Annotated in this window: 73 protein-coding genes, 1 tRNA gene and 1 pseudogene; 30 read left to right on the plus strand and 45 right to left on the minus strand. The window is 32.9% G+C overall.

Translation table 11 applies throughout. The annotated features are described in order from the left end of the window. The first annotated feature begins 117 nt into the window (after positions 1–117). Both gldN and AABD74_RS09130 read left to right on the plus strand, forming a co-directional pair. Complete coding sequence (gene gldN, locus AABD74_RS09125; RefSeq protein ID WP_232683202.1) at positions 118–1,107, plus strand: gliding motility protein GldN; 990 nt, start codon at positions 118–120, stop codon at positions 1,105–1,107. 77 nt (positions 1,108–1,184) lie between these two features. Further along, positions 1,185–2,258 carry an NAD(P)/FAD-dependent oxidoreductase gene (locus AABD74_RS09130; protein WP_406845308.1) on the plus strand — a complete coding sequence of 358 codons (1,074 nt, stop codon included), beginning with the start codon at positions 1,185–1,187 and terminating at the stop codon, positions 2,256–2,258. Here the strand turns inward: AABD74_RS09130 and AABD74_RS09135 are convergent. Continuing rightward, a complete protein-coding gene (locus AABD74_RS09135; protein WP_406845309.1) occupies positions 2,239–2,622 on the minus strand; it encodes a DUF983 domain-containing protein in 384 nt (127 codons plus the stop codon). The two genes, AABD74_RS09130 and AABD74_RS09135, sit on opposite strands and share 20 nt — an antisense overlap. Positions 2,623–2,729: 107 nt before the next feature. On the opposite strand from AABD74_RS09135, the gene AABD74_RS09140 reads away from it, so the two are divergent. Next, a complete protein-coding gene (locus AABD74_RS09140) occupies positions 2,730–4,643 on the plus strand; it encodes an ABC-F family ATP-binding cassette domain-containing protein (RefSeq protein ID WP_232683192.1) in 1,914 nt (637 codons plus the stop codon). A 244-nt stretch (positions 4,644–4,887) separates the two neighbouring features. Here AABD74_RS09140 and AABD74_RS09145 read toward each other — a convergent pair whose 3' ends face one another. Beyond that, complete coding sequence (locus AABD74_RS09145; RefSeq protein ID WP_406845310.1) at positions 4,888–5,850, minus strand: App1 family protein; 963 nt, start codon at positions 5,848–5,850, stop codon at positions 4,888–4,890. A 63-nt stretch (positions 5,851–5,913) separates the two neighbouring features. Here AABD74_RS09145 and AABD74_RS09150 point away from each other — a divergent pair, with 63 nt between their 5' ends. Continuing rightward, entirely contained in the window at positions 5,914–6,783 is an 870-nt protein-coding gene (locus AABD74_RS09150) for a diacylglycerol kinase family protein (protein WP_232682381.1), read from the plus strand. A gap of 257 nt (positions 6,784–7,040) precedes the next feature. On the opposite strand, the gene AABD74_RS09155 is transcribed toward AABD74_RS09150, so the two are convergent. Together AABD74_RS09155 and AABD74_RS09160 are read right to left on the minus strand one after the other, a co-directional pair. After that, complete coding sequence (locus tag AABD74_RS09155) at positions 7,041–8,186, minus strand: peptidogalycan biosysnthesis protein (RefSeq protein WP_406845311.1); 1,146 nt, start codon at positions 8,184–8,186, stop codon at positions 7,041–7,043. Positions 8,187–8,305: 119 nt separating this feature from the next. Continuing rightward, a complete protein-coding gene (locus AABD74_RS09160; protein WP_232682379.1) occupies positions 8,306–8,794 on the minus strand; it encodes a DUF1761 domain-containing protein in 489 nt (162 codons plus the stop codon). 181 nt (positions 8,795–8,975) lie between these two features. Between AABD74_RS09160 and AABD74_RS09165 the strand changes: the two genes are divergently transcribed. The 6 genes from AABD74_RS09165 (at position 8,976) to AABD74_RS09190 (ending at position 19,622) form a co-directional block, all read left to right on the plus strand. Next, positions 8,976–9,833 (plus strand): Two component regulator three Y domain protein, encoded by an 858-nt coding sequence (locus AABD74_RS09165; protein ID WP_406845312.1) that lies wholly within the window; start codon positions 8,976–8,978, stop codon positions 9,831–9,833. A 156-nt stretch (positions 9,834–9,989) separates the two neighbouring features. Further along, complete coding sequence (locus AABD74_RS09170) at positions 9,990–10,295, plus strand: hypothetical protein (RefSeq protein ID WP_406845313.1); 306 nt, start codon at positions 9,990–9,992, stop codon at positions 10,293–10,295. 299 nt (positions 10,296–10,594) lie between these two features. Next, positions 10,595–14,386, plus strand: coding sequence for a DUF5977 domain-containing protein (locus AABD74_RS09175; RefSeq protein WP_406845314.1), 3,792 nt, complete (start codon positions 10,595–10,597; stop codon positions 14,384–14,386). 32 nt (positions 14,387–14,418) lie between these two features. Then, complete coding sequence (locus AABD74_RS09180) at positions 14,419–17,883, plus strand: DUF6443 domain-containing protein (protein ID WP_406845315.1); 3,465 nt, start codon at positions 14,419–14,421, stop codon at positions 17,881–17,883. Between the two features lie 16 nt (positions 17,884–17,899). After that, positions 17,900–18,304 (plus strand): hypothetical protein, encoded by a 405-nt coding sequence (locus AABD74_RS09185; protein ID WP_406845316.1) that lies wholly within the window; start codon positions 17,900–17,902, stop codon positions 18,302–18,304. A 793-nt stretch (positions 18,305–19,097) separates the two neighbouring features. Next, the gene (locus AABD74_RS09190; RefSeq protein ID WP_232682374.1) at positions 19,098–19,622 is read left to right on the plus strand and encodes a hypothetical protein; all 525 of its coding nucleotides are present in this window, start codon (positions 19,098–19,100) and stop codon (positions 19,620–19,622) included. A gap of 330 nt (positions 19,623–19,952) precedes the next feature. Here AABD74_RS09190 and AABD74_RS09195 read toward each other — a convergent pair whose 3' ends face one another. Beyond that, positions 19,953–20,165, minus strand: coding sequence for a helix-turn-helix domain-containing protein (locus AABD74_RS09195; RefSeq protein WP_406845317.1), 213 nt, complete (start codon positions 20,163–20,165; stop codon positions 19,953–19,955). Positions 20,166–20,286: 121 nt separating this feature from the next. Between AABD74_RS09195 and AABD74_RS09200 the strand changes: the two genes are divergently transcribed. Beyond that, positions 20,287–20,613 (plus strand): hypothetical protein, encoded by a 327-nt coding sequence (locus AABD74_RS09200; protein ID WP_406845318.1) that lies wholly within the window; start codon positions 20,287–20,289, stop codon positions 20,611–20,613. 15 nt (positions 20,614–20,628) lie between these two features. Here AABD74_RS09200 and AABD74_RS09205 read toward each other — a convergent pair whose 3' ends face one another. The 9 genes from AABD74_RS09205 to AABD74_RS09245 all read right to left on the minus strand — a co-directional run bounded on the left by AABD74_RS09205 (position 20,629) and on the right by AABD74_RS09245 (position 28,867). Next, a complete protein-coding gene (locus tag AABD74_RS09205; protein WP_406845319.1) occupies positions 20,629–21,603 on the minus strand; it encodes a polyprenyl synthetase family protein in 975 nt (324 codons plus the stop codon). A gap of 211 nt (positions 21,604–21,814) precedes the next feature. Continuing rightward, a complete protein-coding gene (locus tag AABD74_RS09210) occupies positions 21,815–22,909 on the minus strand; it encodes an exopolyphosphatase (RefSeq protein WP_406845320.1) in 1,095 nt (364 codons plus the stop codon). Positions 22,910–23,067: 158 nt separating this feature from the next. Further along, positions 23,068–23,140, minus strand: a tRNA-Met gene (locus AABD74_RS09215). A gap of 126 nt (positions 23,141–23,266) precedes the next feature. After that, positions 23,267–23,791, minus strand: coding sequence for a DUF4269 domain-containing protein (locus tag AABD74_RS09220; RefSeq protein ID WP_406845321.1), 525 nt, complete (start codon positions 23,789–23,791; stop codon positions 23,267–23,269). Further along, entirely contained in the window at positions 23,792–25,303 is a 1,512-nt protein-coding gene (locus AABD74_RS09225) for an ArnT family glycosyltransferase (RefSeq protein WP_406845322.1), read from the minus strand. A gap of 194 nt (positions 25,304–25,497) precedes the next feature. Beyond that, the gene (locus tag AABD74_RS09230) at positions 25,498–26,043 is read right to left on the minus strand and encodes a DUF4494 domain-containing protein (RefSeq protein WP_406845323.1); all 546 of its coding nucleotides are present in this window, start codon (positions 26,041–26,043) and stop codon (positions 25,498–25,500) included. Between the two features lie 207 nt (positions 26,044–26,250). Then, on the minus strand, positions 26,251–27,012 hold the full coding sequence (locus tag AABD74_RS09235; RefSeq protein WP_406845324.1) for a LytR/AlgR family response regulator transcription factor: 762 nt from the start codon (positions 27,010–27,012) through the stop codon (positions 26,251–26,253). Further along, positions 26,993–28,054: a sensor histidine kinase gene (locus AABD74_RS09240; protein ID WP_406845325.1), complete on the minus strand. Its 1,062-nt coding sequence runs from the start codon at positions 28,052–28,054 to the stop codon at positions 26,993–26,995. Before AABD74_RS09240 ends, AABD74_RS09235 begins: the two co-directional genes overlap by 20 nt. 207 nt (positions 28,055–28,261) lie before the next feature. After that, positions 28,262–28,867, minus strand: coding sequence for a porin family protein (locus AABD74_RS09245; RefSeq protein ID WP_232682364.1), 606 nt, complete (start codon positions 28,865–28,867; stop codon positions 28,262–28,264). A gap of 461 nt (positions 28,868–29,328) precedes the next feature. On the opposite strand from AABD74_RS09245, the gene AABD74_RS09250 reads away from it, so the two are divergent. The 5 genes from AABD74_RS09250 (at position 29,329) to AABD74_RS09270 (ending at position 39,358) form a co-directional block, all read left to right on the plus strand. Continuing rightward, on the plus strand, positions 29,329–32,808 hold the full coding sequence (locus AABD74_RS09250) for a hypothetical protein (protein ID WP_406845326.1): 3,480 nt from the start codon (positions 29,329–29,331) through the stop codon (positions 32,806–32,808). A gap of 7 nt (positions 32,809–32,815) precedes the next feature. Continuing rightward, complete coding sequence (locus AABD74_RS09255; protein WP_406845327.1) at positions 32,816–36,973, plus strand: DUF6443 domain-containing protein; 4,158 nt, start codon at positions 32,816–32,818, stop codon at positions 36,971–36,973. Positions 36,974–36,975: 2 nt separating this feature from the next. After that, a complete protein-coding gene (locus AABD74_RS09260; protein ID WP_406845328.1) occupies positions 36,976–37,524 on the plus strand; it encodes a hypothetical protein in 549 nt (182 codons plus the stop codon). A gap of 29 nt (positions 37,525–37,553) precedes the next feature. Further along, positions 37,554–38,516 carry an RHS repeat-associated core domain-containing protein gene (locus AABD74_RS09265; protein WP_406845329.1) on the plus strand — a complete coding sequence of 321 codons (963 nt, stop codon included), beginning with the start codon at positions 37,554–37,556 and terminating at the stop codon, positions 38,514–38,516. Positions 38,517–38,587: 71 nt separating this feature from the next. Beyond that, entirely contained in the window at positions 38,588–39,358 is a 771-nt protein-coding gene (locus AABD74_RS09270; RefSeq protein WP_406845330.1) for a hypothetical protein, read from the plus strand. A gap of 226 nt (positions 39,359–39,584) precedes the next feature. On the opposite strand, the gene AABD74_RS09275 is transcribed toward AABD74_RS09270, so the two are convergent. Beyond that, the gene (locus AABD74_RS09275; protein ID WP_406845331.1) at positions 39,585–39,995 is read right to left on the minus strand and encodes a helix-turn-helix domain-containing protein; all 411 of its coding nucleotides are present in this window, start codon (positions 39,993–39,995) and stop codon (positions 39,585–39,587) included. 638 nt (positions 39,996–40,633) lie between these two features. Here AABD74_RS09275 and AABD74_RS09280 point away from each other — a divergent pair. Next, positions 40,634–41,584 (plus strand): homocysteine S-methyltransferase family protein, encoded by a 951-nt coding sequence (locus AABD74_RS09280; RefSeq protein WP_406845332.1) that lies wholly within the window; start codon positions 40,634–40,636, stop codon positions 41,582–41,584. Between the two features lie 84 nt (positions 41,585–41,668). Beyond that, on the plus strand, positions 41,669–42,268 hold the full coding sequence (locus AABD74_RS09285; RefSeq protein ID WP_406845333.1) for a hypothetical protein: 600 nt from the start codon (positions 41,669–41,671) through the stop codon (positions 42,266–42,268). A gap of 25 nt (positions 42,269–42,293) precedes the next feature. On the opposite strand, the gene AABD74_RS09290 is transcribed toward AABD74_RS09285, so the two are convergent. The 23 genes from AABD74_RS09290 to AABD74_RS09400 all read right to left on the minus strand — a co-directional run bounded on the left by AABD74_RS09290 (position 42,294) and on the right by AABD74_RS09400 (position 74,012). Further along, positions 42,294–42,980, minus strand: a complete 687-nt coding sequence (locus AABD74_RS09290; protein WP_406845334.1) for a cytidylyltransferase domain-containing protein — start codon at positions 42,978–42,980, stop codon at positions 42,294–42,296. A gap of 398 nt (positions 42,981–43,378) precedes the next feature. Beyond that, complete coding sequence (locus AABD74_RS09295) at positions 43,379–44,683, minus strand: ATP-binding protein (protein WP_406845335.1); 1,305 nt, start codon at positions 44,681–44,683, stop codon at positions 43,379–43,381. Between the two features lies 1 nt (position 44,684). Further along, entirely contained in the window at positions 44,685–45,506 is an 822-nt protein-coding gene (locus tag AABD74_RS09300; protein WP_232682357.1) for a peptidoglycan-binding protein, read from the minus strand. 92 nt (positions 45,507–45,598) lie between these two features. Next, positions 45,599–46,786, minus strand: coding sequence for a hypothetical protein (locus AABD74_RS09305; protein ID WP_406845336.1), 1,188 nt, complete (start codon positions 46,784–46,786; stop codon positions 45,599–45,601). A gap of 11 nt (positions 46,787–46,797) precedes the next feature. Next, positions 46,798–50,721 (minus strand): DUF4157 domain-containing protein, encoded by a 3,924-nt coding sequence (locus AABD74_RS09310; RefSeq protein ID WP_406845337.1) that lies wholly within the window; start codon positions 50,719–50,721, stop codon positions 46,798–46,800. A gap of 2 nt (positions 50,722–50,723) precedes the next feature. After that, positions 50,724–52,250 (minus strand): DUF4157 domain-containing protein, encoded by a 1,527-nt coding sequence (locus AABD74_RS09315; protein ID WP_406845338.1) that lies wholly within the window; start codon positions 52,248–52,250, stop codon positions 50,724–50,726. A gap of 39 nt (positions 52,251–52,289) precedes the next feature. After that, on the minus strand, positions 52,290–53,150 hold the full coding sequence (locus AABD74_RS09320; protein ID WP_406845339.1) for a DUF6734 family protein: 861 nt from the start codon (positions 53,148–53,150) through the stop codon (positions 52,290–52,292). 230 nt (positions 53,151–53,380) lie between these two features. Next, a complete protein-coding gene (locus AABD74_RS09325; RefSeq protein WP_232682352.1) occupies positions 53,381–54,208 on the minus strand; it encodes a DUF6734 family protein in 828 nt (275 codons plus the stop codon). Then, positions 54,205–54,807, minus strand: a complete 603-nt coding sequence (locus tag AABD74_RS09330; RefSeq protein ID WP_406845340.1) for a hypothetical protein — start codon at positions 54,805–54,807, stop codon at positions 54,205–54,207. Before AABD74_RS09330 ends, AABD74_RS09325 begins: the two co-directional genes overlap by 4 nt. Continuing rightward, complete coding sequence (locus tag AABD74_RS09335) at positions 54,794–56,635, minus strand: contractile injection system tape measure protein (protein ID WP_406845341.1); 1,842 nt, start codon at positions 56,633–56,635, stop codon at positions 54,794–54,796. The genes AABD74_RS09330 and AABD74_RS09335 overlap by 14 nt, the downstream gene beginning before the upstream one ends. Continuing rightward, on the minus strand, positions 56,622–60,077 hold the full coding sequence (locus AABD74_RS09340; protein WP_406845342.1) for a hypothetical protein: 3,456 nt from the start codon (positions 60,075–60,077) through the stop codon (positions 56,622–56,624). The genes AABD74_RS09335 and AABD74_RS09340 overlap by 14 nt, the downstream gene beginning before the upstream one ends. 11 nt (positions 60,078–60,088) lie before the next feature. Then, positions 60,089–62,791, minus strand: a complete 2,703-nt coding sequence (locus AABD74_RS09345; RefSeq protein ID WP_406845343.1) for a hypothetical protein — start codon at positions 62,789–62,791, stop codon at positions 60,089–60,091. Then, entirely contained in the window at positions 62,767–66,165 is a 3,399-nt protein-coding gene (locus AABD74_RS09350) for a baseplate J/gp47 family protein (protein WP_406845344.1), read from the minus strand. The genes AABD74_RS09345 and AABD74_RS09350 overlap by 25 nt, the downstream gene beginning before the upstream one ends. A gap of 13 nt (positions 66,166–66,178) precedes the next feature. After that, positions 66,179–66,589, minus strand: a complete 411-nt coding sequence (locus tag AABD74_RS09355; RefSeq protein ID WP_232682346.1) for a GPW/gp25 family protein — start codon at positions 66,587–66,589, stop codon at positions 66,179–66,181. A gap of 2 nt (positions 66,590–66,591) precedes the next feature. Then, a complete protein-coding gene (locus tag AABD74_RS09360) occupies positions 66,592–66,882 on the minus strand; it encodes a PAAR domain-containing protein (protein WP_232682345.1) in 291 nt (96 codons plus the stop codon). Positions 66,883–66,940: 58 nt separating this feature from the next. Next, the gene (vgrG, locus tag AABD74_RS09365) at positions 66,941–68,686 is read right to left on the minus strand and encodes a type VI secretion system tip protein VgrG (protein WP_406845345.1); all 1,746 of its coding nucleotides are present in this window, start codon (positions 68,684–68,686) and stop codon (positions 66,941–66,943) included. After that, positions 68,687–69,376, minus strand: coding sequence for a LysM peptidoglycan-binding domain-containing protein (locus tag AABD74_RS09370; protein ID WP_406845346.1), 690 nt, complete (start codon positions 69,374–69,376; stop codon positions 68,687–68,689). Position 69,377: 1 nt separating this feature from the next. Next, complete coding sequence (locus tag AABD74_RS09375; protein WP_232682343.1) at positions 69,378–69,542, minus strand: DUF5908 family protein; 165 nt, start codon at positions 69,540–69,542, stop codon at positions 69,378–69,380. A 7-nt stretch (positions 69,543–69,549) separates the two neighbouring features. Then, positions 69,550–69,996: a phage tail protein gene (locus tag AABD74_RS09380; RefSeq protein ID WP_012025138.1), complete on the minus strand. Its 447-nt coding sequence runs from the start codon at positions 69,994–69,996 to the stop codon at positions 69,550–69,552. 2 nt (positions 69,997–69,998) lie between these two features. Continuing rightward, the gene (locus AABD74_RS09385) at positions 69,999–70,427 is read right to left on the minus strand and encodes a phage tail protein (protein ID WP_111290789.1); all 429 of its coding nucleotides are present in this window, start codon (positions 70,425–70,427) and stop codon (positions 69,999–70,001) included. A gap of 28 nt (positions 70,428–70,455) precedes the next feature. Continuing rightward, a complete protein-coding gene (locus AABD74_RS09390; RefSeq protein WP_406845347.1) occupies positions 70,456–72,555 on the minus strand; it encodes a phage tail sheath C-terminal domain-containing protein in 2,100 nt (699 codons plus the stop codon). A 21-nt stretch (positions 72,556–72,576) separates the two neighbouring features. Next, a complete protein-coding gene (locus AABD74_RS09395; protein ID WP_406845348.1) occupies positions 72,577–73,413 on the minus strand; it encodes a hypothetical protein in 837 nt (278 codons plus the stop codon). Continuing rightward, complete coding sequence (locus AABD74_RS09400; RefSeq protein WP_232682340.1) at positions 73,410–74,012, minus strand: DUF4255 domain-containing protein; 603 nt, start codon at positions 74,010–74,012, stop codon at positions 73,410–73,412. The genes AABD74_RS09395 and AABD74_RS09400 overlap by 4 nt, the downstream gene beginning before the upstream one ends. Before the next feature lie 1,127 nt (positions 74,013–75,139). Between AABD74_RS09400 and AABD74_RS09405 the strand changes: the two are divergent. After that, positions 75,140–76,711: pseudogene (locus AABD74_RS09405) on the plus strand (DNA gyrase/topoisomerase IV subunit A); the annotation flags it as partial. Between the two features lie 45 nt (positions 76,712–76,756). Here the strand turns inward: AABD74_RS09405 and AABD74_RS09410 are convergent. Beyond that, positions 76,757–77,920: a matrixin family metalloprotease gene (locus AABD74_RS09410; RefSeq protein ID WP_406845349.1), complete on the minus strand. Its 1,164-nt coding sequence runs from the start codon at positions 77,918–77,920 to the stop codon at positions 76,757–76,759. Between the two features lie 250 nt (positions 77,921–78,170). Between AABD74_RS09410 and AABD74_RS09415 the strand changes: the two genes are divergently transcribed. The 11 genes from AABD74_RS09415 (at position 78,171) to AABD74_RS09465 (ending at position 101,286) form a co-directional block, all read left to right on the plus strand. Continuing rightward, entirely contained in the window at positions 78,171–78,929 is a 759-nt protein-coding gene (locus tag AABD74_RS09415; RefSeq protein WP_232682339.1) for a hypothetical protein, read from the plus strand. An 83-nt stretch (positions 78,930–79,012) separates the two neighbouring features. After that, positions 79,013–81,079 carry a fibronectin type III gene (locus AABD74_RS09420; RefSeq protein WP_406845350.1) on the plus strand — a complete coding sequence of 689 codons (2,067 nt, stop codon included), beginning with the start codon at positions 79,013–79,015 and terminating at the stop codon, positions 81,077–81,079. Positions 81,080–81,083: 4 nt separating this feature from the next. Continuing rightward, a complete protein-coding gene (locus tag AABD74_RS09425) occupies positions 81,084–86,186 on the plus strand; it encodes a T9SS type A sorting domain-containing protein (RefSeq protein ID WP_406845351.1) in 5,103 nt (1,700 codons plus the stop codon). Between the two features lie 2 nt (positions 86,187–86,188). Beyond that, positions 86,189–89,671 (plus strand): fibronectin type III domain-containing protein, encoded by a 3,483-nt coding sequence (locus tag AABD74_RS09430; protein WP_406845352.1) that lies wholly within the window; start codon positions 86,189–86,191, stop codon positions 89,669–89,671. Continuing rightward, on the plus strand, positions 89,661–90,077 hold the full coding sequence (locus AABD74_RS09435) for a DUF6960 family protein (protein WP_406845353.1): 417 nt from the start codon (positions 89,661–89,663) through the stop codon (positions 90,075–90,077). The genes AABD74_RS09430 and AABD74_RS09435 overlap by 11 nt, the downstream gene beginning before the upstream one ends. Before the next feature lie 193 nt (positions 90,078–90,270). Further along, positions 90,271–90,552 carry a hypothetical protein gene (locus tag AABD74_RS09440; RefSeq protein WP_406845354.1) on the plus strand — a complete coding sequence of 94 codons (282 nt, stop codon included), beginning with the start codon at positions 90,271–90,273 and terminating at the stop codon, positions 90,550–90,552. 384 nt (positions 90,553–90,936) lie between these two features. Beyond that, positions 90,937–92,412, plus strand: coding sequence for a hypothetical protein (locus tag AABD74_RS09445; RefSeq protein WP_406845355.1), 1,476 nt, complete (start codon positions 90,937–90,939; stop codon positions 92,410–92,412). A 64-nt stretch (positions 92,413–92,476) separates the two neighbouring features. Then, the gene (locus AABD74_RS09450) at positions 92,477–93,478 is read left to right on the plus strand and encodes a hypothetical protein (protein ID WP_406845356.1); all 1,002 of its coding nucleotides are present in this window, start codon (positions 92,477–92,479) and stop codon (positions 93,476–93,478) included. Positions 93,479–93,532: 54 nt separating this feature from the next. Beyond that, positions 93,533–94,876, plus strand: a complete 1,344-nt coding sequence (locus tag AABD74_RS09455; RefSeq protein WP_406845357.1) for a PKD domain-containing protein — start codon at positions 93,533–93,535, stop codon at positions 94,874–94,876. 15 nt (positions 94,877–94,891) lie between these two features. Then, a complete protein-coding gene (locus tag AABD74_RS09460) occupies positions 94,892–96,598 on the plus strand; it encodes a hypothetical protein (protein WP_406845358.1) in 1,707 nt (568 codons plus the stop codon). A gap of 65 nt (positions 96,599–96,663) precedes the next feature. Then, positions 96,664–101,286 (plus strand): hypothetical protein, encoded by a 4,623-nt coding sequence (locus tag AABD74_RS09465; protein ID WP_406845359.1) that lies wholly within the window; start codon positions 96,664–96,666, stop codon positions 101,284–101,286. A gap of 776 nt (positions 101,287–102,062) precedes the next feature. Here AABD74_RS09465 and AABD74_RS09470 read toward each other — a convergent pair. The 6 genes from AABD74_RS09470 to AABD74_RS09495 form a co-directional block, all read right to left on the minus strand. Beyond that, positions 102,063–106,913, minus strand: a complete 4,851-nt coding sequence (locus AABD74_RS09470; protein WP_406845360.1) for a RecQ family ATP-dependent DNA helicase — start codon at positions 106,911–106,913, stop codon at positions 102,063–102,065. Between the two features lie 531 nt (positions 106,914–107,444). Further along, positions 107,445–108,383 carry an alpha/beta fold hydrolase gene (locus tag AABD74_RS09475; protein WP_232682325.1) on the minus strand — a complete coding sequence of 313 codons (939 nt, stop codon included), beginning with the start codon at positions 108,381–108,383 and terminating at the stop codon, positions 107,445–107,447. Between the two features lie 305 nt (positions 108,384–108,688). Then, positions 108,689–111,739, minus strand: a complete 3,051-nt coding sequence (locus AABD74_RS09480) for an efflux RND transporter permease subunit (RefSeq protein WP_406845361.1) — start codon at positions 111,737–111,739, stop codon at positions 108,689–108,691. 7 nt (positions 111,740–111,746) lie between these two features. Continuing rightward, positions 111,747–112,838 carry an efflux RND transporter periplasmic adaptor subunit gene (locus tag AABD74_RS09485; protein WP_406845362.1) on the minus strand — a complete coding sequence of 364 codons (1,092 nt, stop codon included), beginning with the start codon at positions 112,836–112,838 and terminating at the stop codon, positions 111,747–111,749. 19 nt (positions 112,839–112,857) lie between these two features. Then, positions 112,858–114,192: a TolC family protein gene (locus AABD74_RS09490; protein ID WP_406845363.1), complete on the minus strand. Its 1,335-nt coding sequence runs from the start codon at positions 114,190–114,192 to the stop codon at positions 112,858–112,860. Between the two features lie 53 nt (positions 114,193–114,245). Continuing rightward, complete coding sequence (locus tag AABD74_RS09495; RefSeq protein ID WP_406845364.1) at positions 114,246–114,914, minus strand: TetR/AcrR family transcriptional regulator; 669 nt, start codon at positions 114,912–114,914, stop codon at positions 114,246–114,248. Between the last annotated feature and the right edge of the window lie 429 nt (positions 114,915–115,343).

Genomic DNA, 115,343 nt, shown 5'->3' on the forward strand with positions numbered 1-115,343 from the left:
TTGTAGAAATTAATTTCTAAATTTGTAACTACAATTTCTATAAATTGATAATATTGTAAGAAAAATAACAATATTATTCAGCAAACTGCGTTTAGGTTTATTATAAAAAATATTATGATGAAAGTGAAAAGTTTTTTAATGGTTATTGTTTTTATAGCGGGTGGTATAACTTCTAATGCTCAATCTAATTTACTGAATGCTAAAACAGCTGACCAAATTGGGCTTAAAACAGCTGCACAGCTTATCTCAGATAATGATAAACCTTTAGCTTATGGTTATGTAGATGATCGTGATGTTTTAATGGCAAAAACTACTTGGGAGATTATTGATTTAAATGAAAAAATCAACTTTCCTTTGTATTTTCCCGTAGATACTGTTAATATTGGTTCTGACAGACGTTCACTTTATGATGTTTTAACGAAAGGAATCAGACAAGGAAAAATAACTGAAGTTTATACAGATAGTTATTTCAATACTAAAAAATCTATGAAAGACATAGAGGGTTCATTAACTCGTGTTGATACAACAGATGCTGGTAGAGAACTTATCAACCAATATCCTGATGATTATCGAACACGTGTTGTGAAGAAAAAAGTGGTTACTGGTACGGGTAAAAAGAAAGTTGTTACTTATGTTGACCAAACAGTTGGCCCAACAAGAACAGTTCCTGCTGAATATATTTTAAAACAAGACCTTACAGCAGCGGATGTTTCGCAATATAAAGTAAAAGGATATTGGTATTTTGATAAACGCCAAAGTGAATTGAAATACCGCTTACTTGGAATTTGCCCTGTAACACCAGACGTTTATACGATGAATAGTGATGAAAAGGATTATATTGAACTATTCTGGGTTTTCTTCCCTAATGCGCGAACAGTGCTTCATGAAGCAAAAGCGTTTAACGACAGCAATTCTGCACTTCCAATTTCTTTTGACCAAATTTTGAATTCAAGACGCTTTAATGCAATTATCTACAAAGAAGAGAATATGTATGGAGATCGAGAGATTAAGGATTACATGAAAGATAATGCACAAAATCAGTTGTTAGAATCAGAAAGAGTAAAAGAGAAAATCCGTAACTTCGAAGAAGATATGTGGAATTACTAACAACCGAAATCAAATTATAAAAAAAACTCTTACTACCTTTGCAGTAAGAGTTTTTTTATTTTATCTATACATTTACAATGCTTGATTATTTAATCGTGGGATCTGGGCTGGCTGGTATTTCTTTTGCAGAAGTTGCCCTTAAAAACAATAAAACTATATTAGTTATCGATAATAAATCTCAAAACTCATCCCGGGTTGCTGGCGGTTTATATAATCCGGTTATTTTAAAGCGTTTTAGCGAAGTTTGGAAAGCCAAGGAACAGCTTGATTTGATGAATGATTTCTATAATCAAATTGAAGAGAAATTAAAAGAGAAATTTAATTTTAAAATGCCTGTTTTAAGAAAATTTTTCTCTATTGAAGAGCAAAACAATTGGTTTGCAGCTTCAGATAAAATAAATTTAGCCCCTTTTTTATCTACAAAACTAATTACGAGAAAATACAACAGTATTGATTCACCATACGATTATGGAGAAGTTCTGCATACAGGTTATGTTAATACAGCTTTATTGGTAGATACCTACAAAGAATATTTGATTGCGAATAATTTATTTCTTGAAGAATCTTTTAACAGCAGTTATATTGAATTTTTAGAATTGGGAATTCAATACAAAAATATTCAGGCAAAACATATCATTTTTGCAGAAGGCTTTGGGCTTCTTAAAAATCCTTTTTTTAATTATTTACCTTTAGACGGTACAAAGGGAGAACTGTTTATCATAAAAGCACCAAATCTAAATCTGGATGTAATAGTAAATACGAGCGTTTTTATTTTACCACTAGGCGATAATCTGTTTAAAGTAGGCGCAACTTACAATTGGCATGACAAAACAGATACCCCTACAGAAGAAGGAAAACAAGAACTTTTAGATCGCATAAAAGAGATTATAACCTGCGATTTTGAAATTGTCAAACATTTTGGGGGAGTCCGCCCTACAGTTGCTGATAGAAGACCTCTGGTTGGAACCCATGAAATACATAAATCGCTCCATGTTCTTAACGGATTAGGAACACGTGGCGTAATGCTTGGACCGGCAATGGCACAGACATTATTTGACTATATAGAAAACGGAACTCCTATAGACCGCGAAGCAGATATCAAGCGATTCCATAAACGATATTTAAAATCTCTTATTTCTGACCGGCCTTAGGATCGTAAGAAATAAACATATTAATATATAGATTTCGGGAAAGACGTAATACAAAAGGAAACAACACAATCAGCGTAATCACTATTGAAACAAAAGATTCCTCTATACTTGCTCCAAAAAATACAAATGAAACAATAAAAGCAGCAATTCCCACAGCGACATTTAATCCGTAACTCACATACATTGCACCATAAAAAAACGATGGTTCAATTTGATATTTTAAACCGCAATGACTGCAATTTTCGTTCATTTTTAGAACTTTAGTCAAATGAAGCGGATTTTTGTCTGAATACATGCTCTCTTTTTGGCATTTTGGACAACTTCCTGTTAAAATACTATTTAGTTTGGATCCTTTTTTTAACATTTGCAAAAAATTTACATTACCATTTATTTAGGTAACGCAAATTTACAATTTTCATTCTCAGTTTAAGGTATCAAAACATGAAACTTTAAACTTTAAACAACAATTTAATGCTTAATATACACAATCTTTCGGTTTCTTTTGGAGGAACATATTTATTTGAAGAAGTTACTTTTCGTTTAGGCGCCGGCGACCGTGTAGGTCTTGTTGGTAAAAACGGAGCAGGTAAATCGACAATGCTTAAAATGTTAGCAAGAGATTTTGCCCCGGATTCTGGAGTTATCTCTCAGGAGAAAGATATTAAAATGGGATTTTTACGTCAGGATATTGATTTTGAACGTGGAAGAACCGTATTAGAAGAGGCTTATGAAGCTTTTACCGAAATTAAAGTTGTAGAAAAAAAGCTGGAAGAAATCAATCATCAATTGGTTACCAGAACCGATTATGAAAGTGAGGAATATGGGCAGATTATTGAAGATTTATCTGATTATACACATCGTTTTGATCTTCTTGGCGGTTATAATTATGTTGGAGACACAGAGAAAATTCTTTTAGGGTTAGGTTTTAAAAGAGAAGTTTTTAATAATCAAACCGAAACATTTTCTGGAGGTTGGAGAATGCGAATCGAATTGGCTAAATTATTATTACAGTCAAATGATGTATTGCTTCTGGATGAGCCAACGAACCACTTGGATATCGAAAGTATCATTTGGTTAGAAAGTTTTCTTCGCAATTATCCAGGAGTTGTCGTAATTGTTTCGCACGATAAAATGTTCCTGGATAATGTTACAAACCGTACAATCGAAATTTCTTTAGGAAAAGCATACGACTTTAATAAACCCTATTCTCAATATTTAGAATTACGCCATGAAATTCGCGAAAAGCAATTGGCAACTCAAAAGAATCAGGCAAAGAAAATAGAAGAAACAGAAAAATTAATCGAAAAGTTCCGTGCGAAAGCTTCAAAAGCTTCGATGGCGCAATCGTTAATTAAAAAGTTAGATAAAGTAGAAAGAATTGAAGTTGATGAAGACGATAATTCTGTAATGAATATTTCTTTTCCTGTATCAAAAGAACCAGGAAAAGTAGTAGTTGAAGCTGAAAATGTGACAAAAGCATACGGCGACAAAACGATTTTAAAAGATATAAGTTTACTTGTAGAAAGAGGAAGTAAAATTGCCTTTGTCGGCCAGAATGGTCAGGGAAAATCTACTTTCATTAAGGCACTAGTAAACGAATTTGAATACGACGGAACTATTAAATTAGGACACAATGTACAATTAGGATATTTTGCTCAGAATCAGGCCGAATATCTTGATGGCGAAATCACTTTGCTTCAAACTATGGAAGATGCCGCAACAGACACCAATCGTATGAAAGTGCGAGATATGCTGGGATCATTTTTATTCCGCGGTGATGATGTCGAGAAAAAAGTAAAAGTGCTTTCAGGAGGCGAACGTAACCGTTTGGCACTTTGCAAATTGTTGTTACAGCCAATTAACGTTTTGCTAATGGATGAGCCTACGAATCACTTAGACATCAAATCTAAGAATGTTTTGAAAGCAGCACTTCAAAAATTTGGCGGAACTTTATTATTGGTTTCTCACGACAGGGATTTCCTTCAGGGAATGTCGAATATCGTTTACGAATTTAAAGATCAAAAAATCAAAGAATATTTGGGCGATATCAATTTTTTCTTAGAACAGCGCAATCTGGAAAACATGCGTGAAGTGGAGAAAAAAGATGTTGCAAAAGCCGCCGCTCCAAAAGAAACTAACAAAGCATCATACGAAGACCAGAAAAAAGGAAAAGCACTTCAAAACCGATTGAGTAAAATTGAAAGTCAAATTCAGCAATTAGAAAAAGACATTCAGCACGACGATAAAATGCTCGCTTCAAATTACGACAAACACATCGAAGACGCATCGTTTTTTACGGCATACAACAAAAAGAAACAGGATTTAGAACAATTATTGATAGACTGGGAAGTTGTTCAGGAAGAGATTGATAATTTTAATGTTTAGTTAAGATTGTTTCAAGTTTCAGGTTTCAAGTTGCAATTTTGACGAGTAAATTTCACCGCAAAGCACGCTAGATTTCTTATAGTCTGGATTTATAATGTACAAAGTTCGCAAAGCTTTATCAACAGTTAGCTTTGCGAACTTTGCGTTTTATGAAACCTCGCAGATCAAAAAATCTTAGCGTTTGCGGTTAAATATTCATTCAGTTCAAAACCTGAAACCTGAAACCTGAAACCTGAAACAAAAACTATTTAATAATCCCAATAGACTTAGAATGCGCAATAGCTTCACTGCTTTCTTTAAAATAACAAACAGAAACATCGAGCGATTCTAAATTTTTCATGACCTTTTTGATTTCCTTTTTTTTGCTTTTACCCGTTTGTCTAATGTAAACAGCAATTACGGTAACAGGGAAAATTTTGCAGATTCGCTCGTATAAAACCGGATCATGCTGAGAATCATCTCCCAATAAAACATATTTAAGATTAGGATAAAATTCTAAAACATGCTTTATTTTTTCAAATTTATGATCGTGATTTCCACGCCCGCTCATGAAGAAATCAGTAACACCTCTTCTAATATCTTTTAATAAAATAACGGCGCGCGGCAGATGATGTATTTTGGTAAATTGTACAATAAAGCGGTACAAATTCCATTCGCTGCTCGAAACATAAAAAAAAGCATTTTCTTCTTCTTTATTGTGACGTCCGGCCGAGCTTAAAGCCTGATAATGCGGTACAACATCTTTAAAAACCTTTCGGTCATTTACATTTTTGAAAAGTAAGATGTACATTTTTTTGAAGATATTCCGCGTATGCGAAATCAAAAAAGTATCGTCGATATCAGAAATAATTCCTAAATTCCCTTTATGCGGGCGTATAAAGCTTCCTTTTGAAATAATAGTTTTGCCACCATATTTGATACTCACTTCATATTCGATCCACCCAAAATGAGTTTCTTTTTCAAGCGGAATGCAAAAATTAAAATAACCATCGTCCAGCGTTTTTGTATGTATCTCCTGTTTGTTGAATTTTAGGTAAACATCAAAATTTTCAATAGTTTTTATTCTGAATTGATTGACAACCGAACGTGCATTTTTTAAGTTTTTCTTTTGAAAATCATAATCATACGTTCTCTTAAAGACATGTCCCATTACAATTAATTCTTCTTCATTGGCATAACCCCGATATAATTGTAAAATAGGTTTCATTAATTCCGTATATTTATATAACACTGTAAATTAATTATTTTAATTGGTTTTAAAAATAAAATTTTGAAAAAGAATGTCTTATTTGTTGTAAATCCTATTTCAGGAGACCTAGATAAATCAAGTTTAATTGAGGCTGTTAGGGAGTTTGCAGCTACAAATTATTTTGGTTTGAAGGTTTATGAAACTACGGGTAAAAATGATTTAAAAGAAATACAGGCACTATATAATCAATATCTGCCGGAACGAATTATAGTTGCCGGCGGCGACGGAACCATTAAAATGGTTGCTGAAGCGATGGAAGAACAGGATGTGATTATTGGGATTTTGCCAGCCGGATCTGCAAATGGACTTTCGGTCGATTTAAATCTGCCTGTGGGAATTGAGGAAAACCTTAAAATTGCTTTTCAGAATCATTATATTGAAATGGATATGATTTGTATTAATGGCAAAAAAAGTATTCATTTAAGCGATCTTGGTTTGAATGCCAATCTGGTCAAAAATTATGAACAAAGCGATGTAAGAGGTTTTTGGGGTTATGCCTTGCAGGCTTTTACGACATTAACAGAACCTGATGAACCTTTTGTCGCAACAATATCAGCAAACAATAAAACTGTTGATCATGTTGCAAGAATGATTGTTATTGCTAATTCGCAGAAATACGGAACGGGCGTAATCATTAACCCAAATGGTGCAATGAACGACGGAAAATTTGAATTAGTAATTTTAAAAAGTCTGGATTTGTTACTAATTGGAAAAATTATTACCGGAAACATGCCAATTGATTCTGAAGATATAGTTATTATTTCGACAGATAAGGCAGAAATAAAAACAGATTATCCGGTTCATTTTCAAATTGACGGTGAATATTGCGGAGCACAAAAGTCATTAGAAATTCATATTCTGCCCAAACAAATGAAACTGGCTGTTCCTTAATCTAAAAAAACAATTTGTATCGCCCCGATGAGCTTAGGACTGATGTCTTATTTTTTTCTATAAATATTACACTCCTAACGGAGTTTGTCTGGTTTAGGAACAGAATATTTATAAAATTATGAAGGATGTTTGCCCCGTTCCGGAAGAGCAGAATATTTATAGAAATTATGCAGGATATTTATGCAGCTCTGTAAGAGCGCAATATTTATAGAAAATTAAATGGATAATATAAAAAAAGCTCCATCGGAGCGATATATTTATTTAAAAGGATTGCGTTCCTGCCATTCTGTTTTTGGTTCTAAATAATTAAAAAACCTTGCAATATTATGATTGATTAAAGCATTACTATGCGTTATCAAACCATACATTTTTACAGGTTTTGCCCCAACAGAACTTTTAATTTCGAGAGCAGTTCTGGCAAAAACAATCGCTGAAAATCCTTTTTTAATAGAATAAGCAATCATATCGTAAAGCATATTCAAATACAGCATTTTTTCGCGCTGAACACTTTCATCGTAACCTAAAAAATAAGTGTCCATGACCTCACCGTTTTTTATAAGTGTATTGAAACCAATTAGTTTTTCATCTAAAAAATAACCATAAAGTAAAAAGTTCTCTTTCATAATTTCTTTAAAAAAACTGAAATGGTTTCTGGCTAGGAAAAAAGTGTTGAAAGGTGCATTTTTAGCCACATGAAAGTACAACTCATAAATAACATCTTCATATTTTCTAATGTCAGACAAAGACATTTGCTGTTTTTCTATCCCATTAGATTTTTTGCGGGCGCGTTTGTATTGGTCCCGGTATTTTTTTGACAGTGCATCAACATAATCTTGTTCAGTTTTCCAATTTTCATTGATTTTAAAAATCATATTAGGCTGTATCGAAAACGTATAATTGTTTTTAAATTCAGCCTGCAATGGTTCAATTTCTTTTGCAGTAAAGTCTTTTATACTGGTTATATGAACTTTTTTTCCATTAGCTTTTAAATCTTTTTTAAGCTGATTAATAGCTTTATGAAGTGTTTTAACAGCTTTTGCTTCTTTAATATTCTGATCAAAAGCAAAAGCATTCTGTCCGGTTAACATATTGTTTCCAACAAATAAAACGTGAGAAGCGAAATTCTTTAATGCAAAATTGCGAACAGATGTTTTTAAACATCGATCGCGTTCGCCAAAAGACTCTAGTTTTTCTGCAAATAAAAATTGAGTTAAAACAATACCAACAAGTTTTTCCTCTTCAAAAATTCCAATAAAATGACAAATCATATTTACCGGAGAGGAATTTTCCAGTACTTCGAGATATTCCCGTGTTAAAAAAATATTATTAGCGGCCAGCGAATTCCACTCTAAAGGAAGTAATGATGTGCTGTTGTAGATTTGAAAAGAATAAGTTGTATTCAAAAGTGTGAGCTAATTTCTTCAAAATTAGATAATATTTATAATAACTCATCTTCTTTAAGCTATTATTAAGAAAAACCCGTTTGAATTTTGGCTTCAAACGGGTCTGTAGTATTTATAATTTACGCAAACTGACAAACGATGCCGCCTATTATGGTAAGAGTAAGCATCCAGTATCCTGCATGAATAAAGATGTATTTCCATGATTTTCTTTCGAATAATCCATTAATTCCAACTATAGGAAAAGCAAAAAACAGCCCCGACATAAAACCATGAAGAGAACCATGTTTAAAAGTACGGAAAGCAGTTCCGTAATCAGCCATAAAAGCATGAAAAGACGGTTTTGCGCTTTCAATAAAAGGCGGGCCGCCAATCATTCCAATTGCACCCGACTGATGAATAGTAAACGACATTAAAGCCATCGAAATCATAACAGAAAAAATGTACGTAAACCCAAATATTTTGAGCATATTTCCTTTTTTTAAATCTTCTTCGGTAAAATTATTTTCTCTCATCCAGATTGTTCCAAAAACTTTTGGATGATACCAGATAAAACCGATTATGAGTGTCACAATCGCGGCAACGAAAAATGTAATTAAGTTAATTTCCATAATTTAAGGTTTTTGTAATTAGTTGTTCCAAAATTAATCAAAAAACTATAACGATTTCGATATTTTTAAAAAGAAGAAAAGTAAGACGATTTTTTATTTATTAACACTTTATCGACATAAGTCGCTTTACATCTAGTAATTAACTAATTTTGAGGCAAGAAAAACAATCCCCAAATCTGTTATGAAAAGCTTTGCAACACTTTTTTTAGCATTTATTTTTTCTCTAAATGTTTTTGCAGATACTGTTTCAGATAAAGAGAAAGACGCGCTAATTAAATTATATCATGCGACAAATGGTTCGCAGTGGAAAATAAAATGGGATTTGTCACTATCAGTCTCAACCTGGTATGGAGTTCGTGTTGAAAACGGAAAAGTAATTTCTTTAAATTTAGCCGATAATAATCTGCAGGGAGAACTGCCTGCTGCATTTTTTGAACTGGTAAATTTAATTACAATTGATCTTCATAAAAATAATCTTAAAGGACAATTATCAAATTCAATCAGTAATTTTAAAGAACTTGAAGCTTTAAATGTTTCTGGTAATCAGTTATCTGGTACAATTCCTAGAAGCATTTGTGATTTGAAGAATTTGAAAGATTTAGAACTTTTTAAGAATAATATTTCCGGTGAATTACCTGTAGAAATTGGAAAACTGAATCAATTAGAAATTCTTTGTTTATTTGATAATCAAATCGCTGGTGTTCTGCCAAGTTCATTGTATAAGATTTCGACTTTAAAAATACTGCTGTTAAATAATAATAGATTATCAGGAGTTGTAAGTTCAGATATTTCTAATTTGAATATTTTGCAAAATTTAAGTTTGTTCAATAATAATCTGGACGGAGAAATTCCTAAGGAATTAGAAAAAATGCCTAATCTTTCTGAAATGAACCTATCTTATAATAAATTCACAGGTTCGGTTTCAAAAAACCTTACTTTATTAGACGCTTTGAATATGACAATGTTTGATGAAAATGGAAATTTGTTTTTATTAGATGTAAATGAAGAAAGAAAGCCTGAAAATAGTATTGTAAATTAATCTAATTTGTTTCCCTTTAAAAAAGTTGAGTAACTTTGCTTCAATAAATTTGATGCGGGTTTTTATAAAGCATTCAATATTTTTTATAACTTTAAAATTGAATTCAATTCTAAAGAAAGTTTAAACATAAAATACTAACCTTTTTACTATAAAATTATGACACTACAATATCAAGGTGAACAATACGGAAAGTCAACTACATTTACCATTAGAATCATTGGTAATAACTTATCAAAAAGCAGTTCTAATTATCAAATCGATCTTTTGGTTGGAGACAAAAAACTGCCAGCTTTTACAAGTGAAATCCACCAAAGTTTATCAAACTGTTTGAGAGAAATTTACTTATTCAGAAAACACAACGGGATTAAATTTGACGAATCGTCAGAAAAAATAGTTTCGCTTTATGTTCCTTATGATAAGGTTTTATATAACTATAATAAATTTGCTTTGTTTAGAGCTTAATTATTTAAGAAAATATGTTTTGATAGAACCGTTCAGAAATGAGCGGTTTTTTTTATTCCAAAATCTCTATAGATTTAAGCTTTTATAAAAGCTTTTTTTATCAATTTAAATGTTAATATTTACTTAAAATATTGTTCTTTTTTTACTATTATTGCTTTATAAACTGTTAAAAAAATAATTTGTAAATCAAAGAAATTAATATGTTGACAATTAATTGATTAAGTAGGAAATCTAATAAATCGATTTGTATCAGCGTAGAAAATAATTTTAGAACCTATTAAACAATAAGTAAGCGAATAATGAAAATACTCCAAAAAGAACATCTTTACTATTTATTATTAATTTTATTATTTAATAATTTCAGCATTTTTTCTCAAAATTATAATAGTCAAATTATAAATCCAGTTCCAGAAAAAATATTTAGCGCATCACCAGATGTTATGGCTTTTCAAAAGTATAATATTAGTGAAGTAAATTTATATACAGGTAAAACGGATGTTAAAATCCCTATTTATGAGATTATCTCAGGTAATATTAATATTTCAATTAGTTTGAATTACGATTCAAGTGGCATAAAGGTTGATGATAGAGCTTCTTCTGTAGGTTTTGGTTGGGTCTTAAATGCTGGAGGAAATATTATTAGAATTGTTAATGATGTTCCAGATAATGAAGTTACTGTTGCTACGCAATATTTAGATGGAGGAGACACAGGAGTTCATATCATGCCTTATATTAAAAGGCAAGGTTATAACAGAAAAAAAAACGGAACGATTCCTTTATTTTCTCCATATTATAGATATTCAAATTTCCCAAACGATTCTCCTGTTTTTCTTTATAGAGAGGATATAAATGAAAACGAAACAGATGGTGAAAATGGTCATTTTTGGGCGGATTGGACATATTTAGCAAGTAATGATCCAAATGTACAAAAAGATATACCAGATACTTTTATTGTAAATGCTCCTGGTCTTAGCTCTAAATTTATAACTACAAATAATACCAATCAAACGGATATTTATCCTAATAACAACACAGGATTTGTTACTACTTTTTTAGACAATGCTGGTTTAAAAATGAACTCGCTGATTGTTGATAAAAGAGAAAACCCTGGTTTTGGGTTTTATAATTATGTCAATTTAGGAGAGAATAATTTAAGTGTTTTAAATGCTAATCCTTATCATCAGGTAACAGCTTTAAAAAAAATTAAAGATTTTTACGAATTCAATATTGTTAACACAAACGGAATTAAATATAAATTTAGTGAAGAGGAAGTAAATGAGAATTTTTATCGTCCATTTGGAACAATTCCCGTGCCATCAGGATCTTGTTCAGGGAATATGGATTTAGTATTTAGTTATCATGCTAATTATTATAATAAGAGAATACATACTTGGAATTTAAGTAAAATTGAAGACGATAAAACAAATAAAACGGTAAATTTTCTTTATGACACTTATAGTAATTCTAATTTAGAAAATAATATCTTAATTGATACCAAAGTAAACTTAACCGTAAGTTCACAAAATGAAAATCAATTGAATAAGTGCATCTTGACGCCATATTTAGAAAGTGATCCTTACAATTATTTAAAGATGACATCAATGACGAAAAATCCTAAAAGAAAAAGATTAACCAGTATTGCATTTGATGAAGGTACTGTAATTTTTCAATATGGTTTGATCAGGCAGGATTATATAGGTGAAAATGCTTTGACAGAAATAATTGTTAAAGACAAAAAAGATAATACTATCAAGCGCTTTGTTCTTAATTATTCTTATTTCGATTCAAAAGAAAATTGTACAGATCCTGATTGTAAAAGACTAAAATTAGAAAATGTTAAGGTTTATGGCAGCAATTATAATACTGTATTTAATACTTATACCTTAGAATATGAATATACCAATAAATTGCCTAGAAGAGGTTCTTTAGAGCGAGATTATTTGGGTTACTATAATAATAATGGAGCTGCAAATACAACATCAAATGTGCTGTTAACACCAACTTTATTTTTTTATAAAAACAATAATGAGAATTCAGTATTACCGTTCCCATTAGTGAACAATAACAGTTTTCAAACTATACCCGGAAATTATAGTTTAATTCCTAATTCTTATTCGCTAACAGGTTTGTTAAAGAAGCTTACTTATCCAACTGGTGGGAGTGTTGAATTTGAGTATGAAAACAATCAATTTCAATATTTAGGTCAAAATTATTTATCAGGAGGAGCAAGGATAAAATCTCAAAAACTAACGGATAATAATAATGTTGCAAAAAAAATAGATTATACTTATGTAGATCAAAATGGTAAATCCTCTGGGTATATTAATAATATTCCAAAATTTGCTAACATAATTGATTTTTATATAGATACAATGGTAGCAAAATCATTTTCTGTATATGATATTCCTAAAGGAGGTATTGAGCTTACATCAGGGAGCTTTGTAGGATACTCGAAAATAACTGAAACAGAAGTAAATAATGGATATACAAAATATGAATTCTCTTCTCCAAATGAGTATCCTAATACTCCAGGAGTTAGAGGTATATCAGGCACACCTGTAACGCCTGATTGTACTTATTGTCAATGTCTTTTTATGAAGAATAGTGCTTATCCTATGCTAACTTATATTGATAATGAAAACAGAAGAGGAAAATTGATTAACAAAACAATTTATAATTCTAGTAATCAAATTCTGGATCAGGAAATTAATGAATATACATATCGAATAATTAACAGCTTTCCAATATCAACCGGAGTAGATGCATTTTATAGACAATATTATAGTCTTTGTGATACTAATGTTACTAATGATTATGGATTCACAGTTACTTCAAATATACCGGTTTCTCAAAATCTTTTGACAAAAAAAACAAATTCAAAATATTTAAATAATAATATAGTCACTACTACAACGGATATCCAATATGATTCAAGTCTTCCTTTTGTAACAAATGAAATATATCATAATGGACTTTCAGATGTGAAAATAGAAAAATCATACCCATATTTTTCAAATCAATTATCTGCTCAGCCTATATTAACTAATTTGGTAAGTAAAAATAGAATTGATGAAGTAGTAACAGAGAAAACCTATAGAGACAATGTTTTAATAAATACTAAGCAATCCAATTATAACGATTTTGGCTCGGGCCTTATATTATCGAAAAGTATTTCTACATCTGTAGGTGCACAGGCTCTGGAAGAGCAAGATGTTATAGATTTAAGAGATAATAAAGGAAATATTCTTCAATATCATAATAAGGTTGGAACAAATGTTTCTATAATTTGGGGCTATAATCAATCACAGCCTATAGCTAAAATAGAAAATATGGCGTATTCAAGTATTCCTGCTAATTTAGTGACAGATGTAATAACAAAGTCAAATACTTATACTGAAGCAAATTTAAAGGAAGCGCTAAATAGTTTAAGAGCAGCTTTACCAAACGCAATGGTTACTACTTATACTTATATTCCTTTAGTTGGTATTAGCAGCATAACAGATCCTAAAGGAGCGGGTACTTACTACAGTTATGATGAAAATAATAGATTATGGCTTGTTAGAGATAAAAACTTTAATGTATTACAGCGTTACTGTTATAATTATAAAGGACAACAGACAGATTGTACAAAAGCAATTTATTCTAGCGTTGCTAAGAGTAAATCTTATGTTAAAAATGATTGCGGATGGGGATCAGCAGGAACCTCTGTAGTTTATAATGTTCCTGCAGGAACTTATATTTCTACAATATCACAGGCAGATGCAGATAATAAGGCAGATGTTGATGCAAATGTTAATGGTCAAAATTATGCAAATGCTAATGGAATTTGTACACAATCAACACCAATTTATGATTTCGATTATGATTATGATTCAGAAAATAATCAAATGACTATTACTGTTAAATGTAATATGTCTACACATGCACAAGCCACTTTTAATTTTACTATTTTTTATTTGCACCTAAATGAGACTAACCGAACCCTAACACAGAGTGTAGTTTTACCAGCAAACCAGCTTTCTTTTTCTAAAACATTTACAGTGCTTGCTCAGGAGATTCAAAATGTTCGTTTAGACAGTATGGTTCAATAATAATAGTTAAATAAATGAAACTTTTAAATTGTATGAAAAAATACATCTTTATATATTTAGTATTGTTGGCAACGGCTCAGACATTTGCCCAAACAATGAGTGATAATAATTTTATATATACTATTAATCCAAGAATAGCAACATCTGCAGCAGGCTTAAATAGTCTTGTTAAAACTAATCTTATTCAAAATGTAACTTATTACGATGGATTAGGGCGTCCGATACAAACTATTGGGATTGGACAAGGAGACGGAATAAATTCTTCTAATACAGATATTGTTACTCATATTCAATATGATGCATTTGGAAGGCAGGACAAAGAATATCTGCCTTATGCTTTTACTAATACAGGTAATAGTTATCTCAAAACCAATGCTGCGACTGCTACGATTAATTATTATACAGCAAAATTTCCATTAGAAATAATCAGTCCTGCCTATAATGCTTTTTCCCAAAAAGAATTTGAATCTTCACCACTAAATAGAGTTCTGAAACAGGCTGCGCCTGGAAATGACTGGAGACTAGGAGCAGGTCATGAGATAAAAATGGATTATCAGGCAAACATAGCTAACGAGGTAAGGCTGTTTAAAGCAGTTACAACATGGAATTCCGGATCAGGAGTCTATGATATATCTTTTGTTGATGGCGGGTATTGTTCTCCTCTTCAGCTTTATAAAACTGTTACATATGATGAAAATACTGCTGGAACTCCAAGTGAAATAAACGGTTCTACGATTGAATTTAAAAATAAAGAAGGACAAGTCGTTTTAAAAAGAACGTATGATGCAGGGATAAAACATGATACTTATTATGTTTATGATCAATTTGGAAATCTTACCTATGTAATACCTCCAAAAGCCGATGGTACTCTTACAGCGACTATCTTTAATGATTTATGTTATCAGTATAAATATGATGGACGTAATAGACTTGTAGAGAAAAAACTGCCAGGTAAACAATGGGAATTTATTGTATACGATAAACTGGATAGAGTTGTGGCTACAGGACCTGCTAATTCTCCTTTTTCAGATTTAACAACTGCTGGGTGGCTTATAACTAAATATGATGTTTTCAATCGTCCAGTTTATACGGGGTGGTCAACAGGAACAGCAGCAACCACCGCAGGTAGAATTAGTCTGCAGACAGCACAAAACAATGCATCTGTAATTAACGAAAGTAAGCAGACTAGCGGAACTATAGATGGTATTGCGGCGTATTATACAAATACAGTTGCTCCGACATCTTTTAAACTTTTGACAGTTAATTATTATGATAATTATACTTTTCCAAGTACTCCCATTATTTCAATACCCACTACTATTGAAGGACAGACTGTGCTTGGGACATCTCAAATAAAAGGTCTGGCATCTGCTTCATGGACAAGAATACCTACTACTAGTACAGCGGTATTAGGAGAAACCATGGCTACTTTTTATGATGATAAAGCAAGAGCTATTAGAATTTACACTATCAATCATTTAGGAGGATATACTTATACAGATATCAAACTTTATTTTTCTGGAAAACCTGAATATAGTATTACCAGACATAAGAGACTGAGTACAGATACTGAACTCATGACGAAAGATGCTTTTACATACTCTGCTCAGGATCGTCTGCTTACACAAACTCATCAAATAAATGGAGGTACGGTTGAACTGATTACCAGCAATACTTATGATGAATTAGGACAGTTAATTTCTAAAAAAGTAGGGAATACTACCGCTGCGCCAACTCAAAATGTAAATTATACTTATAATATTCGTGGATGGCTTACAGGAATTAATGATGTAAATGCATTAAGTAAATCAGGAGATCCTAAAGATCTTTTTGCTTTTAAAGTTAATTATAACACAGCAGCTACTGCGGGTGTAAGTTCTTTATATAATGGAAACATTGCCGAAACGTATTGGACTAGTAATAACTCTGAAACCATAATAAGAGGTTACGGATATGTATATGATAATTTAAATCGTTTAAGAGCCGGTATTTTTAAACAAAACGGTACTATAAATAATTTTTTCGACGAAACTCTTACCTATGATAAAAACGGAAATATTATGTCTCTGGTTCGTAATGGTAATGCAGTATTGCAGCAAATTGATAATTTGACATACAGTTACGGCCCTACAAATAATTTAAACCAGCTTACCAAAGTGGTCGATAATGCTACGACTTATAAAGCAGGCGGTTTTGTAGACAGCGCAGCCAATACGGTCGATGATTATAGTTATGATGCCAATGGTAATATGACTAAAGATAACAATAAAAATATTACCGCTATTGTCTACAACCATTTAAACCTGCCAACCAAAATAACTTTTGCCACAACAGGAAACATTGCATATCTTTACAATGCAGCAGGGCAGAAAGTACAGAAAATTGTAAGCGAGACAAGTAAACCTGTTGTAACAACAGATTATCTAGGTGGTTACCAGTATGACAATACTGCATTGAAATTTTTTCCAACGGCAGAAGGTTATGTTGAACCTGTATCTGGTGCTTATAAATATGTTTACCAGTACAAAGATCATTTGGGCAACGTTCGTGTAAGTTATGATAAAACGCTTGCTATTAAAGAAGAAAGTAACTTCTATCCTTTCGGATTGAAACAGGAAGGTTATAATACAGTTAAGACTGGTGTTGAGAATAAGTATAAGTACAATGGCAAGGAGCTTCAAGACGAGCTGGGGCTTGGACTTTATGATTATGGTTGGAGAAATTATGACCCAGCAATTGGACGTTGGATGAATGTTGACCCATTAGCGGAGAAAATGAGAAGACACAGTCCCTATAATTATGCTTTTAATAATCCTATGCGATTTATAGACCCTGATGGAATGGCTCCTGACGATATAACAATTAGAGGTAAAAACACACAAACAGGAGAGATGCAGAATGCGATAGTTGTAAAAACGAAATTTGTAGATGTAACTGTAGATGTAGAAAGTCTTCCAGTTATACCGACACATGACCCTATCACTAATAAGGACACTACTACGCCAGTGGTGATAAATGGTGTTGATGAACTTATAAAATCTCAAGTTCCAAATTTTGGAAACGCAGATGCTATTTCTGTAACGTTAGGAGGAGGTTTTGTAGGTGGAGGTGGAATTAGTGGTTCAACGCAAGTTGCTGCTTTTCTTACAGGGAAAGATGCAGGAGGAGCATTTTTATACACTCCTGAAAATCCTTCACCTGCAATTGGAATTTCTGCTGGGGGTGGTATAGAAGTTGGTGCAATATTTGCAGCAAAATCAACAGCTAAAACTTTTGATAGAAATACACTTACGGGTAATAGTTTAGAACTAGCGGGAGGATATAAGAATTTCAGTGGGACAGTGACTATGGGAATTGCAAGCAAATTTGATTGGACACCTACAAGCTATGGAGTATCCACTTCTGTTAAAGGCGCTTCAGCCTTTAAAATGGGAGCTTCATTATCTTTAAGTACGATGAAATTACAAAGTGTTCTAGTACAGCCACCAAAAAAATAATTTTAAATATAATATAATGAAACAGATAATTGGATGCATATCTTTTTTATTTTTAGTCACTTCTTGCAGTGGGCAAGAAAATAAAAACAATAAGATTGACGCTTCAAAAGTTAAAGAGATTACAATAATAAATAAAGTTTATTGTAGTACTCATAATCTTACAGGTAAAAATTTAGTTGTTACAAATCGAGCAGAGATTGAAAAGATAATTGACGGATTTTCCTATTCGGAACCTATTACAACTGATATTAATTTGAAAATGAACAATGGTTTTTTTGATGTAAGTTTTTATGAAGGAGACAAAGAATATTTTTATACAATAAATTACACTATTTATAATGGAGTTGTCTTATGGCATAATGGAAATCTTTATAGAAATGACCGACTAGAAGTAGCCATTTATAAAATGTTTGCAGAGTAGTGTTTCAGAGTTAGTGATATGAAATTTTGAAATTCTAACCTTTTGAAATTGAATAAATTTTAGAAATAAATAATTTAAAGATGGGTAATGTATCAGATGTGTTGGTGGTTAATTATTGTATCTAACATTTACTGATAATCAGAGATTTGTAATAATATCGCATAAAAATTAAAACAACCTTCGGGTTGCCCAAAACCAAAAAAGCCATTCCTAAACGGAGTGGCTTTTGCTTTTATAGCACTTTAAAGCGTACCAAACTGTTAAAATAGGATCCCCGCTCTCCGAAGTGTTCAACTGAAAAGCTGCGCAAATGTCTCTGACTTTGCACATTTTTTTGTTCTTAGAAATTATAAACGTCTCAAAAGCCTCCTGACTTTTTGAATTGACTTCTTGATAAGATTAAGTTGAGTCTAATTCTAGATTATTTTAAAGTCAGAGACTTTGAGACGTCTACGTTTTTTTAAATATATTTGTTTGTAGTAGCGCAAAGTCAGAGACATTTGCGCAGCGTGAATATGTTGTGATTAGGGAACACTTTGCAGAGCAGGAGTAGTATATTATGCATGGGATTACAAATTAAATAGAGCAATAGCTCAACATTCGGCGATAGTTACAAAAGTAAATAGTAAAGGTCAAGCAATAGAACTTACTAGTAAATGGGGACAAGGACCATTAGTAACACACCATCCAAGAAATGTTCCTGCTAGCTACGGTTCTCCTAATCCAACTTTCAGATCACCAACAGGGAGAATTTATCCAAGTAGAATTTATTATAGAAGAAATTAAACATAAAATGAAATATTATACATTATTACTTGTTTGCTTATTCGTAAGTTGTAATAGCAATAACGAAAACTATGAAAAGATTTTAAAATCTTTAGAAAAAAATTATGTTGTTTCTAATATGCCTAAAAAAGAGATTCTTCTATGTTGGAATATAGATTCTTTAAAGTTTATAAAAGATTCTATCGAATACAAAAAGACTGTAGAAGTTTTTTACAAACAAAAAAAGTCTTTTGTAGAGTATTTAATTGAAAATAAAGGAGACGGTAATAAATACAATAATTGGGTTACTACTAAACCTTTATGCTCATCAAATATGACTGAAAAAGATTTTGTAAGTAACTCTAAAGCAAGTATTGTTTTAATAGATAATCTTTTAGTGGGTAATCAAACTGATATTATTGTAAATGATTATATTGAAAAGATTAGTCGCGATAGCTTAAAAGAAATAATTCTAGATAATCGTAATGAAAATATTAAAGATTTAAAAAGAGAATATGTAAAATATTTAAATAGTATAAAAAAAATAAAGTAAAAGTTTTTAATTGAATATGGTAAAAACTATGTTTTCAATGCAATTTTAATAGCCCCCCGCTCCCCGAAGAGTTCAACTGAAAAGCTGCACAAATGTCTCTGACTTTGCGCAATTTTTTTGTTCTTATAAATTGTAAACGTCTTAAAAGCCTCTGGCTTTTTGGAGTAGATTTTTTGGTAAGATTACGGTTAAGCTTATTTCTAAATAGTTTTAAAGTCAGAGACTTTGAGACGTCTACGTTTTTTTAGATATATTTGGAGAAGCGCAAAGTTAGAGACATTTGCGTAACACCTTTAAGAACACTTAGTAGAGCGGGGGGGGGGGAGTTCTTTAAAACTTAAATAATTCAACATAATCTATTTGCAATGCATCGCAAACTTTTTCTAAAGTTGAAAGTGTAGCATTTGCATTTCCTTTTTCTAATCTAGACATATTACTTTTTTCAAAATTACATTTTGCAGCTAATTCCTGTTGAGTAATATTTTTCTGAATTCTAATTTCTTGAATTCTTTTTCCAACCTTTTGTTGTATAGTTTGCTTCAAAATAAATTATCTTTTATGATAATTCAAATTTTGTCATATATTTGCTGAAATAGGTTATCTTATATGATAACTAAATATAAAGATTGGATCAAGTAAAAATTAAGTAGAAAAATAGATAATTATGGAAACGAAAGAAATTCAAAATTTGGATAATATTAAAAAAATAGCCACATTGTACTTCAATACTCTAAAGCGTGTTAATGATGAAAATGATGTTTATACAGCCAAAATTAAATTCCTAAATTATTATGAACTAGGCAGTGTTATTAAAAATATGCTGCAATTATGTATTTTGGCGGTAGATCACGAAACGCATAAAATTTCAGGAACAGGAAAAAATCAATCTATTAATGTGGGGCTTATTTTAGAATTAGTGCTACAGCTTTTTCCTTTGGATGAACTTGAGTTTTTAGATGAGATCAATGATTTGTTAGAAACGAACATTTAATACATATGCTGAAATTTAAACTTTTCTCCCTATTAAACTTTCTGCAAAATCTTTCAAAAGTGTTTTCTTATCTTCATCTATATTAATCTTCTCTAAAATTTCTGAAGCAACAAAAGTATATTTTTTAATAGATTCTTGGGTTGCTGCTGGTACTCCGGATTTCTGAAACAATTTTGTTATGGTTTCAATTTTTTTTGCATTATCCTCAAGGCGAACAGCATACAATTTTATTAATTGTTGTTTTTCGCTTTCAGATACAATTTCAAGAGCTTTGAAATATAAATAGGTTTTTTTATTCGAAATAATATCGCCGCATAATCGTCTGCCAAAGGTTGGAGTGTCGCCAAAAAGATCAAGATAATCGTCTTGCAGCTGAAATGCCAGTCCAACATTAAGTCCGAAATCATAAATTAAATTGCAGTTTTCGGGAGAAGTTTGAGCAATAATAGCACCGATTTTCATGGATGTTGCTATGAGTGCTCCGGTTTTGTATTCAATCATTTTTAGGTATTCAGAAACCGTAACATCTTGTCGGGTTTCAAAATCAACATCCCATGTTTGTCCTTCGCAAACTTTTAGCGCCATCTTGTTAACTGCTTTGGTCAAAGCCATAGCAAGATTTGGTTCATAGTCTTGCAGATATTGATAAGTTTGAATAATCATGGCATCTCCGGCAAGAATAGCAATATTAGTATTCCATTTTTTGTGTACGGTTGGTTTTCCTCTTCGAATAGGGTCTTCGTCTATAATATCATCATGAACTAATGAAGAGTTATGAAAGACCTCTATTGCCAAAGCAGCTTGTAATGCTAATTTGTAGTCTGTACCAAAAATTTCTGTAGTAAGTAAAGTAAGAACAGGCCGTATTCGTTTTCCTCCCAATGACATTATATAGTTTATGGGTTCATAAAGATTTTTAGGTTCTTTATCAATAATTTGATTCTCCAAATAACGAATAAAAAAATCTGTATATTGAGCTATTGAATACATAAAATTAAAACTATTAATTTTAAACAGCTAAAATACAGCTTTTTAGTTTTTAAATTAAGAAAAATTTTACAAATTATTTTATGTTCTAAACCTAATACAAATTTCCTGACTTTTTTATGATTTATTCTTGGGTAATTGAGATTCAACACCATGCGAAATAAAAAAGCTCCAGATTTCTCTGAAGCTTTATAAGAATGATAAAGGAGATATCTTAAAAATTAGTATTTACCTTTTTAGAACGATCTGCAATGTAAGAGATAAGCCAGGTTACTTGCCCTTCTTTTACAAAGTATATTTTCTTTGTTTCTAAATTAGGAACACCTTCCAAACAGGCAGTTAATATGTTATTTGCAGAAATTAAATATTCCTGGTTATAGGTACTCAAAACTCTGGCTGCTTCTTTATTAGTTTTAGCAAGGTTAGTGAATTTAACGAAGTTATTTTTCAGGATTGCATCGTAATTAAGAATGTCTTCCATGTTTAAAGAAATATAATGCTCTTTTACATTTTCATTATAATATAGAGTTGCAAAAGCCCAGACAGCTCCGCCTGATAAATATATTTTGTCTTTTTTTAATAAAAGGGGATTTTTGTCCAGCATTTCCTGTACCTTCTTACGCAGCACTGAGTTAAAATCAAAAGACTTTTCCTGATATGCCGACATATCATTAACCTGGGTTTGATTAACAACCGTCTTTTTCACCGCATCGGTAAGTGTCATTGTACCAAAATCAAGCTCTAAAGGTATAAACTCTAATTTATTATCTTCAAGTTCGTCAATGTATCCGCCTTTAGTAGTTTGTGCGCCAATATCAAGTAAAAAGGCATTAGAATAATCAACAGGAGGTATTGCGCCTTTAACCAGTGTTTTAGCCTCTTCGTTAACATTAAGAATATCAAGATCTTTGTTGGTTAGTGTAGCAATTTTATTTTTTAAAAGATGGACGTTACGGGCAGATGAAAAAACGGGAGCAGCTACGATAAAAATATTTGTTTCAGGCATTTTATATTCGGCTCTTATTTTTACCAGTTGATCGGCTGCAATAGTACTGGCTTTGTTAATATCGTCTTCAGTGAGTTCGCCGGTATTAGCAATATGTTCGGCAAAATTAATTCTCTCAGTCCAGAAAGAAAGAATTTTATAATCGGCTTTCTTGATATTGCTTACATCCAGAATGGAAACTTTTATAGCTCTTCGGCCAATTTCAATTCCGGCATAAAGATTTTTTTGGGAAAATGAATTGATGGAAAAAAATAAACTTAAAAGAGTAAAAATAAGAATTTGGGGCTTGTTTTTTTTAAGCATTGGGATTACGATTAAAATATAATTTTAAATAAATAATTAAGATAATTATTGCTTTTCAATGTATTAACATAAAGAAAAGCAATAAAAAAGCAGATTGTTTACAAAGTACTTTTTTATATAAAGAAAAAAGCTCCAGATTTCTCTGGAGCTTTGCTTAGTAGCGGGAACAGGACTCGAACCTGTGACCTTCGGGTTATGAGCCCGACGAGCTGCCTACTGCTCTATCCCGCGATGTTTCGGGTGCAAAGATACGCACTAAATACTGTTATGCAAAGAAATTATTGAAATATTTTTTGTTAACCATTATTTAGTGTAAGTATTTGATATGTAGTGCATTGTTGGTTTGTGTCTTTAGAATCACACTTTATATTCGAGTAATTCTAAATAGGGATTGGTTTTTAAACCTAGTAATTCGCCAAAAGCAGGTTCGGTTTTGTAACCATTTTGTTTGAGTTTTATGATTTCTAAACGAAATTTTTCGCCTTTAGATTCCAATATTTCATGTTCAACAATCATATGTTTGTATGCGTTTTGATTTTTGGATGGAATATTTTGTCCAAAAATTTCAATTTCAAAATCATCTATTTTAAAATTGGCGATTACAGATTCGCGCTGATCAATAATGGTTTCCCGAATTTTAAATTCAGTTTTATTTTCGAAAGATGAAGAAATTTTAAAAGCAAATTCAGCTTTGTTTCTCCAATAACAAATAATATCCAGATCGCTGTTTTCAATATCAATATTAATGGGAATTGTGCCAGCTAAAATTGGATCAAATTCAGAAAGAACTTCCATAACCTTATTTTGTTTTAAGGTTTCGTAAACCCGAATTTGTTTTGGATTTCCGGTTTTTAAATATTCAATATTGCCGAAATCGATCATTTATTTGGCGTATTTTTTTTCTTCCTTGATTTCCTGTTCGAGTCTTTTATTGATGTTGATTTTAGCATTTGTAAAAACAAAAATAGTAGTTCCGTATTCTCTTGCATATTTATTTGTGATTTCGCCAGCAATAAAAGCAGTCTCAAAAAACGGACTTGTCTCTTTAAGTTCGTTACTGTTTTCTTCAAATTCTTTAACCCGAATTAGGTTTTTATAATAAAGTTCTAGGTTAAACCAGTTCACATAATCGGCATTAAAAGAAACCGCTTTAATTCCTTTTTTTGTATAATAATTTATAGCTCCGGCCTGACCGTAATTGTCACAAAGTACCAAAGTGTTTTCTGTTTTTGGAAATAGGGCATAAACCGAATCCGTTTTACGGGCAAGTTCTTTCCAGCCCAGCATATCGGCAAAATCCTGCGATAAATTGTGTTTTTTTCCATCTTCCCAGCGATGCATTTCCAGTTTTTCGGCTACTATTTTTTCGGGACTTTTATTTGGAAAAGCCAGATAATACATCGGAATAAAAAATAGTAAAGGAAGCGCAATAAATACAGGTTTTAAAAAACGTTTCCAGCCATTTTGTAAAACATCTGTAAGAAAAACTGAACCAAAAGCAATATAAATAGGGTACAAGCCAATTGCGTAATAGGCTTTGGCCTTAAAGTATAAAAAGACAATTAATGTAAAAACTATCGACGCAAAAAAGAACTTATATTTTTCGAATGGTTTATAAAAAAGTAAGGCATAAAAAGAAGAAAGAATGACAAAGAATGCTCCTATGAAAAATAGAATCTGCTCTTTGACAAAATCGGCACGATCTACGTTTACCAATTGTGTTTCTGCCAGCTCTTTCATATGATATATAATTGGGAAATGATTATTGTACTGCCATAATAAATTTGGCAGAATTAATAATAATCCTAAAATCAAGGCGAAGTATAATTTTTTCTCTGCAAATATTTTTCTTTGTTTAGAAAGTATAATTGCGGGTAAAAGACCAATTAAAAGAAATAAGATATTGTATTTATTTAAAAAACCGAAAGCAAAAACAACAGCTCCTATATAAAGCCACTTTGATTTTTCTGCAGCAATATATTGAATCAAAATATAATAAAATAATGTCCAGCACAAAACATCAAATGAATTTGGCTGATACAACATGTTGATTCTTAATAAAGCGGAAAATAAAATGCAAAGCGTACCTAAAACTAAAGCGTATAAATTACCGTTTAAAAATTCAATAGTTTTCCAGACAATTAAAAGGGTCAAAGCACCAAAAAGTGCAGGGAAGAATTTAACCCAGAAAACAGAATTTCCGAGTAATAAAATAATATAAGAAAACCACGAAGTTACCGGCGGAACAGATAAATAACCCCAAGCCAAATGATTTGCCTGATCGAGATGTAAATATTCATCGCGCTGCAAATCATATTCGGGACTTATTAAAACATATTGCAGGACAAACTTTAAAATAATAAACCCAATTAAAATAAGTGTTTTTTTATTCATAGAGTTTTTTGGTTTGGTTGTAAATGGTTTTGTATAACGAATATAGGGTTTATTTTGATTTGAAAATGCTTCTAAGTTTTACTGCCAAAAAATAAAAAAGCCCCAGATTTCTCTGAAGCTAATTTATTAAAATTTCAATATTGAGAATTAAAGTTCTTTTTTGGAATTTGGAATTTTTTGGAGTTTAAGAAAATTTATTCCTCGATGGTTTCAAATTCCATATGATCTATTATTTCTTCCTCTGCTTTTGCAGGTTTTGAAGCTTTAAGAGCGTTGAATCTTTCGAGCATTTCGGTTTCTTCTTCTTCACCACTGAAATATGGGAAAACATCCATAATTGGCGACTCCGAAATGGCTGGAATAGAATATTCTCCCATTGTATTTTTCATAACATGAATCGTATTGTCAAAAGCTTCTCTCACATCATTTGCCTGAACCAGCATATACATATTTGATTTTCTTTCTTTTCCGCTTTCTTCATCATAAGCAATCAAAGAAACTTTCGATTTAAACCAGCGGTCAGCATTTTCAAAAGGATGAATCTCGGCATAGTTTGCTACTTTAATATTGGTGATTTTAAATTCTTCACTAATATAAGCTGCCATTTCTTCATTAATTCTTTTTTCGGCTTCTGTATAAGATACCGCATCTACCAAATAAGGTTCTGTTAAAACTTTTTGGCCTCCAGTTTCATCGGTTTTTCTATACTTTACTTTGCATTCGTACCAAATTGCACTCATTTTTTCTATTTTTTAAGGATGTCAAAGATAGATTTTACAGGAAAATAAATTAGGATTTCGGGAAATAGATATTCACAATTTGTACCTGCTTCTTGTAAAGTATTGATTGATTTGAAACTAGAATTATAAATGATAAACAGCCGTTTACTTTTTTTCGACGATTTTATTATTCAGCTCTTCCACCTTTTTAACTTTTGTAATTTTACTCTAAACGGTAAGCCAGGCCAGCAGTCTGCTTCTTTTTTCTCTGCTTACAATAATATCTTTGTCAAATGAAAAGAGCAGATTAACTTTAAGTTTTCTTGGAAAATAATCTGTCACATCAATAATAGCGTTACGGTTTACTAAAAATTGTCTGTTCATTCTAAAGAATTTCTCTGCAGTCTTATGTTCCAGTTCTTCAAGACTTTCGCTCATAGAATAAACTTTTCCATTATGGCACTGCATATAGGTAATTTCATTTTCAAGATAAAACAAAGCTATTTTATCATGGGAAAACGGCAGCAGTCTGTCTCTGTATTTTACCATGATTGTAGTACTGCTGTTTTTATTCTTAGCCTTTAATGCTTCCATTGCAGCCTCATATTTTTGAGCAATACTTCCGGCCATGATTTTCTGCATATTTTGAAATTTTAGCAGCGCTTTTCCCAAAGATTCCAGACTAAAAGGTTTCAGGATATATTCGATTCCGTTAACCCGAAATGCTTCCAGGGCATATTCATCAAAGGCCGTGCAAAAAATAACAGGAACATCTATGGTGATATCCTTTGCAATATCAAAGCTTAATCCGTCACCAAGCTGAATATCACTGAAGATAAGATCCGGCTGTGGATTTGCACTAAAATAATTTACAGCTTCTTTTACAGAACTTAAAATACTTACAATCTCAATATTTGGATCTATTTGTTTAAGATTGCTGACAAGTTCTTCTGCAACTAGTATTTCATCCTCAATAATTACGATTTTCATGACTCATGATTTTAATGCTGACAGAAAAAGAAATTCCATCATTTTTAACTATAATTTCTTCACCAGACCATAGCAGATAACGTTCGGCTAAATTGCTTAATCCGCTTTTAGTAGATGTTTCTCCTGCATTTCTCAAGTTAATAACATTAAATACAGTTATATAACAATCTCGCTGTTCAATTAAGATTTTCAATGGCATTTCTTTGGTAAATATATTATGCTTAATGGCATTTTCCAGCAATGGCTGAAGCGAAAAAGCAGGTATATAACCTTTTAACATTTCAGGATTTTCTATCTGCAGATTCCATTCTAATGCATCATTGAAACGAATTTTCTGCATATTCAAGTAGTTTTTACAAATTTCCAATTCTTGTTCTAGTGTAGCCGCATGACTATTATTTAATGATACTGCCGAACGCAGAAAATCAGCTAACTGCAGCAGATACACTTCTCCCAAATCGGGGTCTTTTTTATATAAAGCTTTTAATGTATTTAAGGAATTAAATAAAAAATGTGGATGAATCTGTTGTTTTAATAAGAGATTCTCAGCCTGGGTACTGCGAAGCTGCAAGCGCGAATAATCAAGTTCTGTCTGGATTTTATTTTCTTTGAATATTACAAAATCATGAAGAAACAGTATAATTGTAGTCAATACTGTAGAAATAGCTATAAAAGCGGCTAAGAGTTTATAATTGTCTAAACGCGTGGGGATGTTAGCCAGAGAAGCAAAAATAGGCCACAAGGTAAGATAGATTGTAATGCCCGAAATGTAACTTAAGGTATATCTGCAGCAATTAAATTTGAAAAGATTATCAGGAAACTTTTTAGCACTATACTTTAATATCCAGACTAATAAATTACTTGTGATAAGCATGTAGCAGGCAGTTTTAATAGCAAGAATAAAGAGGGCTGAAAGGATTTCCTCAAAAAGAAAAAGCAATAAAAAAGTAAACGGAAAAGCCAATCCTACAAGAAACATATTAAGTCTTCGGATTTCTTTTGTATTTTGAGGAGTTACTGATCTTTTTATATTTTTTATCATAGAAATATGTAGTGCTAAACTACCGAATTATTTTCTTGATTATAAAGATTCTATTTCTTTTAGGAAATATACAAATTTAATGATCTATTACTGTGATAAAGCAGGGAAGACCATATAATTTTATATTTAAAAAGCAGCTGCTGAATACTCTGAAGTATCAGAAGCTGCTGATTGTAAATAAAAGCAAGTGCGTAACTTTTATATCTGTTAAAAGATATAAAACAAGCTTACTTGTGTAGTATTATTTTGAAAATCACTATTTATGCCCGCTGTTTTTATTTTAGTAACATCGGTAAAAGAATGGTAATATCGGGCTCCAATTCCAAGTCCGTTTTGAAATTGATAACCAATACCGGCAGCAGCTCCGCCGTCAATTTTTTCAGCAAATTTCGTGTCAGAACTAATTCCCAGACTTGTAAAATCTTCGTCGACCAAGATTCCAATCTGCGGTCCTGCTTCAAAGTACAATCCGAAGTCTGTTTTGTATTTTAAAAGAATCGGAACAGTTACATACGAAAGCTTTATATCTTCACCATCCATAGTACCGCCTTTAATTTTTGCCCCTTGAGTTGAGTATAGAAACTCTTCCTGAACAGCAAAGTGATCATTGAATTTATACCCGACCAAAGCACCGGCATGAAACCCGGTCAAGCCTTCAGTATCAAAATCGGCATTTGTAAAATCACTGTAATTTGCCCCTGCTTTTACGCCAAAATAAAGATGTTCCTGCAGGTTTTTAAAGAAACTTTGACTAAAGCCGCTTGCAGAGACAAGAAAAAGAGAACCAATGAATAATTTTTTTAAGATTTTCATAATTTAAATTTTATTATATATATACTATTGTTTTTTATACAGGCCAAAAGTATTACGGCTGTAATTAGTTCATGGAATATATTTGGGGGAGACGGACAAAATTGCGGTTGAAACGGTTTTTAGGAGATACTTGCGCAGCGTGAATTGATTTTACAGGAAAAATAAATCAGAAATTCGGGAAATAGATATTTACAATTTGTATTTGCTTTTTGTAAAGGAATGATTGATTTTAGATTAGAATTGTAAATAAAAATTAGTCTCAAGATTTAATTTAAGACTAATTTTACTATACAAAAGCTAATCAAAAATTTAATAATATATTTGATTTTCAAATATTAAAAAATATTAAACAAAAAAGAAGTTTTTCCTTGTAAGAAAATAAAAATTTTATACTTAAAAAACAGTAATATTGTGTTAAAAAAACATACAATTTAGACCTACAATAATTTACCTAAAGTTATATGACCATTATAAAAACAAACAGATTGAAGAAGCCTATTCGTAATAATTTTATAAAGCAAAAAAGCAACGTTTTTACGTTGTTTTTTTTGTTTTTCGTTTTAAATACAACTTTGTATTCGCAAAATATTTCAACTTATTCACCAAAGCTAAGCATTCCCTCTTCTCCTGAAGCGGCATTATTGGGTCGATTTGGAGATATCCCTGTGGGATATTATACAGGTACACCCGAAATAACAGTTCCACTATATTCTGTAAAAGAAGATGGTATCGAGATCCCTATAACTTTAAGCTACCACAGTTCTGGAATTAAAGTAGCAGATGAAGCAACTTGGGTTGGATTAGGATGGGATTTAAGTCCTGAAGGGACTATATCAATAGAGGTACGTGGAGAAGTAGATATTCAAAGAAACCAACAATACACTTGTGTAACTGATACAGATACAAATACATTTAAAAACAGATTTATTTATACAGGTGATTATTATTCATTGGATGAAATCGGAAGGTCTATGGCTGCGGCTTCATCACCTTGTCTTGAAGATCAAAGTCACGATTATTGGGATCCTTACTGTGCTATGAACGATTTAATAGGAGGCAAAAGACAACCAGATGTTTTTTCGTACAATTTTAATGGGCATTCAGGAAGATTTTACATCAATCCTGATACTAATCAAATTGTAATATTAGATAATAAAGGAGAGGATGTTACATTTCAAGTAACTTCTTCGAGCATTACTGCCAGAACAATTGATGGTAATGTTTTTTATTTTAATGTTTTGGAAGATTCACATGTTAACAACATGTTTGATATATCCGGATATACATTTAAATTAAGTCAAATAGTATTATCTAATGGCAAAATAATAAATTATTATTATACCAACGAACAAACAATTAATTATTTCTATACTGAATCGATAGATTTTCAGGGGCCATCATCACTTATGGGGCAAACTTCTGTTTTAGAAAAGCATTTCTCATTTATTAATTGTAATAAAAAAACATTAACTAAAATAGAAAGCCCTACTGCTACTATTAATTTCAATTTAGAAGATAGGGATGACATTAATTCAACAAGCACTGCAAAAATTAAAAGGTTAAAATCAATTGATATTTTATCAACTGTTAGTGGTACTAAAATTAAATCTTATGATTTTGGATATAGTTATTTTGGCAACAATACCACAGGGTATAATACAAATTCAACTTACGGCGAACTTAATAAAAGACTGAAACTTGACTTTGTAAAAGAGATTGGTTACAATACTAATGGTTCAACAGATACTAGTAAACCAGAGTACAAATTCAATTATAAAACGGATGTCATTTTACCTCAAAAAAATTCATTTGCAGTAGATTTTTGGGGATACTACAATGGTCAAAACAACACTAGTTATATCCCTAATCTGGATTATTTTCATTATGATCTGGATGAGACTTTCAGCACTCTTCAAAAACCGTATTTCAAGTTTAGCAATAATACAGCAAACAGGTATACTAATAATGTATATACTGGAGCATATATGCTGAACAAAATTACTTACCCAACTGGTGGTTTTTCTCAATTTGAATATGAACCGAATTCTTTTTCAAATCAGTTTATACCGGAAGTTTATAAAAACGATGCGGCCTACAAAAACAACTATCTTTTAGATAATAATGATCTTGTAAATACAGTCACAAAAACTTTTAAATTATCAAGAGAAGTAACTATTAGTTTTACAAACATAATAAATGCATACAATGTAAACAGAGCGGCTTGGACTTATTCAGAAATGGCAGGATGTTATATTGAATTTACAAAAACTAAAACTGTTAGTGGAACACCGACTACAACGTTAATAAAAAGATGGGATTTGACAACTGTTTTAAATGTTGATTTTACCAATAACAATGGAAAACAATGGGATGAAACAATGTTAGTCTCTTATGATTCAGATCCAACTGTATACTATTCTGTAAAAGTGTTTATGCCTGATGCTTTAGACTATTCGGGTAATACCTATCATTCTTCATCTGTTAATTCCAGGTTTTTTTATTATGATGATACAGGTGTCGATACATCTATCAGTAATCAAGGTGGAATGAGAATTAAATCGATTAAAAATTATTCGGCTTTTGGTGTTTTAACCTCTAATAAACAATTTAAATATTACGGAGGAAAACTGCTCAACAAGTTTGAACCATTAACAATGCTAAGATATAGCAATAAAACTGGAGGTGGAGTTACAGGAGGAAATTCTTATGAGTATATCGGTTTTCATAAAAAGATAGGTTTGTCTTCTGACGACTTTGGTATTGGTGGAGGAAATCCTATTGGTTATGACAAAGTCGAAGAGATAGAAATTCAAAATACAGAGGCAAACAATATTGGAAAAAAAGCTTTTTATTACAACAATACTCCCAACAAAACTAAAAATGGTTTACCAAGTATTCCGAATCTATTAAACGGATTAATTAGCAAAGAGGAAACTTACAATAGCATAGGTACCCTGTTAACAGATAAAGCTTATACCTATGAGGCTATAAAACCGGTGGTAAACTTTTTTGGAATAAAACCTGTTTTAAAATCTTTTGGAAGTTATGGAATACCTTGCGGAGATGATTATTTTGCCGGAGGTACTATTTCTGCATATTTTAGCGACAGCCCTTTAAATGGAGTACATTATCAATATGATGTATATCCGCTTACTGCGATTTGGTATATGCCGAGTAGTACTATATCTAAGCAGTATTTTAATGGTAATACAGTTTCTACTACAGAAAGTTTGACCTATAATAGTCAGGGAAAAACAAGAAAAACGGTAAGTACAAATAGCAATAATGATGAATTATCAACGACATACTATTATGCCAATGATAATCCAGAGCTTTTATCAATTGAAAACACAATGATTACTGCCCAAATGACAGGCATTCCATTGGTAACAGAAAATCGTAAAAATACAGAGCTATTGTCAAGACAAAGCACACAGTATGCTAAAGATGCTACAACTTCTAATTTTATTCTTCCTAAATATGTTTTTGCAGGAAAAGGAACCAATGGTTCTAGCTACACCAGTTCTGAGAAAAAGGTCACTATAGATAAATATGATGCAAAAGGAAATATACAGCAGTATACTCTGGAAAATGGTACTAGTGTAACTATTCTTTGGGGATATGGAAAAACTCTGCCTATTGCAAAAATTGAAAATGCATCTTATTCTCAAATAGCTGCCGCATTAGGAATAACAACTACCGTATTAGACGGCTATAATGAAACTTATTTAACTGCGATCAATAATCTTAGGAATAACAGTAGTTTAGTAAATAGCCCTATAAGTACATATACACATATACCGTTAGTTGGCGTAAGTACTATTATAGATCCAAAAGGAGATAAGATCACATACACATATGATTCATTTGCCAGATTGCAAAATGTAAAAGACAAAGACAATAACATATTATCTGAAAATAAATACCAGTATCAAAATTAATTTGAAAATGATGAAAAAATACAATTACTACTTAGTGTTCGTTTTATTGATGTTTTTTGGTCAAATTCAAGCTGGAATTTATCCCAATTACTCACAAAATATTACGGTTCCTAATCTAAATAATAATGGACAAAGCGGTACTGGAGGCGGTACAATTTCTATAAACAATGATGTATTAACCATTAGTATTTCTGCAACCTGGACTAATTTAAGTTATTTAAAAATTGGTACTGTTGCAACTCTTACGATTTCCCCAGCTTTACCTAATATGGAACTTGGGCAGCTGTCATCTGCACCAGGAAGTCCGTTAGCAAATTTTGCTGCAAAAATTGAAAATAATACATTAATTTTTTATTTGACAAATTCACCTACTAGCTGGAATGGCTGTTACCTTAATTTTGTTATGAATTTAGCCTGTGCAAATTCACAGACATGGTACTACGATGAAGATCTTGACGGATTAGGTGATCCCCTAAGTTTTGTTGTTGGACAATGTACAAAACCTAATGGAAACTATGTTCTGGATAATACAGATAACTGCCCAACAATTCCTGGTACAAATGCAAATTGTAATAGCTTAATATCTGTTTTACAAAATCGGAATTCAATTAAAAATATTACCTATAAAACTGCGACAGCAGCAAGCATATCAGCGCCGACTATCCTTCAGGCTAATCAAAATATCACTTATTTTGATGGACTGGGCAGACCGGTGCAGAAAAATGCCTATCAGTCCTCAGCATCAGGAAAAGACATTATAACTCCTATAGAATATGATGACTTTGGACGACAAACCAGGGAATATCTTCCGTTTGCCTCAACGCAGAATAATCTGAGTTATATAGAACCCTCAACCCTGATTCCTAATTTGATTTCGCAATACCAGACCAATTATGGCGCTGTGAACAATAATCCATTTAGTGAAAAACAGCTGGAAGCTTCACCACTAGGGCGTGTATTGCAGCAGGCTGCACCAGGAAATGATTGGGCTTTGGCGAATAATCACACCATCAAAATGGATTATCAGACAAATGTTGATAGCGATGTAAAATTGTATTTAGCATATGCAACATGGAATACAGGTTTAGGATTATATGATATATCATTGAATTATGGAACAGGAAATGGTTTTTATCCTGCAAATCAGCTTTATAAAACTATTACTTATGATGAAAATACTACTGCATCTCCAATAGAAACTAACGGATCTACAGTAGAATTTAAGAATAAAGAAAATCAACTCATACTTAAAAGAACATATGATGCAGGAGTAAAGCATGATACTTATTACGTATATGATTCTTACGGTAACTTAACTTATGTGATTCCCCCAAAAGCTGTTGATTTAATTACATCTACAGCTGCACAAAACGATATAACTTCAACTGCCGTTGTAAATTCAGGCAGTTCATTGCAGCTAACAGCTACGAACTCTATTAGATTATTACCGGGTTTTAATGCTGTTGCAGGAAGTACATTTAGTACTACAATTGTAAGTAATCAGGGAGTTTTAGATAATTTGTGTTATCAATATAAATATGATTATAGAAACCGTTTGGTAGAAAAGAAATTACCTGGTAAACAATGGGAATTTATTGTTTATGATAAATTAGACAGACCAATTGCAACCGGTCCCAGCTTATCTCCATTTACAGATATTACTTCTTCAGGATGGACTGTAACAAAATACGATGCTTTAAACCGCCCGGTAATTACTGCATGGCTGCCTGCTACGGTTACAAGTGTAGATAGAAAAACGCTGCAGGATACTCAAAATGGATATACAGCCAACTTTAGCGAGACAAAAATTGCAACTGCAACGAATACAACTATTAATGGAGTATCTTTTAGATATACAAGTACCGCATGGCCAACTGCAGGTTATCATGTGCTTACTGTTAGTTACTTTGATGATTATAATTACCCAAATGCACCAACAATTCCAGCCACAGTTGAAACACAAAATGTATTTTATACCACAACAGTAAAACCTATTGGATTAGCTACAGGAAGCTGGACAAGAATTTTGGAAAACAGTACCACTTACAGAAATGAACAGGCTTATACATTATATGATGCTAAAGCAAGGCCTATTCGTACTTACACACAAAATTTCTTAGGTGGTTATACCCATACTGATAGTAAGCTTGACATATTTTCCGGGCAGTTGCAATACAGTATTACAAGGCACAAAAGGTTAAGTACAGACGCGGAACTTGTTACTAAAGATGCTTTTACTTATTCTGATCAGGATCGTTTACTGACGCAGACGCATCAAATAAACAGTGGAACAATAGAGCTTATTGCCAGTAATACTTATGACGAGTTAGGGCAGCTGATCTCTAAAAAAGTTGGAAATATTACAGCGGCTCCAACGCAGAATATAAATTACACGTATAATATTCGCGGGTGGATGACAAATATTAATGATATTACTTCATTAACAAAAGGTACTGACCCAAAAGATCAATTTGCATTTAAAATAAATTATAATACGATATCAAGCGGTATTAGTGGAGTAAAAGCATTGTACAACGGAAACATATCTGAAACCTATTGGACAAGTGCTTCAGAAGCCACACCAGTTATTCGTTCTTATGGTTATAAATACGACAATTTAAATCGATTAAAAGATGCAGTTTTTCAAAAAGCTGCCGCTACAAATAATGCCTACAACGAAAGCCTGGTCTACGATAAAAATGGAAACATTCTGTCTTTAACCCGTAACGGTAATAATGAAACTACAGCTGTTCAAATTGACAATTTGGTGTACAGTTATGGAGCAGCTAATCAAACCAACCAGCTTACGAAAGTTGTTGATAATGCTCCTGCAGCTTCAAAAATAAATGGTTTTGCAGACAGTGCCGCCAATACTGTGGATGATTATAGTTATGACGTTAATGGAAACATGACAAAAGATAACAACAAAAACATAATATCAATAACATATAACAATCTTAATCTTCCAGCTCAGATAGCTTTTGTTGCGATAGAAAATATTGTTTATCTTTATAATGCGGCTGGACAGAAGGTACAAAAGATAGTAACCACTACTTCACCGGCAAATGTTACAACAACTGATTATTTGGGCGGTTATCAATATGATAATGCTGTATTGAAATTTTTTCCAACAACTGAGGGTTATGTAGAACCCGTATCAGGCTCTTATAAATATATATTCCAATACAAAGATCATTTGGGTAATGTTCGTTTGAGTTATGATAAAACACTTGCCATAAAGGAAGAAAGTAATTTTTATCCTTTTGGCTTAAAACAGGAAGGTTATAATACTGTTAAAATAGGTATAGAGAATAAATATAAGTACAATGGAAAAGAGCTTCAAGACGAGCTGGGGCTTAACTTCTATGACTATGGAGCACGTAATTATGATCCTGCACTTTGTAGATGGATGAATATTGACCCGTTAGCTGAACAAATGCGAAGATTTAATCCGTACACTTATGCCTTAAATAATCCTGTGTATTTTATTGATCCAGATGGGATGGCTGCAATTGGTAATGATGATATAATTACAAAAGTGTCTAACAAAAGAGGTGATAATCATTATGTTCAAAGAAATGTGCAAATGACAATGACACTAACAGTTGTTAATTCAAAAGGAGTTGACTTATCAAAAACAATGTTTAATAAATCGTCAGGATCAGTTGGACTTAATTCTATGTCTGGAATTGCACAAAAAGATTATAGAGGTAATGATGTTTCTACGTCAGATAACGTATCTGTTTCTGTTAATTATAAAGTTGTGAGTTCTTTAAAAGATGTGGGAAAAAACGACCACGTTATGATGCTCGTTGATAATATCCCTAAAGGGAATCAAAAAGTTGATCCTATAGGACTAGCTGAAACTGGAGGGAGAGTTAGTGCTGTTGAAGTTGGTACTATCGGAAACAAAACATTTGATACTACTGCAAACCACGAGATTGGACACCTTTTAGGATTAGAACATAAAAATGGTGGTCTAATGAATCCAACAATAGAAGGCTCAACATCTACAAGTACAAGGGAAAAAGGAACTGTGGTTGATGGTCAAGTTGGTCCTTTTGAAGGTAATGGTACCTATAAACAATCTGAAAGGAGCAGTAATTATAGTGCTGGTATAATAAGTCAAGTAAATAGTTTTTTGAATCGAAATAAAATAAAATAACTATGAATGTTTTAAAAAAAATACGAATCTATCTTTTAGCAACACTTTTCATTTGTTGTACTAAAGAGAGCAACAATAAAGCTGATTCTTCACACTATTCAATAATTTTACCACAGGATTGGAAGAAAATTAATGTGCAAGGAATTGATTCTGATGTTCAAATTGTCATAACTAAAAATGGAGATTCTATTTATTTTGATTTTGGAAAATTTTCTGAAAAATTTGATGAGACAAACAAAGTATTCAGTATTGCACAAATAAAAAAATATAAAGCTATGGGAATGGACACTGATAATCTTTTTTTCTCTAATGCTCCCGAAATAGACCAAGCACAAGGAACTTTTTTAAAAGAATATTATTATTATGTCACAATTGATAAAGTTAGAGGAAAAATTAAAGTTCCAAAAATAATTGGTAAAGGAGAAGTTGGGATTTATTTTGATAGTGTTGATAATAAAAATAATAGGCTCTCAATTATAGGCAAAAACCTAAATGAGAATGACCAAAAAGAAATATTAAAATCATTTAATACTATAAAATTTAAACGTTAATCCCCTCTGCTGGCGCGAGCATCTTGCTCGTGAACGTACCGAAATGCAAGTATAAGTACAATGGTAAGGAGCTCCAAGACGAGAATATTGGAGGTAATCTGTTGAATCTGTATGACTATGGAGCAAGAAATTATGATCCTGCGCTTGGCCGCTGGATGAATATTGATCCATTAGCAGAGACTTCAAGACGTTTTTCTCCATATATATACGCTCTTAATAACCCTGTGTGTTTTATTGATCCTGATGGTATGGAAGCAGTTGGCGCTGACGGATTAACAAATGAACAGTGGTTAGAAACTTCTAGACCAGGGGCAGATCCAGGATTAGCCAAACAATATAAAAATGAAAATAGAGCAGCTGAAATTGAAAGGTCAACAGTCTCGGCAGGGGAAGTAGAAGAAGGTGGTTTTTGGAATACATTAGATAAAGATGGTTTTATTGCAATAGCGAAAGAATTAGGAGTTACAACTGAAAAAGGAATTTCAGGGCTATTTGAAGCAGCAATGTTAGAATGGATGACAACTAATGGAGCTGATTATTCTTTTGAAGCAAATGATCAAAAGATAGCGAATGGTTCTTCTCCTGATGGTATTGCTTCCCCTGTTAAGGTGGATGGTAGGAACATAACTGTGTCAATGAGATCATCGCTATATGATGCCAAACTAATTAGAGATGGGGGAGAAGTAGAATATAAAGATCAAGCAAAAAATTTTATTAATTATCTTGCTGCAAGTGGACAAGAAATAAAAACCTTAACTTATGTAACATCACATGGGGTAAATATCAATAGGAATTTACTTAATCACGCTCGAAGAAATAATATTCAAGTAAGGTTGATATATTCTCAATATAGATTTAATAATAATAACTTTGAAATTAGTTTTTATCATACTGATGGACAAAGCAGAATATTTGATATTACTCACACTGTTCCAGTTATATTAAATGTAAATAAACTAATGCGCAGATGGAGCCGTCATTTAAATAATTAGTTATGAAATCTTTTATCTATTTTTTCTTAATGACAAGTTCAATATTATGCTATGCACAAAAAATAAATCTAATGAAAAAAAGCATTCCATACGAAGAGTTTAAAGAAATCCTAAATAAAAATGATGCCCATATTTTAGGATTTATAACAGATGTAAATCGAAAATTGAAAAAAAGTCATATCTATTATGCATTTGATAATTTAGATGTTTTTATTGAAACATCTAATTCCAACGTAGATCTAACACTTTACGGCGATAATCATGTAACAAATGAAAGTGAAATATATCTTTTTAATTCTGAAGAATCTTTTTTGAAATCACTTAATGAGAAAGACTTAAAGGAAATTAATACCCCTTATTTTAAGTATCGTAAGATTTTTAAGAATCCAACTTTATTTAGAGAAGTTTTTATAAAGGAACTATTTTTAAATCTAAAATTAGAAATACCAGAAAAAATCTCAGAAACGAATCTAGATGAGTTTAATAAAGCATTATATAATTTTGGATATGACAAAGCTAAAAACTTTTTATATATACATCTTATTATATTTTGTGGAGAATTTTTAAATGAAATTGAGAATAATAAAGGTAGATGGGCGACATACACCAGTTCGCATTACCCATTATTGAACATTCCTGAATTTATAATGGCTGATAATCTTTCTACCAAAATTTCTATAAATCATTTTTTGGGTAAAGATTTAATCGACGCGTTTGATAAAAACCAAGGAAATAATAATTATATCTATAAAATTGAAGATTTGTTTGAATTTAATTCTAATTGGCAAAAATTTAGATCTCATGTAATCATCAAAAAAGATGATGCTAATAAACTAAATTAAAAAAAGAATACTACCCGCTCTCCAAAGAGTTCAACTGAAAAGCTGCGCAAATGTCTCTAATTCTACGCAGCAATCTTAAAAACAAGAAAGAGGCTGTCTCAAAAGTCGAGACAACCTCTTTTTTATTCGGATACCTATCGGAGAAATTTTCCATTTACGCGATTCTCAACAGCTTGATTTTACTTTTGAGACAGCCTCTTTCTTGTTTTTAAATATTTTTTAAAGATTATTTCAATTTCAGTAATTTTTCTAAATACTCAACTTTATCTTTTTCAGATTGAACTAAACGTTCGTAAAGCCTTTTGTTTTCTTCGTAAGATTCAATCAATTTATCCAATGGATTGAAAGTCGGTTGATATTGAAAAAGAGCTGCATTATCATGATTATTAACTGTATTTCCAATGATATTAAATACAGCTTCATCACTATAATTTTTTATTGCTTCCGCAGAAACGCCTAAAACTTCTGCAATAGCGTCTAATTTTTCTTCTTCAATAGTTTCACTTCCTTCAATATTTGATACAGTTTGCTGAGTAACACCAATTGCAAAAGCAAGTGCTTCCTGTTTCATACCTCTAAGCTCTCTAATTCGGCTTATGTTTCTTCCAATATGTTTTGGTTTTGCTGTTGTAGTCATAGCTCAAAGATATTTAAAAATTATTAGATTTTTTTGATCATTGTAAAAAACAAAAATACTTTGTAGTATACAATTACCATTTGTTGATTACTATAAAATCTATTGATTACTTGCGAGAAATAAAAATACGATTTTTCTTATATTAAAAAATAAAAAAAGCATCAAATATTATGGAAAAAAATGAAATGGAAAATGAAGAGAAATTTAAAAAATTAATGCGTTACTTTTTAAAACCCTAAAATCGGCGAATAAAGAAAATGAACATTATGTTGCTGAGGTTAAGTTTTCAAGTTATTATGAGCTTGGATGCGTTATTAGTGAAATGCTAAAACTATGTATTTTGGGCGTGGATCACGACGTGCATAAAACTTCGGAAACTGATATAAAAACAAGTATTAATTTGTCTTTAATTTTAGAAGTTGTGCACCAGCTTTTTCCTCTGGATACATTTGAATTTTTGGATGAAATCGATGAAATGTTCCTTAAAAAAGTTCAAAATATAAAAGAATAATAAAATGGTTTTTACCATTAAAAAAAGCCTTTCCTGATTTCGAATAATTTTTTTAGAGAGTATCAAATTTTGTATATTTATATGTGTATTTATTTGATTGTTAAATATTTGTAATTATTTTAAAGATATGGAAAACAATAATAAAACCTTGCCAAATGAAACGGATGAAATATTTTTAACAGATGGCGGACTCGAAACAACATTAGTTTTTTTGGAAGGATTTGATCTTCCGTATTTCGCCGCTTTTGATTTATTAAAAAATAAGGAAGGATATAATGCCCTTAAAAATTATTACACCCGATATTTAAAAATTGCAAAAAAGTATCAAACCAATTTTATTTTAGAAACTCCCACCTGGCGTACAAATCCAGATTGGATTGAAAAGATTGGTCATCATAGAAATGAATTAGCTGCGCTGAATGAAAAAGCCGTTACGCTTTTAGCAGATTTAAAAACAGAGTTTGAAAATGATATAAATTCTATTTTGATAAGCGGCTGTATAGGTCCTCGCGGCGACGGTTATGTGCCTGAGAATTGTATGAGAATTGAAGAAGCACGGCAATATCACACAGCACAAATAGAAGCTTTTAGCCACACTTCTATAGATTTTGTTTCTGCTATTACGATGAATTATATTGAAGAAGTAATTGGCATTGTTAAAGCAGCAGAATCTTTTAATCTGCCTGTGGTTATTTCTTTTACGGTAGAAACAAATGGTAAACTGCCAACAGGAATGAGTTTAAAAGATGCTATTGAAAAAGTAGATCAAAGTGTAAATGTTCCTCCGATATATTATATGATTAATTGCGCACACCCAACACATTTTCTAAACGAACTAAACGCAAGTAAAAATGAAAATTGGGTAAAACGTATCAAAGCAATTCGTGCAAATGCTTCCTGTAAAAGCCACGCCGAATTAGACGAAGCCATAGAACTGGACAGAGGAGTGCCTAAAGAATTAGGAAAAGAATATAAAGTATTAAAAGATTCTTTCCCGCATTTGAATGTTTTTGGCGGATGCTGCGGAACTGATGAAGAGCATATTATTGAAATTGCTGATCAGTTGAAAGCTGTTTAAAGTGTTTTTCTTCGAATTGATAGTTTGTAGAAAAAATGAATATATTTGAAAATAAAAGTTAACAACGTTTTTTAAAGAAAATAAATGCAGACGATAAAGCAGCGAAGATTATTTACAAAAAGAGAATATAATATTCTAGATAATAAATTAAATTATAAAACATCTTACATAGGAGGTGAAAGTGAAGGAATGGTTTCTTTTGAAAATTTATCAAAAGAAAAAACAACTTACAAAACATCAAATAATATCATCTTAGTGCTTTCACTGCTTATTTTTGGAATGGCTGGAATGTCTTTTTATTTCCGTAATGATAAAGATTCTGATCCAGATATGTGGATTGGATTTGCATTCACAGCAATTGTGTTATTTACCGTTTATTTTTTTATGAATGAAAATTCATGGAGAATAAGAACTCATAATAATGGATATCTCATTCTATTTAAAAAACATCCAAATGAAAGTTCTGTTAATGAATTCATATCAACATTGTTTTTTGAGAGAGATAATTATTTACGAGAAAGATATCTAAGTCTGGATCCTAATTTAAGCTACGAAACTCAAATAAATGATTTGAGATGGCTGCGAAATGTTGAAGCAATTTCTAAAGATGAATTTGATAAATATTATTCAGATTTAAAATTACTGTATATGCCAAAAAGAGGAACGATTGGTTTTGATAGATAAACAGTATTATGGCTGCGGTTCTCACTTAAACGCCGCTATGAAAAATAGCAGGAAATTTATCCTGGTTAGCAAAAACCAACTTCACTAATTCATAATTAGTGTCTGAATCCAGAAGCGTATTTTCAATTTCTTTTACTTCAAATGCCGAGACTGTTTTTCCAATCTTTTTTCCATGTTTACGGAAAGAAGTACGGGTAAAACCATGAAGAATTCCATTTTCGATTATTGAAAATTGAAATTCATCATTCATTTCTCTTTTTTCGAGATCATAATTTCTCAATTCATAACGCTGTATACTGAAAACCGAATCAAAATATTCTCCGGGAACAATATGATCCATATATTGTTTGATAAAACTATCTATGGTGTAATTTGTTACTAAAGGATTAAAACTTTGAAATTCGATAAAATGTTCACCCGAAATTTTCTCAAGGGTATGAGCCGTTATTAGATCTGATTTGATGTCTTCGCCAATTAATGATTCCGGTCGGTCAATTATTCTTAATCTGCCGTTCCATTTACAATACTCTTTAACTTCATCTGAATCGGTGTTAATTACGATACTTTCAAATTGAGTAAATTTCAGCAATTTTTCAATCATATACTGATACATAGGTTTGCCATTAAATGGAAGAAAATTTCTATTAGGTAAAACATGCGAAGGATACTCTTTTTGTATTGGTAAAAGGGCAGTAAGATAGAAATAGCTCATAGTATCTTTATAAGAGAATTAAAAATGACGATTATTTTGTAAAGCTAATATATAAAGATAGGATAAACTGGGTTTAGGTAAAAATACTTGATTTGAAGCAAGCTGCCTAAAGAATAAAAATAGTAACAATTGGCAGTATATTTATCTGCTTATATTATTCATAATATTGTTTACTTAGTATTCAAGGCTTGAAAGTCTACAATTTGTGCCTTTAGGCACTAAATATTGGTAGAAAACATAAATTGAAATAAATTTAGCGTGCCGCAGGTACACAATAGTTATCATTTTGTTGCGTACCTATGGTACGCCAGTGAATTTTGAACCTATATTGACAGCCAATATTTTGTACCTAACGGCACATTTCAGCTCTTGATTCATATTACTTAATAATTAAAAATTTACATCATTTTTCCCTCTTTTGCATATTCTTTTTTAATTCCCTGAAGGAGGTGATTAAGGTTGATACTTTTATTTTTATCTTCTAAAGTTTTCAGGCAGGCATATTGAATGATATTTACAATATTAGCGCCCGTAATATCATATTTTTTTGATATTTCATTAAGATTTACATCTTCAGCAATCTTAATTCCTTTAGGCAGGTTATTTTGCCATAGTTTTAAACGTTCGCTGGATGAAGGCACTTCAAACTCAATTATAGATTGAAATCTTCGGGTGAAAGCTGTATCAATATTTGTTTTAAAATTAGAGGCCAGAATAACCAATCCGGGATGATTTTCGATGCGCTGCAGCAAATACGAAACTTCCTGATTGGCGTATTTATCGTGTGCATCCCTAACATTTGTTCTTTTTCCGAAAACGGCATCGGCTTCATCAAAAAATAAAATCCAGTCTTTATCAGTCGCTTTATCAAAAAGTGAAGACAGATTTTTTTCGGTTTCGCCAATGTATTTCGAAATCACCATAGATAGATCAATTCTATAAACATCTCTTTGGGTATATTTTCCTAAAAGTGAGGCCGTAAGTGTTTTTCCCGTTCCCGGCGCGCCGTAAAACATAACCCTGAAACCAGGTTTTATTTTGGCTTTCATATTCCATTCATGAAGTAAAATATCGTTGAATTTGAGCCAGGTTTCTATTTCCTTAATCTGATTTAAAGTAACAGAATTGAGAACCAAATCGTCCCAGTCTAATTGAGTTTCAATTAATTGCGCAGGGAAAATACTGCTAAGCTGTGGTTTTAGGATTTTTCCGGTAATGAATTTTTCGATGTATTCGTCTTCTAAAATCAGTAAACCGCTCAGTTTAGGCTCACCATTAGGAACTGATTCTATTTTAATGATTCTTTTATGGTAAAGAAGTGACTGATTGTGCAGATAATCATAAAATGAAATTCGGCTATCCAGATCATTTCCTGCAATTAAAAACTGAGCCGTTTCGCCTGTTGGTAAAATTCCACGATGGTTCTTCGTTTTCATTCCTCCAAATTCAGGCAATTCACCTCCATTCGGTAAATACTCGGCAATAACCGAACTTAAAAAATCAGGTTTAAGGTGCGGTGCAAGAGCCAATCCCAATAAAAGAATATCGATTTCCGTTAAATTATTTTCGATGATGAATTCGTTGATAAAACCATTTGAATCGATTTGGTTCAAAACAGGTTTTTCCATTGGGTTTTCGACTTGAAAAAGATTGTCAAGCTGAAATACGAATTGGTTTTTTAGGTAAGTGAATACATTTTCCATTTTATACAACTAATGATTCGATTGAAAAAAAGTCAATTTTAGATTGTTTAAAGTTTCTGATTCTGTTCATTACAGCGTTTCCGTTATGAGAACCATCAGAATTGGTGTTACCTTCAAAAGTCTCAATTATATCGCCTTGAACTTTAGCTACAATTCCAGTATGAAACCAGTCATTTGTAGTTTTTTGAATCAAAAATATATCTCCGGGTTTTATTAAAGCCGGATTAGTTCTGGCCGTTTGAAAACGGGTCAATATTTTTTTCTGAAGACCGGTTGTACCAACAGTATCGCAGCTATAAGTTAACGGCATAAGGGTTTTAAAGTTTTTTCCCTGAACAGAAGCAGCTTGGTCAATAATGGCCTGAACAAATCCCATGCACCAAAACCAGTCGGTACCTTCATGGCCGTCCATATAACTTCGCACCCACGGTCCGGTATTGCTTTGACTGTTGATTACAAGTTCAAAAGGATGATTTTTAAGATGGTTTTGAGCTGCACTCAAAATCAATTCTCTCAAATTATTTCCAGATATGGGACTTGTAAAAGCTTTTTTAAGAGGAGATACAAGTATATCGAATACCTTTTGATCTACAATACCCGTTTGGGCTAAGTTGTTTGCTTTTTGAAAATTAAGCACAGCTTTTTCTGTTGCTGGTCCAAAATCTCCATCGATACCCGTTGCCGTTCCCGAACTTGGATTTTGCATAGCAAACAAATTAAGCCAGGACTGAATTTTTTCAATATCTTTTTTGTTATTATTTGCTCCTTTTCTTTGTTGTGTTGCTTTAATGAGCAGTTCTTTTTGGTAGAATGTTTTTTGCATGATTAAAGTTTTTAGAAGTTATTATTTTGGTTGCCATCTTAATAATTGGCTACATTATATTTTCTGAAATGTTAATTTTTTAATTCCAGAATTTATTTAATATAATATTTCAACTCGTTAATGAAATCTTCTGGTACTAAATCATTGACAATAATTTGAAGAATAAAAAAGAAAGGAGAAAACCCTTTTGGAGTAAGCTTAGGAATTATAATCGAGCAATTGAAAATTCCTTTATTTGCTGACCATTGGCAATTGTATTCTTCAACGAAAGCATCCCCAATTAATACACCTAAACTTATTGTAAGCTTTTCCAATTTGTTTTTTAAAGCAGAATTTTCTTTTATAATTAAAGGTATACTTGTACAGATATCTTCAAATTTTGTTTGATTTTTGAATGGCGTTAGAATTTTATAATCAACTAAAGATTTTATTTTGTCAATTGATTTTTCATCATAGGTATTCCAGTTTATTTTGTTACTTTCTTTGTGATTGTATATATCGAAGTAGGGTAGTAAAATATGTTTGTATTCCTGAATTTTATTTTTAAGAATAATTTCATCTAAAGCCCAATCTAAATACACGTTTTTATTTTTGTCAAAAAATAAATTCTCAGGAAATACTTTAATAATATTATTTGCAATATCTCTTTTATCCTTACTAAGAATATTTTCAGTGAGAACAATAAACACCCCATCATTTATTGTTTTAGTAAATACAGATTTGATCGCTTTGCTTGATAAAAAGTTTTTTGGAATGAGTTTTTTCGTTAAAAAATTAAACCAATAAATGCCTGGTAATTGATTAATGTCATCAAAACCAACTTTTATAATAGTTTGTTTTCCATTACTATTAATTTCTTCTCTAATATTTGATCTATCAAATTCCTCTTGTATATCTCCTCCAATAAAAAAGATGTCATATTTATTAATAATTTGTTCAAAAAAATCAAATAAAGGATTTAATGCGGTATTGTTTTCAAATTTATTTTCAGATAGGAAAAGGGTCCAACGACTTATCCCTGTTACATTATTTTCTATTTTTAGAATAATTTTTTTGTCTTTTGTTCTAAAATAAATTTCTCCAAAAGCATGTATTGGATAATCTGATATTATCTTTTCGATGGCTTTAAAATTAGATTTTTCTATTTTTTTATTGCCGTCTTCAGTAGTGCCATAGTTCTCAAACAATGGAAACTTATTGTTGATAATAAAAGTTATTAAATCATTTACAGATTTTAAATTGTCAAAATGAAACGTAGTATATATATTAAAAACTATCATAATTTTAAATTTTATTCAGAAGCTTCTTCTGGTGTAATAATTTTATGTGGACCAACTTGTACTTCATTAGATAAGTTTGAGCTCAAACTCGTTGCGCCATTGGGGTTATCATCTTTACGAATAATTAATGAGAATCGTTTTCTTTGATCTCTTGCTACTTGTTTTATGGCTTTTAATTGCTCTGTATATGATTGGTAATTAACATCCTTAACATCTCCAATTTCATTGCCTTCTATATAATCGGGGATCGTCGGTACCACTTTTGATCTACCTTCATCATCAACTATTCTCGGATTATACGTACGATTGTTTTTTCCTGCTGATTCACCAAATTGTTCCTTAATCCAACCTTCTTCTCCATTTCTTCCTCTGCTGCGTGATGATCTAAGTTTTAAATAAGTTAGAGGCCATTGAATCATGTCTGAGGTGCCTTTGGTGCGTAAATATTTTAAATAACCGTCTTCAAGCCCTTTATATCTATCCAAAGTAGTTTGATCTATTCCATTACCAACCATAGAAATTGTTATTCTTGTTAATTCACTTCTTGCTGTAGTTTTATTGCGATTACTGCCAATAATAGTTCCTTCGTGGATATCACTATCAGCTTCCGCTTTATTTTTACCTTCTTCCGCTGCTCTCTGAACTAAATTGTAATTCCATTTATCACCACCATCTACAACTTGTATTGAGCTTACCAAAGTACTATTTCTAGTAGCCACAGTTTGTGCCACAGCTTGAGCATTTTCATGTGTAATGCCACCATTGGTTAAATGAGTTTCTTCTTCTTGATGCAGGTTTTGTCTAACAGTTGTCAGTCCATCTGCGCCGCCTCTTCCCATCACTCTGTCCAACAATGCCATTCCTCTGTCTACAGCCTGATTCACGAGCCATGTAAGTGCCTCATCAACCATTTGACGAACAGCAATAAGCATTTCTCCAATTCTTGCTCCAATACCAGTTAAACCAACTTGGTTTGCCAAGAAACCTATTACGACAGGCATAGCTTGCCCCATAGTTCTTTCCAGATAATCAGCGGCTGTGGCGACATTACCCCGTGCTAAATCGGCTACGCCATTGACAAACGAATTGACTACTTCGAGCATTTCGCGCAAGTATTTTATAAAACTTTGAATAGCATTAAAGAACGCCATAGCACCGTTTATCACCGCCATGATTCCCGTTGGGTCTAACATGCTTAAAAGTCTGGCCGTAATTCTATTGACAATGCGTTCCATGACAAAGTTTTTCACGGCATCGAGAACGGTATTCCATAAATTACTTAGCTGTTCTTGTATTTTGTCCCAAATGGCGGCCATACCTCGCTCCTGAACATCTTTTATGAATGTCCAGATACCTTCGAGCGTATTAATCATGCTGCGGATTCTGGCAACTCTTGCAGGGCCAATGCGAGGATGTGCTGCTAGTTTTTCCCAGATTCTTTCCATCGAGATATTCAGCACTTCTAATATCCAGCTAATAACACCGCGTAAAGAAAAATCAGTAAGTACAGGAATATTGGCATCTTTTAACTCGCTCATTAACCAGCCAGTTACACCATTGATTAAGTGCGTTACGATATTGTCAAAGAACTGTACGAATCCTTGTTTAAGCGCTCGCAGTATATTTTTCAAGAAACCAATTGGGTCTTTCTTAATATCATCTATAGCTTCTAATGCTCTTGTAATGATATTTCCGATGAGGTCAAATGGGAAATTCATGATTTCGAGAATCGCCATAATAACGATTCGAACAATTTCTGCTACAAAAGCAATTAGTCGCCCTATAGGTTCTCCAAATTTTTCAATGATTCTCATAAAAGCATCTATCGGATGGATGAGGTCATCGATGCTCATAGAATCCCAAATATCGGTAAAGAGCTGTATTATAGATTGCGGTGTCATGTTGAGCGTCTCTACTGCAGCTTCAATTTCGCCCACAATTCTGGCTATTGCACCAGATTCTACCATTTGGGCATATTGTTCTTCTCCGCCATCCATAAGGCTCATAAAACCTCTTATTAGATTAGGAACTGTTCTAGGTACTCTTTCCTGCGTGAAGGGATCCCTGCCAATGATTACTTTTACCAATGAGTAGCCTCTAACTGTTGCAGCCTGCTCAGAAAGCCATGCTAATAAGGATTCTTTAACAAGCTCTAATACTTTGAGTGCCACACCTGAAGCAAAATCCCAAACCCTTTGTAGGAACCCTCCGGCCTGATCGGCAAGTGCTGAAAGATTATCGGCAATATTGACCAGATTTGCAGGTTGAATAGCATCCCAGGCTGCCGTTATGAGTCCACGAAGTTCGCCTAATAATGAATTGAAAGTTCCAACCTGAGTGTCAAGCCAGTCGGCAGTTTTTTGCAGCGTGCCTTTTTCACGCATTTGCTCAAGCTCTGTCTGTTTGTCTATCAGTATTAAGAAATCTTCTAATATTTCGACCGTTGTGGCATTGACAGCTTCATCGCGTAACGGATCGTATTTGATTATTTTTTTGATTAATGACCAAGCTTTGTTTTCTGCCAGTATAGGTTCTGCTACACCTATCAAGGCTTCTTTTATCCAGGTAATCACCTGATCTACAGTTGCACTTACAAAAGAAGTTATTCTGTTAACTACTTCATTAAATTTTTCAGTTACTAAATCAATTATACCGGTGTAAGGAAATGATATTTCGTCCCAAACCTCTTCAACCAGATCAAGAATACTGTCGATTGTTAATCCGAGTTCGCTTAATTTTCCTTCTACCCAGTCAAAAACCTGCTGCAGTATTCCGTATTCCTGAAGCTTGTCGAATATGGCTGTTCCAAAAGGAATAAGACCCATTAAGCCTTCAACCAGATTAATTGGAGTTCGCTCTACATCAACTTGTCGTAACGGGTCATAACCGATAATAACGGTGAAAAGAGTGTAACCCGGAACGTGTCGTGCCCCATCGATGATCCAGTCGGGAACTAAATCGAGGAACGAACCCTGAACCATTTCGGGAGCAGGGGAGATTGGTTCCGGTTTTTTTCTAATTGCGGCTCCCTGCTGTACGGTATGCGTTAATTCGTGAGCGAGTAAATGCTTGCCTTCTTTCGAATTCGGATTGTATTTTCCTTCGTTAAAATAAATATTGTTTCCGGTAGCAAAGGCCTGAGCTCCTAATTGCTTATTCATTTGAACAGCATTAGAGTCATTATGTATGCGGACATTGCTGAAATCGGCTCCAATACCGGATTCCATTTCGGTTTTTACTTTTCCGGATAGTGGAGAACCTCCGCCTTTACTGCTGTTTAACTTGGACTCGATATTAGAATTATCGCCAGGATTGGCATCGCCAGCCGCGCTTTTTTGCAGTTGTTTTTCTTCGTCTGAGTTTTGCTTTTCCTCTTCTTTTTTCTGCTGTACATTTTCCTCTTCTCCTTTATTTTGAATTAAAGGTTTGATTGATGGAGCGCTTTTTGAAACAGTTTCTGGTTTTTTGACTTCTTTTTTATTCTGAACTGTTTCTTCTTTTTTCTGGACTTTATCTTCTAGCTTATGCTGAATTAACGTTTTTGATCCTGAAAAAGCCGGATTGATTTCTCGTTTCTCAGTTATTCTGGAATCGAGTTTATTTTGGATTGATTCACCTTTTAACTGTCCAACAGGTGTTATGGTTACGGCAGCAGTTTTTTGCTGCACTTCTTTATTTTTTTCTTCTTGCTTTTGAACATTGCGCGCCAATTTCTTTTGCACTACTGGCGAAGGCGAAAAGAAAGAGTCTGCTTTTTGCGTTTGTTTATTGGCCACCACGTGGTCTGCGACTCTGTCGGCTTCTACTTCAAATTTATCGTTAGACTTACCTATATTCAATTTTGCCTGAACACCAAAAAAAGATTCCTTCCCCTTGTCATGGTGTGACGCGGAGTGCGAAGGATTTGATTTTGATATTTGTTTTAATGCTGGCATCTCTAATTGGTTACATTAAAACTTCCTTTTAAATTTGGACTACCTCCAGGATTAATTACTTTAACCTCTACTTTAAAGAAGATACAATCTTTGGTTTTTACAGCAAATGACTGTGTTTCTGTTTTGCCAACATCATATCTTCTGCCGGTTTTATGTATTGTTCCTCCTTGTATAGCAGTCAATAGTATATTATAATGTTTTGCATTATGTGGTGTAACCCAATTGGCAGTTGAGGTTATTTTAAAATCGCCTTTTGAACAAAAAGTTGAGGAAGACATAACGGAATCATTAATGTTAAAATCGTTATTATTTTGCGGTAATTGAAATGCTTCTCCACAACAATTATTATCACCGCCTTTTTGTCCTACCAGTTTATTATCTAAAGCTCCTATAGTTTCCGGTCCCACAATACCGTCAACTTTATTCAAACCGTTTTCTGCTTGGAAGCCTATTACTGCATTTCGTGTTTCACTTCCAAAATCGCCGTCTGCCCCAAATTTTGGTAAACTTTGACCTGCCTGCATCAGCCCATTTTGCAATTCCGCAACATATTGCCCCTTTTGACCGGTAGAAATAAGCATCTGATTATCATTGGCTTTTTCTAATGGAGGATTGCCTTTAAACTGTGGATTTTCAGGTCTTTCTGCATGTAAATCTTCTTGATGGTTTTCTATTGACGATTTTTGTATTGCCCCAGATTTTTGTTTGGATCCGGTTTGCTGAATCGTATGTGTGAGTTCATGCGCCAGCAGATGTTTGCCTTCTTTGGAGTCTGGATTGTATTTTCCTTTATTGAAATAGACATCGCTGCCATGTGTGAAAGCTTGTGCGCCCAGCTCTTCGCTCATTTGAACAGCTCTGCTGTCAGTGTGGATGTTTACACCGCTAAAATCGGCTCCAAAACCCGATTCCATTTCCCGCTTTGTGTTTTTGTCCATGGCATTGCCGCCGCCTTTTGAGCTGCTGAGATTACTTTCGACTTTTTCATTTACTGAGTTCGATTCTTTTAGCTTTGCTTGAACTGTTTTTTCTTCTTTTTTCTGAGCCTTTTTGTCTTCGTTCTCACATTCGGCACATTTTTTCTGTACTTTTTTGTCTTCCTCTTTTTCTCCCTTTTTCTGTACTTTTTTATCCTCTTCCTTATCGGATTTCTTTTGTACCTTTTTGTCTTCTTCTTTTTCTCCTTTTTTCTGTACTTTTTTGTCTTCTTCCTTATCGGATTTCTTTTGTACCTTTTTATCTTCTTCTTTTTCCTTGCCTTTTTTTTGCAGAGGCTGTTCTTGTGCCAAGTCCTTTTTTTGAACTGTTGAAATGGTTTCTGCAATAGGCTTTTGCTGTACTGCTTCTTCACTTCTTGATTGCAGTAAACCTCCAGTTTTGCGTTTGTTTACTACTTTATCAGCAACATTATCGGCTTCTATTTCATATTTATCTCCTACTGTCCCTGTAGTTAGTTTTTTTTGAACTTTTGGTCCAAAAAAAGTAGAAGGGGAGTGATTAGCTATTTTCTTTTGTTCAAATTCTCTCATGATTGTTATTTTACCATTTTGAAATACTAATTTGTTTCACTAAACAAACTGCAGATTATTTGCGATAACACCTTCTTTCTCTAATGCATTTTTTATTTGCTTATACCAATATGGAAATATTTTAGAGAGCCGAAGTTCAATTTCATCAACAACATATTTGTCATATTTTTTCATTCCAAAAAAATGAGAATACCCAATAATATCGGCATGTTTCCCATGCTCTGTTATGTTGTTTCCTTTTAAAAGCATTGTAGGATTATTGTTTTTATAATTCAATAGCGATGCAAGAGTATATTGTTCTATTAAAATGCAGGTTTCATAACCTTCTTGTTTTAATTCAGTAAAGTTTTCTTGGTTTTCTAAATATATTTTCTCCAAATCATAATAGCTTTTTATAAATTCATCGCGGAGTTTGAGATCATTAAAACCAAATATGCCGCAATTATAAGAATAGCCTAAATTTGTATGCCAGTAAGGCAGGTTTTTGGTGTATTTATTAAAAAACTCTACCTGCTTCTTATAATGGATTTCATAAGTATCTTCCTTGCGTTCTACTATAACATCATCAAAAAGAAAATCTATTTTTTTCTTAATAAGTATGTCAGTATCAATGTGAATAAATGGTTCTGTTTGACGTTCCATAGCATTGATTTTTGATTTCATCCAAAGGTCAATTCTGTTTTCGTTTTGCACTTTGGTAACGGCACAAGGAAGCATATACAGGAATTTAAAGCCTATTTCGTCTACATAAAGCTCAATTTCATCATACCACAAATGGCTGTATAATACACTCAGAGCAGTCATGTAGATAGTTTCCTTTAGTTTGTCTCCCATATCCCATCTGTTATGCATTATAGGAAGCGTATCAAGGCTGTAAATCATCTTGTGTCGTTGTTTCATATATAACTTTTATAGTTTTAACTTGTCAATCGTAATTATTTTAACACATAGAAACATAGAATTATGTAAGCTCGAAATAAGGCGTTTCACTTTTTTTTAAACGCACATAGTATGCTATGTGAAAGAAATGTATTTCTTTTTTGCATTTCTTGTTTTTAAGTAAAATCTACGTTTCTATGTGTTAAATAGAAAATTCATGTATTCAATTACACCCAGCGTGTGGTTTTATTTTAAGCAATACCTTCTTTCTCTAAGGCATTCTTTACTTCTTTGTACCAATACGGAAACAGTTTAGAAAGCCTGTTTTCTATTTCCTGAACAATGTCAATTCTGTATTTTTTTTGACCAACAATGTGTGAATAGCCAATTTTATCTGCTAACTGGAAATTTTCGAACAGGTTTTTTTTCCACAGCAATAATGTTGGTTTAATATTATGATGATGTAACAATGCCGCAAGATTATATTGTTCTAAAACAATGCAAGGCTCTATTTTTGCTATTTTGGGATTATGATTTTTTAAAAAGATTTCTTCTAAATCGTGAAAAACTTTTAAAAACTGATCTCGAAGCCCAAAGTCTCTAAAACCTAATACTCCACAATTATATGCATATCCCAAATCGGGTTTCCAATAGTCTAAATTTTGAGTATATTGATTAAAAAAATCTAAACGATATTGGTACATACCGTACAATTCGTAATCGTTTTGTTCAACAATTACCTTATCAAAATCAAAATTTATTTTTTTCTTTATAAAGACATCATTGTCAAGATGCACAAAAGGTTTGATTTGTTTTTCCATAACATCAATTTTCGATTTCATCCAAATAACGGTGTCTTTGTTGCTCTTAATTTCAGTAACTCTGATAGGAAGCATATAAAGAAACTTATACGCAGTGTCATCTGCATAAAGCTCAATATCCTGATACCATAAATGGCTGTATAGTATACTTAATGCAGTCGAATAAATCGTTTCTTTAAATTTATTACCTTGATTCCATCGATTATTACTAACAGGAAATGCATCTAAACTGTAAATTATTCTAGGCTCTTCCCTCATAAAATGTTCTTTTTAATAGTATGAATTAAGTTTTTTTCTTCTAAGAAAGTTACATTGTTGTACAAAGAAGCTTTTCGGCTGTGTTTATATAATCGTTTCCATTCGTAGTTTACTCCTGCTATTTCCGAGGTTTTTAGATGTATCTCATTGTTATGAAATTTTTTCATTTCATTAAATGAGGAATGCCATACCATTTTGCCCAAAAGAGGTGATTGCGTAAGGGTTAATCTCGAAAAATCATTTGGGAAATTATCTATATTTATTTCCTTGCCATGAATTTTGAACTTATAAACCAATGTTTCTCCGTTTTTGGTTTTGTAAAATTTAGAGGTGTATCTCTTTATGTCAACTTTGCTCTTAATTGGATTTAAATCTTCTTCGTTTTCATACATTATATCCAAATCATTTATGCGCATTTGATAGTACTGGCGAAGGTTCAAATAATCTGCAACTCCTCCGCAAAAGGCGATTTTCGACAAATCGAGATTGTTGAATATAAATCCAAACGCATTTTGCTGCTCAATAAGAATATTTTTTTTATCGTATTCTAAAAAAGAAGTATTATCAGCATTCATACTTTTAATTTTACCAGTTAACATATATGATTCGTTTTTTCCAGGCCAATTTCACGATGCTTAAATTCCAGCTTAATTTATCTAATAAAACATCTTGTGTTTTTCGCTCTATAAGTATTACAGGGCTTTCGTCTTCATTAATATTCAGTTTTCCAGGTCGCTGCAAAAATTCATTTTGCAGCAATTCTGCTGATGATTTTTTCATCACATCCCAATTGCTCAACACGGCTTGCAGCATTGTGGCTGCTTCTTTTTTCATTTTTTCAGAGAGTATAATGTTTCTTTCAATGGGCTGGGCTATTGGAATATTGCATAAGAATTTTTCGAAAGCCATAGTGTTTTCATAATCCTGTTCCTGACCTGTGGCTATATAATGCAAAAGGTGCGCAGCAATTTCGGGATTGTTTATAGTGTTGTCTTTATTGAGCAGCCCGCAATTTTCAAAAAGAGATTTTAAAAAGGGATGAATCAATAGCAAACCTGCATTTTGAACATATAAATCGTTGACATTTGTATCTATGTGAACGTTTGCATCTATTAGGCTTTCTTCCAGCTCTTCTATATCTTCTTTGGTATTTTCTTTTTCTTCTTTTTCAATAGAAAAATCTTTTTTATTCATTACTTCTTCCTGAGTATTGAGAGTTTTCTCTATTGAATTATTTGATAAGGGTGCGATATTTTCATTGTCACTCTGAACCGTTGCATCTTTATTTTTTGATAAAATAAAATCCATATCGGATACTTCCTTTTCATTATTTTGCTGAATTCTTTCTGTTTTTGTTTCTTTTTGTATTTCATTTTCTCTTTCTGCCTCAGTTTTTCCTTTTGTCTCAGTTTTAGTTTTTGGTTTTGTCTCTGACTCTGACTCTGCCTCAGTTTTTATTGACTCTTGGTTTTTTTGGATAGTTTTTATTCCTGTTACTTTTTCTTTTAAAATAATTGAGGCTGCTTTGTTTTCGATAACCGAAACAACAGCATCAAGATTAGCCAGTAATTCGAGTTCGTTTTGGATCTCTATCTGATTTTCAATTTCCTGCAGAAAAAGTTCTTTGTGTTCTAAAAAGCTGTTTTTTTTATGCAATTCAAATACACTGCAAATCAATTTGGAAATCTTTTGTTTTAACATTGGATTGCGTGTTTCCAAAAGGCTTAAAACAACTATTTCCCACATTGAAAATCTTTGGTTCGGAGTTAATTGATTTTTTGAAACAAATGCTTCAATGTGTTTTTTTATGGCACTAATCCTGATTATTTTGGCACTGCTTTCAGCATTGTTTTTTTTTAGTAATATTCCTTTTGTAATAATTGCCGCAATTTGGTTATCGCTAAATTGTTTAATAAACCTGGCTCTCACGATTGGTTTTTGAACTGCGTTAGCCCACTTAAAAGGAAAAGCTTTATCATTTAAGACTTCATCAAATGTAGTGTTGACTATTGTTTTAAAATTATGATTTAAGGCTGTCCACCAGGCATTTGTTCCTGTTTCCAGAAAATAAAAAAAGCTTTCTATTTCCTTTTCCTGTGCATGAATTAGTTTATAACTTTCTGTGCTTTTTTCTTCTTTTTCAAAAACTTCTTCAACTTGTGTTATTACTTTTTTTAGAATTTGCTCTTTGAAATCTTCGAAATCCAAATTTTGATTTATGGCAATATCAATGTTTAGTTTGTCTAATTGTATGCTGTGTGAAGGATTTTTCGAATCCACTTCATTAAAATAGTTTTCTAAAAACGGGAATATTTCCTTTTGCAAAAACGCATCAATATTGTCCTTGAGATAATATCCTTTTTCTTTAGAATTGGTATTTATCTCAAGGAAAACTTTATTGATAATATGTTTATTAGAATTTATCACCAGCTGTAAGGTCTTCTATTTGTATATTTAAATTAGACAGTATAAAATCGATTTTTGAAAATACTGTTAGCATACCTGACAAAAACTCTTTCAATGATCCATCCTTATCTGTATTGAATTTTATTTCTATGAAACTTTTAAATAAATTATTAAAAAGTAATGCTGCCGGGATAATTTGTTTTTCAGATACCTTAAGTGTTTCTTGATCCTGACATCTCAAAATAGTGTAAAACAATGAAGTATTTAGCGATATAAGTGTTTGTACCGCAGTAATCTGATCTGGATTTTGTAGTCTAATGGCAGAGGCGACAACTGTGGATATAAAATTGAAATATTCCTGCGTGAATAATTCAGATAATTTAGCATTTGCCTTACCGTTGATGTAACTCTCAAGGTTTTTTTGAACTTCGGCAAATCTGTTTTCAGTTTCAGAAATGAAGTTAATAGTCTCCTCATTGAATTTATTTAAAACGGAAATTTCTTTTAAACTGGAAGTGGTTTCCATTGCATTTTTTACAAATAGTTCAGCATTGTTAAGACATATATTTACTTCAGGTTCTTTTCTAATCTCAATTAACCTTGGACCATCAGTTACAGAACCACAGTTGCCTTCAGCAATTAATGAAACTGAAATAGAAGATTCATTATATAACGAAGTTGGACGTGTTACTGGATCTTTTTTATCTGTTTTTACTATTTCTTTATTAATTTCCCAGATGTATGTTGTGGCATTTGAAGAATTGTTGCTTAGGGTTAGAATTCCCGCCGCATCTAGATTAAAGCTAAAACTAGCAGTAGGAAGATCTAAAAGTGTAATGGTAAGATTGGATGGTTTGTCGTCTATAAAAATGGTTACGGTTTTGACATCCTTAGATACCTCGCCTGGAGCAAACATATATTTTTCTCCGAATGTTACTATAACTCCTTCTCCTAAAATTTCGGCCCCTTTTACATTGGGCTGCAGAGTAAGCTCTACAGGTTTATCGTTTCGGCAAAAGGATATTTCGTTTACTAATTCGCCATCTACCAGTACTTTTGGATCTTCAATTTCAAAACTCACAGGATGAGTGATTTGGAAACCGCAGTTGCCATTGTCTGCACTAAGGGTAACATCAAATGTGAATTTTTTTTGCGATTCACTATTATACTTGTAGATATGTTTTATTTCTGTTTTATCATCCGTTACAAGATCGGTTTTGTCTCCAAAATCCCAAGTATATTTGTTGCCTTCAATATTTTCTCCGGTTACGGTAAAAGTGACTTCGGTTTCGTCTACTCCCGAAGGTTTTGAAGGAACAGCGACAAAATCGAATTTTGGTTTTTCAAAAATGGTTATCTTACAGTCAGTATCAAAGTTATTAACTGTAAAGGTTATAGGCTGGCCTATTAACTCTTTACTGACTATATTTGGATCAAAAACAAGTGCGCCAAACTCATTTACTTTTATTCCTCCGTTTTGATCAGGTCTAACATTGGCTCTTACAAAACCTCCTGTTGGAGATACTTTAAAAGGCAGAGGAGGTGTTTTGCTGTCAAAGCAAATTTTATCTACTGGTAAAGTAAGCCCTATATTGTTTTCATCACAACATAAATACGGTATAGAGAAATCAGCAACAACCGGATTTAAAATGTTTATGCCTTCAGCAAATTTTTCAAAGTCACCGGTTAAAGAAAGTCTGCGGCTTTTATAATAAGGTATTTTTTCTTCCAGATATATCATTATGAAAGTGCCTCCGGGAACTACACCTGCTTTATGTTCGTAACCATGATTTTTGTTTAGGTAATATTTGGTGAAATACTGGATGGTTTTATCCAGTTCATTTGCATTTACTGCCAGAATCATGATATTGAACCCGAGTCCGTTTTCTAATCTAATTTGCTGGATAGCTTTTAGTGCTTCTTTGTAATTGCGTCCCTGGTGGCCTTCAATTCTATAAAAATCACTGTCAAGATGTATTTCGAGCGGTTCTTTAGTATTCAATAAATCGTTATGATAACTAACATTGTTTTTCTCCAATCCTAAAATTGTTTTATCGAAATCCCAAGCTTTAATAAGCGAATTGTTTACATTGTTGTAAAAAGGAATGGCTTTCTTGCCCAATTTGCCCATTTGCAGAGAGGGTGTAATTTTTATATAATCATATGATGGATTGTAATTTTCTAATAATTCTGCACTTCTCAGAATAAGACTGTACATTCTTTGTCTGGATATGTTTTCGCCGTAACATACTTTTATTTCATCTGTTTTTATTTCATCCGCTTTTACCTTTTTCTTTTCTTTTGAATCTATAACAGGAGCGTCATCATCTGCAAGGCAGTCATTGCAAGTGTTAAGATTTTCTCCTGTAAGCAAAGGCGATTTGTAAAAAGCATGACGGAATTCAAAACAAGGTTCCGTTTTTATTAGTTCGCCCAGCATTAAGTGCTTTGGAAACGCATTAATATCAGGATAGCAGTAACTATCCTCTATATTGAGTAAAAGTGCTCTGGTTTCGTTGTAAGTATCAACAAGATCGTTAAGAAGGTCATATCTATATTGAAAATCTGAAGGAAGTACCGGGTCTCCTTCGAAATTAAATAATTCGTCTATATTTTTTTGAATTGATTCTAAAACGACTGGCATATTTAAGCCTGTCAACAGTTGATTGTAACCTTCCTGCAAATTTTTAACAGCATTGTTTTTGAAAATTCCTTTGGTAAAAGTTTGTTTTATAGCCTCAAGATGAGCAAAATCTTCTTTTTTTAGTACAATTCTGTTTGATTTTAGGTCTGGTAATGTATGGTATAAATTAGCATAATTGATTTTGCCAATCATGCTGTCGTGATTCATTATTTGTGCCGCAATATCTTTGCTGACAATTAAAACTTTATAATTGCCTGCAATCTCCAATCCCTGATTGTCACAAGAAAGACTTACGCAAAGGTCAGATTCTTTTTCATACGACTCCAGATACAAAAGAATTACAGCTTCTTTAAACTCAAATTTGGTATTTGCGGTAAATTCTGCTAAAGCAAAATTAGGGTCTTTTTCTTTTTTTTGCTGTTCTTCTGTCAAGAGTTCAAAAAGAGGCAGCTGCTTGTTTGCACCATCATAGAAAAAAGGTTTATACCCCGCTTTTGTATTATCATAAACTTTGCAGTGCGTGTATGTTTTGGAATCAAAATCTATTTTTTTGTTTCCCAGTACATCTGCCTGATATAACTTAAAAAGATCACCATCGGTAGTTATACCTGTTCCTTGTGTTATTGAAATGGTTTTTTGAACCTCATCATAAGACGAATAAAGTCCGCAAACTATACCAACGCCACTCAGATAAATGCGGGACAGGCGATCCTGGTCGTCAAAAAAATCTACAACCTCATTAAGGTTTCCTTCTGTAAGTACCTGATTTTTTGTAAATCTTCGGTATTGTGTTGTTATTGTTGAAAGTTTTGCTGACATGGCAATAGTTTTTATAGTGATCCTAAATTCGTTTTTCCTAGTATAATTTTATCTGACAATCGCTCGTTTTCATCACTGCAGTCAAACAGTCGTCCTGTTGGATAAACATTGTCGAGAACGGTCAGTGCCTTGATAAAACTGATTAATTGCGGTTCCGGCTGCTCTTGATTCAAATCAGTTTTGGCAAGCAAGTAGTCTTTGTATGTTTTTTCAAATTGAACAAGCTGGTTTTCTGCGGGGTCTTTCACATCTTTTTCCCTATATCCAATCCAGCATACTTTTGCCAGAACATGAGCTGGCAGTTCTTCCTTAATTATTTTTTCTATATAATTTCTAAAATCGGTATTGGCAAACCGCAATGTATATCCTGGCAGTACTACGCTCACACGGTAGGAGTAGGGATCTATTGGTTCGCAATCACCGCACTCTTCGGCGCAGATAGGCATGAAAGTATCTGGATTTACTGTAGTTTGATTTACATCTGGGCGAAGCATCATGTGTTCTACCAAAAACATTCCTTCTTCGGTAAAATCTTCTTTCATAAATTGAATCAAATCCAGAATTGACTTTTCTAAATCTGGGAGATTATTATAATATTCAAATCTGCGGGCTATAATACGGTTTGGATTTTTCTTGTCTTTGATGGCCGGATTTATAATGTCATAAGAATATTTCCCAGCATCTGACTTTTGTATTAAAATATTGTCGATAATGGCTAAATCTTTTACTGTACCGTTTTTAAAGGCCTCTTTTATTTTATATTCCCGTGTCTGAATAATTTGCAATACAGCAAAATAAAGTTCTTTATTTGCAGCAGAAGTGTCAAAGTATTCAACTGTTGAAGAAAGTACAATTTCATTATTTGTGTCGACAATACGCCATCTATATACCGATTGATTGTCTGTGTCAATAAAATTGTACATCTGGACAAAGGAGTTAGAAAGATTTCTACGGCTGTAATCTTTAATACCAATAAGTCTCGAAATCCTTTTTTCGGCTCCTGAAACATTATTCGTATTCCATAAATTGGTAATAGGCTGTTTGTAATAATCAAAAGCATTGCCGCGCTCTTTGCTTACTACTTTATAATCTTTTAAAAAGTTTTCTTTATCGCGCAATACTACCTGATCTGTAGTATTGCCGTAAATGGTTTTGTTGACAAAAACATATTCTGAGAAATTCTCGGCAAAACGTGATAAAAGGTGGTCTAAAATTTTATTTCTTCGTTCAATATTATTGTCCTGCTGGTCAAAAAGCAGTTCTGTAATACTATCATCAGTGTAATTATCATATCCATCTACAATGTCATTAGCGCCTTCAATGTCTTTAACGACTTGAGTAAAGAGAGTTCGGGTTAAATTACCGCTTACTGAAAGCAATTCGCTTACCTGACCTAATTGTTTAAAATAACTTCCTAATATCTGGTCAAAAAATAAAAGATATCCTTTTAATTGTTTTGCTTTAGATTTACGTTCAACAGATGCTCTGGTTGGAAGACCTACTTCGCCAATACCATAAGTTTCAGGAAAATCATTTTGTATGGTGGTATAAAAATCCGTGTTCAGATATTCACCATTCGGTATTTCTAATTCTTTATTCTGGCTGGCATTGGTTGTAGCTTTGTCTTTTTCGGCTTTTATGGCGTCTAAATAAATTTTTACCTGAGCCTGATTGATGTTAAGAGGCAATACTCCTTTGTTGTAATTGAAAACGCTTTTGGCACAAATAATGGGTTTTTGGTAAGGAGCAAGGCAGATAAGCCATTTGTTTTCCAGATCATCGCCGCCGCAATTACCCAAAGAAATATCTTTAATCAGTACTACATCCGGCACCGACATGATTATTCTCATGATATCAGAAAGGCGTACTTCGTTTCTCAAATCGGCCGTAAGCAATTCTTTTGTATCAATAAAACCGTTCTCTAAAGATGGACCATCAAAAATTTCCAGAGTTGAGTATCCTTTGTCAATCATTTGTTTTAGAGAATAAAAATTGACGGTTGTAGATAAATAACTTTCCAGAGCATCAATCACATTGGCATGAACCAGTTCTTCATCAGCTTCAGTATTTACTTCAATATCTACGCATATTTTTATAGGGTAGTCTACCACTTTTTTGATATCGACAAGATCCTCGCAAAGGTTTCTGTTAGCGTGATACTGCTTTCTTATTTTTTCTTTAACGATCTCTATTTCTGCAGGTTTTGAACTTTCAAAATCTACATACAAATCATACAAGCCATTGAGCTCAAAAGTTTTTCTTAAATTTTCGGGTAGATCTTTATAATCTTTAAAGTCATAAGAAAGCTGATTTTTTTTGCAGTCTACATAGACTTTTTTCTCATGTTTGGCGAGCCAGCAGTTTCTAACTCCATCTATGTCTATAAAAAGTTTTCGGTAATCATTTTGCGTGACAGGACTAGAAGACAATACTTCTGAAGCTTTAAAAAACTGTTTCGGAATGCCTTTATTAATGTCATTAGATTCTAAAATATTTTCTATAGGAAGATTGAGCCTCATGCCAAGATCTGAAATGGCATAGCAAAGCATTTCCAGCATCGTAATACCTGGATCATGCTCGTTAAAGTCTGTCCAAAATTTGCTTCCAAAAGACTCGATATATTCGATTCCTTTTTTTCTTAAATAAAAGAAATCCAAATCGTCCTCTGATGCTGATTTTTTAGGAATGGTTATATGTTGGTTTCGTATCGACATTTTTCAGGTTCTTCTGGGGTTGTTTTTTTGCATGTTATTATGTTGGTGCTGATAATGTGGTTTTTAACAGAAACTAAGATGTTTTTTGGGCTTGATGGAGACAGTGTAGTTTGAAAGTCTAAAAGATCTATATTAGCCTCATTTTTATCTGTATCGTCTAATGGCAATGGCTTAGGTTCTTCATTTTTGGCATTCTTATCGACATAAATGGCCATCTCAAGCATCGATAAAAAATCTACATAATATAGATTTTCGATATATTCTATAACAATACTGCGCTGCAGTTCAACTCCAAATATGATTTGTTTTGAGGTATCAAATGCCCAAGGAGATAGAAATTTTATAAGATCTTCGTTGAGCTGTTTTTTATAAAAATTCTCATCGTATTCTGGATAAAACTTCACATCCAGTTTTATTATAACTTTTTCGTAATCAGGATTAATTACTTTTGCAGACACTAACATGGAGTTTTTAGAATTAATAAAGCTCTCAATGCTGTTTAATGTGGCTGTGCTTACTCTTGGCTCATAAATATCGAATACATTTTTGTCTACGATGTCCGGAATTACGACCAGCGTTACGTTTCCCGGAGATAAAAATGAGGTATCTGTACCCGAAATAAAAGTATGGTTAAGGCATTTTACTCTAAAAACATTTGGAAATTCCTGTAAAATAAGATGTTCATAATCCCAAAGCGTTATAGCCCTGTTTTTGTGACGCAGGCGCTCGCTTACACGTAAATAATAGGATGGGTCTGACTCTAATGGTTTTCCATCAAACGAATTAAAAGGCTGTTCAATACTTTTAATTTGTGGTACCCTGGTAATTAATTTTGATATTGTTTTTGCAGGCAATGTGCTGTCTAAATGCGCTAAATTATTGTTGTTATCAAAAAATGCTGCAGTAACAACCTGGGTTTTCACATCAATCACTTTGCAAACGGCATCGTAGTCTTTGTGCATTTTTGCTTTTACCCAAATGGTATCGGCTGGAAACAATGTATTGTCATTAGTTGCCTGTTTTGGAATGCCAAATTTTACGAGACCCGACTTTAAGAAGTTGTCTATGCCATTTGCTAGAATATCCTTGTCAAGGTTTTTCCAGTAATTATCGCATAATATGTACCATTCTACTTTTTGTTTTCCTGTAAAAGTGGGAACGCTGATATTTTCGCTTCCTTCTAATATTTGAAACAATAATGAAATTTGCTGCGATATTTCTGCATCCTGAAGGCCTACATAAAATTCGCCTCCATGACAATAATCGGGAACCAGATAATTTGCAATTGATGTTTTAGCCTCTAAAATTTCTTTATTGATGGCCTGTTCTTTCAAATAAGAATGTTCTTCGCGCTGGCCAAACGGAGCTTCATGAAACAGTTTTATTCGGTTAGACTCATAAGCAGAAACCCTAAAATCAATACTTTCCTCCGCAGAATAATTCAGGCTAATGCTTTCTACAAGTGGCGTGTAAGGCTCGTTTGGAATTGGTGTAGTCGGATCTTCCGCCACATTCATTATCGCCAAAGTATATATTTTGGGATATAATGAATGTAAAAACGACTGATTTAATGTTAATCGGATAGGGCCGCTTTTGTCAATTTCATATTCGCCTTTTACATTGATGTTAGATTCAAATACGTTGTTTTTATCAGAATCAGTAAATAGCTTGACATCATTCGTTTGATCTTTCCAAACTTCTTTGTTTAAAACTGATACTGTTGCTTTAAAATAGTCATCTGCAGTAACAATTGGACCATCAGGGTTAAATACCTTTATAGTGTTAGGTTCTGCAGTACCTTTTGGTTGTAAAATGGTTTTTCTGGCATCTTCGGGCTGGTTGGCACGCATTTTAGTTTGACTGTCTTCATCCTTGAATATTGCAGAGTTGAAAATTTCTTTACTGATAGTTTCAAGAAAAGTTACTTTGTAGGCAGCATAGTGATTTTTAAATGATAATGGAGTATTTTTCCATTTGATATTAATATCAGCTCCTATCCAGTTTTTAGAAAAGATTTCTGGATAGTTGATTATAAATGAACTGTTTTTTTCTGGCTGCGTTGTAAAAGGGTAGAAGGGTTTTGCCGCATTAAGCAAACCGGTATCACTTTCTAATAATAAAGATTTGACATCATTAACCTCAACTTTTGCAGTAATGCTTTTTATCGTTTTTGTAACTAAACATCTAAAAAGGGCATGACCTTTTGCTTCTTCGGTATGAATTAGAAATCGGATTACAGGAAGTTCTGTAGAGAAATGTTCCCCTAAAATTTTCTGATCATAATTAATAACTGATGGACTATCTTTTGGTATCTGAAACACTAATCTTAGTACATTTCCATCAATATTCGAAGATACATTTATATTATTAAAAGGAACGCTTGTGCCGGGTTTGAAACCTCCAATCCAACCTTTTTTTCCACTATACTGGATGCTAATGTTTTTCTCTAAATCCGCTATAGTAAATGATTGATTTGTAAATTTTAAGGGTTCGTCAAAAAAAATTGTGATACCAATATTTCTGTCGCCTTCTTTAAGATTAAATAATTCAGATGCTATGGCAAAACCTAATTTGGCATCGCTTAATTTTGGGTACTTTTTTTCATCTGAATTATATCCAAAAGGAAACCAATATGAAGCGTCTTCTTTTAAAGGTTCGCCTTTTCCATCCAGAGAATTGGCGATTTCGCTGCATTTTATTTCACCCAAATCAACGTCATTATACACGCTTTTTAGGTACGCTATATTGGCTTTATTGGCAATAAATTCTTCTGTGGTTTTGTAAATTAACTTTTTGCCATCAGGATCTTTTCCTGCGTCAAGTTCTGTATTGACAGCTATTTTTTCTTCAGCTATTTTTTTTGCCAGTTCAAAAATGATATTGACTTTATCTGCTTTTGCTGGTAGTTTTTGAATTTGCAGGATGTCTTTATAGAAAAAATCCAAATGCTTTTTGGTAATAAGATTAAGCTTGTTTTGGGATAATTCCAATAATTTCAGGAAACACACAAACAAGGTTAGGTGAGGAGTAAGGTCCTGATTTATATTAACAGTTGATAATGTTTTGGTAATGTTTTCTTTTAAAGCAGCATATTCCTTATCTGTTCTTTTCGGAATACCATCTGGCAGATTATCTTTTGAAAAACCAAAATAGCTGAAAAACTCCTGCCAATCGCCTTCTGGAGTTTTATCATTATTAGTGTCAAAAAAGTTGACTTCTTTGGCAAAATTATAAGCAAATAACAGCCAGTCTTCAATAGTAAAATCATGAAGTTTCAGGTTGTCTGGCTCTAATGCGTCACTAAAGCGTTCTTCCTGATTAACTCCATTTCTTTTAAAAATAACATTGTCTATTTGGCTGCCGTTGGTGCTCATAGCTTATAAACTTTTAAACATTAGTCCCTTCTTCTTTGTAAAAAGGGTAAACAAGATTGCTTCTTGAGTTTGTACTTCTTATTCTGTAATCGATTATGACCAATAATTCTCCTTCTAAATCATCGCCTTGTGTGATGTCAATTTTTTCTACATCAATTCGGGGTTCGTAATATAAAATTGCTGTTTTTATGAGTTCTGAAACATAGGTTTTTAGTGTTCTGTCTAATGTTTCAAAAAGCAGTTCATCCATATTACAGCCGTATCTGGGCAGCATAATGCGTTCGCCTATTTTGGTAGAAAGCAATATCTCCAGACTGCTTTTAATGTCTGCCTCATCAGATGTCATTACGACTGCTTTATTGTTCTTTTTGAACTCTGGCGGAAAACTCCATCCAGTACCTAAAAAAGCTTCTTTACTTTCCATAATTAACCTATTAAAACGGTTGGGCATCCTATTACAATTGTTCCGCCATGGGCTGTTGAATCTCCCATTCTTGCGGCTGGTTTTCCTCCAATCAGCACTGTGGCTGAGCCAGCTATAATACTATCCGGAGGACCTGTACAAACAATCATATCTCCCAAGCAGGCTGCCGGCTGACCGCCTATTAATACTGTAGGCGAGCCTGGCGGTAATATTGGTCCGCCAACATGAGGGACAGTTCCTGTTACCATTGGGCAGACATGCATATCGTTAATTCTTGCGGCTGGTGCTCCCATAATTATTTTTTTATAGTTAAGCTTTCATTTGAGCGTTTGAGAAAGTAGAAGGGATGAGTTAATTTATCTGTACAATGCTGCCTTTTACAATCGCTGCCGCTGCTGATGACATTTCTGCGCCTGCACTCCCTTCGGCTTTAAATTGGGCGGCTGCTTTTAGATTTACATTGGTACCTTCAATTTTTACATCGCCTGTTGCTTTTATTGAAATATCGCCTGCACTTTCCATTTTTATTCCTGCGCTGTCAATGGTAATCACGTTAGAATTTTCGTCTTCAACAACTATAGATCCTTTGTCTTCGTCCAGTGTTATTTTTTTGCCTGCCGGAGTTTCAATGGCTATTGACTTTTTATCATCATCAAAGAGTACTTTCATTTCGCTTCTTGTAAAAATCCCTTTTTGATGATTATCGTCAGCTGCTTTTAAAGGAGCGGGTTTTGCGCTGCTGTGCAGCATTCCTAAAACAATGGCATCATTGGGATCTTCGTTGATAAAACCAATAATTACTTCGTCTTCAATTTCGGGCCTAAAAAATGTGCCTCTATTGTCACCTGCATCTAAAGCTGCTACTCTGCACCAAATCCCTTGTTCTTCATTATTGATGATTGGGATTTTAACCAAAATTCTGTCTTCGCCGTCGGGATCGTCCTGAAGCTGGGTCACAATACCAATATGAAGTCCTTTTATGGATGGAATTATCCCTGAAGCCGATGGTGTATTGACATCATACGTTTCAGAAAACCATTCCGGATTTAATCCAAACTGCACGTTTACCGTCCAATTGCCGTTTGCAATTTCATGGAAAACTCCCGTAATGTATGCTTTGCCATTAAAACGATCGCCTACACCTTCAAGCGTAATAATGGTATTGGGCTTTACGGCTGGAATGCCTTGAAATTTTACTCTTCCGCGAACTTTTGAAAGCTGCTGAAATAATAATTTTGCATCAGCCCAATCTTGCAACTCGGTATCGGTAACATTACCGCCGTGGCGCAATTCTAAATTTTCCAGTTTTACGATATCGGATAAATCCGAAGCAGATAAATTCCCGTTTAGACTTACGCTGGGATCTTTGGCTTCAATTTCTAATAATTCCTGATTGGATGCATTCCAACTGTAGGATGAAACTTTAGCAAACTGATTTCGAGCATCAATTTCAGCATCAAAATCGAGCATAGTGGCGCCAAAAGCAACCGTTTCAACTGATTCTGAAGCCAAATCTGGTTTTTTAATAGAGATTTTGCCATTTTCAACAAAACATAATTTTCCATTGGCCTGTGCACGAGAGACAATAAAATCCCAATCGGAAGTATTGTACTGCACTAACTCTTTGTGGCTATAATTTGTACTTTCTACATCTTTTTGCAATCCATAAGTGCCAAGAATGTCTTCAAAAGCATCGCTGTCTTTTACATCATAAAAATATTTGCTTTTTCTGCCGATAGTAAGTTTTACGGCTTCGTCTTTACATTCTACAATCAAAAGAGACGAATTGTCTTTTATTTTTATGGAATGTTTTACAACGATTCCTTTGTAAATAGTTTCTTCATCACTATGATAGCCAGCTTTGATTTCTATTTTTTTGCCCGGAATGAGCAAATCTTCGTTACTTAATTTAAAATCTCGTGCGGCAGCATCTCCATCGGTCAAAATAATCTGCGCCATAGGTATTCTGTTTACCTCATTATGAACAACAATGCTCATTACCTGGTAAACGCCAGACAGCTCAGTTCCCTCAATAAGCAGTTTGTGCGTTACTAAATCGGCACTTTTACTGGTTTGTATGACGTCGCTATTGTTCATCTATTGTTGTTTTTGCAGAGGAGGGAAAAATATTTTCTGGCCAATTTTTAATTTTCTGAAATTGATAAGCTTGTTGGCTCTTGCTACTTCGAGATAATATTTTGAATCGCCATAGATTTTAAAAGACATTAAAGGAAGCGTATCGCCTGCTTTTACAGTTCTGGTATGCGTTAAATCAGGAGATTGATTGTTTTGTTGTTTTGCTCTTAACTCATCTTCAACAACTCCTTTGAATTTTCCTTTTGCAATGGCTCTAATAGGTGTTCCATCTGGCCTGAAAAGTTTATATTCAATGGTCATTTCGGTGAGAGATCCTTTGAAAAGCAGGCTTCCCCAGGCAATTTTTAAATAGTTTGGCTTATGTTCTGTACCATTATATTCTAAAATTACTTTTCTAAAATGCTCAATGTCTTCAATAACACCGTTTTCGGTACTTTCTTTGCCGGCAATAACGCCAGTTCGGTCAAAAACAAAATCCAATTCTAATTCCTCTGGAGCAATTGCTGTAAATCTTGGCGCAGGACTGCTCGTTCCGGCGGCTTGGGTTGTATCTTGCTCTATTTTGTAATGAAAAGTATATTTTTCGGGATTCATCAAAGTAACGAACTCTTCAATATCCGAAATGGGATTGTTGAATTGTGGATCGCTATAGGCAATAATCTTCAGTTTTTTTAATTCACCAGTTGTCATATCAGCGTTCTTTTTTTCGTTCAATAATCTTCATTACTTGCTCGACACATTCTGCCACAGTATCTTTTTCTGCAGCAGGTGATGGTGAAGAAGCTGGTTTTGCACCCGAATTTGAGCTTTCGTTCACGTTTATTTTAATGTGAAGCTCTTTGATTTCAATTGGCATCGTAAAATTATTTTTTATGAAGGGTGAAATAATTATAAGCAAGCTCAAAGCTTTCAACAACAATTTTGCTTTCTAAAGCACTAAAATCTTCAACGGCCCATTTTACGGGATAAGCATGTACAACTTTCCAGTGCATTAACGGTTCGTGGTCTTGATTCAAGAGTTTTACAGTTAAATCTACGGGCTTAAATTCGAAATTTTCTAATGCTTTTCTGCACCATTCAATTACGTCAGAATCAATCAGTATCCCCCTTTTTAAAACCAAATTGGGATATTTGGTTTTTACGGGAAGTTTGTGTTTGAATCTGTTTTCTCCACCCTCAACAATTTCTTCCGTTTCAAGATCTACAGAAAGTCCTGATACGGATTGAAATTGATGGTCTTTTTCTTTTGTGCCCAGCTGATCAAATTCAACCAGAAAATGAAAGCCTACGGGTGGATAATAATTAGCCATGATTAGTCATTTTGAATAGATAAACCTTCGTGAACCAATTCGATTGACTCGATGGCTACTTCGTTTCCATCGGCTTTTAAATCAGTAGATTGTACTTTAGTCGGCCACGCATTTTTTACTTTCCAGGTAATCACTGGTTCGTGCTCTTCATTAAGTAATTTGATGGTAATATCCCTTCTTTCGATGGTGTTTAGTTTTACCGTATTCCACCAGGCGTAATATTCATTATCGCTTTTAAAAGTGCCTCTTTTCATGGTGATGTTAGAGAATTTCTGCATGCCGGGCATCTTTATTTTGCTGTATTCCGGACTTGCGCCCTGACGGTACTCAATAACTTCAGTTTCTACATCTAATCCGGAAACTTCTGTAAAACCTATTTTTGTTCCTCCCCAGTCAACTGAGAAATGAAACTTTGGTAACGGATAACTCATGATCTATATTTTTTTAATGATGATTTAATTAAGATTCCTGCATTTTGTGAGAGAAACGAAGTATGATGAACTCAGCCGGACGAACTACTGCCATACCGATTTCGATTATCATTTTACCGTCTAAAATATCCATAGCAGACATGGTTTGTCCCAGCCCAATTCTAACATAAAATGCTTGTTCTGGTTTTGCTCCGGCCAAAGCTCCGGCTCTCCATTGAAGAATTAAGAAATTCTCAATCATAGCTCTTACTCTTATCCAGGTATTGGCATCGTTAGGTTCAAAAACAAACTGTTCGGTTGCTTTTTTAATAGATTCCTCGGCCATATTAAAAAAGCGTCGAACCGGTACATAGCGCCATTCACTATCATTACCGGCTAAGGTTCTTGATCCCCAAACCAAGGTTCCTTTGCCGGTAAATGTTCTGATAGCGTTGATAGATTTACCTGCAACAGTATCAACATTTAAGTTGTCCTGAATGGTATTTGTTATTTTTACGGTTGGTTTTATGACATAGTTCAAACTTACATTCGCAGGTGCTTTCCATACGCCTCTGTCTTTATCAACTCTGGCATAAACTCCCGCAATAGCAGCGCTTGGAGGAAGTATTATCGGCAGGTTGTAAATTTCAGTAAGTATCTTATTAAAAGTTGCATTGTCGATAGTTTCTAAAGTGCTTAATTTTCTTCCGTTTAATGCTCCGTTATTTACATCTTTTCCGCTAACAGATTTAATCGCATTTAAAAGTGCAAGCAGGTCTGCTTTAATAGTGGAAAAATTATTTGTAACTACCGTAATTGCGGTTTGAGTAGTCAAAGGAGTATAGTCTACAAGTTTTTTTAATTCTTTATCAAAACTTACAGCATCTGTTGATACAATTTTAAGCAGTTTTGCCACTGCGTTCTCGTCCTGTATTTTTTTCTTTAATGTTTTTAAATTTTTATATACGGAGTCAATTTTATTTGCAGTAGTAAAATTCGAATTAAAAGTAGTCAAAGCACTTGTGATGTTGTTTGCAATAACCATATCCTCATCAGATATTGTACTGATTGCGGCATTTGCTTCATCGTTTAAAGAATTTCTTAAAAGAGACAAACTTTCTAAAGAAGTAAGAAGAACATTCAGTTTATTAAGGAAAGCTGTTTTTTTAGCAGGATTGCTGACAAAGGTTCCGCCTAAATCAAAACCAGTTGCATCATTACTGTACATCTGTAAAAATAAATCACTAATTTGACCAGAAATATCTCCGGGAGCAGTGGTAACGTCAATCAATTTAGCTACAGTTGCATCAATCCCTAAAGTTGGACTTTCTATAGATATTAGCCCCTCAGCAATTTTATCATACGCTTTTGCCGTATAAGAGTAATGTTTTAATATAATTTTACTGCTGTCAAAAGCATAGTCCAAGATGGTTTCTAAGTGCGGATAATATGCAGCTCCGTATTTAACAGTATCTTTTTCAGCACTAATTACACCTCTTAAATCATCTATATTTGGATCTGTTGGGCTTGATTCATCATAACTTAAAGTATCTATTATGGTAAATCTGTCCTGAAGATTTTGGCATTGCATTAATGCGCTATTATATAATCCGTAGAAATTAGCTTTATCTATTCCGCTTACTTTTGTTGCATCTGGAAAAAGAATTAGTGTTGGTTCGTCTACTTTTTCTAATTCTGTTAATCCTTCAGCCAATTTAGCAATGCTATTGATTGTTGTGACAGGAGCGTCTTCCTCATCTAAATCATTTCCATAACGCCCAACCGAAATAATGTAGCAAGGACCGCCGCCATTTGCAAAGAACAGCTGCAATGAATAATACATTAAAAAAGGCTGTTTTGAAGTTGGCTGGTCCACAACAATAGATCTTGTGTCTCCATTATCAGTTGAAACATCATTAATGGTAACACTAATTGTTGTCTCTGGTTTTGCAAAGCCAAAAAAGCGTTCGTATTCTAAAAGAGATGTTATTCTTGTTGGTTTCAATTTCAAATCTCCATTAATCTTGTTCGTGGCTTTTTCAGTATAGCCAATAAAAGCAGGAATCGCTGTTTCTACCTGGGCAACAGAAGGAGGAAACTTTACGATTTCCTCAACATATACCCCAGGCGTTTTGTAAGTTGTTGCCATAATTGATTTGTTTTTTAATTATTAAATAAATATTTCCGAATAGTAATCACTATTGATTTTTGTTATTGATTTTACAGAGGGATTTGGGTATTGACTTTCTGCCGGTTGCGAAGGATCCAAATCGTTAACAGGGTCAATTTCTACAAAACCAGATCGCGTTAATGGCTTTGCTGCAGTAGTTTTAATTATGGTTCCTGCTTTACGGTTGATGTATCTCCAAAACGTTTTTCGATTGTCAAAATGAATTTTAAAATTTGGACTTATCATTTTATCCGAATTGTCTATAATATTTCCTGAGCTGTTGTCACCTTTAGCGGAAAGCGAAATAATTCCAAAGACATTTTGCTGTTCTGACGGCTGCAGTGTTGAAAGTAAGTTGGCAGTTGTTTCTTCAGATACTAAATAATCGTTTGAAATTAACTTGTTGTCATTTATTAGAGGAAGATATTCAAATGAGACCGGTTCAGTTAAAGGTCTAACGTTGCTAAATAAGAATACCTGATTAAGGACAAAGTCCAGATTAGTATAATTTTCGAATTGATAATCATTGATTTTGATTAAAAATTTTAGGTTTAAATCAGCAGGGACTTTAATAAATGGGTCGAATTCATCTTTCATTTTAATATATATTCCGAAACCTGTTTTAGTTTTTTTGAATACCATTTTGTAGTTTTTGAGTACAGTATTGGTTTCTAAAGCTGGCATTACTGCTATAAATGCATCTGCACTAAATTGCTGCATCATTTTTTCTTTATCAGCATTTGTCATACTTGCAAAAGTTTCTTCTCCGTTATTCAAAAAATAATTATGAAGAAGCGTTACTTGAAATAACAATCCATATGTAGAAGAATAACTCATGACTGTTCTTTTCTTTTGGTTATTCCGGTGAACTCACCGATAAGCTGTCCTTCTGCTTGTGCAATATTGCGGTCAATTTGTATCATGCTGACTTTATATAAGGCAGACGGAAGCTGTTTTCCGCCTAATGTTCCCCAGATATAATTTAACTCTTCAAAAGTGGGAGTGTAGAGTTCAACCGTAAATCTAAAGTTGTCTACATTGCTCATTGCAATATTGTTTCGGTTATAAATAGTATTGGCTTGAGTAAAAAGTCTTTTTCCTTGAAAAAATTCGATAATTTTTGAAATGTCCTTAAGTGAATTGACATATTTGTCTCTGTTGGCACTAAAAAGGATATACAGATTTAAATTGACGATATTGTTTTTATAAATTGTTTTAGTATTTTCTATAGTATGATTTGGGAAGTTTTTTAAAGTAGCTTCTTCATCTAAATTAATTATCGTAAGTGCCACGGCATTTTTTAATGCGTCGGCTATATCATCATTTTGAGATTCTAAAAAAGCAATATTTTCAGGAACAACAGATTTGTCCAGCCCAATTTCCTCGAGATAGTTGTTTACTTGTTCTGTAATTATTTGTATTACTTCAAAAATCATCTTTTGATAAAATTTATTATAAATACTAAATGAAATTTTACTGAAAAGGAATTAGATTCTGGGCGCAGATTAAAAATAAGGATAGGCTTTTGAGTGTGCTTTAAACTTGTAAAGAAAACAAGGCTGATAGAGTTGACTAAATTAGAAAAATGTAAGGGTACGAAAAAAGGGGAATTTTCCCCTTTTTTTACTTGTTTAAGGTATTGGTTGTTAATTAGTTGTGCTGATATTGTGGCTTTGTTTTAATTCTTAGTAAAAACAAGGGTTTGAAGGAAAAAACATTCAAAAATTTTAATAAGGAAAAAATTAATTTGTTCAATTTTTAAATATGAATTGAAACAACAAATTTGATGTTTCCTGAAAATTTGACTTATCTAATGAGGCAGCTTTGGCATAAAAATAATTTAGAACAGAATAAGTAAATCAGGTATAACTACTTTATTTTTATATGTTTAAAGTGGGTATGTTTAATGTGTTCTGTCTGAAAATGATTATAATTTAAGCTTTTTCGGATTTAAAGATTTAAGTTCTTTTTATAATTCTTAAATATTATAAATAATTCAAGTTGCTAGTTTAATAATTCAATAAATAAATCGGCTCTAAAAAAGTTTAATTCCTACGGGATATTTTTTCTGGCAGATTTTATTATTCGGCTGCCAATATTTAACTCCTAACGGAGCAACAAAAAATATCTTGGAGAGATTATATATTGTTAGAAATCAGTTTATTCATGTCAATTTTTGTCCCTACGGGCAATGTCATTAAGTTAAGCTTTTAGAAAATAAAATTATTGCAAATCAAATCCGCGTTTTTACGAAGTAAATCTGTTTTATCCGCGTCACAATTAGACGCTGATTTTACTGATTCGCTAAAGCGAAAATGCTGATAAAAACTGATTTTTCTAATTACTTTCTTAATTTAATTAAACTGTTAAGTAATTTTATAAATTTCCTCTTAACTTAATGACATTGCCCGTAGGGACTACACTTTATTAACTAGCAGCTTGAATTAATTAAGGTTTTACAGAAATAGGCTTTATGTTATTGACAATAATATTTTACTATCAATGCTTAATCTCAAAGAAATGCCGTAAAATAAAAAAAGCTACAGAGAAATCTGAAGCTTTTTTACTTCGTCAGGAGTTAGAAATTCAATTAGAAGAATTAAAAAATAAGTGGCATTTCTCTACTTTAGAAAAAATCTTCATTCGTGAAGAAATGTATATCGACTTCAAATTATACGGAGACAGAGAATCACTTTACAAATATTTATACGATCGTTTTGAGCCTTTCAAAAAGTCATTCGTTAGAGAAATCAATGACGACGATTTACAAAGACTGACTCAAATCCCGATGATTCGTATTACGCGTTTTGATTCAGATAAAGCCGACGAATTAATTTCAAGGCTAGAAGAGGAAATGAAAGAAGTAGAGCATAATCTAGAACATTTAACTGATTTTGCAATTACTTATTTTACAAAATTAAAAGAGAAATATGGTAAAGGACGCGAACGTCAGACGGAACTTCGTGTTTTTGATAACGTTGAGGCTACAAAAGTTGTTTTAAGAAATACAAAACTTTACGTAAACCGTGAAGAAGGTTTTGTTGGAACGAGTTTAAAGAAAGACGAATACGTAGGCGATTGTTCGGATATTGATGATGTTATCGTGTTTTTAAGAGATGGGACATTGATGATTACAAAAGTAGAGGCGAAAACCTTTATCGGAAAAGATATTATACACGCTGCTGTTTTTGACAAAAATGATAAACGCACGATTTACAACATGATTTATCGTGACGGAAAATCAGGCCCTTCATATATCAAACGCTTCAATGTTTCTGGAGTAACACGCGATAAACCTTATGATTTAACGAATGAAACTGCAGGTTCTCAAGTTGTTTATTTTTCACATAATCCAAATGGAGAAGCTGAGGTAATAACAATTTTATTGCGTCAGATTGGAACTATCAAGAAATTGAAGTTTGATATCGATTTTGCCAAACTAGCAATCAAAGGACGTGCTTCAAAAGGAAGTTTAGTTACTAAATATCCAATCAAGAAAATCGAATTAAAAGAGAAAGGAATTTCGACTTTATTGCCAAGAAAAGTTTGGTTTGATGATACTGTAAAACGTCTAAACGTTGATGCAAGAGGAGAATTATTAGGCGAATTTAAACCAAGTGATAAAATCTTAATCATTAATCAAACCGGTAAATTGAAGGTTATCATTCCGGAATTATCAACTCATTTTGATGAAGATATGATTATTCTGGAGAAATTTAATCCTAAAAAACCAGTTTCAGCGATTTATTATGATGGAGAAAAAGAGTGATATTATTTAAAACGTTTTCTGGTCGAAACAGATAAAGAGGAAAGTTTTATAACGGACCATCCAAATTCTCAATTAGAGATTGTATCAACAGATTATCGCCCGGTAGCACAATTAGTTTATGCAAAAGTAAAAGGAGTTCAAAAAGAAGATTTACATATCGATGTAGAGGATTTTATTGCTATAAAAGGACCTAAAGCATTAGGAAATCAACTAACAACTGAAAAATTAAGACAAGTTAATCTTTTAGATTCTTTACCTTATGAAGAACCAGTTGAAGAAGTTCCTGAAAGACCAGAAGTATCAGAAGATGATCCTGTTGAAACAGAATTAGATGACGATGGTCAGATAGGTTTGGTTTTAGACTAAAAAATGAAAACGCTAAGAATTTGATTTCTTAGCGTTTTTTTATAATTATAATTTACCATTTTTTGAAGACCATCTTATAATACCATTATGTATTAATACAAGATTTCCATCATTTTGTAAATGAAGTTTTGCTCCTGGAAATTCTGCAGTATTACTTGTCCAAGTTGTACGATAAAATCCACCAGGTATGATACCTCTCTTTCTTCCCTGAATAACTATGTTACCATTTAATTCAAGAGAACAAGTTGGTTTAAAAGAGTATTCATGATCTCCAACTTGCCATATTGTTTTATTGTTGTTATTGTCATAAACGCTTAAATAACCATATGAAAATTCTAGTTCATATTGATTACTTGGAGACTTTATTGAGTTTGTCCAAGGAATTTCATGAATATTTGTTCCAGATTCTATACTTGAAACTATAGGAAATGGGTACCATTTATTAATCGAAATCATGTCTGTTTTTGATAATGCTTTTGGCTGATCAACACGAATCCCATCTGTAGTTAAATTTGGATCAATATAATAATGCATTATAGAAAGCGGATCATATACTGAATAATTTGTTTGTTCAGGACTATACTTGTAAATTACATTTTCATCTACTTTTTCTTTGGACCAATCCATATTATCATAATAATATTTATAAACTTTCGGTAAATTCCAATTAATATTTGCAACAGGGCTATTTTGTTCATGTACTAACCCTAAAGCATGACCAAATTCATGTAATATAGTTCGTTTTGCACTTTCTTCGTTTCCTACTTTATTCCATCCGAAACGCATTGATGGTTGATCTTGTTTGGTGCTTAATGCGCCTGTTCCTAAAATAGACCAAGCACCACCAGGGCTACCCACAGTAAATCCAATTTTAATATCTGCATATTCATTTTTTGGTACATATTCAAATTTAAGATTTGCATAGGTCATCCATTCGCTAGCATATTTTTTTACTTGTTCCTGCATATCAATATCCCCATCCAAAAATTTAATTTTGATAGTTCTTTCTGGTAGCCATTTAGTTGAATTTAAAATAGCAGCATTTGGTTTTGAAGTAGAGACATTGTGAGAATTTACAAAATCAAATGTGCACATAATTATTTCATCATCCACTGAGACAACTGGGTTTTGGGTAATATGATCGTCATCATGATTACAAGATAATAATGTGATTGCAAAAATTGCGGTTAAAAATTTTAATTTTTTCATGGTTAAAATTGATTAATATTAACTGGTAATAATCGTAAATAAAAAGCTATTTTTTTTAGTGGTTTTTAAAACATGTCTTATAGTGTTATAATTTAGACTTATAGTGGAAGATACGCTTTGTAGAAATCTTTCCCATACTCTTCGTTATATTAAAAGCCAATAAACCTTATAGTGTTATTATTATAACTTATGGAGGGATTAAGATTTTTTGTGAGTTTTTAAATTAGCAAATTAATTTAAAATCAAAACCATGAAAAAATTAGTATGCTTATTAAGCACCGTATTATTGGTATTTACCTCTTGTTCAAAAGATGATAATGATTCATCAGATTCAGTTTCTCCAATGTTAGTTAAAAAAATAACTACGACTTATAGTGATGGAGAACGTCTTACAGAAGAATATCATTATAGTGGTAATAAAATTGTTAGTGTGACAGAAGGAGATGGTTCCGTGTCTAAGTATACTTATACTGGAGATTTAATAACCAAAATTGAATACTTTGATGAGACAGGGTTGTTAAAAGACACTAGTGAATATGGCTATACTGATGGACTAATGACAAGTTATATTGAAAAATATGACGATGATCATAATAGTAAAACTAAATATACGCATAATGCTGACGGTACAATTTCTTACGAACAGTTTAAAGTTAACATTAAAACAGGTCTTGAAGTAAAATTTCAGCAAACGGGAAAATTAACATACAAAGATGGTAATTTAATAAAAGCAGAAAGATTGTACGATAAATTTGAAACTGTGGAAATATATGAATACGATACTAAAAATAGTCCCTTAAAAAATATTTTAGGTTGGAATTTATTATTAGATGAAGAGCCAGCTGTTAAAAACATAATTAAAAAGGTTGATACTTCAGGATCTCAAGGTAATCTTCATACAGATACATATATATCTACCTATACATATGATGTGAATAATTATCCAACAGAAAAAATAACAAAACTTTCTGGTTCAACTGATACTGAAACTGTTCAGTACGTTTATTAATTTAAACTTATATAAAAGCAAACACTTCAATATTAAGTTGAAGTGTTTGCTTTTTCTATTTATTGAAATAATCACATTTTTAAATGTCAAAAAATAAACTTCTTTTACTTCTTTTACTATTTGTATCGTTATCATACTCTCAAGCTAAGCGCCCGACAGTCATGGTCAATGCGCGTGCGCAAAAAGATAAAATTTTGATTCGCTGGGCAGTTAATTCTCCTATAGAATGGCAAAAAGCAAACAAAAAAGGATTCGTAATAACAAGAACTACAGTTTTACGAGATGGGATTATTTTGCCAAAACCTGAAAAAACACTCCTTATGCCAAAAGCATTGGTTCCAGAACCATTAGATTCATGGCTGGATATGGTACAAAAAGACAATAACGCAGCTATTATAGCACAGTCTATTTATGGGGAAAGTTTTGAGGTAACTGCAGCAAAAGAGGGAGAATTATCCAAAATTGTAAATATGGCTGATGAATTGGATCAGCGATACACTTTTGCTTTATATGCCGCAGATATGAGTTTTGAAGGAGCGGTAAAAGCAGGTTGGGGATTTGTTGATACCAATGTAAAAAAGAATGAAGTATATGCCTATCAGGTAAGTGTATTTGAAACTCCAAAAGTAAAAGAATCATCATATGTTATTGGCCTAAAAGATTATACAGCTTTACCAGCGCCAACAGATTTTATTGCCATTCCTGATGATAAAAAAGTAATGCTTTCTTGGGATTACGAAACTTTCAAAAGAATTTATACCTCTTTTATGGTTGAAAAATCTTCTGACGGAATAAATTACACACCAATATCAAATACAGCTCTTGTCAATTTAAATGATAAGGAAGATCATCCGTCAAAAACTATGTATTATGTGGATACACTTAGTGTCAACGATAAAATGTATCACTACAGATTGTATGGTATAACCTCATTTGGAGAAAAAGGTGAAATAACAAAACCAATTACTGCAACCGGAATAGCAGCGATTGTTACTTCAGCTAGATTAATTGATTATAATATTATTAACTCAAATGAAGTGAATCTCGAATGGGATTATCCCAAAGAATCAGAAAGTTTTATTCAAGGGTACGAAATCAATTTGGCAGATAACGATAAAGGCCCATACAAAGTTGTTTCTAAAATAATCTCTCCATCAGAACGAAAACTAAATTATAAAGAAAATTTATTTCCATCCAATTATTTTACCATATCTGTTGTGGGCAAAAATAATCAGCGATTAACTTCTCAAAGTATGCTGGTGCAGCCAGTAGATTCTATTCCGCCCGCAAAACCAATTGGGTTAGAAGGTGTAATTGATAGTCTTGGAACGGTAAAATTAAAATGGAAGCCAAATCAGGAAAAAGATTTACGCGGCTACCGCATATTAAAAGCAAATAACCCAGACGAGGAATTTGTAGATATTTATCATAAATCTTATGAAAGTACGACTTTTAAAGACAGCGTGAGCTTGAAAATGACAAACAGCAAAGTTTATTACAGAATTGCTGCCGAAGATATGCGATTTAATATTTCAGAGCCATCTGATGTATTGGTTTTAGACAAACCGGATAAAATTCCGCCAGCTGCTCCAATTTTTAAAGACTATGATAATAAAGATGGTAAAGTACATTTAAAATGGATTCGAAGCTATAGCGAAGATGTGGTAGGATACAGTTTAAGAAGGAGAGAAAAAGGACAGGAAAAATGGCTTGAAATAAAACAGATAAATGATACCATTCAAGAATTTACAGATGATAGAGTAGAGAATAAAAAAACGTACCAATATGCTATTCAGGCTAAAGACAGAAGTAATCTTTGGTCATCATTAGATCATTCTGTAATAACTGTACAGGTTTTAGATTTTACACCAGTTAAAATGATTTCATTTTTAGAGGGAATCCCTGATCGTGAAAATAAAAAAATAATACTCACTTGGGATTATAATAAAAGCAAAGACAAGGTAACTGGTTTAAGTATTTATAAAAATGTAAAAGGCAGCCCACCAACATTATGGAAAGAATTAAATGGGGATGTTTTTACTTTGGATGATAAAAATTTAAAAATAAATATGGAATATGAGTATCATCTCGTTCCAAATTTAGAAAGTAACAGCCCTGCCAAAGAAGAAGTTTTAACCGTTGTTTATTAGCCTTATGAAGAAGATTTATTTGTTAGTTTTTTTAATGGTTTCTGGGTTTGGATTTGGGCAGGCTCCAGAATTAGGCTCATACGAAGTTGTTTTTAAAGGTTGGGCGATTAATGATGAGCATCATAATTGCGGTACAGCATATGTAACCCTTGAATTTAGTACGCCTGCTGATAATTATAAAGCTTTAGATATTACTTATTCTGATAATAGGGCTACTACCTATTATACTTACGAGGATACTAGAACTACATTCAGAGCAGATAAAATTCTGCAATCCATGTTTTTTTCTGCTTCCAGACGTGATAGACAATCCTGTAAGGGAAATAGACCATATAATATGGGAAGAATTTATACTACAGATAAGTTTCATTGCTTGGATTTAGATTTTGAATTTAAGCAGTTTAGGAATGTAGATAGTGATGGAGATGGACTGGGGCGATCTTCTTTTAATGTAAAGATCCGTCCAATTCTTGTTATTGCTGATCCTGGAATCAAAAATGACCTGCCAACAGAAACCAAAATTGATATAAAATCAAACACAGGTTTTCTTCCCTCAGAGTACAATTGGCAGTATTCATTAAAGCCATCTCCAAGTGAAGATCCTAATTCATCAGACTGGGTAGATTTACCCCAATATAACACAAAATCAAGTTTTTCTGCAAATGCAGTTGATATTCTTGGAGCAAATACATTTAATAATGTAGGCAATAAAATTTTTATCAGACAAAAAGCTTGTGGAGTAGTTTCAGATCCTGTTTTTTATATTATACGTCTATCTGCACCAATCGTTAATTCGGCAGTAGTAACCCAACCAACCTGCAGTGATACTGATGATGGAGTTGTAAAGTTTGTATTCGACAGGACATTATATGATGGTGAACAATTAAATTATACTATATTGGATGTTACCACCGAGAATACTCCTACTGATTATAATGGTTCATTAGATATTGGTTCAGATAAATCTTTTACCATTTCGGGTATAAGAAAGGGAAGTTACATATTACAGTTAATAGGGTTCAAAGATGGTGTAAGTACAGCTGTTATTACAGATCATTATGATTTAAAATCATTTACAATCACATCCCCGCCTCCGTTAGATTTTACATTAAATACTAGAAATGTACAATGTTATGATGCCCAAGACGGCATCATAACCATAAATCCAACCGGAGGAACCCGTAATGTAGTAGGAAATGATTATTATTCGTTAGACAATGGAGTCAGCTGGATTCCGTTTCCTAACAATGCTTCGTGTACTATAACTGGCTTAAATCCGGGAACTTATCGTATAAAAGTAAAAGACATGAATGGCTGTATTGCCAGAGTTCAAACTTTAATAGAAGGAAGAGTTCAGCTTGGAGAAGAAAAAATTATAGAAGCAACTATCTCAGAACCATTAGCGCCATTAGCATTAAACTATACTTTTAAACAAAATCCAACTTTTAGTGGAGCTTTCAATGGTAAAATTACTGCCTCTATAAGCGGCGGATCCATAAAAGACGATAAATCTTATGACTACAAGTGGGTAAAAACAACTGGAGAAGAATTTACAGGAACTACCCAATATAATGCGGCAGATAAAACCTTTACAATTTTATTAGAGAATGCTCCCGCTGGCGAATATAAATTGACAGTAACAGATAAAAATTATGAAGCAGCAATCAATAAAACGAATTGTTCTATTATAGAGTCTTCTCAGGTTTTAACCCAGCCAGAGCCTATTAAAATTACCTTAGCAGAAACCCAATCAATTTCTTGCAATACAGAAAATGGAGATACAGATGCAGATAAATTCTCAGACGGTATTTTAACGGCTACAGTTGTGGGAGGAACTCCTCCTTATCAATATGTTTGGTCAAAATTAAATCCCAATACAAATGTTTGGGATGCTTTAGACGATCAGACTTCAAACACAGCTCAAAATCTTTCAAAAGGAAATTACGCAGTAAATGTTATAGATGCCAATAATATAGAGCAGGGAACTTACAATAGGACAGCTTTAGTTACCTCAATTCCTACAATGAAAGAAATTGCAGAGCCTGTAAAACTAAATTTACTATTTGACTCAATTAATGTTTCCTGTCATGAAGGTAATAACGGCTGGGCGAAAGCAACTGTAACCGGAGGAATGGCTCCGTATAATTACACTTGGTATAATATTAATGACGGGATCATAAATGACAATGAAATATCTCAATTAAAAGTAGGTGAATATTATGTGGAAATTACGGATCAAAAAGGCTGTTTTATAAAAGGAAGTATTGTAATAACAGAGCCTCAATCTGCTGTGTCAATTGATTATAAGGAAATTACGGCACCTACTTTTGCAGGAGCAACAAATGGAAAAATTGTTGCCGAGATCACAGGGGGAACACCTAACAATGATAGCACTTATTTTTATGAATGGAAAAATTCGGCAGGAAATGTTCAAACCGCAGCTACTGAAATAAAAGACGGGATTTATACCATTAGCTTAAACGGTATTCCAGCCGATAAGTATTTACTAACGATAAAAGACAAAAACTATAATGAAGGCGAGAATCAGATTATTAATTGTTCAGTTTTAGAATCAGAAGTAAAGCTAACTGAACCTGATCCTCTAAAAGTTGTTTTTGAAATTGTTCGATCTATTTCATGTAATGTGAATAATGAATTTGGAAATGATAAAGATACAGCTCCAAAAGACGGACAGCGTGACGAATCGCAGGACGGTATTTTAGTGGCACATGTTACAGGTGGAACACCTCTCGCATCTTCTGCAAATAGCGGTTTGCCTTACTATTTCTATTGGAAGAAACAGCAGGCAGACGGTTCGTGGTCAGCCCTTCCGATGATTAAAGACTCTATCGCTTCCAACCTTTCACATGGCAATTATGCGTTGAATATAAAAGACAGAAACGGAATAGTATTAGGAACTTACATTAATAATCAGCTGGTGCAGGAAATTGATGTTACCCAATTGATGCAGGAGCCTCCGAAATTGACAGTTGCCATAACCAAAGGCGATGTATTCTGTAATGGTGGAAACGACGGCTGGGCAACGGCAAATGTTGCAGGAGGAACGCCTCCATATGATTATAAATGGTCAAATGACGTTGAGACGGATAAAAATACGGTTCTAAAAGCAGGGGAGTACTGGGTTTTTATAACAGATGCTAAAGGATGCACAACGCAGGAAAGCATCACTATTATTGAGCCATCAGCACCTTTGTCAATAAAATATACTGAGGTTTTAAATCCAAGTTTTTATAAGGCAACAAACGGAAAAATCGTAGTAGAAGTTACTGGAGGCACTATTTCTGCAAATAATTCTTATTGGTATGAATGGAAAAACAGTAAAGGGATTATACAGACAGCTGTTGCTAATTTTAACAATGGTATTTATACGATTTCTTTAAACGGAATTCCTGAAGAAACATATACGTTAAATATTCATGATTCCAATTATGATACAGCAGCAAACAAATCGAGTTGCAACATTTCAAATTCTGTAATTACTTTAGAAGAACCCGATCCGCTCGAAGTCACATTCGAGATAGTAAGAACTATTTCTTGTGATGCAAGTAATGAATTTGGAAATGAAACCGATAATAATCCACAGGACAATCAAAGAGATGAATCGCAGGACGGAATTTTAACCGCACATGTAAAAGGAGGAATCCAGTTACAGGCCGATAAAAATAATGGGCTTCCATATTTCTACACCTGGAAGAAAAAGCAAAATGACGGTTCATGGAAGATATGGAATGAAGAAACAGAAACACTCAACAACATTTCAGAAGGAACATACGCCTTGAATATTGAAGATGCCAACGGAATAAAATTAGGTACCTATACCAATAATATTTTGGTAAAAGAGACAGATGCGGTTCAATATATAGGGCAGCCTGCAAAACTAAATTTAACATTTACAAAACTCAATGCCAGCTGTGACAAAGGTGATGATGGCTGGGCAGAAGCTCATGTTTCTGGCGGAACAGCTCCTTATACATATGAGTGGACAAGCGGAGAAACAACTTCTAAAATTGAAAACATTACCACAAACAATTATTTTGTATTAGTTACGGATGCAAAAGGCTGCGTGGTTCAGGGAAGCATTTTTGTGGGAGACCCCAAAGGAATCTTAACGACTGAAACAGTAAAAAATCCAACTTGTTTTAGTGGAAATGATGGTTCAATTCAGTTAAATGTTTCGGGAGGAAATTTGCCTTATACCTATTTGTGGAATACCGGAGCTACGACCAAAGATTTAAATAATCTTTCTGCAGGTAATTATGAGGTAACCATTAGCTGTCCGGACTGCTGTGTGTATAAAAAGAGATTTGGTTTAAAAAATCCAAACCCAATTATAGTCGATTTAGGAAAAGACAGGACCTTGTGTAACGATCAGGTTTTAGAACTTGACGCAACTATCGCTGATAAAAATGCCAAATATAGCTGGACATCTACTAACGGATTTACCTCAAACCAGGCAAAAGTAAGTTTAACAAAAGCGGGAACCTATCATGTAAAAGCAACTTCGGCTTTAGGATGTGTAGGTGAAGATGAAATTGTAATAAAAACAAGTCAGGCCATTATTAGTTCTGAATTCTTATTAAGTTCTCAGGCATATCTGGATGAAGAAGTTATTTTGGTTAATACCAGTAATCCTTTTGGCGAAAGCACAAAATGGATAATTCCTGAAGGAGTAAAAACGGTAGAGCTAAAAGAAAAATACATTACTCTTAAATTTAATGACCTGGGTACTTATACCATAGGTCTACAGCAAACACAAGGAGAATGTTTCGCCATATACAATAAAAATATCACAGTAGAACAGCGAAGCACATTACCAAATGCTGGTAGTGCGCCAAAATTTATTATAGATTTTATCGTAACACCAAATCCGAGCAGCGGAAACTTTAAAGCTCTTATCAATTTAGAAAATAACAGTGCAGTTAATTTAAGATTGTTTTCTACCACAGGAGAATTTACTATGCAGAAAAAAGATTCAGGCAGGAAAAACTACGAAGTAGATTTTAATACTTCATTGCAATCCGGAATGTACCTTTTGGTATTAGAAACTGAACAGCAGACCCTAGTTAAAAAAATTATCATCTACTAAAAATGAAAAAGCTTTTAAAATATACATTCTTACTTATTCTACTTACCCAATGTTCCCCCGGGGGATGGGGGAATGTATACGCCCAACTATACCCTGTTCAATTAACTCCAGTTTTTAAAAGTCCATACAGTGTAAAAATATCCGACTACGCAACTAGTATGGATACCAAATTTCAATTGCTGATAAACCCTACTGACATTACCATATCGCAAAGACAGGTACGCTTAAAATTGTACATACAAGGTAACGGAGTCAATATAAGAAGCAGTGATTATATAACAGGACAAAGACCTATTTTTATTAATGGAGGAGAATTTCAAACCCTGACCAATACCGATATTTCTGCTTTATTCAGGTTAGAAAATTTACAAGGCATAACACCGTCGCAATATGCGAACCCACTGCCAGACGGAATGTATGATTTTTGTTTTGAAATGTATGATTATATCACCAATCAAAAAATATCTCGAAAAAGCTGTGCCAGTATCTATCTCCTATTAAACGATCCACCGCTTTTAAACACACCGCAAAAAAACGAACAAATCGCGGCAAGCGACTTTCCAAATATAATGTTCACCTGGACACCGCGCCAGATGAACGCAACTAATGTATCGTATAAGTTCGAATTAAAACAGCTTATCGATTCAACACTCGATCCGCAGTTTGCGTTTCAAATGTCGCCGCTTTTATACGAAGAAACATTGTTTAGCACTGCTATGTTGTATAATTTGAGTATGCCAATCCTCACTCCAGGAATGCGTTATGCTTGGCGTGTGAGAGCCATATCAACTACAGGACTTTCAGAGAATGCGATATTCAAAAATGATGGTTACAGCGAAATTTACTCTTTTAAATATACAGCATCCTGTGCTGCCCCAACATTTTTACTAAGTGAGGCACAAGGACCAAACAGCGTTAAGATAACCTGGCAGGGAATTCCTGATCATACTAAATATCAAGTTCAATACAAAAAACAAGATGTACGTAACGCGCAATGGTTCTCGACCAATAGTTTAAACACACAAAGTTTAATCACCAATTTAGAGCCTGGAGTAACCTATCAGTTTAGGGTAGGTTCAAGTTGTGATCCTGCAACTGAGGGAATTCAGTCGTTTACTTATTCAGCGATCAGCACCTTTACAACGCCTACACAAACTAATGGGGTTCCTGCTTATAATTGCGGCATCATCCCTAAAATTAATATTCAGAATCAAAAACCGCTTACCAATTTAATTCAGAGTGAAACTTTCACAGCAGGCGATTTTCCGGTAACCATTCTGGAATTAAAAGGAGAAAACAGTCCATATTCTGGAAGAGGTTATATCATAGTGCCTTATTTAAAAGATACTAAAATAGCCGTTGAGTTCAATAATATTACGATCAATACCGATTATCAATTAATTAACGGTGTTGTTGAGACTAGTTATAACCCGAAGTGGGATAATGTTGTGAACGTGAAAGAAATTTTTACTGACATAACCAGTGCAGTTGATGGTCTATATGATTTACTGAAGAAAAAAGAAGAAAACTCTATAACTGATGCTGATTTTGTAGCAGAAAGATTTGATTATCTTAATAAAATTCAGGACCAGATTGATGAATTAAAAAAAGATACTGATTTACCAGAAGAATTAAAGAAAAAAATAGAGGATTTAAAACCTGTACTTCTTGATTTAGCCTCAAATGATTGGAAAGCATCAGGGAATTTTTCAAAAGAAAATATTGATAAAGTTGCTCAATTTGCAAAAGAAGCGGATGCGTATAAAAAAGAGCAGGCAATATTGACTGAAAAAATTAGCAAAGGAATCAATTTTCAGAAATTAATATCCTGGATGCAGGAAAATTCAGGAAACACAGTTCTTTTTGATTATGAAAAGTTTTTAAATGAAGATTTTGAACTTACTGGTTCTGGTCTTGGAGCTCCGACAAGTTTAAAAATTGACAAGAATTTTGAATTTGAAGTAGATGGCGAGAAGAAAATACTAAACTTTAAAGGGCAGTTAAGTACCCGAAAAGATTATGTTACACTTGCTGCACAAAATTCTCCTATAGGTTTAAATATTGATTTTGCAAATTCGGGAATTACTTACGATTTCAATTATTTATACGACAAAATTGAATCTGGGCAGGATAAAACGGCAATTATTTTAAAGACTAACCGAATAAGTGATTATGATGCTTTGTTAGGATTTTTAAAATATTCTATTGGAGAAACAGGTTCGAAAGCAAAAGACTATGTTGTCAATAAATTCAACAAAGCTTTTCAAACAGCAGGAAGCGATTGTAATAAAATTGATTTTCTATATGCCGATGCACCAGATTTTATAATTACAGCGAGAGGTAATGACAAACTTTGGAGCGATTTACAATCTCTCTCAAAATGTTCTATCCATTATCGCGGTACAAATGAAAACAATAGTGTATTAAATATTTTAAGGAATATTGACAATAAATGGATCTTTAGTAAACAGAAATCGAATATTGATTTTTTTGCTGATCTTTTTACCAAATTAAATTTAGATTACAGAGCGCATTATATTAAAGTTCTTTCACAAATAGGACTTAAAAACTGGACACCTGACCAAATCAATAACAGCCAGTTTTACTTGATGGAACCTTTAAAGATTGATGGAATTATAGATCAGTCGTCCTACAGTACAATCACAAGTTGGTGTGTAAATAATACGGCTAAAACTAAATATGAAATAGGATATACTGGACATTATTTTGAAAAAGGTGCACTAGTAGGTTCGAATGAGAAAATACAAAATTTAGGAATAATTGAGAAAAATGACCCTGTTCATATTCGTATTGGAGAAAATGATTATTTAATTCCTGCTTTTATAACTTACGTTTTAACAAAAGAAACGGTTGCAGATGATAGAAATATTGCTATAAATAATGCACTTTCAGTTATTTTACCCGAATTTGAAAGGTTATCTTTGAATAAGCTTAAGTGGTTAAGTAATATTGGAAGTAAAGTTGATAAGGTTTTATTCAGAGTTGACGAGGCTTTTAAAGCGGGTGATGAAGCAGTAGGTGTACTGGTAAATGGTAAATATTTAAAAAATCCAACTGCCACTAAGGTTGAAGAATTAATTATTAATCCTTCAGGGACAGTAAGAGGAAAAGTCAGATTGGATCCAAATGCAAGTACAACTGAATTATTAAATGGAGGTGAATACATGTATGTAATTGATGAAAGTGATAATCTAATTATTGGGACAAGAGCAAAAAGTTTCGAATTTTCTAATCCTCCAGGAAAAGCACCTCATCCTACGTTAATAGGTGGTGAAAATCCTCAAGTAAAAGCAGCTGGAACAATTAGTTTTAAAGGAGGTAAAATTTATAAAGTTGATAATGCGTCGGGACATTTTAAACCTTCGGTTGAGTCTTTAAAAGAAGCAGAAGAAATATTCAGGAAAAAATTTCCGACCAATTCATTTACTAACGATTTTCAAGGATTTGTACCATATGGAAACTAAAGAATTTTTAAATAAATGGGTATTTTGTATCCATTTATACTGGAAAGATGAATTTCAAGAGATTAACAATCTATATTTAGTAGAGAAAGAATTTCAAAATTTTGTAAAAGATAACAGAACGCAAACGCTTTACAAATGTGTAGCTATTGAAAATGATTATTTGGTGTTACAATCTAAGAAATTTATGCTAAAAGTAAAAAAAGAAGGAATAAAAAAAATTCTTTCCCAACCGACTTTTCAATGGGAAGATATGATACAAGAAATAGAACGTCCTGAGATAATGGGTAAAATTGAAGATGTAATTTGGCATGAAAAAAATAGTGATTTTTTGTATTATATCACAACTATTGATGGAAAAAAAAAATCAAGACAATATAAAGCACATGAGCTGAAAAAATTAGCTTGATAAATTTCAAGTATTTTATAATAAATAGCAAGTAAAAATGACTACAAAGTTGATGAGTAGACAATACAGTTAAAACAAAATATGGAATATGATATAGAGGAAATTATTAAAAAAAAATGCGGATTAGTATGTTCGGATGAATATGTAGAATATTAAAACGATTAATGGAATTGGGGCTTTAATTTTGAAAATTATGTTAAACGAAAAAGCTGTATTAGTAACAAATATTTTTTTCTTTCCAGACAAAAATATTCTAATAATTAAGGGACTTGATCAGAATCATTCTCTAGATATGTTAGAATATTCTCTTTTCTTAAATGATATATTTATCATAAATATATCATTTATAAGTGAGTTTTTTATAGAGAAAAAAAACAGACTTATGGATGAAAGAGCATTTGAGTGTAAACAGAATTTAGATCAATTAAAGGGAGTTGATTTAACTTTCAATGTTTTAAAATTAAATATCGGATAAAAATTGAGATATAACTAATACCTCTGTTACCGCACGAATGCTTTCGTATAGTATTATGCTTGTCAAAGTCTAGTATTTTTATAAAGATTTAATAAATTAAAATGAGTAGAAATTATAAATTTTATAATTCTTAGAGCTTAGCTGAAACGTACCACACGAAAGGATTATAGATTTTAATCAATTTAAATAAATTTTGCGAATGATATTTGAGGGGGGAGCATTAATTTAGATGTCTAGAGAAGCTTTATCAACCCCATAATTAAGCTTACAACTTAAATATACCAACAAATACCACACTTTATAATTACAGAATAGCGTAGCCATTTAAACAAATTGGTTAGCTATACTTATGATTAAAACTGATTAATAAAAAAGTATTTACGCATGAAAAATTATTTTTTAACCCTATTTATATTACTATATACTATTTCTATCTCCGCACAGAAAATTAAAATTGAGAAGGGAGAAATAAAACTAGACGAAAAAACGGTAGGGTATATAGAAGGTAAAAAGCCAATTTTTACGATTTACAATCTGGATAAAAGTTACACCATTACCGCTGAGATCAAAAGTGTTCCTAATGAACCGTCGTTGACATTGCCTTGGATAGAAATAAAAGATGAAGTAACAGGAAAATGGAATGAGCTGGATTTCAAGAGCAGAAAATTCAGTGCCTTCAATTATGATAGGAGCATTATATACGAACTATTAGATCGAAATTATTTTACTGCCGAAGGCTTGAATAAAGATGAGATTGATAAATTTTTGGATAGTGAATCAGCAGGCATTTCTGCAAAGCGTTTAGGTAAACAAAATATAATAGATCAGGCAAATAAAGTTGCAGATACCTATCAATTATCAATCGATGATGCAGGTACTATTTATAGCATAAAAGCACAAAATCAAGACCCGCTTGATAAGCGAATAGGTTATATCAAGGTTATATCACCAGCTACAAATGGAGAATTACAGTATGAAGTAGTCGATTTAGATAATTATAGAATAGCAACATGGTATGCAAAGGCTGGTATGACTTCGGGTTATGATAAATTATTAAATCAAGAACTCATCACTTTTGATAAAAAAGTATTTAAGGCTGCTTTTGATAACCATGGTAACCCAATGGGTTATAAAATAAGTAAAGACATTACTGCTATGAATATTGTCAGAGTTCTGGTAGGTAATGGTTATCCGTTGCAGCATCAGGGACTAGTTTTAGCTCAGGCAAAGGTAGAGAGGCAAGCCCAGGCTTCAGCAGAAAAAATAATAGCAGAACGTTCAAATTCTGCCAACATTTATGAGAAGAACGGATACGTTATCAATGAAAAAGGAGAAAAAAAATCAGGGCCAATAACAGCAGAATTTGAGTCAATAAAATCTGAATATTCAAGCGGAACATCAGATATGACCTCTTACGGAAAAACGGTAACATTAAAATTTACCAATGAAAAAGGCCGTGAGAAAACAGAAAATTTTAAATCAAAAAACGGAACCAGATTCTGTATCGAAAAAAGCGGACAAGAAGAATGTTATTTAGGATTAAAAACGATAGGAAATACAATGGCAGCAGCAGGAAGTTTAAATTCCTTAAGCTTTGATTTTTCGAGTTTCTATAAAATCTTGTACGAAGAAAGTAGTTATATGGTTCTAGTTGATCCATTGCTGTCATCTGATTTCATTATAAAAATACCAGCACAAGAAAAAGGTTTATACACCAATAAATCAAGTAATGATAAGCTAAGGAAAAATGTTAGTGAATATCTAAAATGCGATTCGTTTGTGTTTGAAAACTATGATTTTAAAACCCTTGAAGGATTGATTAAAGTTTTAGAAGATTATAAAAATAATTGCAGTAAATAATTAAAGTAAAAATAGAAATGAAAAAGAGAATTTTATTAGTAGCAGTGTTACAACTTTTTTAACCTTGAATAGTTGTAGTTCAGATTCAGAAAGTCAGCCGGGAACAAATCCAATTGAAAAAGGAGAGATAGTAGCTGATTACATTATTGATGGTTATGTTGATGATTTTGTCATTGGTACTGATAATATAGTATATAAAATAGGACAGACAGATGATGAGAAAGGATCAAGGTATATGGGATTAAAGAAAGTTGATCCACAAGGAAAGGAAACTGCACTTAAATATCTTGACCTTGGAAATTTCAATTTCGCAAATTTGACATTCGCAAATAATGGGGATCTTTTGATGGTTGCAAAAGGTAATACACCGGGCTCAGATAAAATATTGCGATTCGAAAATAATTTCTCAGATCTCAAGCCATTTTATACAATGAAGCCAATAAGTTCGCCTTTTGCGAGCAAAATCAATCTTTTGTCTATCAGCAACAATGGTGATAATACTTTTTTTGTATTTGATTACGGCAATAGACAAATAAAAAGATTTTTTCCTGAACTAAGTGGCGATATGTTTGTTGCCGGCTCGGAAAAAAATGAAATAAAAGACGGCACAGGTCTAAATGCAAGTTTTGGCACCGTATTAAAAATGATTTCATTAAATAATGTACAGTATATAATCGATAATTTTTACGAATCGAGTAATGGAGCTTATAAGAGTTCTAATATTAGAAAAGTGGAGTATGTTAATAATGAATGGAAAGTAACAACTTTAATTTCAACAACAAATGATGAATCTTATAATGATATTACATTCGATTCAAAAAATGATTTATATGTAGCCGTAAAAGGAAAAGGCATTTATAAATTAAATCTTCAAGACAACTCTTTGTCTTCTTTTAAAGAAGGAGAGTTCAAAGTCAGATCGACTGGCCAAAAAATTACTAATTCGTTTGGAAGTATTAAAATGATCAAGTTTATAGGTAATGATATGTATATGGCCACAAGCAGCGACTTGATTAAAATTTCAGATTTCCAAACAAAATTTGCAAAAGCGGCAGCAGAAAAATAAAAGATTAAAAAACCACTATAGCCTTAAAACTGTAGTGGTTTAAAATACAACAAAATGAAAAAAGCTTTACTCTTATTAGTATTTATTATAATAACCTCTTGTTATCAGGAAACTTCTATAGCCGTAGAAGGAGATTTTACGACTACGTATGTTAATGCCAAAGAATCGGTACCGGTTGTCATTAAAATCGATAGTAAAATTACAGGAGCAGATACCTACCAGTGGACATTTGAAGGTGGAAGTCCGAGTACTTCGAACTTAAAAAACCCAGGCGAAGTACTCTATGATAAGCAGGGAACTTACACCATAAAACTAAGAGCATCAAATGCAGATGGCGAGAGTAAAGAAATTAGCAAAACAGTTGTTATTAGAGACGGAATCAATATTGATTTCACTAGTGAAATAATAAAAAGTAATTATTCGCCAGTAGAAGTTATTTTAACTAATAATACCGCTGGAGAAGGTCTTACTTATAAATGGGATTTTCAAGATGGAATGCCAGCAAATTTTACTGGAAAAATACCTCCAAATGTTGTTTTTTCAATTCCAGGAGATCACACTATTACCCTAACCGTTTCAAATGGACTTGAAACTCAAAAAGTAACCAAAATCATTACAGTTGCACCACTTTTGGTGAGCTTGTTTGCTTATGAACCCAAGTTTGAAAATGATGATTATGAATCACCCGTAACAATTAATTTCATCAATAAATCAATCAGTGCCACAAAATACAAATGGACTTTTGAAGGCGGAAATCCGGCAGTATCAACAGAAGAAAACCCAATAGCTGCATTTACAAGCGTCGGTACGCACGAAGTTACTCTAGAAGTATCCAACGATAAAACCAGTCAGATTTTCAAGTCAACAATTATAGTACAGCCTGATACAAACCTGCGTATTTTGACCAATATCAAGCTGGGAATAAATTCGGCACACAACAATAATAATATTGGCGCAATGTATTCGACTACAACCAGACAGGTTTATAAAGCAAATGAGATCAATGACGAAAACAGCAGTTTGATAGATATTGTGTTTCAGGGACTAAACAGCAATTTGACATACAACAAATTCATTTCGCCAGATCAGGCTAATAATTATGGCTTTCTGCCTCTTAAAAATGCTCAAAGCACCATTTTTGTAAACTCTCAAAATTTATGCAATTGCGGTCTAAACTTTACCGAAACACAATTTGATGCCATGGTAAATGATAACCTTATAAAATCATTAAACATAAGTTACAGTGCAGCAGGAGAACAGCAATTTGGCTTAACATATCCAAGAATAATTTTATTTAAAACGCAGGACGGCAGAAAAGGTGCAATCAAAATTAAAGACATGGTAAAAAACGGAACCAGCTCTTATATTTTATGCGACATTAAAGTACAAAAACAATAAAGGAGGAATCGATTAATGAAAATAAATAATACAAATAATTGGTTAAAACTCCTAGTTGTTCTACTGTTCTTAGTTACTAAAAATGGATATTCGCAGGACGTTGATTTAGAGAAATTTTACAAGCCTAATTTTAAAGTTACAGGTGGAGTAAATGCTAACATGATATTTTATAATTCGAATCAGCAAAATTCTAGAGAGCCATTTACTTATCTGCTTTCAGGTAATTTAAATATCAGTGCATTCAGTTTTAATATTCCGGTATTTTACAGCCTGACCAATCAGGGAAATGATCTGGGTTATACCGCTCCTTTTGATTTTAACCGAATTTGTATCATGCCTAAATACAAATGGGTAAAAGCTTATATAGGTAATGCAAATATGACTTTTTCGCCTTATACTTTAAGCGGTTATCCTTTTAGAGGAGTTGGTCTTGAATTGACACCAAGAAGCCCGTTTAAAATTAGTTTAATGGGAGGGCAATTATTAAAAGCTGTAAATGAAGAAGATGCGTTAGGAGGTGTTCCCGTTTATGAACGATTTGGCTACGGCATAAAAACAAGTTTCGAAAAAGAAAGATATAAAATAGGCTGGATTGGCTTTTATGCCAAAGACAATGTAAACTCACTCAACCTAACAGGAAATGACAGTGGAGTAACACCTAAATCAAATTTTGTAAACAGTCTGCTTTTTGGTACATCATTATTAAAAGATTTAACTTTTAATGTAGAGTATGCGCTATCAATATTAACAGACGATACACGTGCAGAAACACTCCAAGGAGGAAATTTTAAGGACAGACTTTTCTCCGCAAAAGAAAGCACTGTTTTCTTAAACGCATTAAATGTAAATTTTGATTACAGCATACAAAAAACAAGACTTGGATTAACGTATGAACGTATTGATCCCAATTACAATACATTGGGAGCAATGTACTTTAATAATGATTTAGAAAATATTGCATTACGCCTTTCAAGACCTTTTTATAATGATAATATTAATATAGCAGTAAGTTTAGGATATCAAAGAGATGATTTGGCACACGAGAAAAAACAAGATACTAAGAGGGTCGTGGGTTCTGTAAATATGAATTATAAGGTTACAGAGCAGTTTAATTTTACAGGAAGTTATTCTAATTTTTCAACTTATACCAATAAAAAACTCGATCAATTTGAACTTATTAATAATCCAAATGTCGTAGCAGCCGATACTTTAGATTATAAGCAGTTATCACAAAATGCTAACTTAAACTTTAGTTATGCTTTTGGAGAAAAGAAAAACCAAAATATGAATTTTAATTATAGTATTGCAGGTCAGGCCAATGAACAAGGAGGTGTAATTAGAAAAGGACAGGCAAGCACCGTTCAAAACTATAATTTAGGACATACCATAAATTTTATCGGAATCAAAACGGCATTAATCAGCACTTTAAATTACACTAATAATCAAGTAGGATTATTTGATAATTCATCTTTGGGCGCTTCAGTAGCGGTTTCTAAAAAATTATTAAAAGAGAAGTTAAACTCCAATTTTGGACTATTGTATAATAATACCCAAAGTGATGTAGATACAAGTTCAGTTTTTGGGATAAAACTCAATAACAGCTATACACTAATGCAAAAACACAATTTTGCATTGTCTATGATAACGATGTTTAGAAGCGCAGCAAACCGACCCGCAAACAATGATGTAATGTTGAATTTTAACTATGGTTACAGCTTTTAGCGAGAGTACATTAAATATAAAAAATATTGAAATTCAGGTTTCAAGCACAATATAGATTATTTACTATGAAGAAGTTTTACAAATCACATTTATCTGCCTTGTTTATTCTGTTTTGGATCTTTAGTTCATATGGACAGGATATAGCACCTCCTAAAGAGCTGAATGCAGCAGCTGGCTCAATAGAAAAGATTGCTGCGGCAGACCGCTGGGTAGATCATTTCTCCAATCAGGATTTGGTCGAACTTCCTGTAGGGATTCGAAATACGGTAAACAATGTGCAGTATTCTATCGGGATAACAAAAGCGGTATTTTCCCCTGAATACACTACGCTTACAGTATTCTGCAGGGTTGACATTCCTCAGAAGGGTCCAAACGGACAGCCGATGCAGCTGTTTTTTGGAGCCGATGATGTAAAACTTTCTCATCAGGGAGGAATAATAGGAGAAGCAAAATTAGTGCTGTTGGGAAATGTAGATATTCCGTTCAGTGATGATAAATGGCAATTATCATTGTATGGAGGTTTTGATATGGCAGCCGGTCATACCAAAGACCTGACCTATGTAACAATTGATTGCGATGGTTTTAAAGAAATGAAAATTTCAGGAGCGGTCGAGTTTTCCAGAAATCTAATTTTACCTATTGATCCAAGAACAGGTTTAGTTGACGAAGCAGCAACGACTACTACTAAAACCTATTATAATGGTAAACCAGTGCAAATACCGAATAGAGTTAGAGGAGAATTTAATTTTACTGCAAGTGATTGGAATGACATTTTAGTCAATGTAAGCCTGCAGCCTTTTGTTTTAAAAGACAAACGAAATGGAAAAGATTTTGATGGTAACTTTACATTTTTGGTAAGTAATGCTGTATTAGATTTAAGTGATTTAAAGAATGATCCTAGCGTGTTCTTTCCGGAATATTATACAAAAAACGCATTATTATCACCAAGTCCGGAAGCTTGGAAGGGGGTATACATTCAAACCTTTGATGTTGGGCTGCCAAAAGAATTTCAAACGACAGATACAGCATCCAATAAAGGCAGAATTCATGTTGGGGCACAAAACCTTATTATAGATAAATATGGGGTTTCAGGAACTTTTTATGCAGATAATGTTTTTCCGCTTGATAGAGGAATTACAAGCGAAGAAAAATCTTGGGCTTATTCTCTGGATCATATTGATGTCACTATTGCCGCTAATACATTTGTGAAAGCAAATCTAAGCGGTGAAATTTTGCTGCCAATTACTAAATCAACGGGTTCATCTTCAACAAATTCAGCACAAACGAATAGAAAGGGATTGCTTTACAATGGATTTATATCCATGAGTGAACAGCAGTTAGTTGTTGCTACTAAAGATTCTTTATCTTTTGATATCTGGAAAGCAAAAGCATTATTGCTGCCCAATAGTTCCGTTGAATTAAATTTAGTAAACGGAAGATTTTTACCCAGAGCCAATTTAAATGGTACAATTTCTATTGGAACTAATAAGAGCGCCACAGATGATAAGGAAGTAGAAGGAAAACGAATGGTTGATTTTAAAGGGATTTCTTTTGAAAACTTACAGCTCCAAACCGTTTCTCCAATAATTTCTGTGCGTAACATGGGCTATAAAGGCACTATGGGCTTTGCTAATTTTCCAGTTTCAATTGGTAATATAAATGTTGCCATTAACGGAAATGACTCCCGAATTGATTTTGATTTGGGGATAAATTTGATGGAGAGTGTAGGAGCGGGAGCGACAGCAAGAATTGGAATATTAGGAAAAATGTATGACGATGGATACAGACAGCGAAGCCGATATGCAGGTCTGGATTTGTCTGCCATTAGTATTGACTGCCAGTTTAGTGGACTGAAAATAAAAGGAGGACTTATCCTAATGGAAAACGATCCAGTTTATGGCAATGGTTTTAATGCAGATTTGATGGTTGATGTTGCTGATGTTGTCAATGTTCAGGCAAAAGCTATTTTTGGACGCTCTACTTTTAGATATTGGTATTTTGATTCCGCAGTTAAGTGGCCACCAGTGCCGTCACCATTTATGATTAATGGCTTTGGTGGCGGGGCCTATTATAAAATGAGAAGAAACGGTGATTTGTCAATTTCAGATTTTTCATTATCTGGACTTTCTTATACGCCTGATGAAAAAATAAGTTTAGGTCTTAAAGCCTTAATTTATTTTCATGTTGGTTCAGAAACAATATGTGATGGAGAAGCAGGATTTGAGATGGCGTTTAATTCAAAAGGCGGCATTAATAGATTGGCGATTTTTGGAAAGGCAAAAGTGGCGGGAGAAATACCAGGATTAAAAAGTGTAACTGGATTAATCGATAAAGTAGCTTCAAATGCAGCAGCAAAGAAAATTTTTCTAGGAGACACAGATGCAGATCTTAAAGGGTCTTTTACCAGTAAATATATTCCAGAAGCAAAATTGGCAATACCTGGAGATTTATCTTCAGATGATGGTATTAAAGTCGCTTCGGCAATAGAATTTGATTTTCAAAATCATTCAATGCATGGTACTATGGATGTTTTTATAAATACTCCGGGTAATTTCTTATCCGGAATTGGAGAAGGAGGAAGAGCAGGCTGGGCTGTTTTTCATAAAGATCCCAAAGACTGGTATATGTATATAGGAACTCCCGATGACAGATGTGGAATAAAACTAGGAGTTGGCGGTATATTCTTAAAAACAACGAGCTATTTTATGGCAGGAACACTGCTTCCGGCAAGTCCGCCCCCACCGCCAATTGTTGCGCAGATTTTAGGCGTCGATGCAAAACAATTAGATTATATGCGTGATGAAAATGCATTGGCTAATGGTGGAGGTTTAGCTTTTGGAGCTAATTTAGATTTTGATACAGGAGACTTAAGTTTTTTACTATTCTACGCTCGTTTTCAGGCAGGAATGGGATTCGATATTATGCTGAAAGATTACCAGGAGGCCAGATGTTCGAATACAGGAAAGACTGTGGGAATAAATGGCTGGTATGCAAATGGTCAGTCGTATGCTTATTTGCAGGGAGAACTAGGAGTTAGAATAAAATTGGCATTTGTAAAAATAAAAGTTCCAATCATCTCAGGAGGAGCAGCAGTATTATTGCAGGCCAAACTGCCAAATCCAGTTTGGATGCGTGGTTATGTTGGCGGTAACATGAATGTTTTAGGCGGATTAATCAAAGGTAAATTCCGTTTTAAATTAGAAATTGGCGAAGAATGCCAATTTGAAAATGCATCTCCGTTAGGTGGAATTAAATTGATAACCGATGTAACGCCAAAACAAAGCTCAGCTGATGTGGATGTTTTTGCTGTTCCGCAGGCCGCTTTCTCAATGAAAGTGAATGAAGCATTTGTAATTCCCGAAGATACTGGAGATGTTACTTACAAAGTTATCCTAGAAAAATTTAAAGTTTTTGATGGCACGGCCGAAATACCGGGAACTTTTGAATGGGGTTCTATGAAAGACAGAGTAAATTTTGTTTCAACAGATATTTTACCTCCAAACAAAGAATTGAAGGTTCAAGTAGAAGTTAGTTTCAAAAAAATGATAAACGGTGTTTTTCAGCCTATCAAAGTTGATGGAAAAGTAGCCACAGAATACGAAGAAAGATTATTTACAACAGGAGGAGCACCAAATCATATTCCGCTTAACAATATTAAATATTCTTATCCGGTTGTAGATCAGAAATATTTTCTTGAAGAAGAATATCCAAAAGGATATATTCAGCTTAAGCGTGGCCAGGATTATTTATTTGAAGATGCAAGCTGGGAAACCAGTATCAAAGTAAATGAAGAAGGCGCTTTCAATGCAAAAGCAACCGCTTTCAATTATGATACCAATAAAAATGAAGTGTACTATGAATTACCTGATATTAAGCAGGAAAAAAAATATAACTTTTCTATAGTGAGCAGTTTAAAACAAGCTCCCTCTGGAAACACTGGATCGAATTCAAGAACAAATACAATCAGTGATGGTGGTAATGATATTCAGATAAAAGAAAATCAAGCAGATGTATTGTCTAAGGCTGAAGGCAGTATTGATCGTTTATCTTATTCATTTAATACAAGTAAATACAAAACATTTACAGCGAAAATGAATGCTATAAATACTCAAAGCTATAATTTTGGAGTATTGTATTCTGATGTTATTTATTTAACCAATACCATTTCAAGTCAGGAAGCATTTGATTTGACTGAATTACAAGGAGTAACATACAGTGATAACAAGCCAATTATTATAGCACAGTCTAAACTAAATGATGAGTATTATACTATAGATATTTATCCTTATTTGTATAAAGACTATCCTTTAAATGGGAGTTACACTATTAATAATAGGGACACCGATGAGTTAGGAGTTATTCCTGCAAAAGCAATTCCGCTGAATGCTTACTACATGACCAGTATAGAGAATGATATAAATCAATCCTGGACAAAAGGCAATTTTCCATTTAAGTATAATATGCCGTTGCTTTATAAACAAGACTGGGTTGATTTAAACAATCAAATTATTAATGCTTACATTAATGGAAACACTGGTGTCGAATCAATTGCAAAACGTTTTTTAAATAGTAATTACCTATTTATGCGTTATGGAAATTATGAAATACTAATGAAGTACAATCTGCCGGGAGATAAGAAGTCTACCGAATATACATATAAGTATAAAAACAATAATAAGTTTAGATAAGTACTTTAAAATTAGTTGTAAAAATAACTGAGAACCTTAAAATTAAATAGTATTTAACCTATTATGAGACCTTTAATGCCAGCCTTATCGAGCTGGCATTTTTGTTATAGAGATTTCTTTCTATTTCTACAAATAATGGTCACTTTGTACTGAAAAGGGTGGTCATTTTGAATTGAAACCAGGCTGTTTCATCCAGAAATAGTTTAACACTAAGCTAATTAAAACGAAAAAACAATTAGAGTGAATGTTATAGTAGGGAGCATTTTGTCGATTAATAGTGTTTTAGTGGATAAAAAAACCGAACAGATAAGTTGTTATCTTATTTGTTCGGTTTTACAGTCTCGACAGAACAAATGTCGATTTTTTTGGAAGATTTAGAAAAAATATTAGATATTTTCGGGGGGCATCGTTCTAGATTTAGCTAGGCTGATAAGTAAAATTATATTTGTTATTTAAATATGCATATTATTAATCTTTGACACGGCAGTTTTTTATTGTTCTGTTTTTATTTGAAACGACATACTATGCTAATCGTTCTTTCCAAGTTTTTCATTCGAGCATAAGACTTTCCAGAAGATCATAGAAGGCTTTGGTATGATTGTAGTATTCCCAGCTAGTCGTTATTTGTTCATTACTACTCTCTCCTTGTAATTCCGGCTGGCATTATTGCCATGTCAGTATCTATATATAAAACGTGTAGTGTTTTCATGCATTTTTACTGGTGAATATCGAAGGAACTGATTGATCTTCTTTCCTACAAAACAAATGTCTAACTTTTACTTATGCTCAATAATTTCAAAATAAAGCTCAGGCAAGATTATTTTGATTTCCTGCGATGCTCCTTCTTTAAGCCAATACAGTATAAAATTCACCTTTGCACTTTTTAATTCATAATGTCTCGACTTCATTATTTCAATTTTCTCAATGAATAGTTTTGAGAATTTCAATACAGATTGTCCGCTTGAATTTAAGCATTCATAACCCACAACATGTAGCATTTCTCCACACGTAAGTCCAGAAACTAAAATCTGTCTGTTAATAAAATAGTCTAACCAAATATCTTTGAAAGTGGCATGTATCGCAATTTTATCAGGTATAGTGTAAACTTCAAAATCATTTATTTGTTCAAGATTTTCTGCAGCCAAATGATTGAGATAGTTTGCATTTAGGTGGACATTTAGATTACGTTTAGCTCTGGTCATCGCTACATATAATTGTCGCTTGGCTTCATCAGCAGCAGTATTAAAATTCTCAAGTAAAAGAAAGACATTATCAAACTCTCTTCCTTTGGCTTTATGAATGGTTGACACAAAAATTGTTTCGCCATTTTCATTATAAAAATCCTCCAATTTAGATTCCCGGATTAAAACTTCTAAATCGGATTTGTACTTTCTATTAGGATTAGTGGTTTCAAAATCTTTGATGATGTTCTGGCAAATCTCTAATTTGTTGCTGTTACAGAAGGTGTTAATTAGTTCTTTTTTAGCATTGTCCCAAACTTCATCACTGATTGTGTAAATATCAGCTCCAACATTTACTTTATCGATTAAAAATCGAACTTCAATAAGATTATATAAACTAAAATCATCATTAGATTGTATTAGTTTTGCGTTTATGCCAGCCTTTAAAAGAAACCCAGCAACTTTTACAGCCTCTTCGTTAGTTTTTGTGAGTACGCACGTAGTTCCGGAAAGATCTGCGTTAACTATATCAGTTACAAGAGGTGTAATCAGATTGCTGCTTTGATACCTAACAACCTTGATTTTTCCATTGTCGGTTTGATTAGCAATGATGGGTGTTTCTTTTAGACGGTGTTGGATTTGTTGGACAAATTGATTCGAAAATGCAACCAGATTACTTTTACTGCGGTAATTTTCGACTAACTCATGTTTTACGGCGTTGTTATCATAAATAAACTGTTCCAGATATTTAGAACTTGCTCCTCTAAACTCATAAATATTTTGGTCATCATCTCCCACAGCAATAACCCTCATTTCTTCATTTTGATTCATCAATGCGTTTATAAGGGCGAATTCATCTGCATTCATATCCTGAGCTTCGTCAATTACTAAAACAGTCTTTGTAATTTTATTAGCCTCAACATCACCGTTTTTAATTCTTTCAACCGTAGTGTTTAAAATATCCGTCGATTTTTCTAAAGTACCCACCTTACCCAAAAGATCAAAACAGTAAGAATGAAATGTTTTAATTTCAATAAAGTTTGCTGCATTACCAATTAGTTTTAATAAACGTTTTTTAAATTCGATAGCAGCAGCTCGTGAAAATGTCAGCATTAGTAGCTGCTCATGCTTAACATCTTCCATTAACAAGAGTGAAGCCAGTTTATGGACTAATACCTTTGTTTTTCCACTGCCGGGACCAGCAGCAACAACTATGTGTTGTGTTTCGTTATCTTTTATAATTTTTAATTGTGTAGGTGAAAGTTCCCCAAATAACTGTCTGAATTTTGCAGGGGTAATATTCCGTTTAATTTCATTCTGTCTATCACTGCCATTAAAATATTTGTTTAAGAAAGAGCTGTAATTAAGGTGGAAATAATCTTCTACAAACTGAAGTGCATTCTTATAATCCATAATCATTCTTTGGGCATATTCGCCCACAATGTGGATTTGTTGGACTTTGCTTTCGTAAAACTGGTTTAGCTTTTGATAATCGTCTTTAGTATATCTTTTTTTATTATCTTGTTCTGTTCGCTCAATCGTTAAGCTGTTATAAACTACAAGAAAACCACCTTCTATCTTTATTGCCTCAATTCGCGAAAGATAGAATAATGTATCTTCAATGTCGTTGATGCTTATTTCTCTTTTGAATAGGCTGAAGCTATTATCATAAACCGTCTTTAGTTCATGTACTGAAAACTCCACCAAAATCTCCTCTTTATCTGCCTGGCCTTTTATCGCTTCGGTGATTGTTTTATCATAAAAAAAATTAACGATAAATGCTGCTAACTCATGGCGTTTTTCAAGTTTATCTTTTAATTGTTCTTTAGTTTGAAGACAGAGTACGGCAATATGGTTTTTAGAATGGTCTAAGTTCTTTCTTTTAATCCAGTTTTTAATAGACCAAAAGTTAATTATCGTTTTTAGTTTATTGGTGTTTACACCATCACAGCTATCTTTTTCTGCATTCTCGTTTAATTCTTTCAAATGAAAAATACTTTCTTCTTCTTTGAAAACTGAGAGTAAAAAGTTTTCAATTTTGCTGTATGACTCTACTATGGCAAGAGAGCGGTTTTTATTATCTGTATTCTTTATAAATGCAGTCAAATCCTTGGCATCTGCCAGAATATTTTCTTCACGCAGCAAGTTTATTACATTAATGACTTCTTCCTTTATAATACCCAAATGATCGCTAATATAGTCTACCCTTGATTCTGGAGTTTCGTTGTTGGTCTGCTTTCTGCTTTTACTTGAAAACAGCTTCTTTATGATACGTACACCTTGTTCTTTTTGCTTTTCTTCAAATCTTCCCGAAGTGTTTATTTTATCGATGGCTTCTTGGGTATTTTTAGATAAAATACTATTAGCAAACACCCTAGGCATATTCTGTCCGCGTTTTAAATACCCCGCATCTTCAAGGGCAGCAATTGCGGTAGTTACACGCGTTTCTATTTCTACAACATTATCGTCCCAACCTGCCTTACGGGCGATTTCTAACGCGGAATTAGATACTTTAGAACGAAATCTTGTAATATCCTTTATCGCTTTCCATACCTGCTGGATTTCCTTAATGGAAAGTTTGGTCTGGTTCAGCAGAATAAAGTGCTTGCTGAGGTCTTCTTCGTTAAACAGCACAAAACAATCAGCCGAAATATTTTCATCCCTGCCAGCACGCCCAGCTTCCTGCACATAGTTTTCAAGTGAATCTGAAATTTCATAATGAATAACCAAGCCTACATCTTTCTTGTCTACTCCCATACCAAATGCGGAAGTGGCCACCATAATTTGTGTTTTGCCATTTAAAAAGGAATCCTGATTCTCGGTCTTCTCCTTTTTATCCATTTTGCCATGGTATGGTTTTGCATTAAAACCGTCTTTTGCCAGCTGCTCGGCAAGTTTATACGCTTTGAGTGTTCTGGATACATAGATAATTGTAGGACAGTTTTTCTCCTCTATTAAATCTCTGGTGGTCAAATATTTTTCATCTTCATTTTGCTTTTCAAAAACCTTATACTGAAGATTAGACCTTGACGCTTTTGAAGTGAATACTTCAAGATCCAGCGATAGTTTTTCACGAAAATAATCCCGGATATCTTCAATTACTTTTTGTTTGGCTGTTGCGGTAAAGCAGGATACAGGTATGCAGTCTTCAAGGTTTTTCTTTTCCTGAATTAACTTTATAAAATCACCAATATATAAATAGTCGACCCTGAAATCTTGTCCCCATGATGAAAAGCAGTGTGCTTCATCAATCACAAAACGTGCAACTTTCCGGCCTAAAATTAGCTTTTCGATAGTCTTTGAACGTATAGACTCAGGTGAAATATACAAAATAGAGGCAGAGCCATCTTCAATTCTTTCAAATGATTTGGCTCTTTCAATAGGATCTAAAAGTCCATTAATAGTAACAGCTTCTGTTATTCCATTTTTTTCAAGGTTGTCGACCTGATCTTTCATTAACGACTGAAGCGGAGAAATTACGATGGTTAATCCTTTAGAGTTTTCAGCACTCATAAGTGCCGGAACCTGAAATGTTATTGATTTTCCGCCGCCAGTTGGGAAAACTGCCAGTACCGACTTATTGTTAACGGCGGCCTTAACGGCTTTTTCCTGAAGCGGTTCACCACCATAAGTTCGGTAAGCATCAAAGCCAAAGAATTTTTTTAATCCTTTGTAGATATCAAGCGCGTTGTTGCAATAAATACAGCCGGTTATACAAGGTTTACTCCGTAATAATAACATTATACGTTCTACTTCGGGGTAGTTTTTAAGAACCCATGGGGGCGTAATGGAATGAACCTTTCTATGGATTATAAATGAATTAATCAGTGACAGGCAATACGCCAATTCGATAGGATTTTCAGCTATTATTTTGGTTAAATCTGAGTGTTCACAAATCTCACTGCGGAATTTTAATCTAATCTGTACTTCTGCATCAGGGTTTATATTCTTGTATTTTACTAACCGAAAAAAAGCTCCAAACTCTTTTTTCTCACTTAAGAGGAGATAAAAAATTTCTTTAAGTGTTTTATCAATCTGCCAAAAAGCAGCGATTTCACTATTGAATAAATCTCGTGCTTTAATAGAATCGTTTAACGGATTGTTTGTGTCTTCCGTCTGAAGTTTATCATCTTTTAATAAGGCATGGTAAGGCTTAGTTGGAAATAACAAAGGAGATAAATGTAAAGTATCAATTATGTTAGAAGAATTAATACCAGCATCATAAATTGCTTTACCTATATATTTTATATCGTGATTTAAAATGTTGTGCCCGCATACATAATCGTCACCTTTGAGGAACTGGACAAAATCTCCTAAAGATGCTTTATGGAATTGATTACCGTTTTCTTTAATTGCACCTATATCAAGGATTTTGCCTTTTGATGGTTCAATTTCGGTGTCAATAAATGTAATTAAACGGGTATTATTTTGTTCATCTATTAGCATTTAAACTCGACAAGATTATGTTTTTTAATCAAACTATAAATACACAAATGTTTTTAACGACGAGGAAGATATGTAGCTAATTTAGTATTTAATTTCTAAATTCAAGATATTTTTGTTAAATAAGATTCTTTATGTTAAATGAGGTTAGGTGGCGGACAGCAGCAGTCTTATAATAAATTTAGCAAAACAAAAAAGCTCCAGATTTCTCTGAAGCTTTTCTTTTAGTAGCCTCGGAAGGACAAATGTTGAACTTTTTTGTAGAAGATTTGCGACATTTACTGAATATTCCGAAGAATCCACTATCTAAATTATGCTGAATAATAATTTGATCGTTTAATATTTAAAATATGCTATATTAGCATAGGCTGAATGATTGTCTTTAAAACTAATCTTTTTTACGTATTTAGATTATATACGACTACACTCGTTGATGATCGTGTGGTTAATGTTATTATGACTTGTCTCACCGGACTTTCTAAAAATGGTTTGCTAATAAAACTTTGAAGTAATTGAAGTCTTCTGTTTTCCATCTTATTTCGCTATGAATTCTAATGCTCTTTTTACAAAATCTTCGTTATTTTGGAATATTCCGCCATGTCCAGAATCTTTATAAACAATTATTTCGGAATTTTTAATTCGTTTTTTTAATTCGTATGAATTACTAATAGGAACCATTTTATCGTCTTCACCATTTACTATTAGTACAGGATGATTTATAACAGATAAGTCTTGAGGTGTTTGCAAGCCCCAGTCTTTTATTGCATCGAGTTGAAACATCAAGTGCTTCATTTTTAATTTTTCTCCTCTGTTCTCTTTCCTTTCTTTTAAGCGTCCAAGATAACTTTTGGCGGCTTTTTGACCATTAGCATTCCCTTTGAAGAATAAATAGAATTTTTCATTTCTCAATGTAAAAATTCCTTTGAATACATCGGAGAATACCACTTTTGACATTTTACTGATAGCCTCACCACCAGCAGGCCCAGTACCAGCAAGGATTACTTTGCTTACAAGTTGTGGCTCTCGAAGTAAAATTTCCTGTGAGATGAAACCACCCAATGAAAATCCGAAAAGATCAACTTTTTGATAACCGAGTGCTTTAATAAAAGCTATTGCATCTGTAGCCATTTCTGCAACGGTTTTTGGAGTTGTACCTCCTGTAGAACCTATACCTCGATTGTCAAAGCAAATGATTGGATGTTCTGAAGCCAGGCCATTTATAATTTTGGGGTCACAATCATCCATTGTAGCAGATAAGTGATTTAGAAAAATTATTGGTAAGCCTGGTTTATCTTCGCCAAGTTTACGATAAAAAAAATCTGTCCCTTTAATATTAATTGATTGTGTTTTAACATTTTTAAAATCCATAATTTTAGTTTTTAGTGAATTGTTATTAATTAAATTATTTGTTTGTCCAGTTGATTTCGCAATCATTGTCATGATTAGTAAAAACAATATTGAATACTTTCTCATTATATTTCTTTATTTAAAATTCGAGCTAACTCTTTTTAAACCTCTTTTCTTCAGTATTTGGCAAAACCAATTGTTTTCATCAATCCCTGAAAAATTGTAGATGTAAACAAAGTCCTCAATGTCTAACTTGTGTTCTTTAAAAAAGCTGTATAAAAGATAAGCAACATTTTTAAAGTGTGATTTCTCAGGCTCTATTAGAACTAGAGTTTCCATCCAATATATTTTCTCTATTTTGGACTTAATTGTCTCCCTTAATTTATTGACAATCAAATCGTCTTTAATATTATAATAGATAATATTCATTTTTATATCTCATCTAGTTTAGGAGGAATCAATTTATACATTACCGGTGTTACAATTCTTGCCAGAATTGTTGAACTTATCAGTCCACCAATCAATACAATAGCCAATGGAGATATTTGAGGATTGGAATTCAAGGCTAAAGGAATCAAACCACAGATTGCGGTAACTGATGTTAAAACTACCGGAAGAAAACGAGTTTCACCAGCAATAGCAATTGCTTCATCAATGGACTTTCCTTCTTGTCTTAATTGATTTGTAAAATCGACTAGAAGAAGGGAGTTTTTGACTTGAATTCCGGACAATCCAATGAAACCGATAATAGAAACCAATGACATTGGGTTTCCTGATGCTATTAAAAATAATACACCTCCAAGAACTCCTAATGGAATGATGGATAGTACGATGATGATTCCTTTAAATGTTTTGAATTGCAGTAATAAAACAGCGATGAATAAAAACGTACTCAATATAATTACAGCAAGAAAATTACCTCCTAATGCATCACCTTCTGATTCTTTTTCTCCAGATAGTTTGTAATAATAACCTTTTGGCATTTTAAGTTTATCCAATTTCGGTATAATATCTACCAGCAGGTTATTTGCTAAATAACCATCTTTTGTCATGGCACTGACTTTTGAAAAGCGTGATTTGTTAAAGTGGTTTATTGCTGTTGGTGCTGTTTCAAAAGATATTGTTGCAATTTGATTTAGTGCAATTGGTGTTCCCTGAACATTATTTACATATAAATTTTTTAGTGCATCAAGATTAGAAAACTTATCTCTAGGTAAAGTAATAGTAACGTTTCTGGCATCACCTCGGTTATCTATATAATCTCCAACTGTTAAACCAGCAACGGCAAAGCGAATTACTTTGTCAATTTCGCTTGTTAGTACACCCAATGTTCTTGCTTTTTCTTTATTAATTTTTACTTTAACATCTGTTTTATACGTATTTAACTCGTTGTTGATATATACTGTTCCTTCTTGATTTCTTAAAATAGTCTCCACTTGAGAAGAAAGCTTGCGTAAAATTTCCTGGTCTTCGCCAAATAATCGCACGACTATATTAGCTTCCAGAGGTGTTCCTTGTTCAAAATCTTTTACTTCTACTTTAGCATAGGGCATCGTTTTAAATTTTTCGCGCAATTTTTGTATAAGAATAGTTTTATCTGAAGGTTTTGCTTCATCTTCCAATTGCACGAAAATTTGAGCAAAATCAGATTTTCTGTCCTGAGGATGTACGTTGTAGTAAATCTGCGGATTTCCTTTTCCCACATTTGAGGTGAAGTATACAATTTCTTTATGGTTTTTCAACTCTGTTTCAACAATTTTTGTTACCCTGTCACTTTCCAAAATATTGGCTTGAAGCGGCATTTTTATGTTGATTAAAAACATTGGCTTTTCCGAAGTTGGGAATAACTTAAATCCAGCTACAGAAAACAGTCCAAAAGCGATAACACTTAAAAATATTGAAATGGCAATCGTAGTTTTTGGAAATTTCAGTGCTTTAGGCATAATATTTTTGTATGAACTGGTAAGGAATTTTTGCAAATACTGAAGAAATATATTTCCTCCTTCATGTTCATGTGTTTTTAAGAATCGACTTCCCAAAAACGGAACCAATGTTAAAGCCACAAGCATAGAAGCCAATACACTCGTGATTACCGCCATAGGCAAACTTCTGATGAATTCACCAGCCATGTCAGGAAGAAAAGCCAGTGGTATAAAGGCTATGACCAAAGTAGCCGTAGTACCTACAACAGCAACACCAATTTGTTTTGTACCTTTTAAAACGGCATCCATTTTAGAATGCCCTTCACGGAGCCAGCGTTCGATATTTTCTACAACAACAATGCTATCATCAACCAGCAATCCTAAAGCAACCACCAATCCAACAATACTTAATTGGTTTAAGGAATACCCTAAAGCATTCATTGCAATTAATCCTAAAGCCAATGATAAAGGTATCGATATCATAACGATAAGGGATGCTCTGGAACCTAAAGGTACTAATGTAATGACAACCAAAAGAATGGCAAGTCCGAAGTCAAAACCTAAATGTCCCAAACGTTTTGATACCATATCGGCCTGGTCAAAGTTTTTTATTAGTTTGATGTTAGCAGGTAAATCTTTAGAAAATTCATCAATTATTGGTAAATATTCTTTCTGAACATCACTAATGTTTACATTGTCCTTCATTCCGGCTGTAACCAAAACACATCGGTGTCCATTAATTCTTGTAATATGATTTACTACTTCAGATTTGTAACTCACTTCGGCTACATCTTTCATATAGATGATTTTTCCATTAGCATTGTAAACAACCGTATTGGCAACATCATCTGCATTTTTGAATTTACCACTTGTTTTTACATTGAATACTTTGGTATCCAAATCAATACTTCCACCAGGAATATCAGCAGCTTCACTTTGTAAACTTCCCATTACTATATTCAATGGAATTTTTAATTGTGCCAATTTTTCCAAATTCAAATCCACTCGGATTTCCTGTTCAGGAATTCCAGCATATTTTACATCTTTAAGATTGGTTATTTTTTCAATTTTTGTCTTTAGTTTATCCGCTTCATCACGCAGTTTTTTGTCAGATGCACTCTCGGAAACCAAAGCTACCTGAAGAATTTTTACATCCGAAGACGAAATTTTCTCCGTTTTGATCTGATAAATATCTTTTGGTAATTCACTGCTTTTTAAGGCATTCATTTCGGTAGAGATTTCCTGATATTTATTATCAACATCAACGCCGTATTTAAATTTTACCTGAAAAGCGGCAACACCATCTTCTACAGTAGTTAGTATTTTTTCGATATTTTCTAATCCGTAAATCTTATTTTCAATAGGCTTTACGACTTGTTCCTCCATATCTTTTGGACTCGTACCAGGATAAATAACTGTAATCAAATATTGTGGCGGATGCGTTCCGGGATCTTCTGCTCTAGGCATCGTGAATAAGGTAAGAACCCCTACTACAGCAATTAAAAGAGCGAGAATCAGTGTAAACTGATAATTCTTAACTGAAAAGTTTGTTATCTTCATGACGTTGTTATTTAATTATTTTGATAGTTGATTGTTCGTTTAAATAAGCACTATTAGAAATAACTATTTGGTCAGTTTTTCGGAGTCCATTTTTTATAAATACCCTGTTATTTTCAAATTTATTTATCGTAACAGGCTGTCTTTTTACCTTGTTATTTTCTACGATAAATACAAAGGCCTTGTTTCCATCTGCTTCGATAAGTGAATTATAAGGGATAACGATAAAATCTTGTGCGTTCTCAGTTTGTATGTCTGCTTTCCCAAACATACCTACAGCTGGCTTGATATTTCCCATTTTGAGTTTCAATTCTACCTGAAAAGACCCTAAGGCTGCATCAGCAGATTGTGATTTTCGGAAAACGGATGCTTCAAATGGCTTTTCAGGGTAGCTATCAAGTTTGACGATTGCTTTCTGTCCGATTTTTACAGATGCCCATTCTTGGTCTGTCAATCCAATTTTTAGCAAATAATTATTGTTTTGGGTTGTTTCATTTATCGCTAGAACTGGAGAACCTGCACCAACAATTTCTCCTACGTTAGCTATTTTTCTTGCCACAAAACCATCGGCGGTTGCGAATATTTTTGCGTAACGAGCATTGAAAGCTACAGCATCTTTCTGCTTTTTAGCAATGTCAAGCCCTGTTTTCGTATTTTGTAATTGTTCTAGCGTGTAGACACTATCTTTATAAAGGTTGTAGGCACGTGTATAATCACGTTCGTATTTTTTTACATTCAGATCGGTTTGATTTAACCCTGCCCTAATTTCAGTTTCATCTAAAGTTGCTAAAAGCTGTCCTTTTTTGAAAAATTGCCCTTCTTCTACAAAAATATGACTAACAACTCCACCAATTTTAAAAGCGTAATTAGCTTCGTTTTCTGTTGTTACTAAACCTGAAGCACTTATATCACTTGTAAGTACCAAAGATTTTACAGTTGCTGTTTTAATTGAAATAACATCAGCAGTTTCTAATGTGTCATGCTCTTTTTTTTCTTCTTTACAGGCATAAAAAATAGGGAAGGCTAAAAGACATATTGCTATTGATTTTTTACTCACAAGTATAAAATTATTTTTTCGGTGTTTGTGAATCCTTGATTTCATAATTATTATGTTTTTAAATTTATTTTAAAGTAAAAGCTGCATTGGCTCTCTCTAATTCAGCAAAGGCAATCCAGGAATTATAAAGAGATATATTAGTATTTAGTTGGGCATTTACCCATTGATTTTGTGCATCTAAAAGTTCGATGTAGATAGCTTGACCTTCTTTATATAATTTAGTTATGTCCTCATTATACTTTTTGGCAGATGCTTTCTGATTTTTATCGGCGTTGAATTGTTCCAGTGCAGATTTCAGGTTGTTTTGTGAAACCTGAAATTGAAGTAATAACTGTTGTTTTACATTATCTATTTGGGAACTTATTTTCTTGGTGTCTTCTTCAACTTGTCGAAGCTTATACTTGTTTTTGTTCCCTGAAAAAATGTTCCATTCCAACCCAAGCCCGGCAAAGTAATACCTTGATTGTTTATTGACTTCAAAATCAAAATCCTGAAAGCCTAAATCCGCAAAACCACTTAATTTCGGAAACCAATAAGATTGTGTTAACTTACCTACATTGCCATTAAGCTCTTTAAATAAGCTTAGTTGTGAAAGTTCTTCTCTGTTTTGGGTATTTTCATTGGCTATTACATTAGGAAGCAATTCATTTTCAGAATCAACTTCTATTTCGGTATCAAGCTTCCGATTGAGCAAAAAATTAAAATATGACTTAGCATTATTGTTTACTTGCTTCGCAGTTTCGAGGTTAGCCTCTATACGAATTACTTCATTATCACTTCGCAGAACTGCTGTACGGTTTATTTTGTCATTTTTAAACAGGGATTGATTAACTCTTTGATTTTCCTTTACCAATTTTAAAGCATCCTGATAAATTTTAACTCCCTCAATTGATTGCAGGTACTTGTAGTAAGCAATTTTTATTTCTTTTACTAACTCTCTTTTGTAAATTTCGAGTTCTATTTTTTGTAAGGAACTTTGCTGCATCTTAATTCTCTTGTTATAGATGATTTCAAAATTCAGCAATGGCATTGTTGTATGAATTTTGGCATCGTAAAAATTATCAGGATTTATTAGAACTGACTGATTTTGTAAGGTCGGAAAGGCGTTGGAATTTGTGATTTGATTTAAGGTATTGTAAACTGGGTTTAACAAATCCCCCATAGGAATGTCTATTGTTCTTCCTCCCTCAGCTTTTGTATAATTAGCATTTAAAGAAACTGTTGGATAAAATAGGGAACGAGCTTCTTTTAGGGCATATACACTCTTGTTAATGTCAAAGTTATGCTGTTTGATAACTTCGTTAGTGGTTAATCCAATTTGGATATAATTGTCGAGCTTGCTTTGTGAATATCCTAGATATCCAAGACAAATCATTACCAGTGTTGTTACATTTTTCATTATATACATTGTTTATTAATTGAACATTGTTCATTTTTTTAAGCAAAAAAAAATTAAAGTTTCTCTATTATTTTTAAATATTCATTATATCCATCAAATAAGATAGTATCAGGGTTAGTGAATTTAACACCTTTGGTTCTTTGTCGAATTTCAAGACAGCACATACCATGCACCAAACTCCAAACCATAAATGAAAGAGGCTCTACGTTATGACCTTTGAAATGACCTTTGTTAATACATTCTTCAACTGTTTTTTTTACCAGGCTAAATGTTGTTACGCCTTCATCCCAATTTTCATTATCAGAGTTTTCCAAGAATTCCATTGGTGCTTTAAGGTTAAACATCAAATCATACATTTCAGAATTTTCCAGGGCGAATTTTATATACATAAAACCCATTTTCCTCAATCGTTCCATTGGATCTTCAACACTAAACAATTCCTGAAAGTACCCCCCCAGCTCTTGAAAACCTATAGAATGCAAATCATGTAAAATTGCATTTTTATCTTTAAAATACACATAAACTGTACCTATACTATAATCAATTTCATCAGCTATGTTTCTAATGGTAGTTTGTTCGATTCCTTTTTCTATAAAAAGTTTTTTTGCTCCTTTTAGAATTAGATTCTTTAATGCTTCTTTTTCTCTTGCTTTTCTATCTGCTACACTCATAATTGATTTATTCTTTTGCAAATGTATGTATTTTTTTTGAACAATGTTCATTTTTTAATAAAAATTAAACACAGTAACCAAAAATGCTTGTTTTTACTGTGTTTTTTTATGATATAAACCTTTAAATTTTCTTAGGATTTTAGGAAACAGAGAACGATTAAATTCAACTATATCTTCATGAGATGGAGGCGAAGTGCATTCAATCAATTTTGTAATAGCCAAACCTGCCCTGCTCCTCAAAGAGTTCTTATTGAATGCTATGAGAATGTTTCCTGATTTCGCATCCGCAATCTAAATCAAGGTAATTGCAGTTTTGCAAAAAAGTATAAAACAAAAAAGCTCCAAATTTCTCTGAACTTTTCTAATAGTGCTAATGGGATAATTCTCGAACCATTTTTTAGTTGATTTGAATAAATTAAAAAATAAAATGTTAATAAAAATGAGGTCTCATAGAACTCTCAAAGGGCAGAGTTAAAATAA

Origin of the sequence: Flavobacterium soyae (genome assembly GCF_045348165.1) — a bacterium.
Taxonomy (GTDB): domain Bacteria; phylum Bacteroidota; class Bacteroidia; order Flavobacteriales; family Flavobacteriaceae; genus Flavobacterium; species Flavobacterium soyae.

What these genes read in the sequence shown, in the direction of transcription:
- AABD74_RS09490 (WP_406845363.1), bottom strand. Translation starts at nt 114,192, where the DNA reads ATGAAAAATGTAACAACACTGGTAATGATTTGTCTTGGATATCTAGGA.
- AABD74_RS09495 (WP_406845364.1), bottom strand. Translation starts at nt 114,914, where the DNA reads ATGAACATTGTTCAAAAAAAATACATACATTTGCAAAAGAATAAATCA.
- AABD74_RS09175 (WP_406845314.1), top strand. Translation starts at nt 10,595, where the DNA reads ATGAAAATACTCCAAAAAGAACATCTTTACTATTTATTATTAATTTTA.
- AABD74_RS09295 (WP_406845335.1), bottom strand. Translation starts at nt 44,683, where the DNA reads ATGGAAAATGTATTCACTTACCTAAAAAACCAATTCGTATTTCAGCTT.
- AABD74_RS09250 (WP_406845326.1), top strand. Translation starts at nt 29,329, where the DNA reads ATGACCATTATAAAAACAAACAGATTGAAGAAGCCTATTCGTAATAAT.
- AABD74_RS09475 (WP_232682325.1), bottom strand. Translation starts at nt 108,383, where the DNA reads ATGAGAAAGTATTCAATATTGTTTTTACTAATCATGACAATGATTGCG.
- AABD74_RS09375 (WP_232682343.1), bottom strand. Translation starts at nt 69,542, where the DNA reads ATGCCAATTGAAATCAAAGAGCTTCACATTAAAATAAACGTGAACGAA.
- AABD74_RS09170 (WP_406845313.1), top strand. Translation starts at nt 9,990, where the DNA reads ATGACACTACAATATCAAGGTGAACAATACGGAAAGTCAACTACATTT.
- AABD74_RS09185 (WP_406845316.1), top strand. Translation starts at nt 17,900, where the DNA reads ATGAAACAGATAATTGGATGCATATCTTTTTTATTTTTAGTCACTTCT.
- AABD74_RS09210 (WP_406845320.1), bottom strand. Translation starts at nt 22,909, where the DNA reads ATGCTTAAAAAAAACAAGCCCCAAATTCTTATTTTTACTCTTTTAAGT.
- AABD74_RS09465 (WP_406845359.1), top strand. Translation starts at nt 96,664, where the DNA reads ATGAAGAAGTTTTACAAATCACATTTATCTGCCTTGTTTATTCTGTTT.
- AABD74_RS09315 (WP_406845338.1), bottom strand. Translation starts at nt 52,250, where the DNA reads ATGAGAGAATTTGAACAAAAGAAAATAGCTAATCACTCCCCTTCTACT.
- AABD74_RS09140 (WP_232683192.1), top strand. Translation starts at nt 2,730, where the DNA reads ATGCTTAATATACACAATCTTTCGGTTTCTTTTGGAGGAACATATTTA.
- AABD74_RS09270 (WP_406845330.1), top strand. Translation starts at nt 38,588, where the DNA reads ATGAAAAAAAGCATTCCATACGAAGAGTTTAAAGAAATCCTAAATAAA.
- AABD74_RS09205 (WP_406845319.1), bottom strand. Translation starts at nt 21,603, where the DNA reads ATGTATTCAATAGCTCAATATACAGATTTTTTTATTCGTTATTTGGAG.
- AABD74_RS09290 (WP_406845334.1), bottom strand. Translation starts at nt 42,980, where the DNA reads ATGAGCTATTTCTATCTTACTGCCCTTTTACCAATACAAAAAGAGTAT.
- AABD74_RS09160 (WP_232682379.1), bottom strand. Translation starts at nt 8,794, where the DNA reads ATGGAAATTAACTTAATTACATTTTTCGTTGCCGCGATTGTGACACTC.
- gldN (WP_232683202.1), top strand. Translation starts at nt 118, where the DNA reads ATGAAAGTGAAAAGTTTTTTAATGGTTATTGTTTTTATAGCGGGTGGT.
- AABD74_RS09370 (WP_406845346.1), bottom strand. Translation starts at nt 69,376, where the DNA reads ATGACAACTGGTGAATTAAAAAAACTGAAGATTATTGCCTATAGCGAT.
- AABD74_RS09190 (WP_232682374.1), top strand. Translation starts at nt 19,098, where the DNA reads ATGAAATATTATACATTATTACTTGTTTGCTTATTCGTAAGTTGTAAT.
- AABD74_RS09345 (WP_406845343.1), bottom strand. Translation starts at nt 62,791, where the DNA reads ATGTCGATACGAAACCAACATATAACCATTCCTAAAAAATCAGCATCA.
- AABD74_RS09470 (WP_406845360.1), bottom strand. Translation starts at nt 106,913, where the DNA reads ATGCTAATAGATGAACAAAATAATACCCGTTTAATTACATTTATTGAC.
- AABD74_RS09230 (WP_406845323.1), bottom strand. Translation starts at nt 26,043, where the DNA reads ATGAGTGCAATTTGGTACGAATGCAAAGTAAAGTATAGAAAAACCGAT.
- AABD74_RS09395 (WP_406845348.1), bottom strand. Translation starts at nt 73,413, where the DNA reads ATGAGTTATTCTTCTACATATGGATTGTTATTTCAAGTAACGCTTCTT.
- AABD74_RS09460 (WP_406845358.1), top strand. Translation starts at nt 94,892, where the DNA reads ATGAAAATAAATAATACAAATAATTGGTTAAAACTCCTAGTTGTTCTA.
- AABD74_RS09340 (WP_406845342.1), bottom strand. Translation starts at nt 60,077, where the DNA reads ATGTCAGCAAAACTTTCAACAATAACAACACAATACCGAAGATTTACA.
- AABD74_RS09285 (WP_406845333.1), top strand. Translation starts at nt 41,669, where the DNA reads ATGCAGACGATAAAGCAGCGAAGATTATTTACAAAAAGAGAATATAAT.
- AABD74_RS09455 (WP_406845357.1), top strand. Translation starts at nt 93,533, where the DNA reads ATGAAAAAAGCTTTACTCTTATTAGTATTTATTATAATAACCTCTTGT.
- AABD74_RS09325 (WP_232682352.1), bottom strand. Translation starts at nt 54,208, where the DNA reads ATGAGGGAAGAGCCTAGAATAATTTACAGTTTAGATGCATTTCCTGTT.
- AABD74_RS09165 (WP_406845312.1), top strand. Translation starts at nt 8,976, where the DNA reads ATGAAAAGCTTTGCAACACTTTTTTTAGCATTTATTTTTTCTCTAAAT.
- AABD74_RS09135 (WP_406845309.1), bottom strand. Translation starts at nt 2,622, where the DNA reads ATGTTAAAAAAAGGATCCAAACTAAATAGTATTTTAACAGGAAGTTGT.
- AABD74_RS09275 (WP_406845331.1), bottom strand. Translation starts at nt 39,995, where the DNA reads ATGACTACAACAGCAAAACCAAAACATATTGGAAGAAACATAAGCCGA.
- AABD74_RS09425 (WP_406845351.1), top strand. Translation starts at nt 81,084, where the DNA reads ATGAAGAAGATTTATTTGTTAGTTTTTTTAATGGTTTCTGGGTTTGGA.
- AABD74_RS09240 (WP_406845325.1), bottom strand. Translation starts at nt 28,054, where the DNA reads ATGATAAAAAATATAAAAAGATCAGTAACTCCTCAAAATACAAAAGAA.
- AABD74_RS09430 (WP_406845352.1), top strand. Translation starts at nt 86,189, where the DNA reads ATGAAAAAGCTTTTAAAATATACATTCTTACTTATTCTACTTACCCAA.
- AABD74_RS09355 (WP_232682346.1), bottom strand. Translation starts at nt 66,589, where the DNA reads ATGGAAAGTAAAGAAGCTTTTTTAGGTACTGGATGGAGTTTTCCGCCA.
- AABD74_RS09360 (WP_232682345.1), bottom strand. Translation starts at nt 66,882, where the DNA reads ATGGGAGCACCAGCCGCAAGAATTAACGATATGCATGTCTGCCCAATG.
- AABD74_RS09420 (WP_406845350.1), top strand. Translation starts at nt 79,013, where the DNA reads ATGTCAAAAAATAAACTTCTTTTACTTCTTTTACTATTTGTATCGTTA.
- AABD74_RS09130 (WP_406845308.1), top strand. Translation starts at nt 1,185, where the DNA reads ATGCTTGATTATTTAATCGTGGGATCTGGGCTGGCTGGTATTTCTTTT.
- AABD74_RS09255 (WP_406845327.1), top strand. Translation starts at nt 32,816, where the DNA reads ATGATGAAAAAATACAATTACTACTTAGTGTTCGTTTTATTGATGTTT.
- AABD74_RS09300 (WP_232682357.1), bottom strand. Translation starts at nt 45,506, where the DNA reads ATGCAAAAAACATTCTACCAAAAAGAACTGCTCATTAAAGCAACACAA.
- vgrG (WP_406845345.1), bottom strand. Translation starts at nt 68,686, where the DNA reads ATGAACAATAGCGACGTCATACAAACCAGTAAAAGTGCCGATTTAGTA.
- AABD74_RS09330 (WP_406845340.1), bottom strand. Translation starts at nt 54,807, where the DNA reads ATGTTAACTGGTAAAATTAAAAGTATGAATGCTGATAATACTTCTTTT.
- AABD74_RS09180 (WP_406845315.1), top strand. Translation starts at nt 14,419, where the DNA reads ATGAAAAAATACATCTTTATATATTTAGTATTGTTGGCAACGGCTCAG.
- AABD74_RS09440 (WP_406845354.1), top strand. Translation starts at nt 90,271, where the DNA reads ATGTTAAACGAAAAAGCTGTATTAGTAACAAATATTTTTTTCTTTCCA.
- AABD74_RS09415 (WP_232682339.1), top strand. Translation starts at nt 78,171, where the DNA reads ATGAAAAAATTAGTATGCTTATTAAGCACCGTATTATTGGTATTTACC.
- AABD74_RS09385 (WP_111290789.1), bottom strand. Translation starts at nt 70,427, where the DNA reads ATGAGTTATCCGTTACCAAAGTTTCATTTCTCAGTTGACTGGGGAGGA.
- AABD74_RS09260 (WP_406845328.1), top strand. Translation starts at nt 36,976, where the DNA reads ATGAATGTTTTAAAAAAAATACGAATCTATCTTTTAGCAACACTTTTC.
- AABD74_RS09350 (WP_406845344.1), bottom strand. Translation starts at nt 66,165, where the DNA reads ATGAGCACCAACGGCAGCCAAATAGACAATGTTATTTTTAAAAGAAAT.
- AABD74_RS09390 (WP_406845347.1), bottom strand. Translation starts at nt 72,555, where the DNA reads ATGGCAACAACTTACAAAACGCCTGGGGTATATGTTGAGGAAATCGTA.
- AABD74_RS09480 (WP_406845361.1), bottom strand. Translation starts at nt 111,739, where the DNA reads ATGAAGATAACAAACTTTTCAGTTAAGAATTATCAGTTTACACTGATT.
- AABD74_RS09235 (WP_406845324.1), bottom strand. Translation starts at nt 27,012, where the DNA reads ATGAAAATCGTAATTATTGAGGATGAAATACTAGTTGCAGAAGAACTT.
- AABD74_RS09310 (WP_406845337.1), bottom strand. Translation starts at nt 50,721, where the DNA reads ATGCCAGCATTAAAACAAATATCAAAATCAAATCCTTCGCACTCCGCG.
- AABD74_RS09305 (WP_406845336.1), bottom strand. Translation starts at nt 46,786, where the DNA reads ATGATAGTTTTTAATATATATACTACGTTTCATTTTGACAATTTAAAA.
- AABD74_RS09410 (WP_406845349.1), bottom strand. Translation starts at nt 77,920, where the DNA reads ATGAAAAAATTAAAATTTTTAACCGCAATTTTTGCAATCACATTATTA.
- AABD74_RS09280 (WP_406845332.1), top strand. Translation starts at nt 40,634, where the DNA reads ATGGAAAACAATAATAAAACCTTGCCAAATGAAACGGATGAAATATTT.
- AABD74_RS09400 (WP_232682340.1), bottom strand. Translation starts at nt 74,012, where the DNA reads ATGATTTTTGAAGTAATACAAATAATTACAGAACAAGTAAACAACTAT.
- AABD74_RS09220 (WP_406845321.1), bottom strand. Translation starts at nt 23,791, where the DNA reads ATGATCGATTTCGGCAATATTGAATATTTAAAAACCGGAAATCCAAAA.
- AABD74_RS09145 (WP_406845310.1), bottom strand. Translation starts at nt 5,850, where the DNA reads ATGAAACCTATTTTACAATTATATCGGGGTTATGCCAATGAAGAAGAA.
- AABD74_RS09445 (WP_406845355.1), top strand. Translation starts at nt 90,937, where the DNA reads ATGAAAAATTATTTTTTAACCCTATTTATATTACTATATACTATTTCT.
- AABD74_RS09200 (WP_406845318.1), top strand. Translation starts at nt 20,287, where the DNA reads ATGGAAACGAAAGAAATTCAAAATTTGGATAATATTAAAAAAATAGCC.
- AABD74_RS09435 (WP_406845353.1), top strand. Translation starts at nt 89,661, where the DNA reads ATGGAAACTAAAGAATTTTTAAATAAATGGGTATTTTGTATCCATTTA.
- AABD74_RS09380 (WP_012025138.1), bottom strand. Translation starts at nt 69,996, where the DNA reads ATGGCTAATTATTATCCACCCGTAGGCTTTCATTTTCTGGTTGAATTT.
- AABD74_RS09245 (WP_232682364.1), bottom strand. Translation starts at nt 28,867, where the DNA reads ATGAAAATCTTAAAAAAATTATTCATTGGTTCTCTTTTTCTTGTCTCT.
- AABD74_RS09485 (WP_406845362.1), bottom strand. Translation starts at nt 112,838, where the DNA reads ATGAAATCAAGGATTCACAAACACCGAAAAAATAATTTTATACTTGTG.
- AABD74_RS09320 (WP_406845339.1), bottom strand. Translation starts at nt 53,150, where the DNA reads ATGAAACAACGACACAAGATGATTTACAGCCTTGATACGCTTCCTATA.
- AABD74_RS09225 (WP_406845322.1), bottom strand. Translation starts at nt 25,303, where the DNA reads ATGAATAAAAAAACACTTATTTTAATTGGGTTTATTATTTTAAAGTTT.